We start from the raw sequence: 114,442 nt of genomic DNA, 5'->3' as shown, positions 1-114,442 counted from the left end.
CACGCGCCGACGCGCGGCCTCATCGGCTACCAGTCGGAGCTGCTGTCGGACACGCGCGGCACGGCGATCTTCAACCGCCTGTTCCACGGCTACGCCCCCTACAAGGGCGAGATTCCGAGCCGCAACACCGGCGTGCTGATCTCCAACTCGTCCGGTGAATCGGTCGCCTACGCGCTGTTCAACCTGGAAGATCGCGGCCCGATGATGATCGACGCCGGCGTGAAGGTCTACGAGGGCATGATCATCGGCGAGCACACCCGCGGCAACGACCTCGAGGTCAACCCGATCAAGGGCAAGCAGCTCACCAACATGCGCGCGTCCGGCAAGGACGAGGCGGTGAAGCTGACGACGCCGATCCGGCTCAGCCTGGAAGCGGCGCTCTCCTACATCGCCGACGACGAACTCGTCGAAGTGACGCCGAAGTCGATCCGCCTGCGCAAGGCGATCCTCGATCCGAACGATCGCAAGAAGGCCTCGCGCGCGAAGAAGACCGCCGCGTAAGACCGATATACGACCGGCGGCGGATTGCCGCTGGTTGCGGGCGTGGTTCATCCATCGGCACGCGTGGTCCGGTTTCTCAGCAACCGGCTCTCCGTCGCGCACCCCTCTCCCCCCTTGCGGGGGAGATGTCACGCGAATGCGTGACAGAGGGGGGTATGCCGCTTGTTCCGAACCTGCCGCCACCCCCCTCTGTCGGCTTGCAGCCGACATCTCCCCCTCAAGGGGGGAGAGGGGAACAAGCCGCGCCAATTGCGATGACGGTCCTGCCGCAGGCTCCCGGAAATCAAATGTATCCTCGATGCCGTCCCCGCGATTGCGGGGACCTGGTCGCCGGTGCCGTTCGAGGCTCTTGCGGGGGTGGCATTGCGCGGCGCCGTCCTCCGGACTCAACTCCGCCATAAGAACAAGCCATAAAAAACAAGGAGGAGGGAAGCCCTCCTCCTTGCTGTGCAATGGTCACCGATTGAAAAATCGCGCCGTATACCTTGGCTCGCAAAGACCCGCTGGAAGCCTTGGGGCAGCTCCTCCCGAGAGCCGTGGTTCCCGTGCCGCTTTCGAACGGGGCTTTAGCGTACCTCGTGAAGTGACGTAGCGTCAATACGTATGCACGACGCCGCCCGCGGCAATTCGACCTGGAAGGGCAGGGCTTGTAGCGCACGCAGGCACCGCCGCGCGCTTGACATTCCAGTTACTGGAAACCCTATCTCAAGACGGAAGCCACTGGCGGGCTGGAGCGGCGGGGCATGATGTGTCCGGCCTCTCGCATGAGGGCGCGCCGTATGGGCATTGTCCGCTCCGTGCCCCGCACCCGCCTTAGGCTTCGCCACCTGTCCGGCAATCCAGCCAGGACAGGAACCGGACATTTCGCCATGAGCCTCCAACACGTCGAACCGACATCGTCTTCTTCAACCCCGCAAGCCGCGGATCTGCCGTCCGTCCAGCTCGACATTACCGGCATGACATGCGCGGCCTGTTCCGCACGCGTGGAGAAGGTGCTGAAGCGGGTGCCCGGCGTGGCGGACGCGATCGTCAATCTTGCGATGGAACGCGCCGATGTCGCACTCAACGACAACGTGAAGGTGGACGATCTGGTCGCCGCGGTGGAGAAGAGCGGCTACCACGCCTTTCCGCGGGCCGACGACGCGGAGGCCCGCCGCGCCGAGCGCGAGCAGCGCGAGCGCGAGGCGGCGCAGGAGGAACGGCGCACCTTTGCCGTTCTGATCATCTCCGCGCTGCTGTCGGCGCCGCTTGTCGGGCAGATGATCGCCATGGCGGCGGGCCTGTCCTTCCATCTGCCGCCGATCGCCGAACTGGTGCTCGCCGCCCCGGTGCAGGTCATCGCCGGCACGCGGTTCTATCGCGGCGCCTTCAAGGCGCTTCGCGGCGGCAGCGCCAACATGGACGTGCTGGTCGCGCTCGGCACCTCCGCCGCCTTCTTCTATTCGCTCTATCACCTCGCAACCCTCGGCAACGCCGCGACGGGCCACCTCTATTTCGAGGCCTCCGCCGTCATCCTGACGCTCATCGTCTTCGGCAAGCTTCTTGAGGCGCGGGCCAAGCGCTCCACCACGGCCGCCGTGCGCTCGCTGATGGCGCTTCGGCCCGAAAGCGCCAACCGGTTGACGGAAACGGGCACCGAGGTGGTGCCGGTTTCCGAACTCCGCCTCGGCGACCATGTTCTGGTCAAGCCGGGCGAGCGGGTGCCGGTGGACGGCACGATCCGCGAGGGAACGAGCGAGCTCGACGAATCACTGATCACCGGCGAAAGCCTGCCCGTGACGCGCGGAGAGGGCGACGACATCACCGCCGGCACGATCAACGGCTCCGGCGCGCTGACCGTGGAGGCGACCGCGCTCGGCGAGGACACCACGCTCTCGCGCATCATCCGGCTCGTCGAAAACGCCCAGACCGGCAAGGCACCGGTGCAGCGCCTCGTCGACAAGGTCTCCGCCATCTTCGTGCCGACGGTGGTCGCCATCGCGGCGATGACCTTCGTTGTCTGGATGCTGGTTTCCGGCGATTTCGAAAGCGCGCTGATCGCCGCCGTCTCGGTGCTGGTCATCGCGTGCCCCTGCGCGCTGGGGCTCGCCACGCCGACCGCACTCGTCGCCGGCACAGGCGCGGCCGCGCGCTCCGGTATCCTTGTGAAGGACATCCAGGCGCTGGAAGTCGCCGTCCATGTGGATACGGTCGTCTTCGACAAGACCGGCACGTTGACCGAAGGTCGGCCCGAGGTCACCGACGTGTGCGCCTTCGACCGCAATTCCGATCGCCTCCTGCGCATCGCCGCCTCCGCCCAGACTGCGAGCGAGCATCCGCTGGCCCATGCCATGGTGCGCGCGGCGGAGGCGCGCGGGCTCGAGCTGACCCGCCCGGCGAAGTTCGAGGCGCGGACCGGGCGCGGGCTGGTCGCGGAAATCGCCGGCCAGCCCGTCGCCATCGGCAATGCCAAGCTGATGGACGAACTCGACATCGATCACTTCACCGCCGACAACATGCGCCGGGATCTGGAAAACCAGGCCAAGACCTCCGTCATGGTGGCCGTGGCCGGGCGCACCGTCGGCGTCATTGCCATGGCCGACCAGCCGCGCGAGGGCGTGAGCGATGCGCTCTCAAGGCTGAAGCACATGGGCATCCGAACGCTGATGCTGACCGGCGACAGCCCGGCCGTTGCCAAGGCGATCGCCGGTTCCATCGGTCTTGACGACGTGGAGGCCGGTGTTGCGCCGGACGGCAAGGCGGCGCGCATCGCGGCGCTGCGCAAGGAAGGCGCGACGGTCGCCATGGTCGGCGACGGGCTCAACGACGCCCCCGCGCTGGCGGCCGCCGATATCGGCATCGCCATGGGCTCGGGTGCGGACGTGGCGATGGAGACGGCGGGCATCACGCTGATGCGCTCCGACCCGGCCATGGTGGCGGCCGCGCTGGAAGTCTCGCGCGCCACGGTGCGCAAGATCCGCCAGAACCTGTTCTGGGCGTTCATCTACAACGTCGTCGGCATCCCGCTTGCTGCCATCGGCTTCCTGTCGCCGGCCATCGCCGGCGCGGCCATGGCGATGAGCTCGGTGTCGGTGGTGACGAACGCCGGGTTGCTCCGGCGCTGGAAGGCGAAGGTGTAGGGAAGGAAGAAAGACGGATTGTGGAGCGCCTGCGGCGCGCTGATTTGCTGGATCCCGGATCTGCGCTCGGCTTTGCCTCGCTTGTCCAGGATGAGGAGCATGTGTGAAGCTTCAAGCCAAACCCAACCTCCCTCATTCCGGACAAGTGAGGCAAAGCCGAGCGCCGATCCGGAATCCAGCGCAATAAGCGTCGGCGAAGCCGCGCCGCTCGCCTTGTGCCGTTTGCGTTTTCCGCAGCGTCTCCCCATCTAAGCCGCAATCCCGGCTACACTGTCCGCTCCGGCACGATGCGAGAGAGGCGATGACGAAGACCATTCCGCTCGAAGGCGAAATCCTCGCACCCGACGACCCGTCCGGCCCGCGTGGGCGCGAGCGCATGCAGGGCAAGGCTGAGCGTGTCCGCAAGTCGTTCTTCAAGACCGCCCGCAAGGCGCTGCGCCAGATCCCCTTCATGGAAGACGTGTTCGCGGCCTACTATTGCGCCTTCGATCCGGCGACGCCGGCGAAGGTGCGTGCCACGCTGATCGGCGCGCTCGCCTATTTCGTGCTGCCGCTCGATGCCGTTCCCGATTTTATCCTCGGTATCGGCTTCGGCGACGACGCCACCGTGCTGATGGCTGCCATTTCCATGGTCGGCGCCCATATCCGCGAGGAACACCGCGCGGCGGCGCGCAAGGCGTTGGCGGACGTGGAGTAGGGCAGGGCCTGCCCTCAATACTCCCCGAGCTTCGTCTCCGGCGAATAGTCCTCGCCCGGCACCTCCTTCGTCACCGCCTGGCCGCAGATGGTGCGGCCCTGGACTGCGTCGAAGGTCAGCGACGGCGAGCCGGACAGCTCCCAGCCCTTGTTCAGCGCGGCGGTGACGCAGTGGCAGAAGGCGGAATCGTCCGGGCCGGTGATGAAGCGGTACAGTCTCATGGTCGTGTCGCAATCCTATTCGGTGCGGGCCGCGATCGCGTCGGCGATGGCGACGGTGCGGCGCGCGATGTCGGCATGAAGGCGCTCCACCATCCGCCCGTCAAGCTGGATCGCGCCCTTGTCGGCGTTTTCCGGCAGGTCGAAGGCGGCGATGATGGCGCGTGCGCGTTCGATCTCTTCCGCGCTTGCGGAGAACGCGGCGTTGCACGGGCCGATCTGCTTGGGGTGGATCAGCGTCTTGCCGTCCATGCCGAGATCGACGCCCTGGCCGCATTCGGCGGCGAAACCGTCCTCGTTGTTGAAGTCGTTGTAGACGCCGTCGACGATGTCGAGGCCGTAGGCGCGCGCCGCCGCAAGGCAGGTCATGAGCCACGGCAGCATCGGCGCCCGGCCTTCCACGAGCTGCGCGCCCGTCTCCTTGGCCAGATCGTTGGTGCCCATCACCAGAACGGCGAGGCGCGGCGAGGCGCCCTTCGCCGCGGCGGCGATGGCGCCGGCGTTCAGCATGGCGAGCGGGGTTTCCATCATCGCCCACAGCGCGGTCTTTTCGGGCGCGCCGGCCTGGCGCAGCAGGTCCTCGACGCGGGCGAGATCCTCCGGCGACGAGACCTTCGGGATCAGGATCGCATCGGGTGCGGCGGCGGCCGCCGCCTTCAGGTCCGCCTCGCCCCAGGGCGTGGAAAGCCCGTTGATGCGCACCACCACCTCGCGCGGGCCGTAGCCGCCCGCCTTCACCGCGTCGCCGACCTGCGTGCGGGCAGTCTCCTTGGCGTCGGGGGCGACCGCGTCCTCCAGATCGAAGATCAGGGCGTCGGCGGCGAGCGTGCGCGCCTTGTCGAGGGCGCGGGCGTTGGAGCCCGGCATGTAGAGCACCGAGCGGCGCGGTCGGAAGGTCATGGGAAGTCCTCGTCGGGATCTGCTTGTTTCGAATGCCGTGGCGGAGATTAACGGGCCGCCCGCGCCTTCGCCAGCCGACTTTCGCCGTGAGGCGAACCGCGCGATAAGGGGGGGCCTGTCGGCCGGAAGGGCCGGCGATCCCGGGAGGAAATTGATGCTGGAACTTGCTCATCTCGCCGATCTGACCGTCGAACTCGCCCCGCCGCTGGAACTGGGCGATGCGCCGAAGGGGCGGCGGCGGATCATTCCGATCATCGGCGGCACCGTGTCGGGCGAGCGCCTTTCCGGCACCATCCTGCCCGGCGGCGCCGACTGGCAGACGGTCTTCGCCGACGGATCGGCCGAGCTCGACACGCGCTACATGATCGAGACGCATGACGGGGCGATCATCGACATCCGCAATTTCGGCTATCGGCGCGGTCCGGCCGAGGTGATCGCACGGCTTGCCAGGGGCGAGGAGGTGGATGCCTCGGACTATTACATGCGCACCACGCCGCGCTTCGAGACCGGCGATCCGCGCTACGCCTGGCTCAACACCACCCTGGTGATCGGCACCGGCGCCCGGCTCAAGGCGGCAGTGACGCTGACGCTCTACGAGGTTCTGTAGAGCGGTTCACGGTTGGCCCCCTCATAATTCTCCATCGTCATCACCCGGCAAAGTCCGGGTGATCCAGCGCGTGCCCAAATGCTGCGGCTGGAGGTGGATCGCCCGGACTTCGCCGGGCAATGACGGCGGAGAGGCATAAGGGGACGGCCCATGATCCGCGTCGGCAACGCCGTGAAACATTCCAGGACGTGCGAGAAGCGGAATCCGGTTGTCCGCCGGGGCTAGTGTTGGACCCCCGGATCCCGCCCGCCCCCGCACCCTTGAGCGGGTGGGTGCGGGATGCCGTGTCTCGCCGGAATGCCCTTGCGGGTGAACGTCTTCCGGGCGAAGCGCTCAGCTCTTCGTCTTGAAGCCGAGGACGGTGTAGAGCGGGCACCAGCCGATCAGCGCGGTCACAAGCGGGATCACGCCGATCCAGCCCACCCACTTCCAGGCGATGTCGGCGGGGCCGGCAAGCGCGAAGCCGATCAGCGCGATGCCGACCACGACGCGGATAACGCGGTCGGCCGAACCCATATTGGTGGAAATTCCTGCCATTCCTTCAAACTCCTCCGTAAGCTGGACGCGGAAAACGCCCAAAGGTGCGCGGCGGGAGGTCATGTGCGCACAGGACGTCGCGTTCAGACACACACGTTAGATAGGGGATGCGACGACGGGGCGCTCCGCGACGTATAGACGCATTCGAATTTCGGAATATGAAAATCGGGTCTGGCCAGACGCCGATGGTGTCGCCGATGCTGCTGCGAGACGCCCAAGGCGTCTTGTCGCTATTTCCGCTTTTCGGTGAGGGGGACGAGGTTCAGCGCGTCCAGCGCGTCGGCCACTTTCAGGAGCTCGCCGGTGGTCATCTGCAGTCGCCGGGAGAGGCTCGCGTGCATGGCCTGGGCGATGTCGGGATATTCCTGCAGCATGCGCTTGAACAGCGCGCGCCGGATGCGGATCATCTCCGTCCGTTCCAGCGCCACGGCCGTGTTCGGCCGTTGCGTCTCGATGAGCAGCGCCATCTCGCCCAGAAGCGTGCCGGGTCCGAAGCTGGCGAGTTCGCGTGCCGGTCCTTCCTTGCCGCCCTTGGCCTGCGTGCGCAGCGCCACCTTGCCGGAAACGACCACGTAGCTCGCATCCGAGCGCTCGCCCTCGCGGAAGATCACCTCGTCCGGGGTGGCCACGACATTCTCTGCGGAGAAGGCCAGCAGGCGCAGCTGCTCGTCGGAAAACTCGCCCAGAAGCGGCACCTGGCGCAGCAGCGGTATATCGCGGGCGAGGCTCATGCGGCGGTTCCGGGGTGTCCTGAACGGGTTTCGGTGCTGCGTCGTGTCCGGTCTGGTGCAACGCAGGCCGCCGGCGGCATACGCGAATCGCAGCCGGGCCGGTCAGGCGGAATCACCATGAAGCGGCGCGCCAGTCTAGCACGGAAAGTGTTTTCGGCGAGGCGGTTACGGATCGCCCCCCGGAAAACGCGGCTCCCCGTCACCTCCCCGGAAATGTCCCTGGGCATGGTTCCCCGCCCCTCATCCCCATCCGTCAATGCCCGGCCCGGTCAATTGCCGCGCGTCGCGATCCGGGTGATGTGCGGACCCTCCGGCTTGAGGCCGTTTGCAAAGCCTGGTGCAAGACCCGGTGCCGGGCGCACGGAGGTCTCCTTGGGTGGGGCGAAGGGATTGCCGGTGTCGCTGTCCTCCTTGCCGTCGTCGGAGAACGGATTGGAGGGCTGGTTCCCGTTGGAGAAGGGATTGGTCCGGGCCGCCGGGTCGCGGTCGCGCCAGGAGCGGGCGCACTCGAAAAGCCGCGACAGCATGCGGTTGGTGGAGGTGAGCGAGAATTTCATCGTGTCGTTGGCGGCACGCACCGTCATCAGCCGGCCGCGTCTCACCCGCGCAAACAGTCTGTCGTCGGCCGGCAGCGCCACCTTCACCTGATGCTCGCTGATGACTTCCGCCGTGCCGACGAAATCCGGGCTGCGGTCGATCCAGTAGCGCACGGGGTAGCTCTCGCCCGTCTTGAGCTTCCAGGCATTGTTGACGAGCCCGAAGGCCCAGTTGAGGTCGGCATGGACGGAGAAGACCAGCGTCGTGCCGCTCCTGTAGGATGCGGAGGCGGCGCAATGGCTGAAGGCGCCCGTCTTGGAATGGGTGTAGGCGCCGCCGTCCCAGTTGCCGATCTTGAAATGCGAGATCCGTTCCGCCTGCGCCGCGCCGGGTGCAAGGATCCCCGCCAGCCCGAGCGCCACGAGCCCTGCCGCAATCGTTTTGCCGATCATGCCGTATCCGTCCTCCTCGCTTTTAGGCAACGGGTCCCGACCGTGCCTGCCTTCGCCGGGCCATGATGCGACGAAGGGCCGGCCGTGACAATGCGCCCGGCCACCGCGCGCGCCGTGCCCGTCGTCGCCCGCGATCTCCCGCGAGGCTGGCTTTGCGGTGTGGAACCCGATTTGACGATCGGTCTGTTTGCAATCGGTCCGCGTGGCGGCTTTACTGGTGCGCGTGAAAAATCCCTGGCTGGGAGGGATCCATGTCTTTTTTTGAACGGCTGTCCGTCATGGCGGCCGTGGTTTCGTTGTCCCTGGGGCTCATCCTGTCCTCGGGCGCCAATGCGCTGGCCACGCAGGTCACGGCCATCGTCAGCCTGCAGGATCAGGAGATGAAGGTCACCGTCAACGGCTGGCGGCGATATTCGTGGAAGGTCTCCACGGCGCGGCGCGGCTACCGCACGCCGACCGGCACCTTCCGTCCGACGCGCATGTACAAGCGCTACTATTCGAAGAAATACCACCATTCGCCGATGCCGTGGTCGGTGTTCTTTTACCACGGCTATGCCATCCACGGCACGACCGCGATCCGGCACCTCGGCCGTCCGGCCTCGCACGGCTGCATCCGTCTGCACCCCGAAAATGCCCGCAAGCTCTTCGATCTGGTGAAGGAATACGGCGCGGAAAACACGACGATCGTCGTGACGCGATAAGAAGGCGCCGGTCGACGCGTCTGCTCCGGCCGGTTTGCGTATTTGCGAATTGTCTCCCGATACATGACCACCGTCATTGCCCGGCTTTGTCCGGGCAATCCATCGCGGGCGCCAGCATATGGAGCGGGCGCTGGATCACCCGGACTTCGCCGGGTGATGACGACGGAGGGTCATGAGCGGAAGAAATCTCAGCGAAGAACCAGCGACCGTTTTCGGGCCAGACCTTGAGGAGCCTGCATTGGCGCGCCCCGGCCCCACGTGCGGGGCGCCTCGTCGCCTACTGCGCGGTCCAGCCGCCGTCCATCGACATCAGCGATCCGGTGATCGACGAGCCCGCGTCGGAGCACAGGAAGATCGCCATCGCGGCCACCTGATCGACGGTGACGAACTTTTTCGTCGGCTGCGCGGCGAGAAGAACGTCCTTTTTCACCTCTTCCTCGCTCATGTTGCGCGCCTTCATCGTGTCGGGGATCTGCGCCTCGACAAGCGGCGTCCACACGTAGCCCGGGCAGATGGCGTTCACGGTGATGCCGTCTTCGGCGACTTCCAGCGCCACCGTCTTCGTCAGGCCGGCGATGCCGTGCTTGGCCGACACATAGGCCGCCTTGTAGGGCGAGGCGACGAGCGCATGGGCGGAGGCGGTGTTGATGATCCGGCCCCAGCCCTTCTTCTTCATCGCCGGCAGGGCGGCGCGGATGGTGTGAAAGGCGGAGGACAGGTTGATCGCGATGATCTGGTCCCACTTCTCGATCGGGAAGTCCTCGACGGGGGAGACATGCTGGATGCCGGCATTGTTGACGAGCACGTCGATGGCGCCGAATTCCGTTTCCGCATCGGCGATCATCTTGGCGATCTCGTCCGGCTTGGTCATGTCGGCGCCGGAATAGCGGCACGCGACGCCGAACTCGCTCTCGATTCCGGCACGTTCCTTCTCGATCTCGTCGGCCTTGCCGAAACCGTTGATGACGACATTGGCGCCTTCGGCGGCGAGCGCGCGGGCATAGGCCAGCCCGATGCCCGACGTTGAGCCGGTGACGAGGGCCGTCTTGTTCTTCAACATGGATTTTCTCCTCGAAATGATCCGTGCGGCCGCGGGCGTTGATGCCAGGAGGTGTCAAGGTGGGAGGCGCCCCGATTGGCGGGACCACCATGACATGCGCAAGGACGCCGCAGGAGACGGGGTTGGGGCATTGGTGCGCTGCAACAAGATACGTAGCGTCAAGCGCTTTGCAAGATGTTGCAGTGCATCGGTGTGGTAAACGATCGTTGATGGTCTGGGGTTCCATGCCGTGCTAAGTCCTTGTCGGGAGACTGTCCGCCCGGCTTTCCAACAGCTGCGGCACGCCGCGTCGCCATCCTCCGCGGGCGGCGGGGTGGACAGACGTGACGGTTTCGAAAGAGGACCGCGTACCGTGTTTGAACATGAAGACCATGATCATGGGCGCTGCGAGAGCGGCGCGCTGGAACGGGCGAAGGCGACGTGTGCCGACCGTGGCGTGAACTTCACGGCGCAGCGCCGCCGCGTGCTGCAGGCGCTGCTTGAAAGCCACGTGCCGGCCAGTGCCTACGACATCATCGACCGTCTCGCCGGCGACGGCCCGCGTGCCGCCCCGATCACCATCTACCGCGCGCTCGATTTTCTCTCCGAACAGGGCTTCGTCCATCGCATCGAGAGCCGCAACGCCTATGTGGCCTGCTGCCACGTGCACGAGGCGGGCGAGGTGGTGTTCCTGCTTTGCGACAAGTGCGGAGCGGCCGGCGAGGTGACGTCGGCGAAGCTTGCCGATCCCATCGCCGCGATCGCGGCCGAGGCCGGTTTCGAGCCGCGCCGTTCGGTGCTGGAGATCCGCGGCCTGTGCGCCCGCTGCCGGGGCGAGGCCGGCGGGGAATAAGCGTGGAAGGATAACGGAGGCGCTTCGCGCCGCTTGTCACGCTGGATTCCGGATCGGCGCTCGGCTTCGCCTCACTTGTCCGGAATGAGGAAGGTTGAGTTTGGCTTCAAGCCCGCAACACACTCCCTCATTCCGGGCGGTCTGCGGCGCAGCCGCATGGCCAGACCCGGAATCCAGCGTGACAAGCGGCGCGAAGCGCCTCCGTTATCCTAATCCGCCAACCGGATTTCGCTTTCGTCCGATTTGCATTAGAACATTGGCACACGCGCCGCCGCGCCCTACTTGTCGGCCTGAACGCGCCAGACCCGGTCTGGCGCCCTTTTGAAAAACCCGAGAGACCGCTTTCGGCGATGACCCATTCCGCCCTGCTCAAGCCTCGCCGCCGTTCTGTCGCCGTAAAGGTCGGCTCCGTCACCGTGGGCGGGGATGCGCCGGTCGTCGTGCAGTCGATGACCAACACCGACACCGCCGACGTGCAGGCCACCGTCGCCCAGGTCGCGGCGCTGGCCCGCGCGGGCTCGGAACTGGTGCGCATCACGGTCGACCGCGACGAGGCCGCCGCCGCCGTCCCGCATATCCGCGACCGCCTGATGCTCAAGAACATCGACGTGCCGCTGATCGGCGACTTCCACTATATCGGCCACAAGCTGCTGGCCGATCATCCGGCCTGTGCGGAGGCGCTCGCCAAGTACCGCATCAATCCCGGCAATGTGGGCTTTCGCGCCAAGCGCGACACGCAGTTCTCGCAGATCATCGATATCGCGCTCAGGAACGACAAGCCGGTCCGGATCGGCGTCAACTGGGGCTCGCTCGATCAGGAACTGCTCACACACCTGATGGACGAGAACGCGGCGAGCGAGAAGCCGGTGCCGGCCGCTGACGTGATGCGCGAGGCGATCATCCGCTCCGGGCTTCTCTCCGCGGAGCGCGCGGAAGACCTCGGTATGGGGCGTGACAGGATCATCCTGTCGGCCAAGGTTTCCAACGTTCAGGATCTCATCGCCGTCTATGCCGATCTCGCCGCGCGTTGCGACTACGCGCTGCATCTGGGGCTGACGGAAGCCGGCATGGGCACCAAGGGCATCGTGGCGTCCGCCGCCTCCATGGGCATCCTGCTGCAGCAGGGCATCGGCGACACCATCCGCGTCTCGCTGACGCCGGAGCCCGGCGGCGACCGCACGCGTGAGGTGCAGGTTGCGCAGGAACTCCTGCAGACCATGGGGTTTCGCGCCTTCGTGCCCGTCGTCGCCGCATGTCCGGGCTGCGGGCGCACGACCTCGACCGTCTTCCAGGAGCTTGCCAGCGACATCCAGGATCACATTCGCGACAACATGCCGATCTGGCGCGAGCAGTATCCGGGCGTGGAGGCGCTCAACGTCGCGGTGATGGGCTGCATCGTCAACGGGCCGGGCGAGTCCAAGCATGCCGATATCGGCATCTCGCTGCCCGGCACCGGCGAAACCCCGTCCGCACCGGTCTTCATCGACGGCGAGAAGGTCAAGACGCTGCACGGGCCGGGCATCGCGGACGAGTTCAAGAAAATGGTGCTCGACTACATCGAGCAGCGCTTCGGCCGGGGCGACAGTCGACCGGCCGCTAAATCCGCGTGAATGCGGGAAGAAATGACAGACACAGCTCATACCCCGGCCCATCCCGACACGCCCGCCCGACAGAAACCCGCCATCATCGTCGCCACCTCGCAGGTGGTGCGCGGGGCGGTCGGCGGGCGCTCCACGCTGTTCGCGCTCGAACGCCTCGGCTTCCGCGTCTGGCACCTGCCGACGATCCTGCTCGGCTGGAACCCGAAATACGGCCCCTCCACGCGGCTCGTGCCCGATGAGGCGACGTTTTCCAGCATGGTCGACGACCTGATCGGCGCGCGCTGGCTGGGCGAGGTCGGCGCCGTGCTCACCGGCTATCTGGGGGCGGCGCACGAGGGGGCGGCGCTCGGCCGGCTGGTCGGCGCGGTCAAGGAGCGCAACCCGGACGCGCTTTATCTCTGCGATCCGATCATCGGCGACGAGGGCAATCTCTACGTGCCGGCGGAGACGGTGGACGCGCAACGCAACGAACTGATGCCGCGCGCCGACATCCTGACGCCGAACCTTTTCGAGCTGGGCTGGTTCACCGGCCGGCCTGTCGACACAGAAACCGCGACGCTCGCCGCCGCGCGCACATTGCCGGCGTCGCGGGTGATGGTGTCGTCGGCTCCGGCGCTGCGCAAGAAATCGCTCTCCACCTTGCTTGCCACGCCCAAGGGCGCCTTTGCGGTGGAACACGCCGAGATCGACGGCGTGCCGCACGGCACCGGCGACCTCCTCGCCGCCCTGTTTCTCGCCCAGCTTCTGGAAGGCGCCGATGACGAGACGGCGCTGGTGAGGGCAGTGTCCGGCACCTTCGAGATGGCCGCGCGCAGCGCCAGGGCCGGCTCCGACGAACAGCTGCTCAGCGAACACCAGCAGGCGATCGTGCGGCCGATGGCGATGGTGAGCTCGCGCCGCGTCTTCGAGCGGTCGGTCCGGGCCTGAGGAACCGGGCCGGCCTTCCGGGTGTCGTGCGGCCCATCCTTCGAGACGCCCGCTGCGCGGGCTCCTCAGGATGACGTTGTGTATGTTGGAAGTCCCTTGGAAACATCAACGCACTCAACGTCATCCTGAGGAGCGCTCGGCAGAGCGCGTCTCGAAGGATGGGACACAAGTGCGGACCTGTCCCTCTCGCCCGCCCGCACCCCGCCAGCGGGAACCAAACGCCCCCGATCCGACTTGATGCGAAGGGCCGGCGATCGCGCCGGTATCCCATGACCCGGCACATCGGCTATCGTGTGCCGATTTCATCGTGCCCGGATATTTCATGACCTTCGACCAGACCGTCCTCTTCGCCATATTCTTCTGCGTCTTCGCGCTGATGCTGTGGGGCCGCTGGCGGTTCGATCTCGTCGCCTTCGCCGCTCTTCTCATCGGCGTCGCGGCCGGCGCCGTGCCGGCGGAGGACGCGTTCGCCGGCTTCGGCAACGAGGCGACCATCATTGTCGCGCTGGTGCTCGTCGTCTCGCGCGGGCTCGTGAATTCCGGCGCGGTCGATTTCATCACCCGCCAGGTGTCGGGCGCGGGCAGGGGGCTTGCCGGCCACATCGCCATGATGGGCGGTATCGGCTCGGTGCTTTCGGCCTTCATGAACAATGTCGCGGCGCTGGCGCTTCTGATGCCGGTCGACATGCAGGCCGCGCGCAAGGCGGGGCGCGGGCCGGGCCTCACGCTGATGCCGCTGGCGTTTGCCACCATTCTCGGCGGCATGGTCACCCTCATCGGCACCCCGCCCAACATCATCATCTCGCAGATCCGCGCACGCACGCTCGACGCGCCCTTCAAGATGTTCGATTTCGCCCCCGTCGGCCTTGTCTGCGCCGTGGTCGGCGTCGCTTTCGTCGCCTTCATCGGCTGGCGGCTTTTGCCGGCGCGGGTGCGCGAGGGCGGCGGCGAGGAGAGCCTGTTCGATCTCGACGACTACATCGCCGAACTGGTGGTGGGAGAGGATTCCAAGCTCGTCGGCCGCAGGCTCGGCGAACTCGGCGAGGAAACCGAGGAGGCCAATGTCGCGGTGATCGGCCTGGCACGCGGAAAGACGCGGTTTTCCGCCTCCAACCGCCATATCGAGATCCAGCCCGGCGACGTGCTGATCGTCGAGGCCGGGCCGGAGGGCATCGACAAGTTCCGCGGGCTGGCCAAGCTGGAGGTCGCCGGCGACAAGCGCACCGGCTCGACCACGGGCGAGGGCATGGGGCTGGCGGAAGTCGTCGTGCCGCGCGACAGCCGGCTCGACGGACGTTCCTCGCTCGGCATCCAGCTGTTGCGCCGGCAGGGCGCGACGCTGCTCGGCGTGTCGCGCCACGGCCAGCGGTTCTACGAACGCCTCGGCCGTCTGACCATCCGAGCCGGCGATATCCTGCTGCTTTACGGCGCCGCCGACCGGCTCAACGACGTCACCCGCTGGCTCGGCGCGTTGCCGCTCGCCGCCCGCGGCATCGGCGTCACGCAGCACCGCCGGGCGGCCGCGGCCGTTGTGGTTTTCGCCATCGCGCTTGGCGTGGCGAGCTTCGGGCTCGTGCCGCTGCCGATCGCGCTGGGCATGGTTGTCGCGATCTATGTCGCCACCGACATCGTGCCGATCCGCGAGGTCTACGACCACATCGAATGGCCGGTCGTGGTGCTGCTCGGCTCGATGATCCCGCTCGGGCTGGCTCTGGAAAAATCCGGCGGCACGACGCTGATCGCGGACGGCATCGTCGGTCTCACCCATGGCCTGCCGGCCGCCGCGGTTCTGTTCGTGCTGATGGTGGTGATCATGACGCTGTCGGACGTGCTCAACAACACGGCGACCGCCGTCATCGGCGCGCCGATCGCCATCGACATCGCCCGCAGCCTGAACGTCAACCCGGACCCGTTCCTGATGGCGGTGGCGGTCGCCTCGTCGTGCGCCTTCCTCACGCCCATCGGGCACAAGAACAACACGCTGATCCTGGGGCCCGGCGGCTACGAATTCGCCGACTACTGGCGCATGGGCCTGCCGCTGGAGATCCTGATCGTGATGACCGGCGTGCCGGCGATCCTGCTGTTCTGGCCGTTGTGAGGGGAGACAGGGTGCGTGCGGATGGGCCGGTGCAGGTCGCTCATCCTTCGAGGCGCGGCCTGCTGCCGCTCCTCAGGATGACGTTCCCGTGGTGCTGATTCACTGATGAATTCGACGCCCCTTCATGCCCCTCCATCGTCATCACCCGGCGAAGTCCGGGTGATCCAGCGGGTACCCCAACTGCTGCAGCTGGCGGTGGATTGCCCGGACTTCGCCGGGCAATGACGGCGGAGGGGTATGAGACAGGCCGAAAGTGCACAGCCCGACACCATTTTCGGGTCAGCCTCTGAGGAGCCCGCAGCACGAACTCCCGCGTTTTCCTTCCGCGCCACCCGCCGAAACGGCCTAGTTCCCGTCCTTGCCGAAGCTGAACCAGCGCGAGACCATTTTGGAAACCTTGGAGCCCGTGCCTTCCTTCTTTTCCTCGCCGGCGGCGGTTTCCTTCGGGACGGGGATGGGCCCCGTTGCCTCCGCGGCTGCCGCCTGTCCGGTGGCCGGGGCTGCGGGCAGGGTCGCGCTCTGTGCCGGAAGCGGTGCGTTCGCCGGGCGTTCGGAAGCCGGCGCCACGGGCGAGACGGGGCGGCGCTCCTCGCCGGTGAAGAGGCTGGAGAAGAAGCCCGATTTCGTCGAACCCGTGCTCGCCACCTCGTCGCGCTCGGGATTGGCGGGGGGAACCGGCGCGCCCGGGGCCGGGGTGGCGCCGGGGGTGGAATAGGCGGCAAGCGCCGAAGCCTGTCCGCCATTGGCCACGCCGGCGGGCACGGAGGCGCCGCGCGGGGTCTCGCTGGCCTCGTTGCCGGGGCCGAACAGCTTGGCGATGGCGGTATCGCCGTTCTTCCACGCCTTTTCGCGCTCCCGCTCGCGCTCCAGCTTGGCGACGATCATCGCCGTCTTCTCGTCGTCGGCCTTCTCCTTGGCGGCAACCGCGAGGCGCAGCGGTTCCGGCACCTCGTAGACCGGGCAGGCGGCCGTGGCGATGAACGGCGAGTTGGCGTTTTCCGGCTGCGCATCGAACACGTAGCGCTTGTCGCACACGTCCACCTTCGGCGGCACGTGGGTGACCTCGAAATGATCGTAGCCGGTCTTCAGCATGCGCCAGAACGGCATGTTCTCGTCGTCGGCGTGCCGGGCCATGTTCTCCGCCGTCATGCGGAAGGGAAAGGCCTCGAACTGGAAGTCCCGCTGGCCGCCCTTGAAGGCCTCGCGTGCAAGCGCATAGATCTCCTGAATCTGCTCGTCCGTCATCGCGTAGCAGCCGCGCGAGGAGCAGGCGCCGTGCACCATCAGGTTGGAGCCGGTGCGCCCGTGCGCGCGGTCGAAGGCGTTGGGAAAGCCGGTGTTGAACGACAGGTGGTAGGAGGAGTTCGGGTTCATCTGCGCCGGGCGGATGGTGTAGAAGCCCTCCGGCGCCTGGCGGTCGCCTTCCTTCTTCTTCGGGCCCAGCTTTCCCGACCACTTGCAGATGTCATAGTCCTGCAGCAGCGCGTAGCGGCCCGTGCTGGTCCGCTTCCACACTTCCAGCTTCGATTCTTCCTTGAACAGCCGGACCAGAATCGGGTCGGACGGCTTCATCTTCTTGGCGGCCATCTCCGCCTTGATGGCGTGGGAAAGCGGGCGCTCTGCCTTCGGGCCATAGCCCAGTTCGTCGGCCTGGCAGCCGGCAAGCGCGATCAGCCCGACGGCGATCACCGCTCCGCGCAGCGCCGTCGTCACCCGGCTGCGGGGGGCGCGCATGGCCGGCTCGGCGCTCGGCCGGTCGGCGTGAAGACTCTCGCGAGCAGACATGTGTCCACCTCAATCCTCGCCCGGGTGCATCCGCGGGCATGGCGATACTCGATACTGTCCGGGTCGTAAGCCCGTATCCGGGTGCTTCGGATCCGGTGGCCTGGGGGTTCGCGCGGGTGGCTGAACGGTGCGCCCGGCGGCGCGCGTCTGCCGGATCGGCCACCCCCTCGCGGCTCCTGCCGGAGAGGCACTCGGTAATGCGTCAGAGCGTATTCTGTTAACCTTTCGCAAAGGTTTACAAGTTCGCGAAGATCATCGCGATCGCACGGGCCGGAGCGGGGTCTTCAGGGGAGTCGCAGGGCGATACGCGCCGCTCTGGCGCGCGGCCCTGTCGGGTCGCCGCGCGCAGCACTCCCCCGTCAAGCTCCCGCACCCGCGCGCACGACCATGCGCGTAGACGGCATCCGTTTGCGGACGCGCCGACGTTTCAGCACGCTCAATCGAATTTGAATCCGGCGATATGATGACCGATCCGGGGGTCTCAGAGATTCCGGCCGATCGCCAGGAACTTCTCGTGGCGCTGTTGCCGGATAGCGGCGGGCGCCAGACCCTCGAATTCGCCGAACACGCGTTCCAGCGTTTCGCCGGCCCTGGCGATCGCGGTGCCCGGATCGCGATGGGCGCCGCCCATGGGCTCGGTGACGATCTCGTCGACGACGCCAAGCTTGATCAGGTCCTGGGCGGTGATCTTCATGCTGGTCGCCGCATCCTGGGCCCGGGCACTGTCACGCCACAGGATCGAGGCCGCGCCCTCCGGCGAGATTACCGAATAGATGGAATGCTCCATCATGATGACGCGGTTGGTGGTGGCGATCGCGATGGCGCCGCCGGAACCGCCCTCGCCGATGATCAGCGCCGCGTTCGGCACGCCGAGCTTCAGGCAGGCCTCGGTGGAGCGCGCGATGGCTTCCGCCTGGCCGCGTTCCTCCGCGCCGATGCCGGGATAGGCGCCGGCGGTGTCGACGAAGGAGATCACGGCCATGCCGAAACGGTCGGCCAGCTCCATGATGCGCACGGCCTTGCGGTAGCCCTCCGGCCGCGCCATGCCGAAATTGTGCTTCAGGCGCGACTGGGTGTCGTGACCCTTTTCCTGGCCGATGACGGCGACGCGGCGGCCGCGGAACCGGCCGATGCCGGTGACGATCGCCGAATCCTCGCCGTACTTGCGGTCGCCGGCCAGCGGCGTGAAGTCCTCGATCAGCTGGTCGATGTAGTCGGCGGCGTGCGGGCGGTCGGGGTGGCGGGCGACCAGCGTCTTCTGCCAGGGCGTGAGCTTGGAATAGATGTCCTTCAGCGCCTGGTTCGCCTTGGCCTCCAGCCGGGCGATCTCCTCGTCCACGTCGACGGCGTCATCGCCGCTCATCGTGCGCAACTCCTGGACCTTGCCTTCCAGATCGGCGATCGGTTTTTCGAATTCCAGATAGCTACGCATCAAACTTTCCGCTCAAGGAGGATCGGCGCCGTTCGGCCCCGCCGGCATCCGCGTCCCGATCCGGGCCGCGTTCCGGCTTCGACTGTCGAGATGTCGCGCGGCTTTGCCGCTCGTCCTGCACCGGTTCCTTCGGGTCGCGAGACCTTTCGGGCGGGCGCGCGGGGCTGATGGCGCGACGCGGCGCGACACTGGCCGCAGGAGACATTTGTGTCAAGCGGGCAGGAAAAACAAGCTGCCGAGGGGGAAGCACGGCGCGCATTCGCGCGCCTTGCTCGCGTCCGGCGTGCAAGGGAGCGTGCAAAAGCGCGCGTTGAGGAGCTTGTGGATCTGTCTGCGGCGCTTCAGCGCGCCGCCTGCCGGCGTTCCGGGTCGAGCCGGGTGAGCTTGCGCGCCTCCACCACGATGTCGCCGCTCATGGTCCTGAGCGAGATGCGGTAGGGCACCAGCAGCGGCTCGTCTTCGACCGGCGCGAGCCAGATCTCGATGTGCTTGTTCTCGGCCATGTACTTGACCGAGCGCTTGTCCGGGCGGTGGCCGGCGACCGGGATCCAGCGCGCGCCGCACACCACGACGGGGCCGTCGTAGCCGCGGCCGGACACCTCCTCGGTGCGGCGGTAGGAAAGCTGCACGTCGTAGCGCTGCCAGCCGTCGAAGATCGGGATGCGGCGGTCGCAGGCCTTGGGCGACAGGCCGCCCGTGCCGCCGGCCATCGGCATCAGCGCCGCCGACAGCGGGTCGACCACGTTGCGGCGGTGGCTCTGGGTCACGGGAATGCGGTCGGGGCGTTCCTTCAGCTGCGGCGTCACCGCGAAGTCGCGCACGTCGCCGCGGCCCATGTCCATGGAGACCTTGGAGGACAGGTCCGCCTCCTTGGAGATCATCGAATACTTGCTTGGCACCACATGGGTGCCGCGCAGCCGGCCGGTGCTCTCGGCGTTGGATTTCGACGGCACGAACACGCCGACGAGACCGGAGGTCCGCATGCCGACGCGCGCCTGGTAGGCGCTGCCGTCAAGGTCCACCGAAAGCTCGCCCTTGGCGAAGGTCAGGCCGGAAAAGGAGATGTCGTAGACGGCACCGAACCGCGCGCCGCGCGAGGCCGCATCGGCCGGCGCGGGATCCGCGATCCCGGATGCGACAAGCCCGGCAACGCCCAGGCAGACGGAGGCAAGCAGTGTCGTGCGGGCGGCCGCGATCCCAAGGGTCTTCAGCACCGAATTCATCAGTCCCGAATTCGTCAGCACCGGGGCGGCTTTGGAAGCGGTCATGCGATCGAGATTCCTGAACACGCTCGAATCCTCCGAACGGACGGTGCCTGGTCAAGGTACTCTGTCCGCAGTTTATACGGAATAGGCATTAACCTCGAGCGCGGATGAGCGAAGCCGGCGGCGAAGCAGTCCGTGAAATGCCGATTGTTCCCGTTCATGGTAACCGGAACCTTAACGGATCGTCGAAGAAGCGCCGGATACCGCCAATTCGTTTCCCGCCCCCGTCTCGCGCCCGAGGCCACTTCGGGTCTTGACGCCGCCGGGGGGCCTCACTATACCGAGGCGACTTTCCGACAGGCCGGATATGGCGGGCTGGACGTTTATCGTCCGCTCCGGTCGCCCAATGGGCGGCGCGGCCAATCCGGAGCCTGAACCTTCAGCCGACTTTCCCGGCTTGGACGAGACCATTGCGGGCCGCGCAAGCGGCCTTGCGCGTAGAGACAAAAAGGGTGTTCCCATGGCCCGACGGTGCGAACTCACCGGCAAGGACGTGATGACCGGCAACAACGTGAGCCACGCGAACAACAAGTCGCGTCGCCGCTTCCTGCCGAACCTGTGCAACGTCACGCTCATCAGCGAAACGCTTGGCCGCTCGGTCAGCCTGCGCATTTCCGCCCACGCCCTGCGCTCGGTGGAACATCGCGGCGGCCTCGACGCGTTCCTGGCGAAGGCCAAGACCGACGAGCTGTCGCTCAAGGCCGCCCAGCTGAAGCGCGAGATCCAGCGCAAGCAGCACGCCGAGGCCGCCACGGCCTGACGACGATGGCGGGCAGGGGCCTGAGGCTCCAAAGCCCGGCAGCGCGACGGTTCATGAAAAAGAACTCGACGGCGGGCGCCTCTTGATTGGCGCACGCCGTCTTGTCATGTCCTGACGAAGGTTCGTCCAGATGACCAACACGCAGCCCTTCACGGCCCGTTCCCTCGCACTCGGCGTCGCTGCCATGGCGGTCGTCGTGCTCGCCTCCAATATTCTGGTCCAGTATCCGTTCCACTACACGATCGGCGGCTACGATCTGGCGGACCTTCTGACCTGGGGCGCCTTCACCTATCCGGCCGCCTTTCTGGTGACGGACCTCACCAACCGCCGCTTCGGTCCCGCGGCCGCGCGCCGGGTGGTGTTCGTCGGCTTCTGCGTGGCGGTGGCGCTGTCGGTCGCGCTGTCGAACCCGCGCATCGCGCTGGCTTCCGGCTCGGCCTTCCTGGTGGCGCAGCTTCTCGACATTTTCGTCTTCAACCGCCTGCGCCGGCTTTCCTGGTGGAAGGCGCCGTTCGCCTCCTCGCTGCTGGGCTCGGTGCTCGATACGGTGGTGTTCTTTTCCGTGGCCTTCTCGCTGGCCTTCGCCTTCCTCGGCCACGGCGACGAATTCGCCACCGGCCAGGCACCGCTTCTCGGTCTCGCCGCTGTGGAGGCGCCGCGCTGGATATCGTGGGCGATCGGCGACTTCTCGGTGAAGATGCTGGTTTCCATCACGCTGCTGGTGCCCTACCGCGTGCTGATGGAATTCATCCGCCCGATGCCGGTCACCGCCTGAGGCGGGCCCTCACTGCTTTTATCGAAGGGTGGCCCCCACCCCTAACCCCTCCCCTCAAGGGGGAGGGGGACAGTTCGGCATGCCTGGCTTGTCAGGTGCCTGCCTGACCCAAAGTCGTGGCACGATCTCATTCCCTTCCCCCTTGAGGGGAGGGTCTAGGGGTGGGGGTCTCCTTCAAAAAGATGCTGGTGGGGATCACCCTTCAAAAAGATGCGGGTGGGGCCACCTTCGCTAAAACCGGTCAGATCCTCACCCGATGGCGCGCTCAGTTCACCGCCGCCACGTTCTCCACCAGCATCGCGATGCCCTGGCCGCCGCCGATGCAGGCGGATGCCACGCCGTAGCGGCCGCCGGAACGCTTCAGTTCGCGGGCAACCGTCAGCGACAGCCGCACCCCCGTCGCGCCCAGCGGATGGCCGATGGCGATGGCCCCGCCGTTGACGTTGACGCGGTCCTCGTCAAGCCCGAGCTCGCGAATGCAGGCGAGGATCTGCGCGCCGAAGGCTTCGTTGATCTCGATACGGTCGATGTCGGAAAGCGCCACGCCGGTCAGCTCCGAAAGCCGTGCGATGGCAGGCGCCGGGCCGATGCCCATGATCTCCGGCGGCACGCCCAGGGAAACGCCGGCGACGATGCGGGCCAGCGGTTCCTTGCCGGACCTTTTCGCATAGTCACTTGAACACACGATCGCACCGGCCGCGCCGTCCACCACGGCGGAGGAATTGCCGCCGGTCTGCACGCCGCCGAAGGCCGGGCGGATCTTCGCCAGCACCTCGATGGGCGAGGGGCGCACATGGCTGTCGGCCTCCACCGCCTCCACCTTGCGCGGCAGCCTGATGCCACGGTCGTTGTAGCCTTCAAGCGCGAAGGTCTCGCTCGTCACGGCCACGATCTCGTCGTCGAAGAAACCGGAATCCCGGGCAGCGATCGCGCGCTCGAAGGAGCGGGCGGCAAACGTGTCCACCTCCTCGCGGGTGATCTGGTAGCGCTTGGCGAGGTTTTCCGCCGTGTCGCCCATGGTGCAGGAGCAGGCGGGGTCGAGCAGCGCCTCCCACAGGAAATCCTTGAACTCGACCTGTCCCATACGGAAGCCGCCGCGATGGGTGTAGGCGGCGATGGGGTTGCGGCTCATCGATTCCGCGCCCACGCACAAAGCGGCCTCGGCACGGCCGAGCGACACGGTGTCGGCGGCCTGCATCACAACCTCGATGCCGGTGCCGCACACGCGCTGGACGAGATGGGCCGGCACGTCGGTCGGCACGCCGGCATAAAGTCCGACATGGCGCGGCAGCATGTAGGCGTCGTAGCTCGCCTGCGCCATGTTTCCGCACACCACCGTGCCGATGTCGGCCGGATCGATATCGGCTTTTGCGAGCGCCGCGCGGCCCGCCTTGATGCCGAGATCGATGGGCGAGATCAGGCCGAGATCGCCGTTATAGTCGACGAACGGCGTGCGCGCGCCGTCGAGCAGCCAGGCATCGGAAAAGGTCGAACAGAGGCCTGCGGCCATGGGTATCTCCTTGAGCGTCATGTGCGGCCATGGCCGCGTATTCGGTATTCATCGGACTGCGGGAGGGATTCCCGAGTGGGGGAGCCGCCCGTCTTTTTGCGAAGGATGCCGTCCTATTTGAAGGGAGACCCCCACCCCTAACCCCTCCCCTCAAGGGGGAGGGGGACACGCTCCACGAACTTGGCCGGTCAGGTGCTCTCCTGACCAACCGTTGCAGGCACGATTTTATTCCCCTCCCCCTTGAGGGGAGGGGTTAGGGGTGGGGGTCTCCCTTAAAGAAACAGATGGGGTCATCCTTCAGAAAGAAATCAGCCCCTTCCAAAACGGATTGCCTTCCCTTCCCCCTAAACGCCTCCCGTCACCCGATCTCGATCACATGGGCCGGGCAGGGCTCCTCGTAAAGCGCCTCCACAGCCGCCTCACGGCGTGCCAGCACCGCGCGCTGGTTGATCGAGCCCTTGTCGGTCACCTCGCCCGCGTCGATCGACGGCGGCTCCTCCAGGACCATCAGCCGGCGGATGCGGGTCGATGAACCCGTCGCCTCGCGCGCCATGGCGTTCAGCAGGAACGCGAATTCGGCGCGAAGTGCGGGATGGCGCAGGATGTCGGTGGCGTCCGCGTCGCGTCCGAGCCCCGATGCCAGGCGCCGGCAGGCGTCGAGATCGGGAAACATCATCGCCGTCACGTCGTCGCGGTTGAGCCCGGCGATGACGACGTCGCGGGCGTAGGGCGAGAAGTGATTGAGGAAGCTCGCCCTGAGCGGCCCGACGCTGACCCACGTGCCGGTCGCCAGCTTGAAGTCCTCCGCCACCCGACCGTCGAACAGGAAGCCCATGTCGGGCCGCGCACGGTCGATGAACTTCAGAGCATCGCCCAGCCTGTAATAGCCCTCCTCGTCGAAGGCTTTGGTGGTGTTGACCGTGTCACGCCAGTAGCCGGGCGTGATGTTGGGCCCCTTGAGACGTGCCTCCAGCTTGCCGTCGACGGGGGCGAGCTTCAGTTCCAGCCCCGGCACCGGCACGCCGACATGGCCCGAAGCGGTCGTCTCCGGCGCGCAGGACAGCGCAAACGGTGCGCTCTCGGTGGCGCCCAGCCCCGTCAGCATGATGATCTTCTTGCCCGTCTCGGCCACCGCGATCTCGTCGAGCGCGTTCCAGACCGGCTCCGAAAGGCCGGCGCCGGCGAAGAAATTGAGCCTCAGGCGGGCGAAGAACTTCGCCCTCAGTTGCGGCTCGTCCTTCAGGTAGGGAACCAGCGCCTCGTAGCCCTTGGGCACGTTGAAATAGACTGTCGGCGAGATTTCGCGCAGGTTCCTGACCGTTTCCTCGATGCCGCCCGGCATCGGTTTGCCCTCGTCGATATAGAGCGTGCCGCCGTTGAAGAGCACCAGCCCCACATTGTGGTTGCCGCCGAAGGTGTGGTTCCACGGCAGCCAGTCGACGATGACCGGCGGCTCCTCCTTCAGGAAGGCCAGGACGGTGTTCAGCATCACCTGGTTGGAGGTGAGCATGCGCTGGGTGTTGATGACGCCCTTGGGCAGGCCCGTCGAGCCGGAGGTGAACAGGAATTTGGCGATTGTGTCGAGCCCGACCGCCGCGTGCGCCGTGTCCACCGCCGCGCTCTCCTCGTGCTCCAGCAGCTCGGAGAACAGCGTCATGGCCCGGTTGGGGTGCTGGTTGCGCGTCACCACCACCTCCGCGTCCGGCGGCACCACCGCGTCGATCGCCCGGGTGAACGCCGTGCCGTCGGCGGCAAAGACGAGGCCCGGCGTCAGCAGGTTGATGATGTGGCGCAGCTTGGCGTGATCGGTGGACAGGATCGAATAGGCGGGCGATATCGGCGCATAGGGGATGCCGGCATAAAGGCAGGCAAGGCCCAGCAGCGCGTGCTCGATGTCGTTGCCCGAAAGGATCGCCACCGGGCGTTCGGCGGAAAGCCCGCGGTCGATCAGCCCTTGCGCGATCCGTCGCACCACCCGGCGGGTCTCGGCATAGGAGACCTCGCGCCACGCGCCGCCGGCCTCCGGGTCGCGCATGGCGATGAAGGTGCGCTCGGGGGCGGCTTTCGCCCAATGGTCGAGCCGCTCGGTGAGCTTTGCCGGATAGGGGCCGATTTCGCCCCTGGGGTGGACGTAGATGGTTCCGTCGCCGCGCTCCTCCACGGTGACGGACAGCTCCGCGAGATCGACGTCGCGATAATCCTCAAGCCGGAAATCCGGCTCGGCAATGGCCTGAAGTGCCCTGGACACGTCGCCCTCCCTGCTTGGCGTCCATATGTCAGCGGATCCGTTTCCTCCCGTCCGCCTCGGCAATATTGTTATTCCATGTAACAATTATGCGCAATGGCAAACGTAAGGGGAGCAGACGGCGTTCGAAGGAGGTTTTCGGAGGCGTTGAAGCGGGTGGCCAAAAGAAAACGGCCGCCCTTCGGAAAGGGCGGCCGTTCCTCGTTTTCTGCGGTTGCGTCCGGATCAGGCGGCGCGCACCGTCGACAGGAAACGGTCGACCTCGGTGCGCAGCGTGGTGCTCTGCTTGGTCAGCGACTGGGCGGAGAAGAGCACGTGGCTCGAGGTCGATCCGGTCTCCGAGGCGCCGCGATTGACGTCGGTGATGTTGGCGGCCACCTGCTGCGTGCCGCTGGAGGCCTCGTGGATGTTGCGGGCGATTTCCTGCATGGCGGTGCCCTGTTCCTCCACCGCAGAGGCGATGGTGGTGGAGATTTCCGCGATGCGCGAGATCGTCTCGCCGATCGTCTTGATGGCCGTGGCGGAGTGGTTCGTCGCCGTCTGCATGCCGGCGATCTGGGCTTCGATCTCCTCGGTGGCCCGTGCGGTCTGCTCGGCCAGCTGCTTGACCTCGGAGGCGACGACGGCAAAGCCCTTGCCTGCCTCGCCGGCGCGCGCCGCCTCGATGGTGGCGTTGAGCGCCAGCAGGTTGGTCTGTCCGGCGATGTCGGTGATCAGCCGCACCACGTCGCCGATGCGGCCGGCGGCATGCAGCAGCTCGGTGATGCGCTCGTCGGTCTGCACCGCCTGGCTCACGGCCTCCTTGGCGATCCGGTTCGATTCCTGCACCTGACGGCCGATCTCCTGGGCAGACGCGGTCATCTCCTCGGTCGCGCCGGCCACCGACTGCACATTGGCGGAAGCCTGCTCGGAGGCCGCGGCCACGGCGCCGGCGAGCTGCTGCGTCGTGTCGGCGTTCTCCGTCAGCGTTTCCGCCGCGGTCTCCAGCTCGCCGGCGGCGGAGGAGACGCCGTCGACGATGCCGCCGACCGCGTTCTGGAACTCGTCGGCCAGCTGGTTCATCTCGCGCTTGCGCTGTTCGGCGGCGCGCTTCTCGCTCTCCGCTTGCTCGGCACGGAGACGTTCCGTCTCCGCAAGGCTGTCGCGGAAGACGCCGAGCGCGGTCGCCATCGCACCGATCTCGTTCTGCTTGCCGACATAGGGAATGTCGGTCGCAAGCGCGCCGCCGCTGATCTCCCGCATGGCATGGGTGATGCCCTCGATCGGCCGGGTGACGCCGAAAATGGTGAAGACCATGGCGCCGGCGCCGATCAGCAGACCGAAGATGATCGAGCCGAGCGTCATCCCGCGGGCGGACGAATAGGAGGCAATCGCGGAAAGGTAGTCGGTCTCGGCACCCTGGTTGTTGAGTGCGACAGTCTCTTCCAGCTGCTGGGAGAATTCGTCATAAAGTTCGCGCATGCGTCCCTTGAAAAGGGCCGAGGCTTCGGTGTTCTTGTTTTCGCGAGAAAGCCCGATGAGCGTCTTGTGCTCATTCATGTACTCGGAAAACGTCTTGGCGAACAATTCGTATTGCTGTCTCTCCTTGTCGGAGGAAATCAGCTTTTCGTATTTGGCGCGGTTATCCGTGAAGATCTTCTGGACCTCGGCGAAATCCTTTTCCGCCCGGGTCATCTCCGCGTCGGAGGTCGACATGATATGGGCGGCCTCGGCGAGACGCAGATCGGAGGTGTTGGTGTTGATCTTGTTCACCACATCGATGCTCGGGACCCAGTTGGTCGCCTCGTTCTCGACGTTTCCGTTGATCACGGCGAGGTTGCTGAGGGCAATCCAGCCCTGTCCCGCCATCAGCAGGAGCAGGGTTCCGACGATGCCAAGGAGTGCAACTTTCAAAGTCAGGCGCATTTTTGAGTTATCCCGAGCGGCGCAGTCAACGCGCGACGATTCACGATCCGTCGGCACGCATGCAGGTTGTCCGGAGTACACTACGTAATTTTACGTATATGTGTGTGTCAGTGGTTTTGCGGAAGGCGCGGGAGCTGGAGCGTTTCTGTTACCCCCGGTTGTAATTTCTCTACGTCAAAGGTTTTAACGAGTTGTTTCACGAGGCCCTCGCTTTCGCGGCAACCGCGTAAATCGCCTGCCTGAACGAAGGCGCACGCGGTCGCCGCCGGCACGCGGTTCGCGATGCAGACGGCTCCGGGGATAGAATGGCGGGTGAGGCGGGGATTAAGGGCGCCGGCGCGGCGGGGATAACAGAGGCCGACGAAGGGGAGAGGGCGCGGCTCGCCGGACGGCCGGAGCGATGCGAGACGGATCTCGCATCGCTTTTGCAGATTCGACAAATTCGAACCATCGACGAGGCAAATTCGACGAAATTCGACGGAAATATTAATACGATTCGAAACGGCCCTCAGGCCGCCGATTCCGCCTCGTCTTCCCAGGGCCGGTGGCACCAGCTGGCGGTGCCGGACACGCGCTGGAGCGGCGGGGCGAGCCGCATGCAGACCTCCGCCGCCTTCGGGCAGCGCGGATGGAAGGTGCAGCCCGGCGGCGGCGCGATCGGCGAGGGAAGCTCGCCGGTCAGCACGATGCGCTCGCGCTTTCCTTCCGGGTCCGCAACCGGCGTCGCCGACAACAGCGCCTGGGTGTAGGGGTGCTGCGGGCTTTCGAAGATCGCATCGCGCGAACCCTGTTCCACCGGATGGCCGAGATACATCACCATCACCTCGTCGGCGATGTAGCGCACCACCGAAAGGTCGTGGGAAATGAACAGGTAAGCGAGATTGTAGCGCTTCTGGATATCGCGCAGCAGGTTCAGCACCTGCGCCTGAATCGAGACGTCGAGCGCCGATGTCGGCTCGTCGAGGACCAGGATCGAGGGGTCCAGCATCAGGGCGCGGGCAATGGCGATGCGCTGGCGCTGGCCGCCGGAAAACATGTGCGGATAGCGGTCGTAATGCTCCGGCCGGAGCCCGACCTCGGCCATCATCGCCCGGGCCTTTTCCTCGCGCTGCTTCTTCGACAAGCTGGTGTTGACCAGCAGCGGCTCCTCAAGCGCGGAGCCGATCTTCTGGCGCGGGTTGAGCGAGCCGTAGGGGTTCTGGAAGACGATCTGGACCTTGGAGCGAAGAGCCGCGAGCTGGGAGCGCGAGGCGTTGACGACGTCGGTCTTGCCGATCCTGAGCGAGCCGCCCGAGGCGGGCTCGATCATGGTCACGACGCGCGCAAGCGTTGACTTGCCGCAGCCCGATTCGCCCACCACCGCCAGCGTCTTGCCGCGCTGCAGCTCGAAGCTCGCCCCGTCCACTGCCTTCAGGATGCGCGGCTTGCCGAAGGCGCCCTGCGGAATCTCGTAGTGGCGCGTGATCCCATCGGCGACGAGAACCGTCTCGCCGGCCTTCCGGTCGGTCGTGTGATCGCTGGTCATCTCGGTCTTTGCCATCATGCGGCCTCGCTCTGCGGCTTGCCGTCAATGAGCGGCGTATGGCACAGCGCGCAGCCGAGCTCCTTGCCGGCCTGCTCCGGCTTCTGGGTCCGGCACCGGTCGAAGACGAACGAACAGCGCGGCGAGAACAGGCAGCCGGCGGGCCGATCGAACTGGCCCGGCACCACGCCCGGGATCGACGGCAGCTGGTCGCCGGTGGCGCGCTCCGGCAGGGCCGCCAGAAGCGCGGCGGTGTAGGGGTGGTGCGGATTGCGGAACAGGCCCCTGACGTCCTGCTGCTCGACCTGCTGGCCGGCATATTGCACGACGACCCGGTCGGCGGTCTCCGCCACGACGCCCATGTCGTGCGTGATCAGCACCAGCCCCATGTCGTTCTCCTCCTTGATCTTGATGAGGAGTTCGAGGATCTGGGCCTGGATGGTGACGTCGAGCGCGGTGGTCGGCTCGTCGGCGATCAGCAGCTTGGGATTGCAGGCGATCGCCATGGCGATCATCACGCGCTGATTCATGCCGCCGGAAAGCTGGTGCGGGAACGCGGTCACCCGGCGCTCCGGTGCCGGAATGCCAACGAGCCGCAACAGCTCGATCGCCCGGTTCTTGCGTTCCGCGCGCGACAGGTCCGTGTGTTTTTTAAGCGTCTCGATGATCTGGAAGCCGACCGTGAAGCACGGATTGAGGCTCGTCGTCGGCTCCTGGAAGATCATCGAGATGTCGCGGCCGATGATCGAGCGCTTGTCGCGCGGCTTCATCGTCAGCATGTCGCGGCCCTGGAAGGTCAGCCGGTCGGCGGTGACCTTCGCGGTCCACGGCAGCAGGCCCATCACCGCCAGCATGGAGACGGACTTGCCGGACCCCGATTCGCCGACGATGGCGACGACCTCGCCCGGATCGACGGTGAGCGAGACGTTGTCGACGGCGCGGAAGCCGCCGTTCAGCGTCTCGAACTCGACGGAGAGATTGGAGAATTCGAGGAGGGACATGGTCACGACCTCTTCAGCTTGGGATCGAGCGCATCGCGCAGGCCGTCACCGAAAAGGTTGATGGCGAGCACGGTGAGCAGGATGGCGATGCCCGGGAAGGTCACCACCCACCAGGCGCGCAGGATGAATTCGCGGGCCTCGGCCAGCATGGTGCCCCATTCCGGCGTGGGCGGTTGCGCGCCGACACCCAGAAAGCCCAGCGCGGCGGCATCGAGGATCGCGGTGGAGAAGGAAAGCGCGGCCTGGACGATCAGCGGGGCCATGCAGTTGGGCAGCACCGTCTTCAGCATCAGACGCAGGCCCTTCACGCCGGCCACGCGCGCGGCCATGACGTAGTCGCGCGACATCTCGCTCATCACCGCGGCGCGGGTCAGGCGGACGTAATGCGGCTGCTGCACGATGGCGATGGCGATCATCGCATTTGTCAGCGAGGGGCCCAGGATGGCGACCAGCACCAGCGCGAGCAACAGGCTCGGGAAGGACAGGATGATGTCCATGATCCGCATGATCACGGTGTCCACCCAGCCACGCATGGCGCCGGCCAGAAGCCCCAGGCAGATGCCGACGACAAGGGCGATGGAGACCACCACACAGCCGATGAACAGCGAATAGCGCGAGCCGTAGATCAGACGCGAGAGGATGTCGCGGCCGACCGCGTCGGTGCCGAGCAGGAAACGCGCGTCGCCGCCCGCCGTCCATGCCGGGGGGACGAGCAGCGCGTCGCGGTACTGGTCGGTCGCGGAGTGCGGGGCGATGAAGTTGGCGAAGATCGCGACGAAGACGATGGCGACAAAGAAGAACAGGCCCGCGACGGCGCCGCGGTTCGTTGCGAAATACTGCCAGAACTCCCGGAACAGCGCGAGGCGGCCCGTGGCGCGCGTCGGCCCGGAGGTGGCGAGGGTCGTTTCCGACATGGCTTACCTCGTGTGCCGGATCTTGGGATTGATCAGCCCGTAGGTCACGTCGACCAGCAGGTTGACCAGCATGACGATGATCGCGATCAGCAACAGCCCGCCCTGAACGGCCGGATAGTCGCGCCGGAAGATCGAATCGATCATCCACTTGCCGATGCCCGGCCAGGAGAAGATCGTCTCGGTGAGGATGGCACCCGCGAACAGCACGCCGATCTGCAGGCCGATCGTGGTGATCACCGGGATCATGGCGTTGCGCAGGGCATGCAGGCCGATGACGCGGAAGGGCGGCAGGCCCTTGGCGCGCGCGGTGCGCACGTAGTCCTCGTCGAGCACCTCCAGCATGGCCGAGCGCGTCTGGCGCGCGATGACCGCGAGCGGGATGGTGCCGAGCACGATGGTCGGCAGGATCAGGTGGCTGACGGCGCTCTCAAAGGCGCCCGACTGACCCGACAGCAGGCTGTCGATCAGCATGAAGCCGGTGACGTTCGGAAAATAGTAGAGAAGCGAAATCCGCCCCGAAACCGGGGTCCATCCCAGGATGCCTGAAAACAGGATGATCAGCAGCAGGCCCCACCAGAAGATCGGCATGGAATAGCCGACGAGCGCGGTGGTCATTACCGCGTGGTCGGGCGTCTTGCCCCGATAGAGCGCCGCGATGACGCCGGCGGGAAGCCCGACGACCACGGCGAAGACGATGGCGCACAGCGACAGTTCCATCGTGGCCGGGAAAAGGGCGAAGAACTCGTTGATCACCGGCCTGCGGGTGGAGATCGACGTGCCGAGGTCGCCGTGCAGGATCCCGACGAGATAGTCGAGATATTGGCGCCACAGCGGCTGGTCGAAGCCGAATTGGTGCATGAGATCAGCGTAGCGTTGCCCGGTGATGCCGCGCTCGCCGGCGAGCAGCAGAACGGGGTCGCCGGGCAGGAGCCGGATGAACAGAAATGAAATGATGGTCACGCCGATGAACGTCGGGATCAGCAGACCGATCTTGTTTAGGATCAGACGAAGCATGAGGTACCGATAAACCTGTGGGTCGCCACCGCTGCCATTCAGGCACGGGAAATCCCGGCCGCATGCACGGCCGGGATCGATTTGTCAACGTCGTCGAAGGTGCCTATTGCAGGTCGACGTCGTCGAAACGGTGGTAGCCCAGCGGGTCCTGCACGAAGCCGGTGACGTTCTTGGCAACGGGCATGAACACCGTCGAGTGAGCAATGGTCGCCCACGGCGCCTGCTCCTTGAAGATGACCTGGGCCTCTTCGTAGAGCTTGGTGCGTTCCGCCTTGTCGGAGACGATCTTGGCCTTGTAGATCAGATCGTCGAAGGGCTTGTAGCACCACTGCGAGCGGTTGGAACCGCCAACGCCGTCGCAGCCCAGCAGAACCGCGAGGAAGTTGTCCGGGTCGCCGTTGTCGCCGGTCCAGCCGAGCAGCGCGGCACCGTCACGCTTCACGTCGGAGGAGCGCTTGAGGTACTCGCCCCATTCATAGGAGACGATCTCGACCTTCACGCCGACCTTGGCGAAATCGGACTGGATCATCTCCGCCATGCGGCGCGCGTTCGGGTTGTAGGGACGCTGCACGGGCATCGCCCAGACCTTCATGGACAGGTCCTTGACGCCGGCTTCCTCCAGCATCTTCTTGGCCGCTTCCGGATCGTACGGGTCGTCCTTCACCGCGTCGTTGTAGGACCACATGGTGGGCGGGATCGGGTTCTTGGCGACCTGGCCGGCACCCTGGAAGACCGCCTCGATGATGGCCTTCTTGTTCATGGCCATGTTCAGCGCCTTGCGGACCTTCGGATTGTCGAAGGGCGGCATCTGGGTGTTGTAGGCCATGTAGCCGATGTTGAGGCCGGCCTTTTCCATCAGGTTGATGGACGTGTCGGCCCTCATGGCTTCAAGATCGGCCGGGTTCGGATACGGCATGATATGGCATTCGCCGGCCTTCAGCTTCTCGTAGCGCACGGAGGCATCGGGCGTGATGGCGAAGACGAGATCGTCGATCTTTTCCTTGCCCTTCCAGTAGTCGGGGTTCGCCTTGTAGCGGATCACCGCGTCCTTCTGGTAGGCGACGAACTGGAACGGGCCGGTGCCCAGCGGCTGCTGGTTCAGGAGTTCCGGCGTGCCGTCGGCGACGAGCTTGTCGGCGTATTCCTTCGACATGATCGAGGCGAAGTCCATCGCGAGGTTCGCGATCATCGGCGCCTCGGGACGGGTCAGCACGAACTTGACCGTGTAGTCGTCGACCTTCTCGATGCTCTTGATCAGGTCCGGCATGGACATGCCGTTGAAATATTCCCACGAGCCGTTCGAATAGTCGAACCACGTGCCTTCCTTGGCGGCCTGGCGCTCGAAGGAGAAGATCACGTCGTCGGCGTTGAACTCGCGCGTCGGGGTGAAAAAGTCCGTCGTCTGGAACTTCACGCCCTTGCGCAGGTGAAAGGTGTAAACGGTGCCGTCCTCGGAGATTTCCCAGCTCTCGGCCAGTCCCGGCTCGGTCTCGGTCGAGCCGTGCTTGAATTCCACGAGCCGGTTGTAGACCGCACGGCCGGAGGCATCGAACGTGGTGCCCGCGGTATAGAGCGCCGGGTCGAAGCCCTCGGGGCTGCCCTCGGAGCAATAGACCAGGGTCTTGGCAACGGCCGGTGCGGCCAGAAGCATCGCGACGGAGGCGATGGCCCCGAGCCGCATCGTCTTCTTCATAAACATGATTGTTCCTCTCTACTGAATATACCGGAAAAATATTCCGCTACTCTGTGATCCGAGCATGGGAATTCTGCGGTATTCAGGCGGGCGATTGCACTCTGTTTGCGCGAAAAAAACAAGTCGGAATGCCTGAAAAATGACGGCTTTTTGACGCAAGCGTCAGGGACGCAACGTCACCCTCTCGAAAACCTTATCCGAGACATCGCCGCGAAGCTATAGAGCAGGGGCATCTTGCGATATACATCGCCGACTATGAGGAAAAGCCGCCGCTATCAAGATACGCCTTCTCGTCCGCGGTGGTCGTGCGACCAAGTGTCCCGTTCCGGTGGGGGAAGCGGCCGAAGCGGCGGATGACGTCCATGTGAACGAGCGCGTAGAGATAGGTCGTCTCGTCGCCGAACTGCCGGAACAGGTCGACGCTCGTCTGCTGGGCGTCCATGTCTTCGGCATGTTCGAAGGGCAGGAAAAAGAAGGTCCGAGCGATGGGGGGAAAGGCGCGGTAAAAGCCTCGGGAAACGGCGGCGCGGGCAATCTGAAGGGCCTTGGCATCGCAGGCGAAGGCGCGCGCGTCTTCGCGGAAGAGGTTGCGGGAGAATTGGTCGAGGATGAGGAGCAGCGCCAGCGTTCCGTGCGGGGTTTCCGTCCAGCCGTCGAACCCGCCATTGGCGGCGACAGTGTGGATCTCGGCGAAACGCTCGCGGATCTCCGCGTCGAACGCGTCGTCGCGGGTGAACCATTTCGTCGGACCGGCTTTCCACCAGAACTCGAGGATGTCGAAGGGATCGGCATGGGTCGTCGTCACGGGCTCCTCCTTGAACGGCCATTGTCGATGGACCGTTTTTAGCCTTTTCGCCCGGGCGCCGACATGCTTTTGTCGCCGCATGAGCGTAGACGATCCCAAGTCCCTTTCCGTTGCCGCGCGCGGCGGCGAGCCGGCCTCCGGTCCCCTCGGCGGCGCGGATGCCGCACCGGTGGAGGTGGATCTGCGCGGGCTGCATTGTCCGATGCCTGTTCTCCGGACCGCCAAGGCCTTGCGGCCGCTCGCTGTCGGCCGGCGAATCGCGGTTCTGGCGAGTGATCCGCTGGCGAGCATCGACATCCCCCATTTCTGCCGGGAACAGGGCCACGCACTGGAGGAAAGCGGCGAGACCGGCGGAGCCCTGCGCTTTGTCATCCGCAAGGGCGCGGCCGAGGCAGGGGCCGAGGCAGTGGCTGGGCCCGAGAACGGGGGCGACGCCCCGGACTGACGCGGTGCGTGCTCAGGCGGTGGCGGCGATCGCCTCCATCGCTTCGGCAAGCGCGATGTCCTTGCGGGTCACGCCGCCGGCCTCGTGGGTGGAGAGCGTCACGTCGACCTTGTTGTAGACGTTGAACCATTCGGGGTGGTGGTCGCTCTTTTCCGAAACCAGCGCAACGCGCGCCATGAAGCCGAAGCTTTCGGAGAAGTCCGTAAAGCGAAACCGCTTGGTGATCGCGTCGCGTCCCTCGCTCTCGCTCCAGCCGTCGAGCCTGGCGAGTGCCGCCTTGCGCTCCGCGGCGCTGAGCAGATCGTTCTCAGAAGACATGGATCTTTCCTCCGCATTTGCGAGTTGGTGCCGGGCATGCCGGTTCGAACCGGAAATGTAGGGCGCGGCTGTATCTTTCCAGCGGGCGTCCTCGTAATCTTTCGTAAGGGCAGGGGGCGCCCCTGTCCGCTGACCACGCCCCGGAACATGGAGCTGAGGTGCGGGCGGATGGCCGCGCAACCGTGTGCTCCGGGGCTTCAAAGATGGGCAGCCTTGCCGCGTTCGGGCGTTGCTGCCGGAATGCGGGCTGCTTAAGGGAGCGACTTAATGGGTGGTATCAGAATAGCTCACAATGCCTGGGTTCTCGTCGGCGACGGCGAGAAGGCGCTGTTCCTGCGCAACGAGGGAGAGCCGTTTGCGCCGAACCTTAAGGTCATTCAGGTTCTGGAACACGAGAACCCGCCCGATCGCGAACAGGCTGCGGATGCGCCGGGCCGCCAGACCGACGGCATCGGCCCTCATGCGAGCTCGATGGAGAACACCGACTGGCACGTTCTGGAAAAGGAGCGTTTCGCCAAGACGCTTGCCGATGCGCTCTACACGGCGGCGCACGCGAAGAAGTTTCGCGATCTCGTTCTCGTCGCGCCGCCGCAGACGCTCGGCGCCCTGCGCAAGGCGCTGCATGCCGAGGTCGTCAGCCGCATTTCCGCGGAGATCGACAAGACGCTGACCGGCCATAGCGTGGATCAGATCGAAAAGATCCTCGCCGAAAAGGCCTGACGGCCGGGCAGGAGGCAGGAAGGCGGCAGCGCGGCGGTTCCGGCGCTGCCGCCTTCGTTTTCAGATCACGACCTTTTCGAAAACCGGGCGGCTGGCCGGCACGCGGTCGTAGCCGAAGATCGAGAGATCGAGGCTCTCGTAGCGCCCAAGTGCGATCAGTTCCGCCACCGCGCGCCCGACACCCGGCGCCTGCTGAAGCCCGTGGCCGGAAAACCCGTTGGCGTAGATCAGGTTGGCGATTTCCGTATCGGCCCCGACGATCGCGTTCTGGTCGAGCGTATTGTAGTCGTAATGCCCCGCCCAGGCGGGACCGGGCCGGATTTCCTCGAACGCCGGCACGCGGTGGGCAAGCGCCGGCCAGATGGTCTCCTCGAAAAGCGGCCAGTCGGGATCGAAATCGTCGTCGTCGGCACGGCCGTCCGCATCCGCGGCCGGCGATACGCCGCAGATGAAGGTCGTTCCTTCCGGACGCACGTAGACGCCGGAGGTATCCACCATCAGCGGCAGGCCGGGCACTTCCGACTTGCAGCGGAAGGTGAAGACGGACCGCTTTCGCGGCTCCACCGGCAGCGGTCTTGCGACAAGGGCCGCAACATCGCCGGCCGAGGGGCCGGCCGCATTCACCAGAAGACCGCAGGCGATCGTCTCGCCGGAGGCGAGCCCGGCATGGGTGATGCGCGCGCCGTCGCGCGCAAGGCTGACGACCCGGTCGGTGAGGATCTCCACGCCGTCCTCGCGGCAGGCGGTCTTCAGCAGCGACAGCAGCAGATGCGCGTCGAACCAGCCCTCGCCCGAGCGTCCCCAGGCGCCGGCGGCGATGCCGTCCAGATTGAGCCAGGGGAAGCGCTTCAGCAGATCGTGCGGCGCATCGAGGGCGATGTCGGCGCCTTCGGCCTCCTGAACCGCGTGGTTCTCGCGGAGGATTTGCCGGCCGTCCTCGCCGGCGAGCACCAGATAGCCGCCCTCGGTGAAGCCAATATCGGCATCGGCGCCGAAGCGGTCCTTCAGGCTCCGGAAGAAGTCGCGGCCGAAAAGCGAGAGCCGGACGTTTTCCGGGGTGGAGAACTGCTGGCGGATGGAGGCGGCGGAGAGCGTCGTCGCGGCGCGGGTGTAGGCGGGATCCTTCTCGACGACGGTGACGGTGCCGTCGAATTTCAGATCGCGTTTGAGAAAATGGGCAATCGACAGGCCGACGGCGGCGCCGCCGACGATGCAGACATCGCGTACGAGCACGGGAAGGACCTCCGGAAAGAGCAATGCATGTCGTTTTTGGTTTCTTGTTTTTTCAGATGTGCTTGCGCCATGCGCGCCATTCCTGGCGCAGGCGGAAGAGGAAATCGTCGGCGCAGTCCTTCAGCCAGAAGCCGAGGCGGGTGAAGCTCTTGTCGAGCGCGCCATCGGCAAGCCATCCGGGCGTGCGCTGGTAGAACAGACGGTAGAACAGGGCGATCAGCAGGCCGTTCAGGCACCAGGCGAGAAGCGTGTCGGACAGGAAATGACCGCCGAAGGCGACGCGGTTGATCGACACCATCGCACCCAGCGCGACCGCAACGTAGACCGCGGGCCGGCGCCAGGCGAGCGGCAGCGCCAGCGCAAACGCCACCAGCCAGGCGCCCGAGGAGCCTTCGCCGGAGACGAAGGAGCAGTTGGACTGGCAATAGTCGGTGAAGCGCCAGACCGGCACATACGGAAGGTCGCCACCGAAAACATCCACATTGCGCGGGCGCGGGCGGCCGGATGTGGCCTTCAGGATGCCGTTCGCCAGAAGGCCGGGGCCGAGCGCCAGGGTGATCAGCAGGAAGAGCGGTCCGCGCAAGGGCACGAGCGGCGGGCGTTCCGGCAGCACGAGCTTCAGAAAGACGACAAGGCCGGAGCCGATCGCGATCACCCAGACGAGCAGCGGCCCGAGGCCGCGCAGACGGCGCAGGAAGGCATCTTGTGTCGCCGTGAAACCGCCGGCGTCCGGGGTGTGGTAGAGCCCCGAGACCCAGAGATCCGCTCCAGGAAAGATGAGAAAAAATGCGGAAACGAGAGCTGTTGTCCACAAGAGCCCGGGCAGCGGATGGCGCCAGCCGGCTGCAAGCACGCGCCGAAGCGCCGCCAGAAGCGTTCCCGCCATGCTGGAAAAAGACCTGTTCGAAGGGGTTTCGGCCATGGACGTCCTGGCGCATCAGGGGCGCGTTGCGGGGCGATTCACATCCAGTCAATCCATCTTCGCAGCCGGACGCAAGGGGGCCGAACGTTGAGGGGAGGGGGAAGGCGTGTCCTGCGCGCTGGACCGGGCGGACGGGGAATGGAATAGTCCGCTCGACAGTGACGGGAGATGCTTGATGGCGCTGACCTTCTGGTACGAATTCGCTTCCACCTACAGCTATCTGTCGGCCATGCGAATTGAGGCGGAGGGCCTCTCGCGCGGCATTGGGGTCGACTGGCGGCCGTTCATGCTGGGGCCGATCTTCAGGCGTCAGGGGTGGAATTCCTCGCCCTTCGAGGTCTATCCGCTGAAGGGCATCTACATGTGGCGCGACATGGAGCGCCAGTGCGAGCTTTACGGGCTGCCGCTCATGCGGCCGGAAACGTTTCCGCAAAACGGCCTGCTGGCGGCGCGCCTCGCCTTCATCGGTCGCGAGGAGGGCTGGACGCCCGCCTTCACCCGGGCCGTCTATCAGGCGGAATTCGGGGAAGGCCGGGACATCTCACAGCCCGAGGTTCTGGCAGGCATCCTGATGGAGCTGGGTCTCGATGTCGATGCGCTGCTGGCGCTTGCGGGGAGCGACGAGGTGAAGGCGGCCCTGAAACAGCAGGGCGAGGAGGTCGATCGGCTGGGACTGTTCGGCTCGCCGAGCTTCGTCACCTCGGACGGCGAACTGTTCTGGGGCAACGACCGGCTGGAGCAGGCCTTCGACTGGGAAGCGCGACTGGGGTAGAAGGCGGAGCGGCACCGGATCGCGGGCGGTTTTGCAGCGGCCCATCCTTCGAGACGCCCGCTGCGCGAGCTCCTCAGGATGACGTTGTGTATGTTGAGGGTTTCGCAGAAGCACCAACACGACAACGTCATCCTGAGGAGCCGTCGCAAGATGGCGTCTCGAAGGATGGGCGACTTGCGCACCGCCGGCCTCGAATTGCCCTAGCGGGTGGTCATCTTGTCGAGATCGCGGCGGAGATAGGTCGCGCCGACGATGGGGCCCGGGTGACCCTTTCGGTCCTCGCCCTGGACTAGGACCGCGCAGCCCTGCATGCCGGCCTTGGCCAGTTCGCCGCGCGGCATTTCATAGGAGGCGGCCTTTCCCTTCCACACGCCGATCGCCTGCATCCGGCGCACGACGTTGTGATAGGAGATCGTGCGGCCGCGGTTCTCGCCGCGCTTGATCGTCACTTCGCGGGAGCGGTCGAACAGCACCAGCCAGACGGTCGCCATCATGCCCGGCGTCTTTCCCGGTCCGACCTCCACCGTCAGGGCGTCGTCGCTCATGTGCGCGCTGACATCGACCGGCAGGTCGCCGGTTTTCTTGACGGCCGCGGCAATCGCGCGGCTGTCGGAGCCGACGGCATGGCTGCGCCCGTTGACGACGGCCTGCGGCGTGTAGACCGCGCGGTCGCCGCGCATATCCGCATAGGCACGCTGGCGCGCGCCGTTCTCGGCGGTGGCGAACGTGTCCTTCCAGCCGAGATAATCCCAGTAGTTGACGGGAAGCGACAGCACGACGAGGTCCGGGTCCTTGACGAGCGTGCCGAAAAGCTTGTCGGCCGGCGGACAGGAGGAGCAGCCCTGGCTGGTAAAGAGTTCCACGACCGCCTTCGGATTGGCGGCGACCGGCCCCGCGAGGAGCAGGCCCGCGCACAGCGTCGCGATCGCCAGCGTCCTTGTCCGACTGTCCCGGGCGCGCATGGTGGTGCTCAACGGTCTGGCCCGTCCCGTCATCCCTTGTTCCGTTCCTGAGATGGTGTCGGCATCGCTTTCCCGTTTCGCCGCGCGAACGGCCAAATGGGAAAGCGCCGCGACCTTAGAGACGGCTCCGTTCAATGGGAAGTCACGTTGGGGTGACAGATCGCGGCAGCGCGAATGAACGCCGGCAGGCCGTGGGCCCGGCCGTGCACGGCTCACTTTTCCGTCAGCGCCGCGTCGATCTTCGGGATCAGCACCTCGCGCAGCGATTGCGGCGAGAGCGGGCCGATGAACTTGTAGCGGATGCGGCCGGTGCGATCGACGACGAAGGTCTCCGGCACGCCGTAGACGCCCCAGTCGATGGCCGCGCGGCCCTTTTCGTCGACGCCCACGGCGTCGTACGGATTGCCGAGCGTGCCCAGGAAGCGCAGGGCGTTTTCCGGCTTGTCCTTGTAGTTGATGCCGACGAGGCGGACCTCGGGGCGCTCGGCGAGCAGCTCCAGAACGGGATGCTCCTCGCGGCAGGGCACGCACCAAGAGGCGAAGATGTTCACCACCGTCACCTTGCCGGCGAGGTCCGGCCCCTGGCCGTTGCCGGCGATCAGGTCGGCGTTGGCAAGGCCCGGCACCTCGGCGCCGTTCTTCGCCAGACCCTGAAGCGGCGGCAGGTCGAACTGCGGCGCGGGGCGGTTGATCAGCGCGGACGGGATCTCGTTCGGCGCGCGCCCCATGGTGAGCTGGATAAGAAACAGCGCGGCGAGGCCGGCGAAGATCAGCAGCGGCAGCAGCACCAGGACGGGAAAGCGGCGGCGCGGCGCTTCCGGCGCGGCTCCGTCTTCGGTGGCCGCGTCCTTGTCGTTTGCGGTAGGGGTATCGGTCATGCCTTGGAGCCTGTCGTATCGCTCTTTGCAGCAGCGGAGCGGCGGCGCAGGCCGCGCGCCTCCAGCTCGGCCAGCACGGATTTCTGGCGGCCGTAATCGTATCGGATCCAGCCGATCAACCCCCCGATGACGATGAGCGAGACGAAATAGGAAGCGATGATGAAGCCGGGATGGTTTCCCAGATCGGGCAGCATCAGGAACGCGCCTCCGCTGTCTTGCCGTTGAGAGTGCCGGTGCCGTCTCGGGGGGCAGTATCGGCCTGCGCGGTTGCGGCTGTCGCAATGCCCGAGGCGCCCGCGGCTTCGCGCTGGCGCATGGCGCGGATGCGGCGGCGCAGGATCTCGCTGCGCATCGCCATGAAGTGCAGCGTCATGAACAGGAGCGTGAACGCGAGCGCCATGACCAGCAGCGCCACCAGCATGGAAGGCGGCATGGACGGGCCATCCATGCGAATGACGGATGCCGGCTGGTGCAGCGTGTTCCACCAGTCCACGGAGAACTTGATGATCGGGATGTTGAGATAGCCCACCAGCGTCAGAACGGCGACCGCCTTGCCGGCGCGGATCGGGTCCTCGATCGTGCGCCACAGCGCGATGATGCCGAGATACATGATGAACAGCACCAGCACCGAGGTAAGCCGGGCATCCCACACCCACCACGTGCCCCACATCGGTTTGCCCCACAGCGAGCCGGTGACGAGGCACAGGAAGGTGAAGGCCGCACCGATGGGCGCGGCGGCCTTGGCGGAGACGTCTGAAAGCGGATGCTTCCACACCAGCGTGCCGAGCGAGGCCAGCGCCATCACCGTATAGGCGAACATCGCGAGCCAGGCGAAGGGCACGTGGATGTACATGATCTTGACCGTCGCGCCCTGCTGGTAGTCCTCGGGCGAGACGTAGAGGGCGAGATAGAGCCCAACGACCATCGCAACGACGGTCGCGCCGACGAGCCACGGCAGAAGCCGGTCGGTCAGGCGCAGGAAGCGGGTCGGGTTAGCCAGATCTATGATTGCCATGGAATTGTTCTAATCCCGCATCGTTGCGGCATCAATGCGGCGATGTGTGAATGGGTGCCTTGAGGTTGATCAATCCGACGAGAATCGCAGCGCCGCGGCGGCCGCGAACGGTCCGACGACGGCGGAGATCAGCGTCAGCGCGAGAAGGATCGCGAAGGGTGTCGCGAAGGGCATGGAATAGTCGAGCGCGGCGTTCGCGGCGCTGACGCCGAAGATCAGGACCGGGATGGTCAGCGGCAGCACGAGGATGGCCAGAAGCAGGCCGCCGCGGCGCAACGACACGGTAAGAGCCGCGCCGATGCCGCCGATGAGTGTGAGCGCCGGCGTTCCGGCCAGAAGCGTCGCCGTCAGCGCGGCGGTAGCGATCGGCTCCATGTTGAGAAACAGCGAGAGCACGGGTGCGGAGATCACCAGCGGCAGGCCGCTCGCCGCCCAGTGCGCGAGGCACTTGACGAGCACGACCAGCTCCAGCGGCGTCTCGCCCATCAGCAGCAGATCGAGCGAGCCGTCGTCGCGGTCGGCCTGGAACAGCCGGTCGAGGCCCAGCAGCGAGGCGAGCAGCGCGCCGATCCACAGGATCGCCGGGCCGATGCGCGACAGCAGGTTGAGGTCGGGGCCGATGCCGAAGGGCACCACGACGATCACGCACAGGAAGAACAGAACGCCCATCCAGGCGCCGCCGCCGACGCGGATCGACAGCCGCATTTCGCGCACGAAAAGGGAGCCGAGAGTGCTCATGCGGCGACCTCCGCGGCCTGGAAGCGCAGGTGGCGGGCGGGCGACACGGGTAGACCCTGGTGGGTGGCGGCGACGATCAGTCCGCCCTTGGCGAGATGATCGTGCATGAGATCGAGCAATTTCGCTTCCGAGGCGGCGTCGAGCGCGGAGGTCGGTTCGTCAAGCAGCCAGACCGGACGCCAGGAAACGAGGAGCCGGGCAAGCGACAGCCGGCGGCGCTGGCCGGCAGAAAGATAGCCGGCGGGCAGATGATCGATGAAATCGAGCCCGACGGTCTCCAGCGCCTCGTCCACGGTTGCCGCAGGGGCGCCGTTGTAGGCGCGCCAGAAGGCGAGGTTTTCGGCCACGGTGAGCGGCGGCTTTAGGGCATCGGCATGGCCGAAATAGTGGCACTGGCTGGCGAGGCCGCGCTCCGGCTCGCCGCCTTCCAGGCGCAGGGTGCCGGCGGCGGGCGGGACGAGGCCGGCGAGCACGCGCAGCAGGCTCGACTTGCCCACACCGTTCGGGCCGGTGACGATCAGCGCCTCGCCGGACGAGACGTCGAAGGCCAGATGGTCGAAGACACGGCGGCCGCCGCGCTCGCAGGCGAGATCTTGCGCGATCAGCTTCAAAAGGCAGGCCCCCCGTCTCGTCAGGTCGCGCCGGCACTTAGGCCGGTTTCGCGGCTGCGATCAAGGCCGAATGATGATCGCGGAGGGCTCTTGTGACGGGCCGGATGAATCCGCGCGTTGCCCGACGGTCCGGATTTCCCGGTTGGCTCGGCCGCCATGCCAGGCATGCCGTTGGTTGCCTGGCCGGCGCGTCCTTGCCCGGGATGTCACTCCCTTTTGATTGCCGCGATCATGAAGGCGGCGAGCATCGCTCCGGCCATGAGTACATGTGCGAGGTTCTGCCAATATCCGGCCGCGGTCAGGCCCGCCCCCAGGAGGATGTAATAGATCATGCTCAGGCTGGCGCCGGCGGTGCCGAGCCGGTCGGCGTATTTGAGCAGGGCCTGCGACAGGATATTGGGAATTGCGATGGCATAGGCGCCGGCGGTCAGGGCCATGCCGAGCGCGAAAGCGGTGTAGGTCGCGAATAGCGCGACAGTCGCCGCTCCCAGAACCAGAAGGGCAATTCCAAGTCCGATGAGCCTTTCGGCTGACCAACCGCGGCGCAGGAGTGCGGAATTGCCGAGCGCGCCCAGCACCGAGGCGATTGCGAGCAGCAGACCGCTCTTGCCGAAATCGATCCAGGTTTCCTTGAATGTCTCAACGTGAAAGGGCCCGAGCTGGTAGTAGCTGAAGATGGCGAGGTTGAGGGTCGCGATCAGGATGGCATCACGCCAGATATCGCGGTCGGCGAGCATATCGCGCAGGGTCGGCCAGAACCGCTCGATCTTCAGCGCCTCGGGCCGGGTCTCCGGCCAGAGGGCGAAGCTCAGTCCGCAGAGCGCCAGAGCAAGGATGCCGAGGGCCGAGAAGACGCCCTGATGGCCTGCGATGTCGGCGATCTCTTGCCCTGCGAATATGCCGATGGCGGGGCTGATCGCCAGGGCAATGCCGACGAGAGAAAAGACATGACCGAGTTCTCGCCCCCGGTAACTGTCGCGCAGGGCGGTCTGAACGACGATCGATCCAACCGCCGCGCCGAAGGCGGAAAGGGCGCGGGCGATGAGGAGTTGCGAAAAGTCCGGCGCAATCAGGGCCCAGCCCGAACCAAGGGCATAGATGGCCAATCCGGCGAGCAGAGGCCGACGGCGACCGAGAAGATCGCTCAGCCTGCCCCAAACCACCACGCCAAGGGCGAAGGCGATAAACCAGCAGGACAGGGTCTGTGCAGCCAGCTCAGGCGTTGCGTGGAAGGTGGAGGCGATTGTCGGCAGGGCAGGGCTGTAGATGGTTTCCACGAACTGGGGAAAGCTCAACAGCACGATGGCGACGGCAAGAGGAGGACGGCGATACATCTGGGGCCTCTGGGGACAGGTGAGGCCGCAGGTCTATCTTCTTGCGAGATTGCATATTACAAACGAAAAGACAGTTTACATCTGAAATCGGACAAGTGCGGCAATCGTGGTGTGGCTCGCCCCCTCGGATCCTTTCGATGCGGATGCCTTGGCCGCGCCGGTCGCGGGGATCGCATCGCGGCTGGTCCGGCACGATTCAGGCTGGCACAGCCATGCGCGCGGGCAATTGCTCTTCGCCTATTCCGGTTCGATGCGCATCAGCTTGCCCGGTGCGATTTCGATCCTTCCGCCCATTCGCCTGGCCTGGATTCCGGGCGGCACGTCGCACCGGATCCGCATCCACGGCGAGGTTGAATACCGCTCGATCTATCTCGATACGACGCGGTTGGATGCGCCTTTTGCGGCTCCGGCCATCGTGGCGATGACCCCGCTCTTGCGAGAGCTTTTCGAGCGGATCAGCTTTCAGCCTCTGGAGACCGACTGGTCCTTGGGTGCCGCGCGCAATCTGCTGGCGACCTGCATGGACGAGTTGCACGCGGCGCGGCACGAACCGATGCTCCTGCCCGTTCCCACTGACCCGCGCCTTGCCGGCATTGATCTCGATGCGCTGCCGCCCGAGCTGGAACCGCTTTCCCGGCAGATCGGCGCAAGTTCGCGCACGATCACCCGCATCTTCCGGCGCCAGACGGGCATGGGATACCAGGCCTGGCGGCAAAGCTGGCGTCTCTTGCGGGCCGTCGACAAGCTTGCCTCCGGTCAAAGCGTCACCGGCGTGGCCTTCGATCTGGGCTTTTCCAGCGACAGTGCCTTCATCGCGTTCTTTCGCCAGATGACCGGGGAGACGCCGCGCCGCTATCTTCACAAGGAGACATGAGGTCGCGTGATGCGCCCGCAAAGACGCCGTCGTTTGGCACTTGCGATTGAATTCATGGAAGAATTTGGAATCCGCCCCGTTGGGGAACGCGCAGCAGCGGGGCTAACGGCGGCGGCCGCAAACAGACGGGGAGGGCGATAAAGCACCGAGGATGCAATTCGTGGGTGACTTTTGTATACCATTGTATATAAAACGGCCGGGCCGATCGGATCAGTCCGATGGCGGGACATCGGCAAATATGCCGTCTGACCCTTGCCGCACTGGTGTCGCATCGCAAGATTCGCTATGACGTGCCGCGCTGTCCGTACGGAACGGCACGGCCGAAACCGGCCATCGTCCAGGGCGCCGGGGCATGGGTTTCCGGACCGGATGGGAGAACCGGTGATTGCGGATCTGCCGTAACGACCGTTACCGATCATCGCGATCCTGAACAGGTCAGATCACCGTGATCTGACCTGTTCAGGATCGAAAGGCCGGGTTTTGGGGCGTGTTGATGCCGGCGGGCGCCGTCGGCCGACACTACGCTGCAATATCCGTCGCCGGCCCGGCACAAACCGGGCCGCCAACAGGGTGCTCCGCCGTCGGCGAATGGCGGGGCGTCCTTGAATGAAAGGGGATCGCCAGCCGTGACAAAATCGCTCGACACCTTCAAATGTCGCAAGACGCTTTCCGTCGGCGACAAGACCTACACCTATTTCTCCCTGCCCGATGCGGAGGCCAACGGCCTTGAGGGGATCTCCAAGCTGCCGTTCTCGCTGAAGGTTCTCCTGGAGAACCTGCTGCGCTTCGAGGACGGGCGCACGGTGACCGCCGACGACATCCGCGCGATCGCCGGCTGGCTTCAGACACGCAAGTCCTCGCATGAGATCGCCTACCGTCCGGCGCGCGTGCTGATGCAGGACTTCACCGGCGTTCCCGCCGTGGTCGATCTGGCGGCGATGCGCGATGCGGCGACCAAGCTCGGCGGCGACCCGAAAAAGGTCAATCCGCTGGTGCCCGTCGATCTCGTCATCGACCACTCGGTGATGGTCGACTATTTCGGCACCACCGCCGCCTTCACCCAGAACGTGGAGCGCGAATACGAGCGCAACGGCGAGCGCTACGAGTTCCTGCGCTGGGGCCAGTCGGCCTTCGACAACTTCCGCGCGGTGCCGCCGGGAACCGGCATCTGCCATCAGGTGAACCTGGAGTATCTCGCCCAGACGGTTTGGACCAAGGACGAGGACGGCGAGACCATCGCCTATCCAGACACGCTGGTGGGCACTGACAGCCACACGACCATGGTCAACGGTCTGGCCGTTCTCGGCTGGGGCGTGGGCGGCATCGAGGCGGAAGCGGCCATGCTCGGCCAGCCGATCTCCATGCTGATCCCGGAAGTCATCGGCTTCCGTCTCGACGGCGAGCTCGCTGAAGGCGTGACCGCCACGGACCTTGTGCTGACCGTCGTGGAAATGCTGCGCAAGAAAGGCGTGGTCGGCAAATTCGTGGAATTCTACGGCCCCGGCCTCGACAATCTGTCGCTGGAAGACGCCGCCACCATCGCCAACATGGCGCCGGAATATGGCGCCACCTGCGGCTTCTTCCCCGTCGATGGCGATACGCTGGAGTATCTCACCTCCACGGGCCGCGCCAACGACCGCGTCGCGCTGGTGGAAGCCTATGCCCGCGCCCAGGGCATGTTCCGCGACACCCATTCCGAGCCGGTCTTCACCGACACGCTGCAGCTCGATCTTTCCGCCGTCGTTCCCTCCATCGCCGGCCCGAAGCGCCCGCAGGACCGCGTCGCCCTCGACGTGGCGCCCGAAGGCTTCGCCAAGGTCATGGAAGAGGAATTCAAGAAAGCGGACGAGCTCGGCAAGCGCTTCGCCGTTCCCGGCCGCAACCATGACATCGGCCACGGCGACGTGGTGATCGCCGCGATCACCTCGTGCACCAACACCTCCAACCCCTCGGTGCTGATCGGGGCGGGTCTTCTCGCCCGCAACGCGCTCGCCAAGGGCCTGAAGGTGAAGCCGTGGGTCAAGACGTCGCTGGCGCCCGGCTCGCAGGTCGTGACCGAGTACCTGAAGAAGGCCGATCTGCAGAAGGACCTCGACGCGCTCGGCTTCGACCTCGTCGGCTACGGCTGCACCACCTGCATCGGCAATTCCGGCCCGCTGCCGGAGGAGATCTCCAAGGCGGTCAACGACAACGACCTCGTGGCCTGCTCGGTTCTTTCGGGCAACCGCAACTTCGAGGGCCGCGTCAATCCGGACGTGCGCGCCAACTATCTTGCCTCGCCCCCGCTGGTCGTCGCCTACGCCATCGCAGGCTCCTTGAACGTCAATCTGGCGAAGGACCCGCTGGGCGAAGACCAGGACGGCAAGCCGGTGTTCCTGAAGGACATCTGGCCGACGAGCAAGGAGATCGCCGATCTCATCCGAACCTCGATCACCGAGGAGATGTTCCGCGAGCGCTACGGCGACGTCTTCAAGGGCGATGAGCACTGGCAGGGCATCAAGGTCGAGGGTGGTCTCACCTACGACTGGCCGGCGACCTCGACCTACGTGCAGAACCCGCCGTACTTCGAGGGCATGACCATGGAGCCGAAGCCGCTCGAGGATGTCGAGAACGCGGCGGTGCTGGGCCTGTTCCTGGATTCCATCACCACCGACCATATCTCGCCGGCCGGCTCCATCAAGGCCGAAAGTCCGGCGGGTCAGTATCTGATCGATCATCAGGTGCGCCCGGTCGACTTCAACTCCTACGGCTCGCGGCGCGGCAACCACGAGGTGATGATGCGCGGCACGTTCGCCAACATCCGCATCAAGAACCAGATGGTTCCGGGCGTCGAGGGCGGCGTCACGATGAAGGACGGCGAGAGCAAGTGGATCTACGACGCGGCGATGGAATACCGCGACGCAGGCCAGCCGCTCGTCATCTTCGCCGGCAAGGAATACGGCACCGGTTCCTCGCGCGACTGGGCGGCCAAGGGCACGCGCCTTCTGGGCGTGCGCGCGGTCATCGCGCAGTCCTTCGAGCGCATCCACCGCTCCAACCTCGTCGGCATGGGCGTTCTGCCCTTGACCTTCAAGGACGGCGAGAGCTGGCAGAGCCATGGCATCACCGGCAAGGAGAAGGTGACGATCAAGGGCGTCGCCGATCTCAAGCCCCGGCAGATGGTGAACGTCGACGTGGAGTACGAGGACGGCACGAAGAAGGTGATCGAGGTGCTGTGCCGGATCGATACGCTGGATGAGCTCGACTACATGAAGGCCGGCGGCATCCTGCACTACGTTCTGCGCAACCTGGTCGCGTAAGCGCTGGGTTCAGACGGCTTTGAGAGATAAAAGGGGCCGCTCCGGTTGGGCCGGCCCCTTTTCGTTGAGGGGAAGGAATTGGCGCGGCTTCGCCGCAGCTTGTCGCGCTAGATTCCGGCTCAGCGTTCGGCTTTGCCTCACTTGTCCGGAATGAGGGCAAGCTGGAGCTTGCCCGGGGCGTGCGGCTGCAACTCTCCTCTTGCTCCTCATTCCGGGCGGTCTGCGGCGAAGCCGCATGGCCAGACCCGGAATCCAGTGCAACAACGGCGTGCGTCAGCACGCTCAATTTCTCTTTACTCCTCCCCTCGCCAACCTCTGCGCCCCACTGTAAAAATGCCTCCGCTGAACTCAACGGGAGGTTTCGTTCATGCTTCAATCAAGCCGCGTGATCCAGATCGAGTGGGGGGACTGCGATCCGGCGGGGATCGTCTGGTATCCGCGCTATTTCGGCATGTTCGATGCCTGTACCGCCGGGCTCTTTCACAGGGCGACGGGCCTCAAGAAGATCCAGCTCATCGAAAAGTACGATTTCGTCGGCTTTCCGATGGTGGACACGAGCGCCAAGTTCATGATCCCGTCCGCCTTCGGCGACGAAATCCGCATCGACACCACCATCACCGAACTCGGCCGCTCGTCCTTCGAGATCCTGCACAAGGTGATGAAGGGCGATGCGCTCGCCATCGAGGCGAGGGAAAAGCGCGTGTGGGTCGGCAAGCACCCGGATGATCCGGCACGGATCAAGTCGAAGCCGATCCCGGACGACGTGGTCGCCGCGCTGAAGGGATGATGCGGATCGCGCCAGATTATCCAAATTCGGCCGCAAAATAAGGCGAAGCAGCGGAACCGGCCGTTGCGGGAATCACGTTCGCGCGGCAGGGTTGGCACTTCATGGCCGCCCGCCGCATGCGCGGGCCGGCTCCCTTCGCGCGCGGACCCGACGGCCCTTGCGCGATACGACCGACGGACCTGACCGTGAACCGCTGCCTTCGATTTTTCGCCCCGAGCCTGTACCTGATTGCCTCCTGCCTGATCGTGGCATCGGCGGGTGAGCCCGTTCATGCGCAATCGGCAACCGAGATCATCCAGCAGGCGGTGACGCCGAAGGACGGGGCGGACGCCAAGGACGCGGAAAAGAAGGGCTCCGGGGCTGACGGCTCCGGCGCCGCGGATGCGCAGGACGGGCAGGCCGCGGGCACTGATCCGGCAAAGGCGTCAGAGAATGCGGCGCCGGAACCCAAGAAGCCGGTCCAGATCGACCCCACCCTGCAGACTACGCTCGACAGTGCGCAGCGGCGTATCAACATGTGGGGCACGCGGCTCGATGCGACCGAAGCGGCCCTGCAGAGCAAGATCATCGAACCGCAGCGGCTCGATGATCTGCGATCCTCGGTGGCCGATGTCCGCTCCGCCAGCGAGGAGGTGCAGTCCACCCTGAAGCCGCGGGCGGATGCGGTCGATCGCCGGGTTCAGGAACTTTCGCCGGCAAAGGATTCCAAGGAGGCCGTATCGGAAGCGGTCGCCAGCCAGCTGGAGGACCAGCGCGCCCAGCTCGCCGCGATCAACGGCGTTCTCAAGCAGGTCCAGGTCGTCCAGCTGCGCGCCGACGAGTTGCTCACCCGGATCATCCAGTATCGTCGCGACCAGATCACCCGCCGGCTGCTGACGCCGACGCCCAGCGTGCTGGAGCCGCAATTCTGGTCGCGGGTCGTGCGCGATTTGCGTCCCCTGCTGGGGTCGGCGGGTCAACTTGTCTCCGACTGGTTCGCGCTGATCTATGCGCGCGCCGGGGCATGGGCGGTGCTGCTGGTCGGCATGGCTCTCGTCGGCACCTACGGTCTCGTCTGGCCGCTGCGCCGCCTGCTGCTCGATCGCGCCGCGCGCGATCCCGATACGGCGCCGGCGCCCATGCACCGCTCCACCGCCGCGCTGGCGATCACGGTGCTCGCGACGATCGTGCCGGCTGCTGCCATGGTCATCCTGTTCCGCGGGCTCGATCTCTTCGATCTCGCGCCGCAACGGGTCAGCGAGGTTCTGGCGGCGATCTTTCGCGGGGCGGTTTTCGCGGCCTTCGCGCAAGGCCTCGCCTGGGCGCTGATCGCGCCGACGCGGGCGAACTGGCGACTGCTGCCGATCTCCGACGATGCCGCGTCCCAGCTGATGCGGATCGCCACGGCGGCAGGCATCACCTTCGCGCTGTCGCTGATCCTCAACGGGACGCTCGACGTGCTGACCGCACCGGGCGACCTGATCATGGCGCTGCAGGCGGTGATCGGGGCGACGCTCGGCGGATTGACGGTGGCCGCCCTCAGGGCGATCGCGCGCGCCTCCGATCCGGAGGCGGAAACGATCGAGGGCGGCGGCCTCAGCCCGGTGGCGCGGTGGCTGATGCCGCTGTTCTGGCTGGCGGCGCTGACGACGCTGATCGCACCGATCATCGGCTATATCCGCGTGTCTTCCTTCGTCGCACAGCAGATCATCTGGTCTGTCTCGGTGTTCGGCATCACGCATTTGCTGCTGATGGTCGTCGACGATGTGGCGAACGCCCTGTTTCGCGGCGATACCGGGCTCGGCCGGACGCTGCGCGAGACGCTGGCGCTGGGCACCGGCACCATCGAACAGATCGGGGTGCTGCTTTCCGGCATCCTGCGCATCCTGCTGATCGCGAGCGCGGTCATATCGCTGCTGGCGCCGTGGGGCGTATCGACCGGCGACGTGACCAGCCTGCTGCGCCAGGCCGTGTTCGGCTTCCAGATCGGGTCGTTCACGTTTTCGCTCTCCGACATCGTGCTGGCGCTGGTGATCTTCGTCATCGGTCTTGCGGTGACGCGCGCGATGCAGCGCTGGCTGGAGACGCGCTACCTGCCGCACACGCGGCTCGATGTCGGGCTCAAATCCTCCATCCGCACCGGTTTCGGCTATGTCGGCGTGATCGCCGCCGGCATGGTGGCCTTCTCGTATATGGGGCTCAACCTCCAGAATATCGCCATCGTCGCCGGCGCGCTTTCGGTCGGTATCGGCTTCGGCCTGCAGTCCATCGTCAACAACTTCGTCTCCGGCCTGATCCTGCTGGCGGAGCGGCCGATCAAGGTGGGCGACTGGATCGTCGTCGGCGAGGCGCAAGGCTATGTGCGCCGGATCAACGTGCGTGCGACCGAGATCGAGACCTTCGACCGGCAGACGGTGATCGTGCCGAATTCCGACCTGATCTCCGGCGTCGTGAAGAACTGGATGCACGACGACACGTCGGGCCGGATCATTCTTGCCGTCGGCGTGTCCTACAACAGCGATCCGGAACAGGTGCGCGACATCCTGATGGAGATTGCGCGGGAGAATTCAGAGCTTCTCGCCTATCCTGCCCCCGTCGTCTATTTCATGGAATTCGGCGCGTCCTCGCTCGATTTCGAGCTCAGGGCCTATCTCGCGCAGATCGACTACGCGTTGTCGGTGAAATCGGAACTCAGGTACGAGATCATGCGCCGCTTCCGCGAGGCGGGGATCGAGATTCCGTTCCCGCAACGCGATCTCAACCTGCGCGACATGGATCGGCTGGAAGCCGCAATCCGCGGGCGCGGCGCGACGAGCCGGTCCCTGCAGCCGACCTCCGCGCCGAAGGAAGAGCCGGCGGCGGTCACCCCCCACAAACAGACGCACCCGACGGCCGAAAGCCCGGCCGAGGCGGATGGAGATAATCAATGATGCAGATGCCCGTCCGCCTTGCGCTTGCCGCGGGCGTTGTTCTCCTTGCGGCCGGCTGCGGTCCCGAGGCGCCCGTGACGCCGTCGTTCTATGTCGATCTCGGCCACAGCGGCGCGAGTGTCGATGTGGCGGCTGCGCGCACGATGATCTCCACCTATCGCGAGAAGAACGGCGCTCCGGCGCTGGCCGTCGATCCGGAGCTGACGAAGGTTGCGGAAGCCCAGGCGCGGGAAATGGCGGCGGCGCAGTCCGTCGACGTGTCGCTGGCAAAGGGCAAGGCGGCGCGCGCGCGCCTTGATGCGGCGGGCTATCCCAAGGGACCGGTGGTGGCCAATGTTTCGGCCGGCTACCGGCGGCTGGCGGAAGCCTTTTCCGGCTGGCGCGACAGTCCCCAGCACAACGCCAACATGCTGGACAAGCGCATGACCCGCATGGGCATCGCCACCGCCTATGCGCCGGGGTCGAAATACAAGGTGTTCTGGTCGCTGGTGCTGGCCGGGCCCGAACAGTAGGCCACCGTCGCAGTCTTGCACGATTGCCCCGCGGGCGCGGCCCTCCTAAGCTGCGCCGCAACAAGAAGACAGGCCGCCGGGGAGGGTTGGCCGCTTTGGGGGGGATGATGATGCTGACGCCAGCCGAATCGTATGCGGACCTCGTCGCGGGCTTTCGCTGGCAGGTGCCCGATTTCTACAATATCGCGGCCGATATCTGCGACCGCTGGGCAGCGGCCGAGCCCGACCGGATCGCGCTGATCGATCGCCGCTCCGATGGTTCGGTTGTCGAAATCAGCTGCCGCACCGTGCGCGAGAAGGCGGACCGGCTGGCGAATGCGCTCGCGGCACTTGGTGTCGCGCGCGGCGACAGGGTGGCGATCCTGCTGCCGCAGATGCCCGAAACCCTCTATGCCCATCTTGCGACCTACAAGCTGGCCGCCATCGCCCTGCCGCTGGCCGCACTCTTCGGCGTCGATGCGCTGGAGCACCGTCTCGGCAATGCCGGGGCGAAGGCCGTCATCACCGACCGGTCGGGGCTGGAAAAGATCGCCGAGATCCGCGACCGGCTGCCGGAGCTGGAAGTCTTTGTCAGCGTCGAGGATCCGGACATGGCGCCGTTTGCCGGCGTGCATGGCTTCGATGATCTGCTGGAGCGTTCCGCCGGGCACTTCGAGACCGCGGTGACGAAAGCCGACGATCCGGCGCTGATGATCTACACCTCGGGCACGACCGGGCTTGCCAAGGGTGCGCTGCATGGGCACCGGGTCTTGCTCGGGCATCTGCCGGGTGTGGAGATGCCGCACGAGTTCCTGCCGCAGCCGGGCGACCGGTTCTGGACGCCGGCGGACTGGGCCTGGGCGGGCGGTCTGCTGAACGTGCTGTTGCCCTCGCTCCATTTCGGCATTCCGGTCGTGGCCTACCGCACGGCGAAATTCGATCCGGAGGAGGCGCTGGCGCTGATGGCGGAAACCGGGGTTCGCAACGCCTTCATTCCGCCGACGGCGCTCAAGATCCTGCGCACCGTGGAGCGCCCGCGCGAGCGCTTCGACCTGCGGCTGCGCTCCATCGGTTCGGGCGGGGAGGCGCTCGGTCGCGAGGTCTACGAGTGGGCGCACGAAGGGCTCGGGCTTACCATCAACGAGTTCTACGGCCAGACCGAATGCAATCTCGTGCTTTCCTCCTGCGCGCGGATCGGCGTGTCACGGGCCGGTGCCATCGGCAAGCCTGTGCCGGGGCACGAGGTGGCCGTCATCGGGGCGGACGGCGAGGCGCTGCCGGCGGGCGAGAAGGGGCAGATCGCGGTGCGACGGCCGGATCCGGTGATGTTCCTGGAATACTGGAAGCGGCTGGAGGCGACGGACCAGAAGTTCGCCGGCGACTGGATGCTCACCGGCGATCAGGGCGTCGTTGACGAGGATGGCTATTTCCATTTCGTCGGGCGCGACGACGATGTCATCACCTCGGCTGGCTACCGGATCGGGCCGGGCGAGATCGAGGATTGCCTGATCTCCCACCCGGCCGTAGCGCTGGCGGCTGTCGTGGGCAAGCCGGACCCGGTTCGGACCGAGATCGTCAAGGCGTACATTGTGCTGAAGGAGGATGCGGAGGCGTCGGAGCCCCTTGCCGAGACGATCCGACTCTACGTGCGCGACCGCCTGGCGGCGCACGAATATCCGCGCGAGATCGAATTCGTCGAAGACCTGCCGATGACGACGACCGGCAAGGTCATCCGCCGCATCCTGCGCGAGCGCGCCCGCGGTGAGGCCTGACAGTCAGGACGGGGCTCCGATCGGCCGAAGGTCGTCAGCCCGTGCCGTGGATGAGATAGGCGGCCGCGAGCACGACGACGATCGTGAGCGCCTGCGCAATCACGCGGGCGCGCATCAGTGTCTGAGAGACATTCGGCGACCCGCCGCGCAGCATGTTGAACAGTCCGGCGATCAGGATCAGTGCGACAATGCCGATGCCCACCGGAATGAGGTTGTAGAGAATCTGTCCCATCGAAAAGCCCCTGTCCGGGCACGTTCAGCCCCTCCGAGACCCGTGCCGGCTTCTTTGTAGATTTCCCTATAATTGATGACCGAAAATTGACGCTACGTCCAATGTCATTGTTCGCGATCGGAAGCACGGCCGAGAAGCCGGTCGAGAACGCGGCCCGGCAGAAGGCGACGCGCGACACCCGCCACGTGAGCCGGAACGGTCACCGGATAGCGCAGTTTCGGCCGCTCCGCCGCCAGCGCTTCGGCGATGCGCTCCACCACGGCTTCAGGGGGAAGCTTGAAGCGCTTGGCTCCGCCGCGCTCCATCCGTGCCCGGCGTTTCTCGTAGGCTGCGCGGTGGACGGAGTTTTCCGCATCGATATTGCGGCGGAAATGCTCGGCCGCGTTGAGCGAAAAGCGCGTGGCGATGGGCCCGGGTTCAATCAGCATCACGTGGATGCCGGAGCCGGCAAGCTCCATCCGCATCGTGTCGGTGAGGCCTTCGAGTGCGAATTTCGACGCGATGTAGGCGCCCCGGTACTTCATGGCGATGAGGCCCAGCACCGAGGAGATCTGGATGATTCGCCCCTCGCCGCGGGCCCGCATCGCCGGGATGAGCCGGCAGGTGAGATCGTGCCAGCCGAAGAGATTGGCCTCGAACTCGGCGCGAAGTGCCGCGCGCGGCACGTCCTCCACCGCGCCCGGCTGGCTGTAGGCGCCGTTGTTGACGAGCCCGTAGAGCGCGCCGTTCGTGGTCGCCAGAACCGCCTCGGCGGCCGCCGCCACGCTCGCCTCGTCGGCATAGTCGAGATGGAAGGCCTCAAAGCCCTGGGCGGTGAGTTGTGCCACATCCTCAGGCTTGCGGGCGGAAGCGAGAACCCGGTAGCCGCGGGCCTTCAGGCCCGTTGTGGCGGCCGCACCGATACCCGACGAACAGCCGGTAATGAGGACGGCGCGGCCTCCTCCCGCAGCAGCCCTCGCCGCAACCACGCTAGATGGCCTCGCCGGTCAGAAGCCGCGGCACCTCGCCCGAGAGCCCGGCCGCTTCGCGAATGAACATCTTCTTCAATCCCGGCATGCGTTCCACCAGACCGAGGCCGAAATCGCGGGTTGCGCGCAGCATGTCGGACTCGTTGGAGAACAGCCGGTTCAGCACGTCGGTGACGACGCCCATCTGGAAGGTGTCGAAGCGGCGCCAGCGTTCGTACTGCTCCAGCACGTTGAAGGCGCCGATGTCCAGACCGAGCCGGCGGGCTTCCACGATGATCTCTGCCAGCGCCGCCGCATCGCGGAAGCCGAGGTTGAGGCCCTGGCCGGAAATCGGGTGGATGCCGTGGGCGGCATCGCCAGCGAGCGCGAAGCGTGGCTTGACGAAGTCGCGCGCAAGCGTCAGCGACAGGGGATAGGCGTGGCGTCCGCCTGCAATCTTCAGCTTGCCCAGGTGATGGCCGAAGCGGCGCTCCAGCTCCATCTCGAAGGTGAAGTCGTCGCCCTTGACGAGCGTCTCGGCGATGGCGGTTTTCTCGCTCCACACCAGCGACGAGCGGTTGCCGGTGAGCGGCAGGATCGCGAAGGGGCCAGAGGGGAGGAAGTGTTCTTCCGCGCGGCCTTCGTGCGGACGCTCGTGTTCAACCGTGCAGACGATGCCGGACTGGCCGTATTCCCAGCGCACGGTGGAAATGCCCGCCAGATCGCGCAGCTTCGAGCGCACGCCGTCGGCCGCCACCATAAGCCGTGCGGTGCGCGTTTCGCCGCTCGCAAGCTCGATGTCGACGCTCTCGCCGCTTGTCTGGAAAAAGGTGACGCTGTCGGGTGCGATCATTTCCACGCACGCCTCGCGCGCCTTGTCATGCAGCGCGCCGACCATGTCGGCATTGGCGACCATATGCGCGAAGGGCTCGCCCGGTGCGACCTCGCCGGAGAAGGTGAGGAAGACGGGGCGCACCACGTCGCGCAGGCGGCTGTCCGTTATGATCATCTCGTTGATCGGCTGGGCGCGGGCGGCGAATTCCTGCCACACGCCCAGCTGCGTCAGCATCCGTTCGGCCGCCGACGCGATGGCCGAACAGCGCAGATCCTTGGCGATCGCCGCGCGCGGGCGCGTGTCGACCACGGCGACCGCGATTCCCGGGTCGGATTTCTTCAGGGCGAGCGCCAGAGAAAGCCCGACATAGCCGCCGCCGGCCACCAGAACGTCCAGCGTCGCGGAATCGTGTTGGGCTTGCGTCATGTCCGTACCTCAAGATTTGCCGGCCGATGGCCGTCCATTCCCCGACCCGAACGCCGCCGGCTTGACTTGGCGGCCGGGCTCCGCGCAGGGTTTCGCCGGTTGATGCCCGGCAGCGTCGCTGATATCTGCCGTTCTATCTAACGTTTTTCCCGCCCATTGGAAGCGCGGTCCGGTCCGCAACGTGCGTTCCGCCGCAGGCAGGCCACAGGAAGCAAACGCATATGAGCACGGCTGTCGAGACCCTTCTCGAAATCCTCGATCTGGAAACGCTGGAACGCAATCTCTTTCGCGGCGCCAATCCGAAGACCGGCTGGCAGCGCGTCTTCGGCGGGCGGGTGATCGGCCAGGCTCTGGTGGCCGCCTCGCGCACGGTGGGCGAAGAGCGCACGGCGCATTCGATGCACGGCTATTTCCTGCGCCCCGGCGACCCGTCGGTGCCGATCATCTATGATGTGGAACGCATCCGCGATGGTCGCTCCTTCACCACCCGCCGCGTCGTTGCGATCCAGCACGGCGAGGCGATCTTTTCCATGGCCGCATCGTTCCATGTGGCGGAGGAAGGTCTCGACCATCAGTCCGAGATGCCGGACGTTCCCCAGCCGGAGGACCTGCCCGGCGAGGAGGATCTGAAGGACGAGATCATGAAGCGGGCGCCTGAGGCGGTTCGTCTCTATTTCTCGCGCGAGCGCCCCGTCGAGCTCCGCCCGGTGGACCTGCGCCACTATTTCACCGACGAGAAGCTGCCGCCGGAACAATACGTCTGGGTGCGGGCCAACGATGCGCTGCCCAACGACAAGAGCATCCATCGCTGCGTGCTGGCCTATGCTTCCGACATGACGCTGCTCGACACCTCGCTCTTCTCGCACGGGCTTTCGGTCTTTTCCGACCGCATACAGCCGGCGAGCCTCGACCATGCGCTGTGGTTCCACCGTCCCTTCCGGGCGGACGAATGGCTGCTCTATGCTTCCGACAGCCCTTCCGCCTCGGGCGCGCGCGGGTTCAGCCGGGGCAAGTTCTTTTCCCGCGACGGCCGCCTCGTCGCCTCCGCCACGCAGGAAGGGCTGATCCGGGAGCGCACGCAGCGGTTCTGATCGGCCGGTTCCCTTCGGGAACCAAGTGGCATCCCTCGCGTTGGTCGGTATCATCCTACTCTACGCCAGAGGTGCGCCTGTCGCCGTGCTTGCAGAACTCGACCATCTGAACCCGGCCGATATCGACCAGCTTCCCGATCCGATTCTCGCAGGTGCCCTCATCCTGGGGGCCATCCTTGCGGGCTATCTGGCTCACCGGTTTCTGATCGGGCTCTTCAACCGGACGTTCGGCAAGCGCTACACGAATCTCGCGACGATTGCGCGGCGCAGCCGGCCGATCACCCGGCTCGCCTTTTTCATTCTGGCGCTGGCGCTCACCGTGCCGCTGCTCAATGTGCCCTACCGGTTCATCGGCGACATCTACCACGCCATGGTGGTGCTGATGATCCTGCTGGTCGGCTGGGCCGCGATCATCGTGCTCGGCGTCGTCGCCGACCGCTACGCCCGCCATTTCCGGCTCGATGTGGAAGACAATCTGCAGGCCCGGCGCTACATCACGCAGATCCGCGTGATGCGCCGCGTCATCAATGTGCTGATCGTGATCGTGACGGTTGGGCTCGCGCTGATGACCTTCGAGCCGGTGCGCCAGTACGGACTTTCGCTGTTCGCGTCGGCCGGGGTCGCCGGGCTGATCGTCGGCTTCGCCGCCCGTCCCGTTCTCTCCAACATCATCGCCGGCATCCAGATCGCGCTGACCCAGCCGATCCGCATTGAGGATGCGGTGGTGGTGGAGGGCGAGTGGGGCTGGATCGAGGAGATCGCGGCGACCTATGTCGTCATCCGCATCTGGGACTGGCGCCGTCTCGTGGTCCCGCTTTCGTATTTTGTCGAAAAGCCGTTCCAGAACTGGACGCGGGAGAGCGCCTCGATCATCGGCTCGGTCCACTGGCGGGTGGATTACACGGTCCCGGTTCAGGAAGTGCGCGAGAAGCTTGAGGAATTTCTTGACGACTCGAAGCTATGGGATCGCAACGTGGTCAACCTGCAGGTTGTCGAGTCCGACGAACGCGGCCTCTTGCTGCGCGCGCTGATGACAGCCTCGACCTCGCCGCGCGCCTGGGACCTGCGCTGTGAGATCCGGGAGAAGATGATCGGCTGGCTGCAGCAGACCTATCCGCAGTGCCTGCCGCGGGTCCGGGCGGAGTTGCCGGCGGAGCCAGGTCAACACGGCTCCGGACCGGGCATGGGAGGTGCGGCGGTGACCGCGCAAATGGCGGCGGCACAGAAATAAGGGGCACGTTCGGGCCCGCTCTCAGGCCTCCAGCGTCCTCAGGCCTCCAGCGTTGCGATCACCGGAGCGTGGTCGGAGGGGCGCTCCCAGCCGCGGGCTTCGGCGATGACCTTGACGTCTGTGACCTTCGGCGCCAGCGGCGGCGTCACCCAGATGTGGTCGAGGCGCCGGCCCTTGTTCGCCGCCTGCCAGTCCTTGGCGCGGTAGCTCCACCACGTGTAGAGCTTTTCCTCCATCGGCACGAAGCGGCGCATGGCATCGACGAAGGGGCCGGCCTGGCGCACGTCCTCCAGCCGTTCGCGCTCCAGCGGCGTGTGACTGACGACGCGCGAAAGCTGCTTAGACGACCACACGTCGTTCTCGTAGGGGGCGATATTGAGATCGCCGACGACGACGCAAGGAAAGGTCGTCGCGCCCAGCCAGTCTTCCATCTCGGTGAGAAAGTCGAGTTTGTGCTGGAATTTCTCGTTGATGTGCGGATCCGGCTCGTCGCCGCCGGCGGGAACGTAGAAGTTGTGGATGCGCAGATGACGGCCGGAGAACGGCACGTCGGTGCCGATGTGACGGCAATCGTCCTTGTCGCAGAAGCGCCGCCGCTCGGTGCCGGTGAGCGGGCGCTTGGAAAGCGTGGCGACGCCGTGATAGCCCTTCTGGCCCGAAATCTCGATGTTCTGGTAGCCGGCCTTGCGCAGCGCCGCGAAGGGAAAGTTCGCGTCCGGGCACTTGGTTTCCTGCAGGCACAGCACGTCGGGCTGATAGGTCTTCAGGAAATGCTCGACGATCGGCAGCCGCAGCCGCACGGAGTTGATGTTCCAGGTGGCGATCGTCAGTCGGTCTGTCATGGCTATCGGAAGGCTCGAGGGCAGGGCGTTGAAATTACGGGTTCACGCGGTCCGGACCCTATCCTTTCGCCGGCATACAATCCAGCAGGTTGCGTGGCGAACGACACTATGTCTTCCCCGAGATGGGGCGCGCCAGACGCGCATTGCATTTTGTTTCGATCCATTGTGCGCCGGGGACGACTTGCTGTAAGGGAAGTATGTGGCTGTCGGCAGAAACCGCAAGGGCAGCACCGATCGCGTCCCGCCCAATGCCCCTCGCCAAGGCCACACCATGTCCGCATCCCACGCGCCTGATCAATCCCGCTTTCTGGCCTTTTCCCATCCGGCCTTCCGCCGCTACTGGGGCGCACGCTTCGGTTCCACCTTCGCGGTGCAGATCGTCTCCGTCTCGGTGGGCTGGCAGGTCTACGACATCACGCGCGATCCGCTGGATCTGGGCTTCGTGGGGCTGGCGCAGTTTCTGCCCGCCTTCCTGCTGGTGCTGGTGACGGGAACGGTCGCCGACCGCTTCGGCCGGCGCACGGTGATGGGAACGGCGCTGATCGCGGAAGGGGCGATGGCGGCGCTGCTGCTTGCCTTCACGCTCTCCGGTGCAGGAGCGGCTTCCGGAACCGTGTGGCCGATCTTCGTGCTGCTCATCGGTTTCGGCACGGCGCGCGCCTTCTTCAATCCTGCGTCTTCCGCACTCGTGACCAATCTTGTGCCGCCGGAACATCTCGCCAACGCGATCGCGTGGAACTCCTCCGCCTGGCAGGTGGCAAGCATCGTCGGCCCCGTGGCCGGCGGCCTGCTCTACGGCGTTTCGCCCTACGCGAGCTACGCCGTTGCGCTCGTCATGCTGGCGGCCGCCGCGGTTTCGGCGCTCTCCATCCCGCGTCCCGAACAGCACACGGCGGCGGGGCAGGTGACGTTCGCCTCCGTCGTCGACGGTTTTCGCTATATCTGGCGGGAAAAAGTGGTGCTGGGCGCGATCTCGCTCGATCTTTTCGCCGTGCTGCTCGGCGGCGCCGTGGCGCTGCTGCCGGTCTATGCGCGCGATATCCTGGAGCTGGGTCCCTGGGGCCTCGGCCTGTTGCGCGCGGCCCCCGGCATCGGCGCCATCATGGTCGCGATGTGGCTTGCCTCCCACCCCTTGCGCGATCACGCGGGCCTTCTGATGTTCGTCTTCGTGGGATTGTTCGGAGCCTTCACGGTTCTGTTCGGCGTCTCCACCATGCCCTGGCTGTCGATCGCCGCGCTGCTGCTGATGGGCGCTTTCGACATGGTGTCGGTCTATGTGCGGGAGACGCTGATCCAGCTGTGGACACCCGATGCGTTGCGCGGCCGGGTCAACGCGGTCAACATGGTGTTCGTCGGCGCCTCGAACGAACTGGGCGAATTCCGCGCCGGCGTCATGGCCGCGGCCATCGGCACGGTGTCGGCCGTCGTCGTCGGCGGCATGGGCACGATGGCGGTGGCGGCCCTGTGGGCGAAGATGTTCCCGGACCTGAGGAAGGCGCGGCATCTCGACGGGCGGGTGTGAGGGGTCGTGGATTGCCCGGACGAAGCCGGGCAATGACGGCGAGAGCGGCGAAAGGCGGCGCTAAGCCGCCTTCTCCGCCTGCGCCTCCACGATCCTGACGACATCCGCCATGATTTCCGTGAGCTGGAAATCCTTCGGCGTGTAGACAGCCGCTACGCCCGCCGCTCTCAGCGCCTTGGCGTCCTCGTCGGGGATGATGCCGCCGACGACGACGGGCACGTCGTCGAGACCTGATGCCCGCATGCGGTCCATCACGTCGCGCACCAGCGCCAGATGCGATCCCGAGAGGATCGACAGCCCCACCACGTGCACGCCCTCTTCCAACGCCGCGTTGACGATCTGGGCGGGCGTCAGGCGGATGCCTTCGTAGACGACTTCCATGCCGCAGTCGCGGGCGCGGACCGCGATCTGTTCGGCGCCGTTGGAATGACCGTCGAGTCCGGGCTTGCCGACCAGGAACTTCAGCCGCCGCCCGAGACGGCGGGAGATGGCATCGACCGAGGCGCGCACGGCGTCCGTGTCGCCGCCATCCTCGCGGGCCGCGCGGCCGACGCCGGTGGGGGCGCGGTACTCGCCGAAGACCTCGCGAAGTGCGGCGCCCCATTCGCCCGTCGTGGCACCCGCTTTTGCCGCCGCGATGGAGGGCTCCATGATATTGCGGTCTTCCGCGGCTGCCGACTTCAGCTCGGCAAGCGCTGCGGCAACGGCGGCCTCGTCGCGCGCTTCGCGCCAGGCCTTCACGGCTTCCACCGCTTCCGCCTCGACGTGTTCGGGTACGGTGAGAATGCCGCCGTCGGCCCCGCCCGCCAGCGGCGAGGGTTCGCTCTCCGTCCAGCGGTTGACGCCGACCACGACCTGTTCGCCACGCTCGATCGCCTCCAGCCGGCGGGAATTCGATTCAACGAGCTTCTGCTTCATGTAGGAGGATTCGACCGCCGCAACCGCGCCGCCCATGGCGTCGATGCGGGCAAGCTCCTCGCGCGCTTCCGCCTTCAGCGCCTCCACCTTCGCGGTGATTTCGGCGGAACCGTCAAAGATGTCGCCGTAGTCCAGAAGGTCGGTCTCGTAGGCGACGATCTGCTGCATGCGGAGCGACCATTGCTGGTCGAAGGGGCGGGGCAGGCCGAGCGCCTCGTTCCAGGCAGGCAATTGCACGGCGCGGGCGCGGGCGTTTTTCGACAGCACCACGGCCAGCATCTCGATGAGGATGCGGTAGACGTTGTTTTCCGGCTGCTGCTCGGTCAGGCCCAGCGAATTCACCTGCACGCCATAGCGGAAGCGGCGGTAGCGCTCGTCCTCCACGCCGTAGCGCTCGCGGCAGATCTCGTCCCACAGCTCCGTGAACGCGCGCATCTTGCACATCTCGGTGATGAACCGCAGGCCTGCATTGACGAAGAACGAGATGCGGCCGACGGCTTTCGGGAAATCCTCCGCCGGAATGGCCCCCGAGGCTTTCACATTGTCGAGCACGGCCTGCGCCGTCGCGAGTGCGAAAGCGAGTTCCTGAACCGGTGTCGCGCCGGCCTCCTGCAGGTGGTAGGAGCAGACGTTCATCGGGTTGAACTTCGGCATCTCGCCGTATGTCCAGGCGATCATGTCGGTGGTGAGCCGCATGGAGGGCGCTGGCGGGAACACATAGGTGCCGCGCGAGAGATATTCCTTGATGAGATCGTTCTGCGTCGTGCCGGAAAGAAGCTTGCGGTCCGCCCCCTGCTCGTCGGCGGCCGCCACGTAGAGCGCCAGCAGCCACGGTGCCGTGGCGTTGATCGTCATCGAGGTGTTCATCTTCTCAAGCGGAATATCGGCGAACAGCCTCCGCATGTCGCCCAGATGCGCCACCGGCACGCCAACCTTGCCGACCTCGCCGCGCGCAAGGGCGTGGTCGGGATCGTAGCCGGTCTGGGTCGGCAGGTCGAAGGCGACGGAGAGCCCCGTCTGCCCCTTGGCGAGATTTGAACGATAAAGCGCATTCGAGGCCGCCGCCGTCGAATGCCCCGCATAGGTGCGGAAGATCCAAGGCTTGTCCCGCCCTGTCTCACGCGTGTCCGACATGGTGCTGTTCCTCCCGAATGATGCACTGCCGCAAAATTGTTTTACGGCTTTTGATCCGGGCTGTCATCTCGACCAAGGCAGCAGAATTGTCCCACCGGACCAAAGGCATCGGAAACGGACCCGAAGAACCAACTTCCATCTTCGGGCCAGACCTTGAGGCAGGGCCGTTGACGCAAGAGGGCGTGTCGCGCAGAACCCCGCGCGCCGACTATTGCGTCAGGTTCATGGTGTCGCACAGTGGCAGGTCTTCGACGGCGGTGGGAAACTTAGCGATTTTGCATAGTGCAGAATACTTACCATGCCAGCAAATTAAGTTTGAATAAAGACAATTGGGGGAGCGTTGGTCGCATCATGTATATCGGGAGGTGTGCGGCTAATGTCGAGGTGTCTTGTCAGCGGAATGCTGGTCGGCGTTTTTTTGCATTTCGGTGCGAACGCAGCGGAACCTGTTCCCAGCGTTCCTGCGCCCGATGTTGGCGCGCTGGTAACCGAGGATGTCGTTGCCGGCCTGCATGAGATCGTTCGCGACGAGGTCATCCAGATCTCCGTGAAGGCGCAGAACCGTCGACTGGGCGGGATCGATCAGGCGCGTATTGACGAGCTCGACAAGGAGTGGCGGGCGGAAACCAAGTCGGACGGAAAGCAGCCGCTCATCGCCCGCACCCTGTCGAATCCGGCCTCCGCGCAGCTCTTGCGCATGCAGGCGGGCTCACTCGGTCTCTATTCGGAAATTTTCGTGATGGACGCCAAGGGGCTCAATGTCGGCCAGAGCTCCATTACCTCCGACTACTGGCAGGGCGACGAGGCCAAGTTCCAGAAGACGTTCCCCGTTGGAGCGAATGCGGTCTTCATCGACGAGCCGGAATGGCACGACGGCACGAAGACGTGGCGGGTGCAGGTCAACATGACGATCCCCGATGTCAAGGACGGCACGCCGATCGGCGCGGCGACCTTCGAGATCAATCTGAGCGAACTGCAGCGCCGCAAGAGCGTATGATCGCCAATCCCATCCAAGAGGCCCGAGGAAAAACAATGAGAACCTTGAGCAAGCTCACTGTCACAGCAAAGCTGACCGCGATCTTCGCCTGCATTCTCGTCATCGGTCTTGCCGGTGCTGTCGTAACCGTCTCCCAACTGACGGAAACGCGAAATTCCGTTCAGGAGAAGACGGAACTCATGAAGACGCTCGACGATGCGAACGTCTACGAAATGGCGATTTCTTCCGCCCAGGCGGCCATCCGCACGTACCTGCTGACCGGCGAGATTTCCAACATCGATGCCTATCACAAGGAAGTCGATGCGCGCGAGGCGGTCTATGACAAGTTGAAAGGCTCGCTGATTGGCGAGGTGGACACGCTCAAGCTCGCAAACGCAAAGGCGGTCGAGTGGGAGAAGACGTTTGCCGACCGGCAGATCTCCCTGATGGAGCGGCCCGATACGGTCGAACTTGCGCGCGCGCTGGAAGTCACGGGCGACGTACAGGCCCTGACCGAGGAGATCCACGCGGCGCTTAATTCGTATCGCACCCAGTTGCTGGCGCGTATCGATGCGGCGGAAAAGATGCAGCGCAGCCAGCTCAGCAATGTCGAAATGGTCGCCACCGCTTCCGGCGTGGTCATGCTGCTTATCGCGGTTTTCGCTGCATTGTTCTCCTACCGTGGCATCTCGCGGCCGATGCGGGTGATTGCGCGCGAGACGGCTGAAATCGCCGAGGGCGCGCTGGATACACATATCGACTATGCCGAACGCGGCGACGAGGTCGGCGACCTCGCCCGGGCGCTCACGATCTTCCGGGACAACCTCGCCGAAAACCGCCGGCTGGAGGAGGCCGTGCGCGAACGCGAGGAAACCGCGCGGCAGGAACGCAAGGCGGAGCTGCAGGCGCTCGCCAAGGAGTTCGAGGATACGGTCAAGGCGCTGGTCGAGCGCTTGGGCATTTCCGCCAATGCGTTGTCGGGCAACGCCGACCAGCTCTCATCGCTCGCCGATGCGACGTCGGGCCAGGTGATCGACGCGTCAAGTGCCTCCGAGCAGGCGTCGGCGAACGTGAATTCCGTGGCGGATGCGGCCGAGCAACTCGCCGAATCCGTGCGCGAGATCAACAACCAGCTGGAGAACAACGCAAAGCTCGTCGTGGAGACGGCCGCCGAGGTGGCCCGCACCAGCACGTCCGTCGGCGAACTTCGCGACGTGGTGGCTCGCATCGGCGAGGTGATAAGCCTCATTCAGGAAATCGCGGAGCAGACCAACCTCCTGGCACTGAACGCCACCATCGAGGCGGCGCGGGCCGGCGAGGCGGGCAAGGGGTTTGCCGTGGTCGCCAGCGAAGTGAAGCAGCTCGCCAGCCAGACCGCCAAGGCGACCGAGCAGATCGAAAGCCAGATCGCGCAGATGCAGAATGCAGCATCCTCCTCGATCTCCGCGGTCGATACGATCAGCGGTCGGCTGGAGACGATGCGCGAGACCGCGTCTTCCATCGCCGCGGCCGCCGAGGAGCAGGGGCTGTCGGTGCAGGAAATCGCCCGCAACATTTCCGAGGCTGCGCGCGGGACGACCCAGGTCAGCCAGGCGATCGGCATGGTGCGCGACGGCGCGGCCAGGACGGGCGCGATGGGTGGCGACGTGAAATCCTCCGCCGATACGCTGAACGAGGATGCGGGAACGCTGCGCGAACAGGTCGATGCGTTCCTGAGCCGTGTACGGGCGGCCTGACCGACGAATTGCTCCCGTTCCGGAAACGGGTCATCGGAAAACAGAAAGGGCCGCGCGGCGATCGCCACGTAGCCCTTTTTTATGCGGTGCAGCAATTTTCCGCACCGCCTGCCGCGTCCCGTTTTCCGGCGACGTTCTCTCCGCCTTGCGCAACATAATGCCGCCAGATGCGCCATTGCTTTTCGATGCTTGCGACTAAAGGATCATTCAAACCTCTTGCTTTGGCCCGATATTGCAACGCAATATTGCGGCTGTCCGCAGGGGAGGATCCGGTCGTGCGGAATGCTCGCAGGTAAAGAACCGCGAGTTTCGACCGGCGCGATGCAAAAACATGGGAAGAGAGACATGGCTGTCACAGCTCACGCCGAGGCGCAGCCGCCTAAGCCGGCCGGCGAAATCAAGGATCTCTACGAAATGGGAGAGATTCCGCCGCTCGGCCATGTGCCGGAAAAGATGCATGCCTGGGTGATCCGTCGCGAAAGGCACGGTCCGCCGGAAGAGGCAATGCAGAAGGAGGTCGTTCCGACCTGGGAGATCGGCGACGACGAGGCGCTGGTGCTGGTGATGGCCGCGGGCGTGAATTACAACGGGATCTGGGCCGGTCTTGGCGAGCCGATCTCGGTCTTCGATGTCCACAAGCAGCCCTACCATATCGCCGGATCGGATGCCTCGGGCATCGTTTGGGCGGTCGGTTCCAAGGTGCGGCGCTGGAAGGTCGGCGACGAGGTCGTCATCCACTGCAATCAGGACGATGGCGACGACGAGGAGTGCAACGGCGGCGACCCGATGTTCTCCAATTCCCAGCGCATCTGGGGGTATGAGACGCCTGACGGCTCGTTTGCCCAGTTTGCCCGGGTTCAGGCGCGCCAGCTCATGCACCGCCCGCAGCATCTGACCTGGGAAGAGAGCGCCTGCTATACGCTGACGCTCGCCACTGCCTACCGCATGCTGTGGGGTCACCGTCCGCACATCATTCGTCCGGGCGACAACGTGCTGGTGTGGGGCGCCTCCGGCGGGCTCGGGGTGTTCGCCGTGCAGCTGTGCGCGGCGGCCGGCGCCAACGCGATCGGCATCATATCGGAAGAGGACAAGCGCGATTTCGTGATGAGCCTCGGTGCCAAGGGCGTCATCAACCGAAAGGATTTCGCCTGCTGGGGCCAGCTGCCGAAGGTCAACTCCGAAGAGTACAAGACCTGGTTCAACGAGGTGCGCAAGTTCGGCAAGGCGATCTGGGACATCACCGGCAAGGGCGTGAACGTCGATTTCGTTTTCGAGCATCCCGGCGAGCAGACGTTCCCCGTCTCCACCTTCGTGGTTAAGCGCGGCGGCATGGTGGTTTTCTGCGCCGGCACGACGGGTTTCAACATCACGTTCGATGCCCGCTACGTGTGGATGCACCAGAAGCGCATCCAGGGCTCGCACTTCGCCCATCTGAAGCAGGCGGCGGCCGCCAACAAGCTGATGATCGAGCGCCGCATCGATCCGTGCATGTCGGAGGTCTTCCCCTGGGAACAGATTCCCAAGGCACACACCAAGATGTGGAAGAACCAGCATGCGCCCGGCAACATGGCCGTGCTCGTCAACGCTCCGCACGCGGGGCTGCGCTCCTTCGAGGACGTGCTGGAGGCGACCGGTCAGTAGGGCCCGGCAAAAGCCCCGGCGGTGCGGATGAAAGCGCCGCGCGGTATCTCAAGATCTCCATCTCACCCCGGGTGCTTTCGTCCGGGGGCCGCTTGTTCTACCGTCCGGCCAATTGTGGACGGAGGATTCGGCGATGGTTGTTCTGAACAAGATCTACACGCGCACCGGCGACGACGGCACGACGGCGCTGGGCTCCGGCGAGCGCCGGGCCAAGCACGACCTCAGGGTCGCCGCCTACGGCACGGTGGATGAGACCAACGCCACGCTCGGGCTGGTGCGGCTTCATCTTTCCGGCCTGCCGGATCTCGACGCCACCATGGCGCGCATCCAGAACGACCTGTTCGATCTCGGCGCCGATCTCGCCACGCCAGAGGCCGAGGAACCGCTGCCCTACGAACCGCTGCGCATCACCGACGAGCAGGTGAAGAGGCTGGAGGCGGAGATCGACCGGCTTAACGGCGATCTTGAGCCGCTGCGCTCCTTCGTGCTGCCTGCGGGATCTGCGGCCGCCGCTCACCTCCATCTTGCCCGCACGGTGGCGCGGCGCGCGGAACGGCTGATGAGCGAGCTTGTCGGGCACGAGAAGATCAACGGTGCCGCGCTTCGCTATGCAAACCGGCTTTCCGATTTCCTGTTCGTCGCCGCCCGCTGGGTGAATGCACAGGGCGATGGCGATGTGCTCTGGGTTCCGGGAAAGAACCGGTAGGGCAGGATGAGATAGCGGAGCGGGTGGTTTATCCGCACGGCCTTTCACTGTCATTGCCGGCTGGCCCGAGATCCCGGCGCACCCTTCAAATCCACACGTCTGTCTCCACCGTCATTCCGGACGCGGTGCGGCGCGTGAGTGCCGCTTCGCAGATCCGGGATCTCCCCTCGGTCCGAACCGCTTGAGACCCCGGTTCTGCACGGCAACGTTTCACGTTGCAGCGCACCCGGGATGACACTGGAGAGTTTTCCTCAGAAGGTGCCAACGTGCGGCGGCAGCCCGCCTTACCCGAATGTTCCCTTGAAGCCCGGCACCGCAAGCGGATTGTCGAGCATGGCCGCGGAATCCGGGGTGTCGGTCTGCGCGGTGTTCGTGAAGGCCGCGAAGAGACCCTCCACGAAGCCCTTCGGCATGTCGCGGGTGATGCAGACCAGCCGGGTGGAGTGGTCGGCGTCGGGCCAGGCTTCCAGCCGCACGGGCGGGTGGAAGACATGCTGAACTCCATGCAGCACGACAGGATGGTCGGGATCCTCCGCAATCGCGACGATGCCCTTGAAACGCAGCAGGTTCGGCCCGTGCGCGGAGCGGATCAGGTCCAGGAACATCTCCAGCCCCGCCGTCGGGATCGACCTGTCGCTCTTCAGCGTGAAGGCGCGGATGTGGTCATCGTGGCGGTTGACGTCGTGATGGTGATGCCCGTGATCATGATGATGATCATGCCCATGCTCGTGACTATGTCCGTCATCCGCCTGCGCTTCCTCGCCAAGCCAGCGGCGCACATCGGGGATCTTGGTGTCGGGGTTGTAGAGCCCGCAATCGAGCAGGGCCTCGGCGCTCGCCTCGCCCTTGGCGGCATCGAGAATCGGCGCGCCGGGATTGAGCCGACGGATCCGCGCATGCAGCGCATCGAGCCCAGCGCGGGTCTCGTCGCTGTCGACCAGATCCGATTTGGTCAGCACCAGCCGGTCGGCGACAGCGACCTGCTTCACCGCTTCCTCGTGGGCATCGAGCGTGGCGGCGCCATTGATGGCGTCGATCATGGTGATCACGCCATCGAGCCGGTAGCGCATGACCAGATAGGGGTGCAGCATCACCGCGTGCAGGACGGGAGCGGGATCGGCAAGGCCGGTCGTCTCGATGACGACGCGCTTCAGCGCATCGATGCGGCCGTTGTCGAGCCGTCGCAGCAGGTCTTCCAGCGTGTTGATGAGATCGCCGCGAATGGTGCAGCACAGGCAGCCGGAGGAAAGCTCGATCACGCCTTCATCGGCGGTTGCGACCAGTAGGTGATCGAGGCCGACATCGCCGAACTCGTTGACGATGACGGCGGTGTCCTTCAGCGCGGGATCTGCGAGCAGGCGGTTCAAGAGCGTGGTCTTGCCGGCGCCGAGGAACCCGGTCAGCACGGTAAGCGGGACCGGTTCGGGCGGTCTCCGGCGGGGGGCATCAGTCATGACGGTATCCGATCGTGAACGGCCGCGCGGCCGGCGCTCGTAATGGGCCGAGCGCTCAGCGAGGCGCGCGGCGGGGAGTGGGGGTGCCGTCGGCCGCCCGGCTCGGCAACGGGATGATGACGAGCGGGCGGCCGGTCGCTGCGGGTGCTCCGCCGGCTGCGGCCGCGATGTTCTCGTCGGGTTTCGAGCGCGGCGGCATCACGACGCCGAAGGCCTCGGCGACCGTTTCCGACGGGTCCTGGGCCTTCGGCGCACGCAAAGGGACCGCCGCCTTGGCGTCCGGGTCGACCGCGAGTGTGACGCGGACCAGATCGCCGGAGTTGCGGCGCGAGCCGATCAGGCGGTCCATCACCTCGCCCCAGTCGACCTTCTTGTCGCCGGTGCGCGGGACGGTGGTGTTCTTCTTCGCCGAACGTATCGCGCCGGGCACGCGCGGCGGCACGCGGCCGCTGTCGCCGGCATAGGCATTGGCAACGCCGGGCAGATTGGGATTCCCGGTCAGGGCTGCCATGACCCCCGTCGTTCTGCCGCCGGCATAGGTCTTGAGGAGCTCGGCGACGTCCGGCTTCTTGTTGCGCTTGCAATAGCCATCGGGCGGCAGGCCCTTGACGATGCGCGGCCGCGCCATTTCGTCGAGCGTCTTGCGCCGTGAAAACAGGCCCCCACCCTCAAAGCCCTTTTCGATGAGCTGGCGGCTCATGGCGGCGCGTTCGAGCCCGGAGGCGGCGCCGAAGACGATGGCGACCACCGTGCGCCCGCCCCGCGTCGCGGAGACGGCGACATTGTAGCCGGAATTGCAGATGTAGCCGGTCTTCAGGCCGTCGGCGCCGCGAACGCGCTGGAGATACTCGCGGTTGGCCGAGCGCAGCAGATGCTTGCCGAACTGCACGCCCGCGTAGCCGTAAAGCTCGCGGTATTGCGGGAAGTCGCGCAGCAGTGCCCGCGCCAGAACCGCCATGTCGCGCACGGAGGAATAGTGATTGGGATCGGGGAGGCCGTGCGGATTGACGAAATGGGTGTCGCGCATGCCGAGCCGGCGCGCGGTCTGGTTCATGACGTCGGCAAAACCGCCTTCCGAACCGCCGACGGTCTCCGCGATGGCGACGGCGATGTCGTTGGCCGACTTGACCAGCATCACCTTGAGCGCGGCGTCGAGGCTGAGCTGCGTGCCCGGCTTCAGGCCCATCTTGGAGGGCGGCTGGGCGGCGGCATGCGCCGACATCGTCACCGGGGACGCCATCGTGATGCGTCCCTCCCGGATGGCGGTGAAGGTGACATAGGCGGTCATCAGCTTGGTCAGCGAGGCGGGATACCAGCGGCGGAACGCGTCGTGCTGCTCGATCACCTTGCCGGAATTCGCCTCGAAAACCATCCAGGCCGCGACCTTGGCCTGTGCCGCCTGGCCATGGAAGGTGACAAGAACGAGCGCGGCGGCAAGCAGGACGGCAACCGGATGGGCGGCAGAGCGAGACCCGCTCCGGCTGCGCGGAAACGGGAAACGTGCGCGCGATATCGCTGAAACGACCAAATCAACCTCGCCGGTGTCCTGAACAGTCCGGTCGCCACAGGCAGCACGTGCCGGGCTTCCCGAAACTGAGATCGACCTTCGCGTATCGATAAAGGGCATGAATAGCCGATCTGGGGGGCTTTATGCAAAGTCTTCCCGCAGGCGGGCGTTGCCGTGAGAGGGATAAAGGATGCGCATGCCGTCATTCGGTGGGCGGCGCGCGTGCGCAAAAATTGGGCGATTGACGCCTTTCTGGTCAATCCGCTGTCCATTTGTCACCCTGAAGCCGCGAAAATGAGCGATCATGTGGCTTGGCCCGTGGATTGCTCTTTCCTGCAATGATCTCGAACTCAAACCGGCACGTCATTCCGTCCATGCTCGCCCCTTCTCCCATCGACAGCGCCGTTTCCGGTAGCTTGCAGCGCGCACAGGGGCGGGCGCATGTGGCGTTTGCGTGTCCTTCGGGACCAGCGGGGGAGAGGGGCACGCGGCTGGCCGATCTCTACCAGAGCGGCTGTGCGAAGATCCGGCTTCCGCGCACCAGAGGCGAGCGCCAGGCGGTGCTGCTCAATACGGCGGGCGGGATCGCCGGCGGCGACCGGCTGGATTATTCCGCGGCCTGGGGCGGCGGGACACAGGCTGTCGTGACGAGCCAGGCTGCCGAGCGGGTGTATCGCAGTCTGGGCGATGCCGGCGAAGTTTCGAATAGGCTGATCGTTGGAGATGGCGCCCAGGCTTGCTGGTTGCCGCAGGAGACGATCGTCTTCAACGGTGCACGGCTTGACCGGCAGCTGGAGGCCGATCTCTCAAGCTCGGCAAGCCTGCTCGCGGTGGAGGCGGTGGTTCTGGGACGGGCGGCGATGGGCGAGAGCGTCGACTGCGTGAGCCTGCGCGATCGCTGGCGCGTGCGCCGCGACGGACGGCTCGTCTTTGCCGACGATACCCGGCTCGAGGGCGATGCCCGGGCGATCCTCGCGGGGCCTGCGACCGGGGCCGGCGCGCGTGCCTTCGCGACGATCCTTCAGGCGAGTGACGATGCGCAGGCGCGGATAGACGAGGCGCGGGCCGTGCTGGCACGGTGCCGGAGCGAGCGGCTTTGCTGCGGGGCTAGCGCTTGGGCCGGCACGGGTGCCGATGCCGGGGGCGGCGTTCTGGTCGTGCGCATGCTGTCTGCCGATGCACGCGTGCTGCGCGATGCGATCATGACTTTTCTGCAGGACTGGCGCGGCACGGATCTGCCGCGGGTCTGGCATTGCTGACGAGAGATCAAGGACACGGACATGAACCTGACTCCCAGGGAGAAGGACAAGCTGATGACCGCCATGGCCGCGATGGTTGCCCGCAGGCGGCTGGAGCGGGGGGTGAAGCTCAATTATCCGGAAGCGGTGGCGCTGATTTCCGATTTCGTGGCCGAAGGCGCGCGCGACGGGCGCAGCGTGGCGGATCTGATGCAGGACGGCGCCAAGGTGATCACCCGTGATCAGGTTATGGAGGGCGTGGCGGAGATGATCCACGACGTACAGGTCGAGGCGACCTTTCCCGATGGCACCAAGCTGGTGACGGTGCACGAACCGATCCGCTGAGCCCGATGAACACAATTGACGGAAAAGGGCAAGATGCCATGATCCCCGGAGAAGTGCTGCCGAGAGACGGCGAGATCGAACTCAACGCAGGTCTTCAGTCGATTGCGCTGGAGGTCGCCAATACCGGCGACAGACCCATTCAGGTCGGTAGCCATTACCATTTCGCTGAGACCAATGCCGGGCTCTCCTTCGACCGGGAGGCCGCCAGGGGCATGCGGCTCGACATTCCCGCCGGCACAGCGGTGCGTTTCGAGCCCGGCCAGACGCGCCGTGTCACGCTGGTGCCCTATCGCGGTGCTCGCACCGTCTACGGATTTAATCAGGCCGTGATGGGCAAGCTCTGAGCGAAGGGTTGCGCGCCATGGCGATCGAACCGCACGGATCACGGGTGCGCGCTGCCGTTTCAGCTGTCGGCGTTCACGGAAGCGGGAAGGCCGAGCAGGTCGAGAACGCGGGCGACCGTCTCGTCAATGGTCGAGCCGTGGCCGGTTTCGCCAGCGTCCGTCATCGCGGGGGCGAGGTCGGCGATGCGGGTGCCGGACCAGTTGTCGACGAGAGATGCGTGCGGTGCGACGCTCAGCGGGCCGCCCGGCGTGACCGCGAAGTAGATGACGGCGAGGGTCGCCGCCGCCAGCAGAATCCAGAACTTGCGCATCGCGTGGTGTCTCCGTCCGGCGATCCGGGAGGTGCTTCCCGTTCGCCGCATGGATATGGCTGGCGAAAGTGGTCCGCCACGGGCGGTGCCGGGATCATTTCTTGGCAAAATCGGGTCATCGCTGCCCGAATGATGAACAAAATGACAATTACCCGTCCGGGACTGGAGCAGACCGCGACGATCGTGAGAGGAGCCGTTCCCGATGCCCTATAAGATGCCGCGTGCGGCTTATGCCGACATGTTCGGTCCCACAACGGGCGACCGCGTGCGGCTCGCCGATACGGAACTCTTCATCGAGGTGGAGAAGGACCTCACCACCTACGGCGAGGAGGTGAAGTTCGGCGGCGGCAAGGTGATCCGCGACGGCATGGGGCAGTCTCAGGTGACGCGCTCCGGCGGCGCGGTCGATACCGTCATCACCAACGCGCTGATCGTCGATCACTGGGGCATCGTCAAGGCCGATGTCGGCCTCAAGGACGGGCGCATCGCGGGCATCGGCAAGGCCGGCAACCCGGACGTGCAGCCGGATGTCGATATCGTCATCGGCCCGGGCACGGAGGCGATCGCCGGCGAGGGCAAGATCCTGACGGCCGGCGGCATCGACGCCCACATTCATTTCATCTGTCCGCAGCAGATCGACGAGGCGCTCTATGCTGGCGTCACCACGATGATCGGCGGCGGTACGGGACCGGCCACCGGCACCAACGCCACCACATGCACGCCCGGCCCCTGGCATCTGGCGCGCATGCTGCAATCGGCCGACGCCTTCCCGATGAACCTCGCGTTCGCCGGCAAGGGCAACGCCGCGCTGCCGGCCGCGCTCGAGGAACAGGTCAGGGCCGGGGCGATGGCACTGAAGCTGCACGAGGACTGGGGCACGACGCCGGCGGCCATCGACTGCTGCATGTCGGTGGCCGATGCCTATGACGTGCAGGTGATGATCCACACCGACACTCTGAACGAGAGCGGTTTTGTCGAGAATACGGTCAACGCCTTCAAGGGCCGCACGATCCATGCCTTTCACACGGAAGGAGCGGGCGGCGGCCATGCGCCGGATATTCTCAAGGTCGTCAGCTATCCGAACGTCATTCCCTCGTCCACAAATCCGACGCGGCCCTATACGCGCAACACGCTCGACGAGCATCTCGACATGCTGATGGTGTGCCACCATCTCGACCCGTCGATCCCGGAGGACGTGGCGTTCGCCGAAAGCCGCATCCGCAAGGAGACGATCGCAGCCGAGGACATCCTGCACGACATCGGCGCGCTCTCCATCATCGCATCCGACAGTCAGGCGATGGGGCGTGTCGGCGAGGTGCTGATCCGCACACTGCAGACCGCGCACAAGATGAAGGTGCAGCGCGGCCGTCTGGCGGAGGAGACCGGCGAGAACGACAACCTGCGCGTCAAGCGCTACATGGCGAAGGTCACGATCAACCCGGCCATCGCCCATGGCATGGACGCGCATATCGGTTCCGTCGAGGTCGGCAAGCTCGCGGACCTCGTTCTGTGGGATCCGGCCTTCTTCGGCGTGAAGCCCGATCTGGTTCTCAAGATGGGCACGATCGCGGCCGCGCTGATGGGCGATCCCAACGCCTCGATCCCGACGCCGCAGCCCGTCCACTACCGCCCGATGTTCGGCGCTTTCGGCAAGGCGCTGGAGGCCTCGGCCGTAACGTTCGTTTCCAGGGCGGCGTATGAGGCCGGGCTCAAGGCCTCTCTGGAACTGGGCAAGGTGATCCTGCCGGTAGAGAATACACGCAGCGGCATTTCCAAGGCCTCGATGATCCACAATTCGGCGACGCCGCAGGTGGAGGTCGACCCGGAGACCTACGAGGTGCGCTGCGACGGCGAACTGATCACCTGCGAGCCCGCGGACGTGTTGCCGATGGCGCAGCGCTATTTTCTTTTCTAAAGCGAAATGAGAGGCTGACGGGATGGAATTCGTCATCGAAACCGCAAGCGATCCCGCTCCCGGCTGTCCGTGTTGCGACCCGCTCGCCGCCGCGCCACAGGGGTTCGTCACGCGCGATGACGAGGCGGTCGCCGTCTATTTCGGGGACTGGACGCGCACGCCGGTGCCGTCAGCAGATATCGTCGTCTCGCTCGGGCGCTGGGACGCGTTGTCGGAACCGAAGGACCGCCGCGCCATCGCCTTCCGGCTGATGCGCGGCGAGGCAGGTCTCAACGTCGAGCTTCTCGATGCCGGGCAGACGCGCTGGGCGGTCGTCGATTTCGGGGGCGAGATGCTGGACGAGGACGCTGCCGGGCGCGATCCGGATCTGGAAGAGTTCCGCGCGATCGTGCTGGAAATCGCGGCCAAGGACCGGCGCATCGCCGATGCGCTGGAAGGCCCGGGCAACTGCTCGCTCCGCCTGTCGCGGCGACCGGGAACGGTGCAACGGTTCCGCGTCGAGGCGGCGGAATGGCGGTAGACATCGTGCGGGCAACAAGACCGGGGCACCCTTCGGCTTCCCAGTTTGTGAGGAAACGACATGATCCGGGCACTTGAGGTGCTGGAGGTCGGCACGTGGTCGGGCGAACCCGCCGATCGGGTGGATCTCGATCACGATGATCGCCACCGCCGGCGTGTGGCGATGACGGGCGAGGCAGGGACCGAGTTCCTGCTCGATCTGCCGAAGGCCATGGCCTTGCGCGCCGGCGACGCGCTGAAGCTGGAGGACGGGCGGCTGGTGGAGGTGGTCGCAGCCCCGGAAGCGCTGGTGGAAATTGTGGCCGAGGATATGGGGCATCTGGTAAAAATCGCCTGGCACCTCGGCAACCGTCACCTGCCGACGCAGCTCCTTGGCGACCGCCTGCGCATCCGCCGCGATCATGTGATCGAGGACATGGTGGAACGGCTCGGCGGGCGCATAGCGTTCGTCACCGAGCCGTTTGACCCGGAAGGCGGCGCCTATGGACATGGCGCTGTACATGGTCATGAGCACGGGCACCACCATGGGCACGGGGCCGGCGCCGATGACGGGCACTCCCCTGACCATGGGCATCACCACCACGGCCCGCACGATCATGGCTGACGCATCGCTCTACCGGCTGCTCGCCTGGATGTCGCCGTCCTTTCCCGTCGGCGCCTACACCTACAGCCACGGCCTGGAATGGGCCGTGGAAGAGGGCGTGGTGAAGGACGCCGCGACGCTGAAGGCCTGGGTGACGGACGTGCTGCGCCATGGCTCGGGCCGGTGCGATGCGATCCTGCTTGCCCGCGCGCACGAGGCGTTCGCCGTTGGCGACCTTGGCGTGTGCCGCGATATCGCGGAGCTTTCGGCGGCGCTGCAACCGTCGAAGGAACGGCATCTGGAAGCGAGCGCGCAAGGGGCGGCGTTCGTCACCGCGCTCGATGCCGCCTGGCCGGCAGAAGACGAGACGGCGGCGGAAAGGCTAGCCGCCTTGAAAGAGGCGGGCGGACTTCATGCGATTGCCACCTGGACGTACAGTGTCGCGGTCGGCATTCACTGCGCCGCCCACGAGGTCGATCTCGCCCAGGCGGTTTCCGCCTATCTCCATGCCTTTGCGGCCAACCTCGTTTCCGCCGCCGTCCGGGCCGTGCCGCTCGGCCAGAGCGACGGACAGCGGGTGATTGCAGGACTTGAGCCCGTCATCGCCGAGGTGGCCGCAGAGGCGCTTGCCGCATCGCTCGATGACCTTGGCTCGGCTTCGTTTCTCGCCGATATTTCTTCCCAGCTTCACGAAACCCAATACACGAGGCTGTTTCGCTCATGACCTCTCCCAATGGCCCCCTGCGCATCGGCATCGGCGGCCCCGTTGGCTCCGGCAAGACCGCGCTGATGGACGCGCTGTGCAAACGCCTGCGCGACGACTTCCAGCTCGCCGCCATCACCAACGATATCTATACCAAGGAAGATGCGGAGTTCCTGACGCGCTCGGGCGCGCTCGAACCGGAACGCATTCGTGGCGTGGAGACGGGCGGCTGTCCGCACACGGCCATTCGTGAGGATGCCTCGATCAATCTCGCGGCCGTTGCGGAGCTGAATGCCGCCTACCCGGATCTCGACGTGGTTCTCATCGAATCCGGTGGCGACAATCTCGCGGCAACCTTCTCGCCGGAGCTCGCGGACCTGACGATCTACGTCATCGACGTCTCGGCCGGCGACAAGATCCCGCGCAAGGGCGGACCGGGCATCACGCGCTCAGATCTGCTCGTCATCAACAAGACCGATCTTGCCCCGCTGGTGGGCGCCGATCTTTCCGTCATGGATCGGGACGCGAAGAAGATGCGCGGGACGCGTCCCTTCGTCTTCGCAAATACCAAGGCGGGGGAGGGCGTTGCGGCCGTGGTGGATTTCATTCTCGCCAAGGGCGGGTTGAGCGCGGCGGCGTAGGCGCGTCTCAGCTGCAATTTCCTCGCGAGACCCTGCGGTTTTCGGCGAAAAACCGCATGACTCCCACCGCAATGTCCTGTATAGGACGCGCCTTGAGCCCCGCCATGTCCGCATGTTGGGGGCCGATCAATCGTGACACGAAGAACGAGAGACTTGTCATGAATATCATTGAACAGCTCGAATCCGAGCAGATGGCGAAGATCGCCGAGCAGCGGAAGATCCCCGAATTTTCCCCCGGCGACACGATCCGCGTGAATGTGCGCGTTACCGAAGGCACGCGCACCCGTGTCCAGGCCTACGAGGGCGTCTGCATCGCCCGCGCCGGTTCGGGCCTGCACGAGAGCTTCACGGTTCGCAAGATTTCCTATGGCGAAGGCGTCGAGCGTGTCTTCCCCATGTATTCCCCGCTGGTCGAGGGTGTCGAGGTCGTGCGTCGCGGTAAGGTCCGCCGCGCGAAGCTCTACTACCTGCGTGGCCGTCGCGGTAAGTCCGCGCGCATCGCGGAAGCCTCCAACGTTCGCGCCAAGCGCCTGAACGACGAGCAGCGCGCCGCCGCCGTCGAGGCCAAGGCCGCCGCCGAGGCCGAGAAGAAGGCCGCTCAGGAAGCTGCCGCCGCCGAGGCGAACGCGGAATAGGATTCCGTTCGGTCCGCACCGACGTGCGGTGCCGCAAACACGCTTAGAAGGCGCCCGCCCTCTCCAGAGGCGCGGGCGCTTTTGCATCGCGGTGTGCGGGGCCAGGGAGAGCCGCAAAGCGGAAATCCTTGAAACCGTCGCACCGGACCGGCATATTGCCGGCGATAGTGCAGATCGGGTCGCTCCATCACATGACCGCGAACATGGACAGGACAGACAGCTTGAAGGCACGGCGCGCTCGTCACAGCGCCGCCGCCGGCGTGCATGCGCCCATCGCCTTCGCTCTCTTCCACGACCACGCCCGTCTGCCGTGGCGCTTTCATGCGCTTCTCAACGTATCCAACGACATCCTTATGGGCTGATCCGCCCGCCGGGCACGCGCGCCTTTGTCGGAGCGCCGCGGCCTGGCCGGCGGAGCCATCAATGTCGTTTATCCGAATTTTCCGGGAGAGAAAGACCGATGACTGAAGCCAAGACGCTCTACGACAAGATCTGGGACGACCATCTGGTCGACATGCAGGAAGACGGAACGGGCCTGCTCTATATCGACCGCCACCTCGTTCACGAAGTGACCTCGCCGCAGGCCTTCGAGGGCCTGCGCATGGCCGGTCGCCAGGTGCACGCGCCGACCCGCACGCTCGCCGTCGTCGATCACAACGTGCCGACCACAGACCGCACACACGGCATCGACGATCCCGAATCCGCGCTGCAGGTGCAGACGCTTGCCGACAACGCCAAGGAATTCGGCGTCGAGTACTATTCGGAGACCGACCGCCGTCAGGGCGTGGTGCATATCGTGGGCCCCGAGCAGGGCTTCACCCTGCCGGGCATGACCATCGTGTGCGGCGACAGTCACACCTCCACCCACGGCGCCTTCGGGGCTCTGGCCCACGGCATCGGCACCTCGGAGGTGGAGCACGTGCTCGCCACCCAGACGCTGATCCAGAAGAAGGCCAAGAACATGCGGATCACCGTCGACGGCGATCTGCCCGAGGGCGTGACCGCCAAGGATATCATCCTGGCGATCATCGGCGAGATCGGCACGGCCGGCGGCACCGGACACGTCATGGAGTACACCGGCGACGCCATCCGCGCGCTGTCGATGGAGGGCCGGATGACGGTCTGCAACATGTCGATCGAGGCGGGTGCGCGCGCCGGCCTGATCGCCCCCGACGAGACCACCTACGCCTACATCAAGGGCCGCCCCAAGGCTCCCACTGGCAAGGCCTGGGACATGGCCAAGGCCTATTGGGAAACGCTCTATTCCGATCCGGACGCCCACTTCGACCGCGAGGTGCATCTGGATGCGGCCAACCTGCCGCCGACGGTCACCTGGGGCTCCTCGCCGGAAGACGTGGTCTCCATCACCGGCGTCGTGCCGAACCCGGACGACATTGCCGACGAGGGCCGTCGTGCCTCCAAGCGCCGCGCACTGGAATACATGGGGCTCACCGCCGGCACGAAGATGACCGACATCGCGATCGACCGCGTCTTCATCGGTTCGTGCACGAACGGCCGCATCGAGGATCTGCGCGCCGCGGCCGCCGTCGTCAAGGGCCACAAGGTTGCCGATACGGTCAGTGCCATGGTGGTGCCGGGCTCGGGGCTTGTGAAGGATCAGGCCGAGGCGGAAGGCCTCGACAAGATCTTCATCGAGGCGGGCTTCGAATGGCGCGAGCCGGGGTGCTCGATGTGCCTTGCGATGAACGCCGACAAGCTCGCTCCGGGCGAGCGCTGCGCCTCCACCTCGAACCGCAACTTCGAGGGCCGTCAGGGCTTCAAGGGACGCACGCATCTGGTCTCGCCGGCCATGGCGGCGGCGGCGGCGGTCGCCGGCCGTTTCGTCGACGTGCGCGAGTGGCCGCAAGGCTGATTCGCTGCCCGAAAAGAGCGCGGAACGACACCGACGGGCACCCACGGGTGCCCGTTTGCGTTCCTGTCCGGGCCGGCGCACGCTGCACTGCAACCTGACGGCTCCGGATTCTCTCGATTTTTCAGACAGCAAGGGCGCGGTAAAGGTTGCGTCATTCCCGCGACGCTACGTCACGCTTACGGCTTCACAACAGCGTCATCCACGCTTTACACTATGCCTGCGCCTTTAGGGTGGCTTATGCCGGAAAAAGGAGCGTGGGTGTGACCATCGCCGTGCCGACGGGAACCCATCCGGTTCTCGTGCTCAACGCGGATTATCGACCCCTGAGCTATTACCCCCTGTCGCTGTGGGCTTGGCAGGACGCGATCAAGGCGGTCTTTCTGGACCGGGTCAACATCGTGTGCGAATACGACGTCGCGATCCGAAGTCCGAGCTTCGAGATGCGCCTGCCGAGCGTCGTGTCGCTCAAGACCTACATCCGACCGTCCAAGCACCCCGCCTTTACCCGCTTCAACGTTTTCCTGCGCGATCGTTTCCAGTGCCAGTATTGCGGCTCGCGCGACGATCTCACCTTCGATCATCTGATCCCGCGCTGCCGGGGCGGACAGACCACCTGGGAAAACGTCATCACCGCCTGTTCTCCCTGTAACTTGCGCAAATCGCACAAGTCGTGCCGCGAAATCGGCATGTTCCCCGCGCACGCGCCCTTCCGGCCGACCGTGCAGGACCTGCACCAGAACGGCCGGCTTTTCCCCCCCAACTATCTGCACGAAAGCTGGCTCGATTTCCTGTACTGGGATACCGAACTGGAGCCCTGAGCGCCCCGGGCACCCTTCGCATTTCCCTCAGCGCTGGCGAGACTGCGCAGGCGCGTGGCGGCCGACATGTCCTCGCCATGTCCCGATTCATGACAATGGCGATGCCACAACGGTGCGCCGGCTTAGCCTTCTCTTAACCCCGTCCGCCGCTTGTCCGGCCACCTTGTCGGATTTAACGGGAAAGCAGCAACTGGCGTGCGACCTTCGGTCAAATCCGCGAAGCCGACTTAACACGTCGTTTACGGCGCGATCAGGAATTATTCAGCGAATTCAATCGGCTTCGTGGAGAGCTGAGATTGCGCACCGGATCCGGCCCGATTGCTGCGTTCAATGGGCGGATAGCGGGCGCGTTGTCCCGATATCGGTCGGCTTCCGCCGGATGCGGGTGGGGCCACTGCCGACAGCGACCGGCCGCCGCGCTCAGCCAAGCCCATGGCGGCCGGTCCGAACACGAGAGATCTTGCTATGTGGCGCGGTGTTGAAGCGATGAAGGCCCTGCTGGCGCGGTTTGCGCGCGACACAAGTGGCTCGATCGCGATCATGTGGGGACTTTCCGCCATCGTCGTGATCGGCATGGTCGGGGCGGCGATCGACTATTCGCGGGCGGTCAACGTCAAGGAAGTGATGGCGCAGGAACTCGACGGCGCGGTGCTCGCCGGTGCGCGCTACCTCTCAAGCTCCACCGACACTGACAAGACGAAGACCCAGATCGTCGACACGTTCTCCCAGACAACGGCGCAGGCGCTGGGCGAGACGGCCACCTATGAGCTGACAGCCGACGATGTCTCCATCGACGAAACGGCCGGCACAATCTCGGTGACCGCCAAGGGCGCTGTCCAGACCGCTTTCATGAAGATCCTTGGCATCGACACGATGCCAATCGAAGTCACATCGCAGGCGAGTTTTTCCGACAAGTACCTGGAAATCGCGCTGGTGCTCGACTTAACCGGGTCAATGGACGGGTCCGATGGCAATGGCTCGACTCGTATCGCCTCCCTGAAGAGTGCGGCAACAACGTTGATCAACACGCTGATGCCGGATGAAACCAGCGACCGCATCCGCATCTCGATCATCCCCTATAGCGAAGGCGTCAGCCTCAGCTCGTCCATGGCGAGCCTAGTCACCAATGGCTATTCGACGAATTGTGTCACTGAGCGTACAGGCGCCCAGCAATATACGGATGCGAGCTATACGAGCGAATACATTGGAAATGGTTCTAATCTAACCATGTACTATCAAGGTTACCAGAGATATTCGAAAGAAAAATTGGCAGAATACTATAGTAACTATGGCAAATCTTATGGAAGTTGCCCGTCGAGTAATATTCTGCCGCTGACCAGCACGAAAAGCACATTGCTTACCAAAATCAATAATCTGTCTGCAAAGGGAGGGACTGCTGGTCAAGTCGGCATTGTCTGGGGCTGGTACACGTTGTCGCCGAAATGGAACGAGCTTTGGCCGACCGACAGCGAAGCCGTTAGCTACGACAATGACAAGACGCTGAAATACGTGATCATTATGACGGACGGCGAGTTCAACGCGATCTTCGACAAGACCGACGTTTCTCGACAAAGTTGCTCCGGCTGGGGATGGAATCGAACATGCACCACTACTACGGATACCTATTGGTACGAAAACTACAATGAATATAGTACCGCGTCGGCGGATCGCGCCAAGGCCGTCTGCTCTGCGATGAAGAATTCGTCAGCCAATCAAGGCTCTGGCATCACGATCTATTCCGTGTACTTCAACCCTGAGTCCAACGCCACAGCCCAGGCAACGATGGAAAATTGCGCCAGCAGTTCCAATAAGTTCACTTATGCCTCCAGCGGACAGGCACTAAGCGAGACTTTTGCCAAGTATGCTCGGGAAATACAGAAACTCTATCTGTCGAAGTAAGTGATCAGGCACTACTGGAAAGTCACCACGTTTCTAACCTCCTCCGAACCATTGTATGGCCTGTCCGAGATTTATCGGCAGTAACGGTGGAGGCATAACAGTACGATGGGACATGAAAAAGGGCGCCGCCCGTCGAGCGCCGCCCTCGATATTTCCGTCTCGCGCAAGCCTCAGGCGTTGGCGCGGTTCTGGCGGTTGTCGATCAGGTCGCCGACGACGCCCGGATCGGCCAGCGTCGAGGTGTCGCCCAGATTGTCGAAGCTGTCCTCGGCGATCTTGCGCAGGATGCGGCGCATGATCTTGCCCGAACGCGTCTTCGGCAGACCCGGCGAGAACTGGATCAGATCGGGCGAGGCGATCGGGCCGATCTCCTTGCGGACCCAGGTCACCAGTTCCTTCTTCAGCTCATCCGTCGGCTCCTCGCCTTCCATCAGCGTCACATAGGCATAGATGCCCTGGCCCTTGAGGTCGTGCGGATAGCCAACCACCGCGGCCTCGGCCACCTTCGGGTGGGCGACGAGCGCGGATTCCACCTCCGCCGTGCCCATGCGGTGGCCAGAGACGTTGATCACGTCATCGACGCGGCCGGTAATCCAGTAGTAGCCGTCCGCATCGCGGCGGCAGCCGTCGCCGGAGAAGTACATGCCCTTGTAGGTGGAGAAGTAGGTCTGCACGAAGCGGTCGTGATCGCCGTAGACCGTGCGCATCTGGCCGGGCCACGAGTCGAGAATGACCAGATTGCCCTCCGTCGCGCCCTCCAGAATGTTGCCTTCCGCATCGACCACCGCCGGCTGGATGCCGAAGAAGGGCAGGGTGGCGGAGCCGGGCTTCAGGTCAGTCGCACCGGGAAGCGGCGTGATCAGAATGCCGCCGGTCTCCGTCTGCCACCAGGTGTCGACGATCGGGCAGCGCTCGTCGCCCACCACCTTGTGATACCAGTTCCAGGCTTCGGGATTGATCGGCTCACCGACGGAACCCAGCACGCGCAGCGACTTGCGCGAGGTTTTCTTGACCATCTCCTCGCCCGCCCCCATCAGCGAGCGGATGGCGGTCGGAGCGGTGTAGAAGATGTTGACCTTGTGCTTGTCGATCACCTGCCAGAAGCGCGAGGCGTCGGGATAGGTCGGAATGCCCTCGAACATCAGCGTCGTCGCGCCGTTGGCGAGCGGGCCGTAGACGATGTAGCTGTGGCCGGTCACCCAGCCGACGTCCGCCGTGCACCAGTAGACCTCGCCGTCGTGATAGTCGAAGACGTACTGGTGCGTCATCGAGGCGTAGACGAGATAGCCGCCGGAGGTGTGCAGCACGCCCTTCGGCTTGCCGGTGGAGCCGGAGGTGTAGAGGATGAACAGCGGATCCTCCGCGCTCATCTCCTCCGGCTCGCAGCGGTCTGAAACGTTTTCGGCCGCCTCATGATACCAGACGTCGCGGCCGTCCTTCATCTTGACGTCGCCGCCGGTCCGCTTGACCACGATGACCTTCGGCTCATGGCCGGAAAGGCGCTCGCACGCCGCATCCACGTTGGCTTTCAGCGGCACTTTGCGGCCGCCGCGCAGGCCCTCGTCGGCCGTCACCACCAGCGTGGAGCCGCAATCCTCGATGCGTCCGGCGAGGCTGTCGGGCGAAAAGCCGCCGAAAACGATGGAATGGATCGCGCCGATGCGCGCGCAGGCCAGCATCGCGTAGGCCGCTTCCGGGATCATCGGCAGGTAGAGCGTGATGCGGTCGCTCTTCTTGGCGCCCGCCTCTTTCAGCACGTTGGCGAAGCGGTTCACCTCCGCGTAGAGCTCCTGATAGGTGATCACCTTGTGCTCGGAGGGATCGTCGCCCTCCCAGATGATCGCTGCCTGGCCCGCGCGCTTTTCCAGGTGCCGGTCGACGCAGTTGGCAGAGACGTTGAGCGTGCCGTCCTCGAACCACTTGATCGAGACGTTGTGGTAATCGTAGGAGGTGTGCTTGACCTTGGTATAGGGGCGGATCCAGTCGATCCGCTTGCCGTGCTTGGCCCAGAAGCCTTCCGGGTCATCGACCGACTGCTGGTAGAGATCGCGATAGGCGTCCTTGTCGATCAGTGCGTTTTCGGCAATGTCAGCGGGGACCGGGAATACGGTATCGGACATCGGCAACCTCCCAATTGCTTCTTTCGTGCACGCAACCAAGGCGCGCTTGATCGGCGGCATTATGCTTTTCCGCGCAAACGCCGTCCATATCGCGTTTCAGCGACTTTGGTAGGAAGGTGCGGCGGATTTCGGGCCGAGGACCCTGTTGATGTTAATGATATAGCGCTTTTGGCCGCCGGGGTAAGGGCACGCGCCTAAGGCTTCGTCTTTTCGCGAGGCGTCGCGCAATAGGCGTCCCACAGGTCCGGGCGGCGCGCCCGCGTCAGTTCTTCCGCCCGCTCGTGGCGCCATTTCGCGATGCGGCCGTGGTCGCCGGAGAGAAGGATTTCCGGGATGGTTCGGCCTTCCCATTCCTGCGGGCGGGTGTAGTGGGGGTGTTCCAGAAGCCCGGTCTCGAAACTTTCGGTTTCGCCGGATTCCGCATTGCCCATGACGCCCGGCAGAAGGCGTACCACGGCATCTATCAGCACCATGGCCGCCAGCTCGCCGCCCGACAGCACGTAGTCGCCGATGGAAACCTCCTCAAGCCCGCGCGCCTCGATCACCCGTTCGTCCACGCCCTCGAAGCGGCCGCACAGGATGAGCGCACCGTCGCCCGCGGCCAGTTCCCGTACGCGGGCCTGCTCGAGCGGCTTTCCACGCGGGCTCATGAGAAGGCGGGGGCGGGTATCGCTTTCAGGGGCGGCTGCATCAATGGCGGCTGCGACGATGTCGGGCTTCAGCACCATGCCGGCGCCGCCGCCGGCGGGCGTATCGTCGACGGTGCGGTGGCGGTCGGTGGCGACATCGCGGATGTTGCGCGCCTCCAGGCTCCAGGCGCCGCGTTCCAGCGCCCGACCGGCAAGGCTTGTGCCCAGCGGGCCGGGGAACATGTCCGGATAAAGGGTGAGAACGGTTGCACGGAACATGGTGTCAGGTCGGTTCGCCTTCGTCCGCCTCGTGCAGACGGAGGTCACGGTCGAAGGCGCCGATGGAGGCAAGTGCGGAGCGCCAGACCTTCATGTGCGGTGCCTCGAAGTGGTCGGCGAGCGCCTCGCGGCTTTCCCATTCCTCGTAAACGCGTATGAGACCGGGATCCTCCGCGTCGTGGGCGTAGGAATAGACGCGGCAGCCGGGTTCGGCGCGGGTCGCCTTCAGCATCGCGACCGCATGCGGGCGCCATGCCTCGATCTTTTCCGCCGGGAGGCGGAACGTGCCGGAGACGATGATCACGGTGGCCATGGTGCGCTCCTATCCTTCTTCCTTGCGACGCTCTTCCTCGTCGTCGGCGGAGGCGAGAAGGCCTTCGGGCAGGATGGCAATGAGCCGCCCGGCGGCGATGTCGATTTCCGGAACGGCCTCGCGCGTGAACGGCAGGTAGAAGCTGCGCGCGCCTTTGGGCGCGATCTCCAGCAGGTCGCCGGCGCCGAAATTCGGCACGGAGACGATGGTGCCGAGTTCTTCGCCCTGCGTATCGAAGACGGGCAGGCCGATCAGGTCGGCGTGGTAGAAATCGTCCTCGTCATCGGGGGCGGGAAGCTTCTCGCGCGCGACATAGAGTTTGGTGCGCGTAAGCGCCTCGGCGGCGTTGCGGTCGCGGATACCCTTGAAGCGGACGATCAGCATGTGCTTTTGCGGGCGCAGCGCTTCTATCTCGAATGTGCGGCCGTCGTCGGTCTCGAGCGGGCCGTAGTCGGCGAGCGCCATGGGATCCAGCCCGTACGGCTTGACCCGCACCTCGCCACGAATGCCGTGCGCGGCGCCGATTTCTGCCATCAGGACGCGGTCGGAAGAGACCATCAGGACGAATATCCTCTTTCAAGGCAACAACGCCCGCGCCGGTGTTCCCGGGCGGGCGCCGTCTCAAATCGTGCGGGAAGAAAGCGCGCCTCAGCTGGCGGCAGCTTCCTCGCCGCCCTCTTCGGCCGGAGCCGCCGCGGCCTCGGCAGCAGCGGCCGCCGCTTCTTCCTCGGCCTGACGCTTGGCGTCGAGACGCTCCTGCGCCTTCTTGCCGGGCAGCGCCTTCTTCGGGTTGTTGCGCGCCTCCCGCTTGGCGAGACCGGCGGCATCGAGGAAGCGCAGCACGCGGTCGGTCGGCTGGGCGCCGTGCGACAGCCAGTGCTGGACGCGGTCGGTGTCGAGCGTCACGCGCTCCGGGGAATCCTTCGGCAGCAGCGGGTTGTAGCTGCCGACCTTCTCCAGGAAGCGGCCGTCGCGCGGGGCGCGGGCGTCGGCGATGACGATGCGGTAGTAGGGGCGCTTCTTGGTGCCGCCGCGGGCGAGGCGAATCTTGAGAGCCATTGTTCTTCAGTCCTTCTTGAGATCGTGTTCGTGTGTGTCTTTAAAGTTGCCTGACCGGTCCGCCATATCGCTCAGCGGGCCGGTATTCCGTGAAATCCGTCTATTTTTTCTTGCCCATGCCGGGAAGGCCGGGAAACTTTGCGCCACCCAGACCGGGCAGGCCGCCGCCGGGCATTCCGGGCAGACCCCCGGGAGGAAGGCTCGGCATGCCGCCGCCCTTGCTCATCTGCTTGGCGAGCCGTTCCATCTCGGCCGGATCCATGTCGGGCATTCCGCCGCCCGGCATGCCGCCACCGCCCATCATGCCGCCGAGCGCACCCATCAGGCCGCCCTTCTTCCTGCCCATGGCCTTCATCATGTCGGCCATCTGGCGGTGCATCTTGAGGAGCTTGTTGACGTCCTGCACCTCGGTGCCGGAGCCGGCGGCAATGCGCTTCTTGCGGCTGGCGTTGAGGAGCTTGGGCGCGCGGCGTTCCTTCTTCGTCATGGACGAGATGATCGCGCGCTGGCGCTTGATGACGCTGTCGTCGAGATTGGCGGCCTCCAGCTGCTTCTTCATCTTGCCGATGCCGGGCAGCATGCCGAGCATGCCGGACATGCCGCCAAGCTTTTCCATCTGCTGAAGCTGTTCGGAAAGGTCGTCGAGGTCGAACTCGCCCTTCTTGAACTTCTTCGCCATCTTTGCGGCCTGTTCCGCGTCGATGGCTTCGGATGCTTTCTCAACCAGGGAGACGATGTCGCCCATGCCGAGGATGCGGTCGGCGATGCGGGCGGGATGGAATTCCTCCAGCGCATCGGCCTTTTCGCCGGTACCGATGAGCTTGACCGGCTTGCCGGTGACCGCGCGCATGGAAAGCGCCGCGCCGCCGCGGCCGTCGCCGTCCATGCGGGTAAGCACCAGGCCGGTGATGCCGACGCGCTCGTCGAAGCTCTTGGCGAGGTTCACCGCGTCCTGACCGGTCAGGCTGTCGGCCACCAGCAGGATTTCGTGCGGCTTGGCGATGGCCTTTATTTCGGCCATCTCCACCATCAGCGGTTCGTCGATGTGGGTGCGGCCGGCGGTATCGAGAATGACGACATCGTAGCCGCCGAGGCGGGCGGCGCTCTCGGCGCGCTTGGCGATCTGTGTCGGCGACTGGCCGGCGACGATCGGCAGGGTGTCGATGCCGGTCTGCTCGCCGAGCACCTTCAGCTGTTCCTGTGCGGCCGGGCGGCGGGTGTCGAGCGAGGCCATCAGGACCTTGCGCTTGTCGCGCTTCGTCAGCCTCAGCGCGATCTTGCCCGAGGTCGTCGTCTTGCCCGAGCCCTGCAGGCCGACCATCATGATGGCGACGGGGGCGGGGGCATTGAGGTCGATCGGCTCGCCTTCGGAGCCGAGCATCTCCACGAGTTGGTCGTGAACGATCTTGACGACCATCTGGCCGGGGGTGACGGACTTCACCACCTCGTGGCCGACGGCGCGGTTCCTGACTTTGTCGGTAAACGAGCGGACCACGTCGAGGGAGACGTCGGCCTCGATCAGCGCACGGCGCACTTCGCGCAGCGCCGCGGTCACGTCCGCGTCGCTCAGCGCACCGCGCCGGGTGAGGGAGTCCAGAATGCCGCTCAGGCGGTCTGACAGGCTCTCGAACATGTCCGTCTCAAGTCTTTCGCTTGCCGGGCGCCGGGTCGATCCCGCGCAACGGGATGATCCGGGCCGTCCGGCCGGTTCAGGGGAGACGGCCCGCCACGCATCGGCCAGCCGCTTGCCTGAATGTGGTCCCCGGGCGGCGCGCCGCAACCCGTACCGGTCAGCCTGTCGTCCGTTTTGCGCCATGTGCCCGCGTATCGGACATGCGCATAGCAAAACGACATCCGCGGGCGAAACTCGCTGGCGGATGGTGACCTCCGGGCTCTCTTTTACACCTGAACGGGGCCCGGTCGGCGGATCTGTGGTCGCTCCATGTGAGGAGTGGGGCGGAACCTAAGCGGACGGGTGGCGTGAGTCAAGCATTGCCGCGCGACTGAAGCTTGGTAGCGCGGGCGCGCTTGCATCCGGCCACGCATATGACTTCGGCGGCCCAGCCGCACCGGGTTCCGCTCCGTATCGGGAGCGTATCGAGGGTAAGTAACAAATCAAACCTCGGTAATACTTCTTAAGGTTCTTGTGCCATCGTGCGGTCGGGCAGCAGGTGCGCGCGGCCGCGTACCTTGGTGGGGTGGCGTCTGGAACTCCGATTGAGGGCGCCGCCATTGGTTAGAAATCGCACCCGGCCCGAGCGTATCGGGAAGGGCCGCCGCGAAGCAGCAGGCTTGTTCGATGTCGCTCGTCGTAATCGTGGACGATCAACCGACCAACCGGCAAATCTTCACCCGCATCGCCACCTCAATCGAGGCGGGCACGCAGGTGCGGGCTTTTGCCGACCCCCGCTCGGCGCTGGAATGGCTGGCGGGGAACACGCCCGATCTTGTGGTGACCGATTACAACATGCCGCACATGGACGGTGCGGAGTTCATTTCACAGATGCGCCGCGTGCCCACGCTGGTCGATGTGCCGATCATCGTGATCACGGTCTTCGAGGATCGCGCCTACCGGATCGCCGCACTTGATGCGGGTGCGACCGACTTCCTGCAGAGCCCCGTCGATCACCGCGAGTTCGTGACAAGGGCGCGCAATCTTCTGAAGCTGCGTCAGCAGCAGCTTCTGCTTGCCGACCGCGCGAACAATCTGAAGCGCGAGCTGGAGGTAAGCGAGCGCGCGCTCGAACGCACGATCCGCGACAGCCGCGATCAGCTCGCCCAAGTCATCGACACGGTTCCAGCCCTGATCAGCGCGACAGATCGCGACGGCCGGTTCCTGTTCGTGAATGCCTATCACAGCAAGGTCACCGGGTTGGATCCGGCCAAGGTGGTGGGGCGCGATTCATCCGACGTGCTGGGGGAAGAGGCGGCCAGCCGCAACAAGGCGCTCGACCGGATGGTGCTTGCGAGCGGAAAGCCGCTGAATTCCTACGAGGAGGAAATCAACGACGCCCAGGGCAAGCGCCGCGTCTTCCTCACCACCAAGTCGCCGCTCAGGGATCTGTCGAACGAGATCACCGGGATCCTGACCTCCTCGCTCGATATTACGGACCGCAAGGCGGCGGAGAACCATCTTCAGCACATCGCGCGCCATGACGCGCTGACGGGCCTGCCCAACCGCACGCTGATCCGCGATCAGTTGCGCAAGGAAATCGCGCGTGCGCGGCGCGGCGATCGCAAGGTCGGGCTGCAGATGCTGGATATCGACCGGTTCAAGAGCGTCAACGATGCGCTCGGCCACTCCGTCGGCGACCGGCTTCTGAAGGCGATCGCGCAGAGGCTGCGCGTCACGGTGCGCGAGGGCGACGTGGTGGCCCGGCTCGGCGGCGACGAGTTCGCGATCCTGATGAGCGACGTGAAGGGCCCGTCGGAAACCACGCAGCTCGCCGAAAAGATCATCGACGTGATCGGTCAGCCGCTCTTCTTCGAAGGTCACGAGATCAATCCCACCGCGTCCATCGGCATCTCCACGCACCCCGACGACGGCGGGGACGTGGACTCGCTGATGAAGAGCGCGGATCTCGCCATGTACCGGGCCAAGGCGCATGGCGGCAACGGATACGAGTTCGCTTCCGCAGGCATGGCCGACAGGGCCCGTGACGCTATCGTTCTGGAAGCGGACCTGCGCCGGGCGATGCAGCGGGAGGAATTCCGGCTCTACTACCAGCCGCAGGTGGAATTGAAGACAGGGCGGATCGTCGGCGCGGAGGCGCTTCTGCGCTGGCAGCATCCGGTAAAGGGCATGATCTCGCCGGGCGCTTTTCTGCCGCTCGCCGAACAGAACGGCCAGATCGTGCCGATCAACGAGTGGGTGATGCGTGAGGCCTGCCGGCAGGCGATGGCCTGGAGCGAGGAGGGACTGCCGCCGCTGCGCATTGCCGTCAATCTTTCGCCGGTGCAGTTCCGCAAGCAGAACATGCGCGCGCTGGTCTCGGAGATCCTGGAAACCAGCGGCTTGCCGCCCGAACGGCTCGATCTGGAGCTGACGGAGAACATTCTGATGGAAAATTCCGAGGTCGTGACCAACGACCTGCTGTTCCTGCAGAAGCTCGGGGTGGGCTTTTCCATCGACGATTTCGGAACCGGATACTCATCGCTTGGCTACATCAAGCGGTTCCCGGTCGCACGGCTCAAGATCGACCAGGGCTTCATTCGCAATCTGGAGACCGATCCGAACGATGCCGCGATCATCAAAGCGATCATCGGGTTGGGCAAGAGCCTCAGCCTCTCCATCACCGCGGAGGGGGTGGAGACGGAGGAACAGACGGAGTTCCTGCGCAGGGAAGGTTGCGACGAGGTGCAGGGCTATTTCTTCGGTCGTCCGCAACCGCCCGAGCTTTTCGCCGAACTTTTCCGGCCGAAGACGCGGCTTGTCTATTCCGCCTGACCGCACATGCGGTCGGAGCGCACCTGGCGCACCGGAGCAGAGGGACATTTGACATTGGCGTATTCGAACGGCCGCAAGACCGCTGATCGGGGGAGCATGGGACGCAAAGCGCCCCGGCTCGGCGCCTGCCTGCGGGTGTTGTGGCGCCGCCTGCTCTCCAGCGACGAGCGCGAGCACGAGATGGCGCTCAACCGCCTTGCCATCTCGTTTCTCATCGGCACGTATCTGGTCGGAATGGCGGCCTACACGACCATCGACGTCACCGGGCCGCTGGCCACGATCAGCGTCTATTCGGTGCTCTCCGTCGCCCTGTTTGCCCATCTGGTCTACCACCCCAAGCGGCTGGAGTGGCGCCGCGTCGTGGCGATGCTGTGCGATCTGGGAGGCTTGAGTTACGGCATCTACGTGGGCGGCGAGGCAACGGCTGCGCTCTATCCGATCTACCTGTGGGTGATCCTGGGCAACGGTTTCCGTTTCGGCGTGAGAAGCCTTCGCATCGCCATGGCGATCGGCGTTCCCTGCTTTGCCGTCGCGCTGCTGCATTCGCCTTACTGGACCGCCAACAGCGGCATTGCGATCGGACTTCTGCTCGGCATGATCGCCTTGCCTCTCTATGCCTCGAAACCCATCCGCAATCTGTCGGAGGCGAAAAAGGCGGCCGAACAGGCGAGTGAGGCCAAGAGCCAGTTCCTTGCGGCCGTCAGTCATGAGTTCCGCACCCCGCTCCACGGCATCATCGGCATGACCGACATGCTGCAGCGCTCCAAGCTCGACGACGAGCAGCGGGACATGGCGGCCACGGTGCGCAATTCTGCAAATGCCCTGCTGACGCTCATCAACGAAGTCCTCGATTTCTCGCGCATCGAGGCCGGTCAGATGCCGAGCACCGCGGCCGATTTCGAGCTCTACGATGTCCTCGCCCGGGTTCGCTCCACCGTCGCGGTTCAGGCGGAGGCCAAGGGGTTGCGTTTTGCGCTCCATGTGAGCGCGCACACACCGCAGCGATTGCGTGGCGATGCGCGCCATCTCGCCGATATCCTGACCAACCTCGCGGCCAACGCGGTGAAGTTCACCAACGAGGGACAGGTCTGCATCGCGGTCGCGCCGGCTGGTGCGGATGCGACCACCGCCGATGACAGTCTGCGGCTGCGCTTCGAGGTCACGGACACCGGCATCGGTATCGCGCGCGAAGCGCAGGCGCGGATCTTCGAGCATTTCAGTCAGGCGGACGACACCATCATCAACCGGTTCGGGGGCACCGGGCTGGGGCTTGCGATCGTCAAGCGGCTGGTGGAGATGCATGGCGGCGCGATCGGCGTGGAAAGCGTTCAGGGCGCCGGCAGCACGTTCTGGTTCGAACTCTCCTACCGCCGTGCCGAATCCGAGGCATCATGGATGCCGAAACTGGCCGCGGGACAGACGATAGCGCTCACAGGAGACGCCGAACTTTCGGCAATACTGGAGGCCGAGTTCGCTGATCTCGCGCTGCCGCTGACGCGTACGGACCGCCCGGCGGATCTCGTGGCGCTGATGCGCACGGCTGCGAGGGCCGGGGTGCGCCGATGCGTCGTGATGCTGGATGAGCGGGATATGGGTGAGGATCCGTTTTCCCTTGCCGACGCCCTGATCGGCCGGGAGGCGTCGATTGCGCCGACGCTGATCCTGATGTCCGACCGCGTGGACGAGCTTCCCTGTGCCGACTATCGCAGCGCCTACGTCATGGTTCTGCCGCGTCGGCCGAAACCGGAGGAGCTCCGTCGGGCGCTCCAGATGTCGACGGCGACCGGCGTGAGCAGCCGCGGCGGTGCCGAAACGGTGCCGCTGGTGGCAACGACGCGACGTTCCGTTCTGGTGGCGGACGACAACCTGACGAACCAGAAAGTGATCGCCAAGATTCTGGAGACGGCGGGGCACGATGTCGAGATCGCGGAAAACGGCGAGGTAGCCCTCGATGCGCTGGGGCGGCATTCCTTCGACATCGTGTTGATGGATCTGAACATGCCGGTCATGAGCGGCATCGAGGCCATGAAGCTCTACAGTTTCGCCTCGCTGGGCCAGAAGGCGGTACCGGTCGTGGGGCTGACAGCGGATGCGACCCCGTCGGCGCGCGAGCGCTGCCTGCGGGCCGGCATGGTCGATTGCATCACCAAGCCGGTGGAGCCGGAGGAGCTCCTTCGCAAGATGGAGGAGATCATCTGCCGCAGCGAAGGCAAGGAAGCGAGGCCGGGCGAAGCCAGCGGTGAAAAGGTCGCCCGCATAAGCCAGCACCCGAAATTCCGCGCCAGGGGACGAGCCGTCGTCGATCTGCGTACGCTGGAGACGCTCCGCGAACTGGGCGGCCCGGAATTCCTGCAGGATCTGGTCGGCGGGTTCGTGGACGATACGGAAACGACACTCAATTCTCTGTCGGAGCTTTGCACGGCAAGTGATCTTGCCGGCTTTCGCAGCCAGGCCCACGCCTTGCGCAGCGGCGCGGCCAATATCGGTGCGCAGGGCATCTTCGCGATTTGTTCGAAGCTGGAGGCGATCAACGAAGAGGAGTTTGTGCAGCACGGCTTCGAGCGGCTTCGTGAATTGCAGCTCGAAGTGGCTCAGGTGCGCGACATGCTGACGAAGACGCTCGATCCGGACGAGCACGCACATGAGCGCGACTGACACGGACCGCCGGCGAAGGCGGCAGCGTCACACAGCCTCGGCTTCTCCGACAGGCAGGTGCGCGCGTCGGCGGTCCTGCGCCATGGTCAGCCGCATCATCTTTCTCAGGTCGGCTTCGGTGAGTTGCAGCGCCGTATCGACCCATATGTCGATGATGTCGCTCAGTTCCTGGTAGGGAACGGGATTGACGCGCCGACGCGTCTTGTAGATGGCGCTGTGAGAATTGTGCCGCTTGGCGTTGCGGTGAATGTAGTCCTCCACTGCCCGACGGCCCTTGCCGTCGTCGACGAGCACGTCGACGATGCCGATCTCGTGAAGCTCCTCGGCGGTATAGAGCTTTCCGCTCAGGATCATGCGTTCGGCCTGAATCGATCCAAGCCGACGGGCGAGAAACGAATAGGCTCCCATGCCGGGGAACATGTTGAACAGCACCTCCGGCAATCCGAATTTCGCACAACGTTCGGCAATGATGACATCGCAGGACAAGGCCGCCTCGAACCCGCCGCCCAACGCATCGCCCTGCACGAGCGCGATGGTGACGATGGGCAGTCCGTAGTTGACCGCGTTGTTGTGAACCACGTCGATGCAGGCGCGGGCGTAGGTCGTCAAAGCCGTTCGATCGCCATGCCGGATATGGTCGGCGAACAGCCCGAGATCGCCGCCGAGGTTGAATATGCCGGCAAGCTCGGAACCGACCACGAAATAGTGCAGCGGTTGTTCGCCGGTCCGGGCGTGGCGTGCGTAAAGGGCCGGAATGGACGCCTGCATGCGGGAGAGATCGGAAAGAAGGCCCGGCGTGAAGCTCGGTCGTCCTTCCGGTTTCATCATGCACCAGTAGGTCTTGGTCCTGGGGTCGAGGCGGACATCGATCTCGTCGTAGCGTTCCGCCGAGACGTCTTCCTGCATCGCGCTGCGCGGGAAGGCCGCCACCTCCGGCCGCGTGATGGCAATGGCGCCGTCCGGGCGGTAAAGTGCCGTCATAGGAACCTCGTACCTATCAAATTCGACGCCAGAACCGCTCTGGCCACCACGCCCATATCGCGCGCCGGGCCGGGCCTGACAGCCGTCTGTCAGCTTTTGTGTCTCCGTGCGGCTCCGGAGGGATCGCACCAGATATCTAAAAGCCCTGTATTTTATGGTGCATGAAAGATTAACAAAAGCAAGTAGGTCAAATGACTGCCGGATTGTTGGTTCTGGCGAAAACCTGTGCAGACCAGTTTTAGTTAAGGCCGCTCAAAAATTTCTACGTAAACGTGTGTGGGCGGGGCTGTTAAACCGAAGAACACTGGTTCTCATCATGTGATGAGAGTTCAGAAGTTTCTTATATCCATTTGTTTCAAATGAGGATTTTGAATCGGTGCCGCATCTGCCGCCGGTGCGGGCGAGCTTGTTGCCGAAAGCGCGCGCGTTCCGATTTCCGGCAAATAGGTCCGGTCAAGTCGATGGCGTCACTTGCGTTTCGGCTGGAACGGGGGATGAGAAATGAACAAACTTTCTGCACACTGCCCTCAGAAAAATGATCGGGTCCCAACTTCTGGACGCGGGCTGCAACCGGGAACGACCAGGGGCAGAACAACCGGGAAGCGCTTGCGTTGGGTGCCCTTAATATGAATACTGATTCACCTTTCATATGGACGGGAACGCGATGGACAAGGCAGGTGCGGCCGAACCGAAGGAGCCAAAGACGGCGCGGGGCGAGGCGACGCGGCAGGCGCTTCTGGGGGCCGCGGAGAAGGTTATCGGCCGGCAGGGGTATGCCGAGGCGTCGATCGGGGCGATCACCCGGGAAGCGGGCGTCGCGCAAGGCACGTTCTATATCTACTTCAAGGGCAAGGACGAGGTGTTTTCCGAGCTTGTGGGCGACATGGGGCGGGTCTTGAGACGCACGATCGCCGAGGCGACTGCGGGAATCTCCGACCGGCTCCTGGCCGAACGCGAAGGCTTGCGCGCCTTCCTCACCTTCGTCGCCGGACACCCGGAACTCTACCGGATCGTGCAGGAGGCCCTTTTCGTCGATCCGGATGCCTACCGCGCCTATTTCTCCACCTTCGCCGACGGGTACCGGGAGGGGTTGGAAAGCGCCGCCGCGACTGGCGAGATCAGGCCGGGCGATGCCGATATCCGGGCCTGGGCGCTCATGGGAATCGCGCGGTCCCTCGGCGAGCGTGCTGTCGTTTTCGGCAAGACAACGCCGATCGACGAGGTGGTCGACTGCGTCCACGATCTGTTCGTACACGGTCTGAGACGGTAGCCGGCCATGGCAGGAAAGCCGAAAGAAAAGACGCACGCGCCGGCAACGGCAACCGCAACCGCGGACCTCGTGCTTTTCCGCCAATCCGACGGCTGCGCCTGGTTGACGCTGAACAGGCCCGAACGCGCGAATTCCCTGGTTCCGGAACTGGTGAAGGCCTTTCGCCAAGGTCTTCGTCGGGCTGGCGAGAAGGCGCCTCGGTTGCTCGTCATCGACGCCGCGGGCGGGGCATTTTCGTCAGGCGGGGACATCGCCGGCTTCCTCGCCCATGCGGGCGATCCCGCAGCGCTCAAGGCTTACGCTTCCGATCTTGTCGGCGCGCTCAACAGCGCGATCCTCGATCTCATGGCCTTCCCGGCGCCCGTCGTCGCGGCCGTACAGGGCCCGGTCACTGGCGGTTCGCTGGGGCTCCTGCTGGCAAGCGATATCGTCGTGATGAGCGAGGCGGCTTTCGTGCAGCCCTATTATGCCGAGGTTGGCTTTGCTCCCGATGGCGGCTGGACCGCGATCCTGCCGCGCCGTATCGGCGAAGCCCGCGCCCTGGAAATCCAGCTCCTCAACCGACGGATCGATGCCTGGCGCGCCCATGCGTTGGGCCTCGTCTCAAGCGTCGCGGCTCCCGATGAGTTCGCGCGGACGGTCGCAAAGACCGTCGAGACCCTGTGCCGCAAGTCCGCCGGAACGTTGACGGCGACGCGCGCGCTGATCCGCAGCGCCGAGCGACGGGAGGAGATCGCAAGGGCGCTGGAGGCGGAGCGGCAACTGTTCGTGGAGCGCATCGTATTGCCGGACGTTCTCGAACGCATGCGCCGGTTCAATGCCGGCGCGCACCGGGTCCGAGACTGAAGGAGACCGGCACAAAAACCGGCGAGACAACGGCTCGGGAGGAATGAGGCGCACGAATGCGCCGGGAGGAAAAACGTGGAATGGCTGACCGACATGGCGGCGCGACGCGCCGACCTCACACCTGAGCGCATGGCCTTCATCGACCACGAAGGCGGCGATGCTCTGACCTTTCGCCAGGTGAACGAACGCGCCAATGCGTTGGCGCGCGCACTGGCAATCCGGGCCGGCGGGGAGGGCGCGCGCATCGCCGTTCTTTGTCACAACCGGCCGGATTTTTTCGTGTTGCTTTTCGCCGCGCAGAAGGCCGGGCTCATCCTGGTGCCGCTCAACTGGCGCCAGCCTCCCACGGAGCTCGCGCCGGTCGTCGTGGAGGCTGGTGCCAAGCTGCTCATTCATGATCGGCAGACCGCAGAGACCGCACAGGCGCTGGCTGCGCAGTGCACTCTGGATCTGCTGACCTTCGAACCGGCCCCGCAGGGCGAGGGGCTCGAGGCGCTGGTCGCGTCCCATTCCACCGCGCCCGTGGGCGATGGACGCATTCCGGCGGACCGGCCTTGGTACCTGCTCTTCACCTCCGGCACGACCGGCCTGCCCAAGGCCGTGATCCAGACCGCAGGGATGGCCTGGGCCAATGCGGTCAACTATGTGCAGGCGAGCGACCTCGTCTCCACCGATCGTGCCGTGAATTACCTGCCGCTGTTTCACACCGCCGGCATCAATCTCTTCACGCTCCCGCTGTTTCTGTTCGGCGGTACATCGACGATCTTACGCAAGTTCGACGAGGCGGCGGTACTCGATCTCATCGACAGCGGCCGCGTCACCGCCTTCTTCGCCGTGCCGGCCATCTATCAGGCATTAGCGTTGAACGCCCGCTTTGCGACGACCGATTTCTCAAAGGTGCGCTCGCTCGGCTGCGGCGGCGCTCCGATTTCGGCGGCGCTGCTGCGGACCTATCTGCAGCGCGGGGTCACCGTGTGCAACGGGATGGGCATGACGGAGACGGGGCCGACGGTCTTTCTGATGGATCGCGAGAGCGCGGCGCGAAAGATCGGCTCCGTCGGCAAGGCGCAGATCCTGTCGGAGGTTCGGCTGGTGGATGCGGAGAACCGGATTGTCGAAGGTCCGGGAGAAGGGGAGTTGCAGATCCGCGGCGCGAACGTGACGCCGGGCTATTTCGGAAACGAGGTGGCGACACAGGCGGCCTTCACCGACGACGGATGGCTCAAGACCGGAGACGTCGGGCAGCGCGACGAGGATGGCTATTGGTACATCGTCGATCGTCTGAAGGACATGTACATCTCCGGCGGCGAAAACGTCTATCCGGCCGAGGTGGAGCGGGTGCTTGTCTGCCACGATGCCGTTCAGGAGGCAGTCGTGGTGGGCGTGCCCGATGCGCGCTGGGGCGAGGTGGGCGCTGCGTTTCTGGTCTTGCGGCCGGGGGTCGACCTCGATCCCGGCGATCTTCAGCCGTGGTGCCGCGAAAGGCTCGCCGGCTACAAGGTTCCGAAGAGCTTCGCCGTCGTGGAGGAAATGCCGCGCACCGCGGCCGGCAAGGTCCAGAAGCACGTGTTGCGTGATGCCTTCCTCAAGAAGGCTGCCGGCATCGACGTCGATCAGAACACCGAGGGCCAACCAACATGAATGCCAGCATGGATGCCAACATGAATGACAGTGCCGCCGGCACTCTGCGCGCGGAGTGGATGCCGCGTCAGGAGGATTTCGATCGTTTTGCCGTCTTATCGGGCGACGACAATCCCATTCACGTCGATCCCGAATTCTCCGGCCGCACCCGGTTCGGGCGCACGGTTTCGCACGGAATGCTGCTCTATTCGCGCGTTCATGCGCTGATCTCGAATGCCTTTCCCGGCCGGCGGCATCGGATGCAGACGCTGATGTTTCCGAACCCGGCCTATGCGGGCGAGGTGCTGCGGATCACGGTTGCACAGGGCAATGGCGGCGTAATGGACGTGGTGGTCGAGCGGGCGTGCGACGGGGCGATCGTGTTGCAGGGGGCCTGCAGATTGGAGGCCGTGCGATGAGCCTTTTGGAAATTGGCCGCAGCGCAAGCACGACGCGCACGTTCGATGAAACCGATGCCCTGGGCTATGCGGAGCTTTCGGGCCTTGCAGAGCGGCCCCAGACGGTGCCGGAGCCGTTGATCGGGGGGCTGTTTTCCTACCTGCTCGGTGTGAAGGTGCCAGGGTTCGGCACGAACTATCTCAAGCAGGACATGAGGTTTCTGGTGCCTGCGCCTTTCGGTGCGCCGCTGACCGCCACGGTGACGGTAACCCGGCTCCGGCCGGAAAAGCACCTGGTCGATCTGGAGACCGTGTGCGAGACGGCCGAAGGCCAGCGCATTTGCGAGGGGCGGGCGCTCGTCTATGTGGAGGATGTCGGCAAATAAGCTCTGCGACGTCAGAAGGCGCCGCGCAGCTGTTCCTTCTCGAACCACGCGACCAGAAAATCGACGAAAGCGCGCACCTTGCCGGAAAGGTGCTTGCGATGCGGATAGACGACCCAGATCGCGGCATCTTCGGACTCGTAGTCCTCCAGCACCCGCACCAGCCGCCCGGCGGCGATGTCGTCGCGCACCATGAAGAGAGGGATCCGGGCGAACCCGAGGCCGGCAAGGGCGGCCTGCCGGGCCGCTTCCGCGCTGTTGACCTCGACGCGTCCCTTGACGGCCACCGAGAGCCGCCCGCCTTCGGTGTCGCGGAAGACGAGGTTGGAACGGAAGCGGTAATTGGTGTCGACCACAAAGGACATGTCCGCGAGGTCGCCCGGTTCTTCCGGTCTGCCGTTGATCGAGATCAGCTCCGGGGCTGCTACCGTCACCTGTCGGAATGGCGCGAGTTTTCGGGCGATCAGGCTTGAATCGGACAGTTCGGTAAGGCGGATGGCGACGTCGAAACCTTCCTCCACCAGATCGACGAAACGGTCCTCGAGCTTAAGATCGACGGAAATGTCCGGGTTTTCGGCCAGGAAGGCCATGACGGCGCGCGACAGGTCGTGATCGCCGAAGGCGCGGGAGGCGGAAACACGCAAGAGGCCGCGGGCATGCTGGTGAGCATCCTGCATCGCCTCCTGAAGATCGTCGATGCGCTGCAGGATGTCGGATGCCTCGCGGTAATAGGCCTGTCCGGCCTCCGTCGTAGAGATCTGCCGGGTGGTGCGGTTGAGGAGACGCACGCCCAGTTCGTCCTCCAGTTCGCCGACATATTTCGAGACCAGCGCCTTGGAGCGGCCCATTTCGCGGGCGGCGGCCGAAAAGCCTCCGGCATCGACCACCTGGATGAAACAGCGCATGCGGGTCAGTTGGTCCATTGAGCCTTCCTCGCGATTTGTCAGGCGACGCCGACGATATGCATCCATACCCCGATGCTGATCACCGAGAAAACCGAAGTCAGCGAAATGGTGTTTGCCGACAGGGCGTGACCGGTGCCGAAACCGATCGCGAAGAGGTAAGCGTTGATGCCGGTCGGGCAGGCGGCGCACAGGGTGGCGACCTGGATCCACAGCGGCGGCAGATGGAACACGTAGGTCGCCGACACCCAGACGATCGCCGGCAGGGCAATGGTCTTCAGTGCGCTTGTGACGACCGCCGGAGCGAGGTCGCCGCGGATGCCGTAGCGGCGAAGGCTCATGCCGAGGGAAAACAGGGCGACTGGGATGGTCGCGTTGGCGATCTGCGCGATGACATTTGCCGGCAGGGCTGGGATCTGCATCCCGGTCATGCGCCACGCCACGCCGGCCATGATGCCGATGATGATCGGATTGGTGATCAGGTTGCGCGCGACCTGTCGCAATGTCACCGAAATCGGGCGTGCCGATTGCATGCCGTCGGCCACCGCCGCCCGTTCCATGAGCAGGGTGCTGACGACCGTCATGAACGGCAGGTGCACGGAGACGATCACGAAAAGAGGCACAAGGCCTGCTTCGGAGAAGGAGGCGGAAACGATCGGCAGGCCGACGAGCATTGTGTTGGAGAACGCGCCTGAAATGCCCGCGATGACGCAGTAGCGCTCCTCGCGATGGAAGAGATACCGGCTCAGCAGGGATGCTGCCGCCCAGACGATGGCGAGTGCCGAGAAATAGGTTCCCCACAGCGCCCAGGGGGATGCCCCGTCGAAGGAGGCGGTCGCCAGGGTGCGGAAGATCAGGACGGGAATGGCGATGGTATTGACGAACTGGCCGAGGCCGTCGCCGACAGCCTCGCGCAGGAGCCCGGTAAACGCGGAGGCGTATCCGAGGGCGATCAGCAGGAAGATCGGCAGGACGATGGCGAGAATGTCGGTGGAAAGCATCTCGTGGCCGGGTTCAACGGGGAAGTTGCAGGTGGACCGCCGTCGGGGGCCGGCAAGACAGGCGCCAGCAGGATAGGCAAAAGCCGTTCATCCCCTCCACATTCGGGCTTAGGTGAGAATGTCGCGGGCGTCAAATCGTACCTTTCCCCATCCATGGCCTCGAAACCTTGCTCCGGCGCTGCTACGATTCGCGACAATGGTTAAGCAGTGAAGGCCGTATGTCTGTGAAAGAGGCCGATACAGAAAATACCGACGGTGTGCATCCGGCCGAAGACGAGACGAACACCGCATTGGCGCTCGCCGTCATCGTGCATGACATTCGCACCCCGTTGGGCGCTGTTTCCGCAAGCGCCGATCTGCTCGCGATGACCGACCTCGACGAGCGCCAGCGTCGATATGTCGAAACCTTGCAGCAGGCGGCGGCCGCCCTCAACGACCTTGCCACCGAATTGCTGGATCAGGCGGGCGAGGTACCGACAGGGTCCGCAGGTTCGCAGACCTGGAAACCGACGGAGACGTTTCACAGCCTCGCCGCGCTGTTCAAGCCGCTGGCGGACGAGCGCGAGGTGCGCCTTGAAATGGAGCTCGGCGCGGGGCTGGATGCGCCGGCGACGGGAGATCCGCAGGCGCTGCGCCGCATCCTGACCAATCTTCTCGACAACGCGATCAAGTTCACGGGGAAGTTCAGGGAAACCCTTGCCGGCGATGGTTCGGTCCGGATCGCGGCCGCGCTCGCGGGAGCGGGTGAACGCCGTCAGTTGGTGGTGACGGTCAGCGACGACGGGCCGGGCATAGCGGCGGACGAATTACCGCAATTGTTCCTGCCCTATCGCCAGGGTGCCTCGGGCCAGAGATTGCGCAGCGGCTCGGGTCTCGGCCTCTGGATCTCACGAACGCTGGCGCGGCAACTCGGCGGCAGCCTGGACGTCGAAAGCGAACCTGGACATGGCACCAGATTCACCCTTCAGGTCCCGTGCCCGCCGGCGCAGGGCACGGATGAAGGTGGAGGGGCCGGCGAAGCTCCATCGGAGCCGAGCGGACAGGGGCGGGGACTGAATGTGCTGGTTGTCGACGACAATTCGGTCAATCGGCTGCTGATCACCACGTTCCTGGAGTCCTTCGGCATGCCGTTCAAGGCGGTCGACAGCGGGCCTGCCGCCATCGCGGCGGCGGCTGCGCAACCGTTCGACGTGATCATCATGGATCTTCAGATGCCGGGGATGGACGGCATCGAGACCGCGCACCGCTTGCGCGAAATGGATGATATTGCCGACATCCCGATCGTGGCGCTGACCGCCGGCATGAAGCCGGCTGATACGGCCCGCTGCCGCCGGGCGCGCTTTGCGAGCATCCTCGCAAAGCCCTTTGCGCCCGCCGACCTTCTCAAGGCGTTGACGACCGCCGTGGCCGACGCCGACGGCACCGCTTGAGCGTTGCGAGCGCTACCGGCTTGCGGCCGTCGCGATGCGCAGCGCAAAGCCGCCAATGATCCCGGCAAACGTCCAGTCCATGATCCGCATGAGACGAGGCGACCGTTTCAGCGCGGCGGAGAACTTTTCCGCTGTGGCGATCATCGCCACCGTGAACGGCAGGGACAGGACGACGAAATAAAGCCCCAGAAAGACAAGCTGGCCGCGCACGTTCGGATCATGCGCATCGACGAACTGCGGCAGGAAAGTCACGAAGAACAGCACGATCTTCGGATTCAGGAGGTTGATCCCGATCCCGGTCGCCCAAGACGAGGCGAGGCTCGCATTCCTGCCGCCCGACTTGCGGTCGAGCGTCAGCGCGGAGCCGTGTCGAATGGTCTGGACGGCAAGCCAGAGCAGATAGGCGGCCCCGATCATCTTGACCACCAGAAAGGCCGTGGCGGAGGCGGCGAGAAGAGCCGACAGCCCGAAGGCGGCGAGCAATGTGTGGATGACAAGTCCGGTATTCGCGCCGGCCATCGCCGCAAAACCGGCGGCACGGCCCTGGCGCAGCGCGCGGCTGAGGAAAAGCGCCATGTCCGGCCCGGGGGTCAGCGTCAGGATGATCCCGGCGAGCGTGAAGGCCGCGAGGACTGCCGGATCTGGAATAAAGCTCATGGGTTTGCCGTCGTTTGTCGCGCCCGTACGGGCTGTCGGCGGACGATAGGACGGCGTGTTGCGGATCGCAACTGGTTCAACGGACGCTCCCGGGGCCGGCAGGGCCGGTCCCGGGAGATAGATCCCGCCTACTGCACGACCTCGCCGTGCAGGTTGATGTCGAGGCCCTCGATCTCCACCTCGCGCGGGACGCGCAGGCCGAGCGTGGCGTCCAGAACCTTGAGAATGATGAAGGTCGCGATGGCCGTCCAGATGATGGTGGCGCCGATGCCGACGATTTGGATCCAGACCTGGCCCCAGTTGCCTTCAAGACCGCCGGGGGTGCCGCCGATCGCCTCGACGGCGAACACGCCGGTCAGGATCGCGCCGACGATGCCGCCGAGCCCATGCACGCCGAAGGCGTCGAGGCTGTCGTCGTACTTGAAGGTCCGCTTGAGATATTCGACGCCCCACAGGCAGATCAGGCCGGTCAGGATACCGATGGCGAGCGCACCGGTGGGGCCGACAAAGCCCGAAGCCGGCGTGATGCCGACGAGGCCGGCAACCGCACCCGACACGATACCGAGCGTGCTCGGGCGGCCATGGAGAATCCATTCACCGAACATCCAGGCGAGGGCGGCTGCGGCGGCGGAGATCTGCGTCACGGCCATGGCCATGCCGGCCGATCCGTTGGCGCCCACCGCGGAGCCGGCGTTGAAGCCGAACCAGCCGACCCACAGCAGCGCCGCACCCGTCAGCGACAGGATCATGTTGTGCGGGGCCATGTTGTCGGTGCCGTAGCCGGTGCGTTTGCCGAGCACGATGGCGGCGACGAGGCCTGCGACGCCGGAATTGATGTGCACCACGGTGCCGCCGGCGAAATCGAGGACACCTTCCTTGCCGAGGAAGCCGCCGCCCCATACCCAGTGGCACACGGGGGCGTAGACGACGATCATCCAGATGCCGAGGAACCAGAGGAGGGCGGAGAACTTCATGCGGTCGGCAAAGGCGCCGCAGATGAGGGCCGGCGTGATGATCGCAAAGGTCATCTGGAAGGTCATGAAGACCGATTCCGGGATCGTGCCGGACATTGCGTCCTTGGTCAGGCCCGTCAGCATGAAGTTGGAGAAGCCGCCGATATAAGCGTTGAACGCACCGCCGTCGGAAAAGGCGAGCGAGTAGCCGAGAACCATCCACAGAACGGTCATCAGGCACGCCGCGGCGAAGCTTTGCATGGCGGTGGCCAGCACGTTCTTCTTGCGCACCATTCCGCCGTAGAAGAGCGCGAGGCCGGGGATGGTCATCATGAGGACCAGCGCCGTGGATGTCAGCATCCAGGCGGTGTCGCCGGTATCCAGCGTGTCGGCGAAAGCGGGCAGGGCGAACAGGTTTGCGACCAGCGTTGTCGCCGCGGCCAGGAGGTTCCGTCTGTTTCCAAGGGGTGGCATGTCGGGCGGCTTCCCATTTGATTATTAATTGAACAGGTGCGGCCCGAATGGGCATCGCGTGCCCATTTGGTTTTCAAAACTTGTGCCAATTGGCAATCGATGGCGGGAACATGTTGATGGCGAAAGGAAATGCCCAGCACATAGGCGGCAGTCCCGAAGCGTATCCGTAGAAGTCCACCCCGGTTCTTGATCAATTTGGTGTCGGTTGCATAAAAAATAATCGCATGCGGACGCTGCGGAAGAAAGACCAACGCGCGCGCTCGGCGTGATCGGGGGGCGCTTCCGGTTTGAAAGATGGTGCGAACAAAAAAGCCCGGGCCGTGAGGCCCGGGCCAGTTCGATCGAACAACGGTTAAGTTCGATCCGCTTGGAGAGGAGGTTACATCCGCTGGGAACCGGTCCCGAACTCCGGATAGGCTTCGACGCCGATTTCCACCTTGTCGAGGCCGAGGACTTCTTCCTCCTCGGTGACGCGGATGCCGACGGTGGCCTTCAGGATCAGCCACACGATAGCCGAGGCGATGAAGGTGAAGGCGCCGATGGAAACGATGCCGACGATCTGCGTACCGAAGGAGGTCCCGGCATTCGACCACGGCACGATGAAGGTGCCCCAGATGCCGGCCATCAGGTGGACCGGGATCGCGCCGACGACGTCGTCGATCTTCAGCTTGTCGAGCATCGGAACGGCGAAGACGACGATCGCTGCGCCGACGCCGCCGACGATGATCGCCTGCAGCACGGTCGGCTGCAGCGGCTCGGCGGTGATGGCGACGAGACCGGCGAGCGCACCGTTGAGCGCCATGGTCACGTCGACCTTCTTGTAGAGGATCTGCGTCAGGATCATCGCGACCACCACGCCGGCGGCTGCGGCGATGTTGGTGTTGGCGAAGATGCGCGAGATGTCGGAGACATCACCGATCGTGCCCATGGCGAGCTGCGAGGCGCCGTTGAAGCCGAACCAGCCGAGCCACAGGATGAAGGTGCCGAGGGTCGCGAGCGGCATGGAGGAACCCGGCATGGCGTTGACCTGGCCGCCGGGCGCGTACTTGCCCTTGCGTGCGCCGAGGATGAGGGCACCGGCGAGGGCCGCCCAACCGCCGACAGAGTGCACCAGCGTGGAGCCGGCGAAGTCGGAGAAGCCCATCTTGTTCAGCCAGCCGCCGCCCCACTGCCAGGAACCGGTGATCGGGTACATCAGGCCGGTTAGGACGACCGTGAAGAGCATGAACGGCCAAAGCTTGATGCGTTCGGCAAGCGTGCCGGAAACGACCGAGGCGGCCGTGGCGCAGAACACCATCTGGTAGAACCAGTCCGACGCGGTGGAGTAGCCGGTATCGAGCGCATTGCCGCCGACCGGATCGAACGAGTAGGGGCCGAAGGAACCGATGAAACCGCCGTCTACGCCCGTGTACATCAGGTTGTAGCCCGTCAGCCAGAACAGCAGGCCGGCGACCGAGTAGAGCGCGATGTTCTTCAGGCATTGCATGGAGACGTTCTTGGAACGCACCAGGCCTGCTTCCAGCATCGCGAAACCGGCGGCCATCCACATCACCAGGAAGCCGCCGATGAGGAACAGCAGCGTGTTGAAGATGTAGGCGACTTCCGGCGTGACGGCCGGCGCGGCAGCGGCAGCTTCGGGAGCGGCGGTTGTGTCCTGGGCGAGAGCCGCAGTGACACCGCAAAGTGCGGCAATGGCGACGGCCGAAGCGGTACCGGCAAGTGCCGGCGCGAAGCGACCGAGTGAAATGGAAGTCTTCATGACTGTTTCCCCGTTAAGCAATTAGAGCGCTTCGGCGTCGGTTTCGCCGGTGCGGATCCGGACCGCCTGGTCGATCGAATAGACGAAGATCTTGCCGTCACCGATCTGGCCGGTCTTGGCCGCGCCGGAGATCGCGTCGAGCACCTGATCGACCATGCCGCTCGCGACGGCGACCTCGATCTTCAGCTTCGGCAGGAAGCTGACGGCATATTCGGTGCCGCGATAGATTTCGGTATGCCCCTTCTGGCGGCCGTAGCCCTTCACTTCGGTGACAGTGAGTCCCTGCACGCCGATAGCGGTGAGGGCGTCGCGCACCTCGTCCAGCTTGAACGGCTTGATAATGGCCATGACGATTTTCATGTTCGGTTCCCGTATCTCTCCTGCAGCCGCCCGCGGACGCTGCGGCCCGTTCCGGATGGTGTTCCCTTGATCGTCTCATCCCCGAAGCGGTGCCGGCGGCACCCTCCCGGGCCTCAGCGCGCTGACCGCGACCGGTTCCTCTCAATCAAGGTCCGTGCCAAGTGCGATTCCCGTGCGGAAATCTGCCTTGGATGTGGCGGGAAAAGCGCACTAATACGCTGATTTTGAAAACGAAAATGCGGAGGTAAGGGTGGTTGCCGGAATGGCTTGGCCAAAAAAGCAGCAGAGCCAAGAGTATGCACAAAAAATATGCAGAATGGTGGCTCGATGCTGCCCGTTAATTGGGCAACGAGCGAAAGCCGCTCCGTAAAGCCACGAAATCGACCGGTCACCGCCGGAGGGTGCCGGCTTTTCGCCATTTTCCGGCCGAATTCGTTAATTCCAGGTCGCGCGAAACGCGGCGCCGACACCCGGCTCTCTCCGCCGGACGCCCGGCGGAGAGAGGGAAAGGTTCGATCCAGAAAAAAGGCGGGCGCGGACGAAAATCCGCACTGTTGCCGGGAGAAAGGTTACCCGGCCAGCAGGTCCTTGAGGACGGCGCGATATTCGTCGGCGAGATCGGCGCGGTCGAGCGCATAGGCGACGTTGGCCGACAGGAACCCGATCTTGGAACCGCAGTCGTAGGTCTTGCCCTTGAAGGCGAGACCGGTCATGCCCTGGCCGTCCATCAGCTTCAACAGCGCGTCGGTGAGCTGGATCTCGCCGCCGGCCCCGGTTTCCTGATTGGCCAGATAGTCGAAGACCTGCGGCTGCAGGATGTAGCGGCCGGTGATGATGAGGTTGGAGGGCGCGGTGCCGGGCTTGGGCTTTTCGACCATGCCGCGCACGCCGTATACGCCGCCCTCGCCCGAGCCCTCGACATCGACCACGCCGTAATTGTGGGTCTGGTCCTCCGGTACCTCCTCCACCGCGATCACGTTGCCGCCGGTCTTGTTGTAAGTGTCGATCATCTGGCCGAGGCAGCCGCGCTCGGACTTGACGAGCACGTCCGGCAGAAGAACGGCGAAGGGCTCGTTACCCACCATCTCGCGCGCGCACCATACCGCATGGCCGAGGCCGAGCGGTTCCTGCTGGCGGGTGAAGCTCGACTTGCCGGGGGTGAGCCGGATTTCCTCCAGAAGGTCGAGGGCTTCCTGCTTGCCGCGCTCGCGCAGGGTATGTTCCAGCTCGAAGGACACATCGAAATGGTCGGCGATCACGTGCTTGTTACGCCCGGTGATGAAGATGAAATGCTCGATCCCCGCCTCGCGCGCCTCATCGACCACGTATTGGATGATCGGACGGTCGACCACGGTCAGCATTTCCTTCGGAACCGCTTTCGTGGCGGGCAGGAAACGGGTGCCGAGACCGGCGACGGGAAAAACGGCTTTGCGAATGGGTGCGGGCATGTGCATGTCCTGAAAGTGAAAGGTGGTAGCGCCACCGGTCCAGCGGAAGCTAATCAGGCGGCTTGTGAATAACAAGCTGTGCTGCCTGCGGTTCCGTATCGCGGCCGAAGGCAAGGAATCGTGCTACAGGGGAAACCGGGCCGGTTTTGGGGAACCTGCCCGCGGTGCGGGGTGGAGTGATGGCAGTTCTGGTGACCGGAGGCGCCGGGTATATCGGCAGCCATATGGTGTGGAGCCTCGTGGAGGCGGGCGAGGATGTCGTCGTTCTCGACAATCTCGCAACCGGCTTCGACTGGGCCGTCGCGGGAGCGGCGAAGCTGGTCGTCGGCGACGTTGGCGATGCCGATGTGCTCGACGGCATTCTGGGTGCGGGGGTCGATGCCGTTCTGCATTTCGCCGGCTCCGTCATCGTGCCGGAATCGGTTGCCAACCCGCTCAAATATTACCGCAACAACACCGCCAACACCCGCGTTCTCATTGAGGCCTGCATCCGGAACGGGGTGCGTCATTTCATTTTCTCCTCCACGGCCGCCGTCTATGGCGATCCCGATGTCGTGCCCGTCGGCGAGGATGCGCCGCTTCGTCCGCTGTCGCCTTACGGTTCCTCGAAGCTGATGAGCGAGATCATGCTTGCCGATACGGCGGCGGCGCACGACTTCGCCTTCACGGCGCTGCGCTATTTCAACGTGGCGGGAGCCGATCCGCACGGCCGCACGGGCCAGTCGACGGCGAACGCCACTCACCTCATCAAGGCCGCCTGCGAGGCTGCGCTCGGCAGACGCAAGAGCCTGTCGGTCTTCGGGACCGACTACGACACGCCGGACGGTACGGGCGTGCGCGACTTCGTCCATGTCACAGATCTGGTGGAGGCGCACCGGTTGGCGCTGGTGCGTTTGCGAGGGGGCGGACAAAGCTGCGTGTGGAATTGCGGCTACGGCAAAGGCTATTCCGTGCGTCAGGTGATCGATGCGGTGCGCCGGGCGTCGGGCCGCGATTTCGAGGTCGTGGAGGAGCCGCGACGGACCGGCGATGCGCCCCTGGTCGTGGCGCGTGCAGATGTCATACGTCGCGAACTCGGCTGGCAGCCGCGATACGAAGATCTCGATGCCATCGTGACCCATGCCTTGGCATGGGAAGATCGTCTCGCCCGCCGCAACACCCCGGCATGAGGTCGCCATGTGCGCCGTGCGACGGGTGCGTCTGAGCCGACTGGAAGGATTGAAAGAGCACCTGCGAGCTGCATACCCTCTTGCGAGGCGGCAATTTTCGTGCGCCGGCGCGGTGCTCGGAGCATCCGTAAACCAACATCCACTGGAGAGAGCCAGATTTGACGACCCGCAGCAACGAGCCGACCGCAACGCCGAGCACTTCGGCTGGAATTGACATGACGAAGCTCTTGGACCTGGCCATTTCGGCGGGCGCGACGATCCTTGCGATCTATGCAGACACGATCGACGTGAGCCGGAAGGGAGACGGGTCTCCGGTCACCGAGGCCGATACGCGCGCGGAAGCAATCATCCTGAAGGGGCTCGCCGAGATCGCGCCGGATATTCCGGTCGTGGCCGAGGAGGCTGTCGCCGCCGGACGCATTCCGGCTCCCAGCGCCCGGTTCTTTCTGGTCGATCCGCTCGACGGGACGCGCGAGTTCATTTCTCGAAACGGCGAGTTCACCGTGAATATCGGTCTGATCGATAATGGCGCGCCGGTAGCCGGCGTCGTCTATGCGCCCGCACTCGGCGAGATATTTTGGGGGACTGCGGGAGAAGGTGCCTTTGGCGCACATGTCGTCGACGGCCGGATTCGCCGCCAGACAGGGATGGCGTCCTGCAAGGCGGCGCCGAAACACCTCAGGGCGGTTGCGAGCCGCTCGCACATGAGCGAGGAGACGCGCGCGTTCATCGAAAGACTCGGTGTCCGCGACTTTGCGTCTGCCGGGTCCTCGCTCAAGTTCTGCAAGATCGCGGCGGGTCTCGCCGACATCTATCCCCGCTTCGGGCGCACGATGGAATGGGACACGGCTGCTGCCGATGCGGTGCTAAGAGCCGCTGGCGGCATGGTCGTCACTGTCAACGGTGCGCCGCTCGTCTATGGCAAGCGTGACCAGGCCGCAGACAGCGCCTTCGCAAATCCGTACTTCATAGCCGCGGGAGATCGGGAATTTCTTTCTTCGATCAGGGACCAATTACATTGAACGCCCTTTGATGCGCCGCATTGCAGGCTATAGATTGGCTCAGACTTTTCGGCCGGTCCGCCGGCCCTAGCCCGCAGGGGCCAACAAACAGGTTCGTCTTTCCGTGTCTGTCGATCGAAGCTCGCATCTCAAGCGCCTCGAGAACGAGAGCATCCACATCATGCGCGAGGTGGCGGCCGAGTTCCGCAACCCCGTGATGCTCTATTCCATCGGCAAGGATTCCAGCGTCATGCTGCACCTTGCGATGAAGGCGTTCTATCCATCGAAGCCGCCGTTCCCTCTGCTCCACGTCGACACGACCTGGAAATTCCGCGAGATGATCAGGTTTCGCGACGATACGGCGAGCAGGCTTGGGCTGGACCTGATCGTCCATACCAACCAACAGGGCGTTGCGGACAACATCAACCCGTTCGACCACGGCTCGTCCTTCTACACGCACGTGATGAAGACGGAGGCGCTGAAGCAGGCGCTCGACGAGCACGGCTTCGATGCGGCCTTCGGCGGGGCGCGGCGCGACGAGGAGAAGGCGCGGGCCAAGGAGCGCGTGTTCTCGTTCCGCACGGCTTCCCACGGCTGGGACCCGAAGAACCAGCGCCCGGAGCTGTGGCGGCTCTACAATGCGCGGGTTTCCAAGGGCGAATCGATCCGCGCTTTTCCGCTGTCGAACTGGACCGAGCTCGACATCTGGCAATACATCCTGGCGGAGAACATCCCGATCGTGCCGCTGTACTACGCGGCCAAGCGCCCGGTCGTGGAGCGCGACGGGCAGCTGATCATGGTCGATGACGAGCGGTTGCCGATGAACCCAGGCGAAGTGGCGCAGCAGCGCATGGTCCGCTTCCGCACGCTCGGCTGCTATCCGCTCACCGCGGCCATCGAATCGCAGGCGACGACGCTTCCCGAGATCGTGTCGGAGATGCTGGTCGCCCGCTCCTCGGAGCGATCCGGCCGTCTGATCGACCACGACGAGGCGGGGTCGATGGAGAAGAAGAAGCGCGAGGGGTATTTCTGATGGACGGTCTCGACGCGGTCGCGGCGGATGCTCCGGAAGCCATCGCGGAGTTCATTTCCGGTCAGGAGACCAAGGGCCTCCTGCGCTTTCTCACCTGCGGGTCGGTGGACGACGGCAAGTCGACGCTGATCGGCCGGCTGCTTTACGATTCCAAACTGCTGTTCGAGGATCAGTTGGCCTCGCTCAGGAAGGATTCCGTCAAGCACGGCACTGTCGGCGACGACATGGATTTCGCGCTGCTGGTCGACGGCCTTGAGGCGGAGCGCGAGCAGGGCATCACCATCGATGTCGCCTACCGCTTCTTCGCGACCGAGGCACGCAAGTTCATCGTGGCCGACACGCCGGGCCACGAACAGTACACCCGCAACATGGCGACCGGCGCCTCGACAGCCGATCTGGCCGTGCTGCTGGTCGACGCACGCAACGGCATTCAGGTGCAGACGCGCCGTCACGCCTTCATCGCCTCGCTGCTCGGCATCCGTCACGTGGTGCTCGCGGTCAACAAGATCGACCTTGTCGATTACAGCGAGGCGCGCTTTGAGGAAATAAAGGCGGAATTCGAGGCCTTTGCGGCCTCTTTCGATTTCGACAGCCTTGTTGCGATCCCGATGTCCGCGCGCTTTGGCGACAACGTCTCGACGAAGAGCGAGCGTATGGCTTGGTACTCCGGTCCGACGCTGATCGAGCATTTGGAAACGGTGGAGGTGGCGGACGATCTCGATCTTCGTCCATTCCGCATGCCGGTGCAGTGGGTCAACCGGCCGAACCTCGACTTCCGCGGCTATTCCGGCACAATCTCGTCAGGTGTTGTGCGGCGAGGCGACGAAGTCGTCGTGGCGGGATCGGGCAAGACCAGCAAGGTCGCGCGTATCGTCACCATGGACGGCGATCTCGATCAGGCTCATGCGGGCGAAGCGGTGACGCTGACGCTCGCAGACGAGATCGACATCTCGCGTGGCGACATCATCGCGGCATCGGAGAGCCGACCGGAGGTCTCAGACCAGTTTGCAGCCCACCTCATCTGGATGACGGACAAGCCGCTCTATCCCGGCCGTCCGTACCTTCTGAAATCGGGCGCGCGTACGGTGACGGCGACGGTGAGCGAACTCAAGCACCGCATCGACATCAACTCCTTCGAGCATCTTGCGGCCAAGAAGCTCGACCTCAACGAGGTCGCCTTCTGCAACCTTTCGCTGTCCGCACCTATCGCCTTCGATCCGTACGAATCGAACCGCGACACGGGCTCCTTCATCCTGATCGACCGGCTGACCAACGCCACGGTCGCCGCCGGCATGATCTGGTTCGGGCTGAGGCGCGCGACCAACATTCACTGGCAGGCGCTGGACGTCGACAAGCAGGCACGCGCGGCGCTGAAGGGCCAGAAGCCGGCCGTGCTGTGGTTCACCGGGCTTTCCGGCTCGGGCAAATCGACGGTGGCGAACGCGGTGGAACGCAAACTCCTGGCCGCGGGCCACCACACCTATCTGCTCGACGGCGACAACGTGCGTCACGGTCTCAACCGCGATCTCGGCTTCACCGACGAGGACCGGGTGGAGAACATCCGCCGCGTGGCGGAGACGGCGAAGCTGTTCGTCGATTCAGGCACGATCGTTCTTGTGTCGTTCATCTCGCCGTTCAGGTCGGAACGACGCATGGCGCGTGAACTGGTGGAAGAGGGCGAGTTCATCGAGGTGTTCGTCGACACGCCGCTAGAGGAATGCCAGCTGCGCGACCCCAAGGGCCTCTACAAGAAGGCGGCTGAAGGCAAGATCAAGAACTTCACCGGTATCGATTCGCCTTACGAGGCGCCGGAGAACGCGGAAATCCGGCTGGACACGACGGGCGCGGACCCAGACGCGCTTGCAGACCGGATCGTGGCGGATCTGAAGAACCGTGGGATCATCGGGTAGGCGGGGCGTTCTCGCCGTCCAATGAGGTGCGGCAAGAGAAGGTCGGAAGGGGCGCCACGGCGCCCCTTTTTCGTTACATCCTAGATAAACCTCCACCTA

At 65.1% G+C, this 114,442-nt stretch carries 101 protein-coding genes and 1 pseudogene (1 of these 102 cut by a window edge); 52 read left to right on the top strand and 50 right to left on the bottom strand.

Annotated elements, in window-relative coordinates:
• From typA to V2L18_RS15775, 3 genes are all read left to right on the top strand, one after another.
• On the top strand, window positions 1–501 hold the final stretch of the coding sequence (gene typA, locus V2L18_RS15785; RefSeq protein WP_336179246.1) for a translational GTPase TypA. It extends 1,323 nt beyond the left edge of the window; the window shows 501 of its 1,824 coding nt (coding positions 1,324–1,824); its start codon lies off the left edge, out of view; it ends in the stop codon at window positions 499–501.
• 869 nt (window positions 502–1,370) lie between these two features.
• Window positions 1,371–3,620, top strand: a complete 2,250-nt coding sequence (locus V2L18_RS15780; protein WP_336179245.1) for a heavy metal translocating P-type ATPase — start codon at window positions 1,371–1,373, stop codon at window positions 3,618–3,620.
• Between the two features lie 376 nt (window positions 3,621–3,996).
• Window positions 3,997–4,317, top strand: coding sequence for a YkvA family protein (locus V2L18_RS15775; RefSeq protein ID WP_336179482.1), 321 nt, complete (start codon window positions 3,997–3,999; stop codon window positions 4,315–4,317).
• Window positions 4,318–4,331: 14 nt separating this feature from the next.
• On the opposite strand, the gene V2L18_RS15770 is transcribed toward V2L18_RS15775, so the two are convergent.
• Both V2L18_RS15770 and V2L18_RS15765 read right to left on the bottom strand, forming a co-directional pair.
• Window positions 4,332–4,538 (bottom strand): DUF1737 domain-containing protein, encoded by a 207-nt coding sequence (locus V2L18_RS15770; protein ID WP_336179244.1) that lies wholly within the window; start codon window positions 4,536–4,538, stop codon window positions 4,332–4,334.
• Window positions 4,539–4,553: 15 nt separating this feature from the next.
• Entirely contained in the window at window positions 4,554–5,435 is an 882-nt protein-coding gene (locus V2L18_RS15765) for a CoA ester lyase (RefSeq protein WP_336179243.1), read from the bottom strand.
• Window positions 5,436–5,589: 154 nt separating this feature from the next.
• Here V2L18_RS15765 and V2L18_RS15760 point away from each other — a divergent pair, with 154 nt between their 5' ends.
• Window positions 5,590–6,042 carry a DUF3237 domain-containing protein gene (locus V2L18_RS15760; protein WP_336179242.1) on the top strand — a complete coding sequence of 151 codons (453 nt, stop codon included), beginning with the start codon at window positions 5,590–5,592 and terminating at the stop codon, window positions 6,040–6,042.
• Window positions 6,043–6,375: 333 nt separating this feature from the next.
• On the opposite strand, the gene V2L18_RS15755 is transcribed toward V2L18_RS15760, so the two are convergent.
• From V2L18_RS15755 to V2L18_RS15745, 3 genes are all read right to left on the bottom strand, one after another.
• Window positions 6,376–6,579: a DUF2892 domain-containing protein gene (locus V2L18_RS15755; protein WP_336179241.1), complete on the bottom strand. Its 204-nt coding sequence runs from the start codon at window positions 6,577–6,579 to the stop codon at window positions 6,376–6,378.
• A 230-nt stretch (window positions 6,580–6,809) separates the two neighbouring features.
• Window positions 6,810–7,310 carry a cyclic nucleotide-binding domain-containing protein gene (locus V2L18_RS15750; protein WP_336179240.1) on the bottom strand — a complete coding sequence of 167 codons (501 nt, stop codon included), beginning with the start codon at window positions 7,308–7,310 and terminating at the stop codon, window positions 6,810–6,812.
• 269 nt (window positions 7,311–7,579) lie between these two features.
• Window positions 7,580–8,299 carry a hypothetical protein gene (locus V2L18_RS15745; protein WP_336179239.1) on the bottom strand — a complete coding sequence of 240 codons (720 nt, stop codon included), beginning with the start codon at window positions 8,297–8,299 and terminating at the stop codon, window positions 7,580–7,582.
• 251 nt (window positions 8,300–8,550) lie between these two features.
• Here V2L18_RS15745 and V2L18_RS15740 point away from each other — a divergent pair, with 251 nt between their 5' ends.
• Entirely contained in the window at window positions 8,551–9,000 is a 450-nt protein-coding gene (locus V2L18_RS15740; RefSeq protein WP_336179237.1) for a L,D-transpeptidase, read from the top strand.
• 277 nt (window positions 9,001–9,277) lie between these two features.
• Here the strand turns inward: V2L18_RS15740 and V2L18_RS15735 are convergent, their stop codons facing one another.
• Window positions 9,278–10,060, bottom strand: coding sequence for a 3-hydroxybutyrate dehydrogenase (locus V2L18_RS15735; protein WP_336179236.1), 783 nt, complete (start codon window positions 10,058–10,060; stop codon window positions 9,278–9,280).
• Between the two features lie 352 nt (window positions 10,061–10,412).
• Here V2L18_RS15735 and V2L18_RS15730 point away from each other — a divergent pair, with 352 nt between their 5' ends.
• The 4 genes from V2L18_RS15730 (at window position 10,413) to V2L18_RS15715 (ending at window position 15,518) form a co-directional block, all read left to right on the top strand.
• The gene (locus V2L18_RS15730) at window positions 10,413–10,892 is read left to right on the top strand and encodes a Fur family transcriptional regulator (RefSeq protein WP_336179234.1); all 480 of its coding nucleotides are present in this window, start codon (window positions 10,413–10,415) and stop codon (window positions 10,890–10,892) included.
• Between the two features lie 350 nt (window positions 10,893–11,242).
• Window positions 11,243–12,502, top strand: a complete 1,260-nt coding sequence (gene ispG, locus V2L18_RS15725; protein WP_336179233.1) for a flavodoxin-dependent (E)-4-hydroxy-3-methylbut-2-enyl-diphosphate synthase — start codon at window positions 11,243–11,245, stop codon at window positions 12,500–12,502.
• A 12-nt stretch (window positions 12,503–12,514) separates the two neighbouring features.
• Complete coding sequence (pdxY, locus tag V2L18_RS15720; protein WP_336179232.1) at window positions 12,515–13,420, top strand: pyridoxal kinase; 906 nt, start codon at window positions 12,515–12,517, stop codon at window positions 13,418–13,420.
• A gap of 322 nt (window positions 13,421–13,742) precedes the next feature.
• Window positions 13,743–15,518 (top strand): SLC13 family permease, encoded by a 1,776-nt coding sequence (locus tag V2L18_RS15715; protein WP_336179231.1) that lies wholly within the window; start codon window positions 13,743–13,745, stop codon window positions 15,516–15,518.
• A gap of 345 nt (window positions 15,519–15,863) precedes the next feature.
• Here the strand turns inward: V2L18_RS15715 and V2L18_RS15710 are convergent, their stop codons facing one another.
• The 3 genes from V2L18_RS15710 to V2L18_RS15700 all read right to left on the bottom strand — a co-directional run bounded on the left by V2L18_RS15710 (window position 15,864) and on the right by V2L18_RS15700 (window position 20,003).
• Window positions 15,864–17,252 carry a murein L,D-transpeptidase family protein gene (locus V2L18_RS15710; protein WP_336179481.1) on the bottom strand — a complete coding sequence of 463 codons (1,389 nt, stop codon included), beginning with the start codon at window positions 17,250–17,252 and terminating at the stop codon, window positions 15,864–15,866.
• Between the two features lie 532 nt (window positions 17,253–17,784).
• Window positions 17,785–18,735, bottom strand: coding sequence for an acetyl-CoA carboxylase carboxyltransferase subunit alpha (locus tag V2L18_RS15705; RefSeq protein WP_336179229.1), 951 nt, complete (start codon window positions 18,733–18,735; stop codon window positions 17,785–17,787).
• Window positions 18,736–19,076: 341 nt separating this feature from the next.
• A complete protein-coding gene (locus tag V2L18_RS15700; protein WP_336179228.1) occupies window positions 19,077–20,003 on the bottom strand; it encodes a DUF3108 domain-containing protein in 927 nt (308 codons plus the stop codon).
• Between the two features lie 457 nt (window positions 20,004–20,460).
• Here V2L18_RS15700 and rpmB point away from each other — a divergent pair, with 457 nt between their 5' ends.
• Together rpmB and V2L18_RS15690 are read left to right on the top strand one after the other, a co-directional pair.
• On the top strand, window positions 20,461–20,760 hold the full coding sequence (rpmB, locus tag V2L18_RS15695; RefSeq protein WP_336179227.1) for a 50S ribosomal protein L28: 300 nt from the start codon (window positions 20,461–20,463) through the stop codon (window positions 20,758–20,760).
• A 130-nt stretch (window positions 20,761–20,890) separates the two neighbouring features.
• Complete coding sequence (locus V2L18_RS15690) at window positions 20,891–21,535, top strand: queuosine precursor transporter (protein ID WP_336179226.1); 645 nt, start codon at window positions 20,891–20,893, stop codon at window positions 21,533–21,535.
• A 265-nt stretch (window positions 21,536–21,800) separates the two neighbouring features.
• On the opposite strand, the gene V2L18_RS15685 is transcribed toward V2L18_RS15690, so the two are convergent.
• From V2L18_RS15685 to V2L18_RS15645, 9 genes are all read right to left on the bottom strand, one after another.
• The gene (locus V2L18_RS15685; protein ID WP_336179225.1) at window positions 21,801–23,045 is read right to left on the bottom strand and encodes a thiolase family protein; all 1,245 of its coding nucleotides are present in this window, start codon (window positions 23,043–23,045) and stop codon (window positions 21,801–21,803) included.
• A 358-nt stretch (window positions 23,046–23,403) separates the two neighbouring features.
• The gene (locus V2L18_RS15680) at window positions 23,404–25,293 is read right to left on the bottom strand and encodes a feruloyl-CoA synthase (RefSeq protein ID WP_336179223.1); all 1,890 of its coding nucleotides are present in this window, start codon (window positions 25,291–25,293) and stop codon (window positions 23,404–23,406) included.
• A gap of 222 nt (window positions 25,294–25,515) precedes the next feature.
• The gene (locus V2L18_RS15675; RefSeq protein WP_336179221.1) at window positions 25,516–27,195 is read right to left on the bottom strand and encodes a methyl-accepting chemotaxis protein; all 1,680 of its coding nucleotides are present in this window, start codon (window positions 27,193–27,195) and stop codon (window positions 25,516–25,518) included.
• A 508-nt stretch (window positions 27,196–27,703) separates the two neighbouring features.
• Window positions 27,704–28,738 (bottom strand): dipeptide ABC transporter ATP-binding protein, encoded by a 1,035-nt coding sequence (locus tag V2L18_RS15670; RefSeq protein WP_336179219.1) that lies wholly within the window; start codon window positions 28,736–28,738, stop codon window positions 27,704–27,706.
• The gene (locus tag V2L18_RS15665; protein WP_336179218.1) at window positions 28,735–29,718 is read right to left on the bottom strand and encodes an ABC transporter ATP-binding protein; all 984 of its coding nucleotides are present in this window, start codon (window positions 29,716–29,718) and stop codon (window positions 28,735–28,737) included. Before V2L18_RS15665 ends, V2L18_RS15670 begins: the two co-directional genes overlap by 4 nt.
• Before the next feature lie 2 nt (window positions 29,719–29,720).
• Window positions 29,721–30,632, bottom strand: coding sequence for an ABC transporter permease subunit (locus V2L18_RS15660; RefSeq protein ID WP_336179217.1), 912 nt, complete (start codon window positions 30,630–30,632; stop codon window positions 29,721–29,723).
• Window positions 30,633–30,635: 3 nt separating this feature from the next.
• Window positions 30,636–31,646 (bottom strand): ABC transporter permease subunit, encoded by a 1,011-nt coding sequence (locus tag V2L18_RS15655; protein ID WP_336179215.1) that lies wholly within the window; start codon window positions 31,644–31,646, stop codon window positions 30,636–30,638.
• Window positions 31,647–31,749: 103 nt separating this feature from the next.
• On the bottom strand, window positions 31,750–33,345 hold the full coding sequence (locus tag V2L18_RS15650; protein ID WP_336179214.1) for an ABC transporter substrate-binding protein: 1,596 nt from the start codon (window positions 33,343–33,345) through the stop codon (window positions 31,750–31,752).
• 247 nt (window positions 33,346–33,592) lie between these two features.
• Window positions 33,593–34,144, bottom strand: a complete 552-nt coding sequence (locus V2L18_RS15645; RefSeq protein WP_336179213.1) for a DUF924 family protein — start codon at window positions 34,142–34,144, stop codon at window positions 33,593–33,595.
• 169 nt (window positions 34,145–34,313) lie between these two features.
• On the opposite strand from V2L18_RS15645, the gene V2L18_RS15640 reads away from it, so the two are divergent.
• A complete protein-coding gene (locus tag V2L18_RS15640) occupies window positions 34,314–34,589 on the top strand; it encodes a sulfurtransferase TusA family protein (RefSeq protein WP_336179480.1) in 276 nt (91 codons plus the stop codon).
• Window positions 34,590–34,601: 12 nt separating this feature from the next.
• Here V2L18_RS15640 and V2L18_RS15635 read toward each other — a convergent pair whose 3' ends face one another.
• A complete protein-coding gene (locus V2L18_RS15635) occupies window positions 34,602–34,907 on the bottom strand; it encodes a 4a-hydroxytetrahydrobiopterin dehydratase (RefSeq protein ID WP_336179212.1) in 306 nt (101 codons plus the stop codon).
• Window positions 34,908–35,174: 267 nt separating this feature from the next.
• Between V2L18_RS15635 and V2L18_RS15630 the strand changes: the two genes are divergently transcribed.
• Complete coding sequence (locus V2L18_RS15630) at window positions 35,175–35,627, top strand: host attachment family protein (RefSeq protein WP_336179211.1); 453 nt, start codon at window positions 35,175–35,177, stop codon at window positions 35,625–35,627.
• Between the two features lie 60 nt (window positions 35,628–35,687).
• Here the strand turns inward: V2L18_RS15630 and V2L18_RS15625 are convergent, their stop codons facing one another.
• A complete protein-coding gene (locus V2L18_RS15625; protein ID WP_336179210.1) occupies window positions 35,688–36,860 on the bottom strand; it encodes an FAD-binding oxidoreductase in 1,173 nt (390 codons plus the stop codon).
• Between the two features lie 52 nt (window positions 36,861–36,912).
• Window positions 36,913–37,782, bottom strand: coding sequence for a phosphatase PAP2 family protein (locus V2L18_RS15620; RefSeq protein WP_336179209.1), 870 nt, complete (start codon window positions 37,780–37,782; stop codon window positions 36,913–36,915).
• Window positions 37,783–37,957: 175 nt separating this feature from the next.
• On the opposite strand from V2L18_RS15620, the gene V2L18_RS15615 reads away from it, so the two are divergent.
• Window positions 37,958–38,554, top strand: coding sequence for a 2-hydroxychromene-2-carboxylate isomerase (locus V2L18_RS15615; protein WP_336179208.1), 597 nt, complete (start codon window positions 37,958–37,960; stop codon window positions 38,552–38,554).
• A gap of 200 nt (window positions 38,555–38,754) precedes the next feature.
• On the opposite strand, the gene V2L18_RS15610 is transcribed toward V2L18_RS15615, so the two are convergent.
• The 7 genes from V2L18_RS15610 to V2L18_RS15580 form a co-directional block, all read right to left on the bottom strand.
• Window positions 38,755–39,549 (bottom strand): DUF1223 domain-containing protein, encoded by a 795-nt coding sequence (locus tag V2L18_RS15610; RefSeq protein WP_336179207.1) that lies wholly within the window; start codon window positions 39,547–39,549, stop codon window positions 38,755–38,757.
• A gap of 179 nt (window positions 39,550–39,728) precedes the next feature.
• Complete coding sequence (locus tag V2L18_RS15605; RefSeq protein WP_336179206.1) at window positions 39,729–40,394, bottom strand: DsbE family thiol:disulfide interchange protein; 666 nt, start codon at window positions 40,392–40,394, stop codon at window positions 39,729–39,731.
• Window positions 40,391–40,576 carry a heme exporter protein CcmD gene (gene ccmD, locus V2L18_RS15600; protein WP_336179479.1) on the bottom strand — a complete coding sequence of 62 codons (186 nt, stop codon included), beginning with the start codon at window positions 40,574–40,576 and terminating at the stop codon, window positions 40,391–40,393. Before ccmD ends, V2L18_RS15605 begins: the two co-directional genes overlap by 4 nt.
• An 11-nt stretch (window positions 40,577–40,587) precedes the next feature.
• Window positions 40,588–41,409 (bottom strand): heme ABC transporter permease, encoded by an 822-nt coding sequence (locus V2L18_RS15595; RefSeq protein ID WP_336179205.1) that lies wholly within the window; start codon window positions 41,407–41,409, stop codon window positions 40,588–40,590.
• A gap of 69 nt (window positions 41,410–41,478) precedes the next feature.
• Entirely contained in the window at window positions 41,479–42,147 is a 669-nt protein-coding gene (gene ccmB, locus V2L18_RS15590) for a heme exporter protein CcmB (protein WP_336179204.1), read from the bottom strand.
• Window positions 42,144–42,758: a heme ABC exporter ATP-binding protein CcmA gene (ccmA, locus tag V2L18_RS15585; protein ID WP_336179203.1), complete on the bottom strand. Its 615-nt coding sequence runs from the start codon at window positions 42,756–42,758 to the stop codon at window positions 42,144–42,146. Before ccmA ends, ccmB begins: the two co-directional genes overlap by 4 nt.
• Before the next feature lie 206 nt (window positions 42,759–42,964).
• The gene (locus tag V2L18_RS15580) at window positions 42,965–44,092 is read right to left on the bottom strand and encodes a multidrug effflux MFS transporter (protein ID WP_336179202.1); all 1,128 of its coding nucleotides are present in this window, start codon (window positions 44,090–44,092) and stop codon (window positions 42,965–42,967) included.
• 106 nt (window positions 44,093–44,198) lie between these two features.
• Here V2L18_RS15580 and V2L18_RS15575 point away from each other — a divergent pair, with 106 nt between their 5' ends.
• The 6 genes from V2L18_RS15575 (at window position 44,199) to V2L18_RS15550 (ending at window position 54,224) form a co-directional block, all read left to right on the top strand.
• Entirely contained in the window at window positions 44,199–44,966 is a 768-nt protein-coding gene (locus V2L18_RS15575) for a helix-turn-helix transcriptional regulator (protein ID WP_336179201.1), read from the top strand.
• Window positions 44,967–45,592: 626 nt separating this feature from the next.
• Window positions 45,593–48,265, top strand: a complete 2,673-nt coding sequence (gene acnA / locus V2L18_RS15570; protein ID WP_336179200.1) for an aconitate hydratase AcnA — start codon at window positions 45,593–45,595, stop codon at window positions 48,263–48,265.
• 367 nt (window positions 48,266–48,632) lie between these two features.
• Entirely contained in the window at window positions 48,633–49,052 is a 420-nt protein-coding gene (locus V2L18_RS15565; RefSeq protein WP_336179199.1) for a thioesterase family protein, read from the top strand.
• 185 nt (window positions 49,053–49,237) lie between these two features.
• Window positions 49,238–51,961: a DUF3772 domain-containing protein gene (locus tag V2L18_RS15560; RefSeq protein WP_336179198.1), complete on the top strand. Its 2,724-nt coding sequence runs from the start codon at window positions 49,238–49,240 to the stop codon at window positions 51,959–51,961.
• Complete coding sequence (locus V2L18_RS15555; RefSeq protein WP_336179197.1) at window positions 51,958–52,473, top strand: CAP domain-containing protein; 516 nt, start codon at window positions 51,958–51,960, stop codon at window positions 52,471–52,473. The genes V2L18_RS15560 and V2L18_RS15555 overlap by 4 nt, the downstream gene beginning before the upstream one ends.
• Before the next feature lie 110 nt (window positions 52,474–52,583).
• A complete protein-coding gene (locus V2L18_RS15550) occupies window positions 52,584–54,224 on the top strand; it encodes an AMP-binding protein (RefSeq protein ID WP_336179196.1) in 1,641 nt (546 codons plus the stop codon).
• Between the two features lie 34 nt (window positions 54,225–54,258).
• On the opposite strand, the gene V2L18_RS15545 is transcribed toward V2L18_RS15550, so the two are convergent.
• The 3 genes from V2L18_RS15545 to V2L18_RS15535 form a co-directional block, all read right to left on the bottom strand.
• The gene (locus V2L18_RS15545) at window positions 54,259–54,456 is read right to left on the bottom strand and encodes a twin transmembrane helix small protein (RefSeq protein ID WP_336179195.1); all 198 of its coding nucleotides are present in this window, start codon (window positions 54,454–54,456) and stop codon (window positions 54,259–54,261) included.
• 104 nt (window positions 54,457–54,560) lie between these two features.
• A complete protein-coding gene (locus tag V2L18_RS15540) occupies window positions 54,561–55,424 on the bottom strand; it encodes an SDR family oxidoreductase (protein WP_336179194.1) in 864 nt (287 codons plus the stop codon).
• A gap of 1 nt (window position 55,425) precedes the next feature.
• Window positions 55,426–56,664, bottom strand: a complete 1,239-nt coding sequence (locus V2L18_RS15535; protein ID WP_336179193.1) for a ubiquinone biosynthesis hydroxylase — start codon at window positions 56,662–56,664, stop codon at window positions 55,426–55,428.
• Window positions 56,665–56,885: 221 nt separating this feature from the next.
• On the opposite strand from V2L18_RS15535, the gene tesB reads away from it, so the two are divergent.
• Window positions 56,886–57,755, top strand: a complete 870-nt coding sequence (tesB, locus tag V2L18_RS15530; protein WP_336179192.1) for an acyl-CoA thioesterase II — start codon at window positions 56,886–56,888, stop codon at window positions 57,753–57,755.
• A gap of 40 nt (window positions 57,756–57,795) precedes the next feature.
• Window positions 57,796–58,986, top strand: a complete 1,191-nt coding sequence (locus V2L18_RS15525; protein WP_336179191.1) for a mechanosensitive ion channel family protein — start codon at window positions 57,796–57,798, stop codon at window positions 58,984–58,986.
• 38 nt (window positions 58,987–59,024) lie between these two features.
• Here the strand turns inward: V2L18_RS15525 and V2L18_RS15520 are convergent, their stop codons facing one another.
• A complete protein-coding gene (locus V2L18_RS15520) occupies window positions 59,025–59,828 on the bottom strand; it encodes an exodeoxyribonuclease III (protein WP_336179189.1) in 804 nt (267 codons plus the stop codon).
• Window positions 59,829–60,099: 271 nt separating this feature from the next.
• Between V2L18_RS15520 and V2L18_RS15515 the strand changes: the two genes are divergently transcribed.
• A complete protein-coding gene (locus V2L18_RS15515) occupies window positions 60,100–61,350 on the top strand; it encodes an MFS transporter (RefSeq protein ID WP_336179188.1) in 1,251 nt (416 codons plus the stop codon).
• Window positions 61,351–61,410: 60 nt separating this feature from the next.
• Here V2L18_RS15515 and V2L18_RS15510 read toward each other — a convergent pair.
• Window positions 61,411–63,426: pseudogene (locus V2L18_RS15510) on the bottom strand (protein meaA); the annotation flags it as partial.
• Window positions 63,427–63,778: 352 nt separating this feature from the next.
• On the opposite strand from V2L18_RS15510, the gene V2L18_RS15505 reads away from it, so the two are divergent.
• From V2L18_RS15505 to V2L18_RS15490, 4 genes are all read left to right on the top strand, one after another.
• The gene (locus V2L18_RS15505) at window positions 63,779–64,399 is read left to right on the top strand and encodes a hypothetical protein (RefSeq protein WP_336179187.1); all 621 of its coding nucleotides are present in this window, start codon (window positions 63,779–63,781) and stop codon (window positions 64,397–64,399) included.
• 35 nt (window positions 64,400–64,434) lie between these two features.
• Window positions 64,435–66,114: a methyl-accepting chemotaxis protein gene (locus V2L18_RS15500; RefSeq protein WP_336179186.1), complete on the top strand. Its 1,680-nt coding sequence runs from the start codon at window positions 64,435–64,437 to the stop codon at window positions 66,112–66,114.
• Between the two features lie 345 nt (window positions 66,115–66,459).
• A complete protein-coding gene (gene ccrA, locus V2L18_RS15495) occupies window positions 66,460–67,755 on the top strand; it encodes a crotonyl-CoA carboxylase/reductase (protein ID WP_336179185.1) in 1,296 nt (431 codons plus the stop codon).
• A gap of 133 nt (window positions 67,756–67,888) precedes the next feature.
• Window positions 67,889–68,461: a cob(I)yrinic acid a,c-diamide adenosyltransferase gene (locus tag V2L18_RS15490; RefSeq protein WP_336179184.1), complete on the top strand. Its 573-nt coding sequence runs from the start codon at window positions 67,889–67,891 to the stop codon at window positions 68,459–68,461.
• A 284-nt stretch (window positions 68,462–68,745) separates the two neighbouring features.
• Here V2L18_RS15490 and V2L18_RS15485 read toward each other — a convergent pair whose 3' ends face one another.
• A complete protein-coding gene (locus V2L18_RS15485) occupies window positions 68,746–69,915 on the bottom strand; it encodes a GTP-binding protein (RefSeq protein ID WP_336179183.1) in 1,170 nt (389 codons plus the stop codon).
• A gap of 55 nt (window positions 69,916–69,970) precedes the next feature.
• Entirely contained in the window at window positions 69,971–71,443 is a 1,473-nt protein-coding gene (locus V2L18_RS15480) for a D-alanyl-D-alanine carboxypeptidase family protein (protein ID WP_336179182.1), read from the bottom strand.
• 317 nt (window positions 71,444–71,760) lie between these two features.
• On the opposite strand from V2L18_RS15480, the gene V2L18_RS15475 reads away from it, so the two are divergent.
• The 3 genes from V2L18_RS15475 to V2L18_RS15465 are packed head-to-tail and all read left to right on the top strand — an operon-like array spanning window position 71,761 to window position 73,349.
• Complete coding sequence (locus V2L18_RS15475) at window positions 71,761–72,681, top strand: urease accessory protein UreD (RefSeq protein ID WP_336179181.1); 921 nt, start codon at window positions 71,761–71,763, stop codon at window positions 72,679–72,681.
• 21 nt (window positions 72,682–72,702) lie between these two features.
• Window positions 72,703–73,005, top strand: coding sequence for an urease subunit gamma (locus V2L18_RS15470; protein ID WP_336179180.1), 303 nt, complete (start codon window positions 72,703–72,705; stop codon window positions 73,003–73,005).
• Window positions 73,006–73,043: 38 nt separating this feature from the next.
• Window positions 73,044–73,349, top strand: coding sequence for an urease subunit beta (locus V2L18_RS15465; RefSeq protein ID WP_336179179.1), 306 nt, complete (start codon window positions 73,044–73,046; stop codon window positions 73,347–73,349).
• Between the two features lie 59 nt (window positions 73,350–73,408).
• On the opposite strand, the gene V2L18_RS15460 is transcribed toward V2L18_RS15465, so the two are convergent.
• Window positions 73,409–73,660, bottom strand: coding sequence for a hypothetical protein (locus V2L18_RS15460; RefSeq protein ID WP_336179178.1), 252 nt, complete (start codon window positions 73,658–73,660; stop codon window positions 73,409–73,411).
• 202 nt (window positions 73,661–73,862) lie between these two features.
• Between V2L18_RS15460 and ureC the strand changes: the two genes are divergently transcribed.
• The 10 genes from ureC (at window position 73,863) to V2L18_RS15410 (ending at window position 83,246) form a co-directional block, all read left to right on the top strand.
• Window positions 73,863–75,575 (top strand): urease subunit alpha, encoded by a 1,713-nt coding sequence (gene ureC, locus V2L18_RS15455; RefSeq protein WP_336179177.1) that lies wholly within the window; start codon window positions 73,863–73,865, stop codon window positions 75,573–75,575.
• 22 nt (window positions 75,576–75,597) lie between these two features.
• Window positions 75,598–76,095, top strand: a complete 498-nt coding sequence (locus V2L18_RS15450) for a hypothetical protein (RefSeq protein WP_336179176.1) — start codon at window positions 75,598–75,600, stop codon at window positions 76,093–76,095.
• Between the two features lie 60 nt (window positions 76,096–76,155).
• The gene (locus V2L18_RS15445) at window positions 76,156–76,698 is read left to right on the top strand and encodes an urease accessory protein UreE (protein ID WP_336179175.1); all 543 of its coding nucleotides are present in this window, start codon (window positions 76,156–76,158) and stop codon (window positions 76,696–76,698) included.
• Window positions 76,583–77,401, top strand: a complete 819-nt coding sequence (locus V2L18_RS15440) for an urease accessory protein UreF (RefSeq protein WP_336179478.1) — start codon at window positions 76,583–76,585, stop codon at window positions 77,399–77,401. Before V2L18_RS15445 ends, V2L18_RS15440 begins: the two co-directional genes overlap by 116 nt.
• On the top strand, window positions 77,398–78,021 hold the full coding sequence (ureG, locus tag V2L18_RS15435; protein WP_336179174.1) for an urease accessory protein UreG: 624 nt from the start codon (window positions 77,398–77,400) through the stop codon (window positions 78,019–78,021). The genes V2L18_RS15440 and ureG overlap by 4 nt, the downstream gene beginning before the upstream one ends.
• A 158-nt stretch (window positions 78,022–78,179) precedes the next feature.
• Window positions 78,180–78,656, top strand: coding sequence for a 50S ribosomal protein L19 (gene rplS / locus V2L18_RS15430; RefSeq protein WP_336179173.1), 477 nt, complete (start codon window positions 78,180–78,182; stop codon window positions 78,654–78,656).
• Window positions 78,657–78,877: 221 nt separating this feature from the next.
• Window positions 78,878–79,018 carry a hypothetical protein gene (locus V2L18_RS15425; protein WP_336179172.1) on the top strand — a complete coding sequence of 47 codons (141 nt, stop codon included), beginning with the start codon at window positions 78,878–78,880 and terminating at the stop codon, window positions 79,016–79,018.
• Between the two features lie 98 nt (window positions 79,019–79,116).
• A complete protein-coding gene (gene leuC / locus V2L18_RS15420) occupies window positions 79,117–80,529 on the top strand; it encodes a 3-isopropylmalate dehydratase large subunit (RefSeq protein ID WP_336179171.1) in 1,413 nt (470 codons plus the stop codon).
• A gap of 260 nt (window positions 80,530–80,789) precedes the next feature.
• Complete coding sequence (locus V2L18_RS15415) at window positions 80,790–81,347, top strand: HNH endonuclease (protein WP_336179477.1); 558 nt, start codon at window positions 80,790–80,792, stop codon at window positions 81,345–81,347.
• A 465-nt stretch (window positions 81,348–81,812) separates the two neighbouring features.
• Entirely contained in the window at window positions 81,813–83,246 is a 1,434-nt protein-coding gene (locus V2L18_RS15410) for a TadE/TadG family type IV pilus assembly protein (RefSeq protein WP_336179170.1), read from the top strand.
• A gap of 170 nt (window positions 83,247–83,416) precedes the next feature.
• Here V2L18_RS15410 and acs read toward each other — a convergent pair whose 3' ends face one another.
• The 6 genes from acs to ffh form a co-directional block, all read right to left on the bottom strand.
• Window positions 83,417–85,366 carry an acetate--CoA ligase gene (gene acs, locus V2L18_RS15405; RefSeq protein ID WP_336179169.1) on the bottom strand — a complete coding sequence of 650 codons (1,950 nt, stop codon included), beginning with the start codon at window positions 85,364–85,366 and terminating at the stop codon, window positions 83,417–83,419.
• Window positions 85,367–85,560: 194 nt separating this feature from the next.
• Window positions 85,561–86,274: a tRNA (guanosine(37)-N1)-methyltransferase TrmD gene (gene trmD / locus V2L18_RS15400; protein WP_336179168.1), complete on the bottom strand. Its 714-nt coding sequence runs from the start codon at window positions 86,272–86,274 to the stop codon at window positions 85,561–85,563.
• Between the two features lie 4 nt (window positions 86,275–86,278).
• Window positions 86,279–86,587 carry a putative quinol monooxygenase gene (locus V2L18_RS15395; protein ID WP_336179167.1) on the bottom strand — a complete coding sequence of 103 codons (309 nt, stop codon included), beginning with the start codon at window positions 86,585–86,587 and terminating at the stop codon, window positions 86,279–86,281.
• A gap of 9 nt (window positions 86,588–86,596) precedes the next feature.
• Window positions 86,597–87,145, bottom strand: a complete 549-nt coding sequence (rimM, locus tag V2L18_RS15390; RefSeq protein WP_336179166.1) for a ribosome maturation factor RimM — start codon at window positions 87,143–87,145, stop codon at window positions 86,597–86,599.
• A gap of 90 nt (window positions 87,146–87,235) precedes the next feature.
• Window positions 87,236–87,646 (bottom strand): 30S ribosomal protein S16, encoded by a 411-nt coding sequence (gene rpsP, locus V2L18_RS15385; RefSeq protein WP_336179165.1) that lies wholly within the window; start codon window positions 87,644–87,646, stop codon window positions 87,236–87,238.
• A 100-nt stretch (window positions 87,647–87,746) separates the two neighbouring features.
• Window positions 87,747–89,279, bottom strand: a complete 1,533-nt coding sequence (ffh, locus tag V2L18_RS15380; protein ID WP_336179164.1) for a signal recognition particle protein — start codon at window positions 89,277–89,279, stop codon at window positions 87,747–87,749.
• 666 nt (window positions 89,280–89,945) lie between these two features.
• On the opposite strand from ffh, the gene V2L18_RS15375 reads away from it, so the two are divergent.
• Together V2L18_RS15375 and V2L18_RS15370 are read left to right on the top strand one after the other, a co-directional pair.
• A complete protein-coding gene (locus V2L18_RS15375; protein ID WP_336179163.1) occupies window positions 89,946–92,093 on the top strand; it encodes an EAL domain-containing protein in 2,148 nt (715 codons plus the stop codon).
• Window positions 92,094–92,189: 96 nt separating this feature from the next.
• Window positions 92,190–94,748, top strand: a complete 2,559-nt coding sequence (locus V2L18_RS15370; protein ID WP_336179162.1) for an ATP-binding protein — start codon at window positions 92,190–92,192, stop codon at window positions 94,746–94,748.
• Window positions 94,749–94,775: 27 nt separating this feature from the next.
• On the opposite strand, the gene V2L18_RS15365 is transcribed toward V2L18_RS15370, so the two are convergent.
• Window positions 94,776–95,729, bottom strand: a complete 954-nt coding sequence (locus V2L18_RS15365; protein ID WP_336179161.1) for a crotonase/enoyl-CoA hydratase family protein — start codon at window positions 95,727–95,729, stop codon at window positions 94,776–94,778.
• A gap of 664 nt (window positions 95,730–96,393) precedes the next feature.
• On the opposite strand from V2L18_RS15365, the gene V2L18_RS15360 reads away from it, so the two are divergent.
• From V2L18_RS15360 to V2L18_RS15340, 5 genes are all read left to right on the top strand, one after another.
• Window positions 96,394–96,999, top strand: coding sequence for a TetR/AcrR family transcriptional regulator (locus V2L18_RS15360; protein ID WP_336179160.1), 606 nt, complete (start codon window positions 96,394–96,396; stop codon window positions 96,997–96,999).
• A gap of 6 nt (window positions 97,000–97,005) precedes the next feature.
• Entirely contained in the window at window positions 97,006–97,845 is an 840-nt protein-coding gene (locus V2L18_RS15355) for an enoyl-CoA hydratase/isomerase family protein (RefSeq protein ID WP_336179159.1), read from the top strand.
• A gap of 75 nt (window positions 97,846–97,920) precedes the next feature.
• Window positions 97,921–99,486, top strand: a complete 1,566-nt coding sequence (locus V2L18_RS15350; protein WP_336179158.1) for an AMP-binding protein — start codon at window positions 97,921–97,923, stop codon at window positions 99,484–99,486.
• 20 nt (window positions 99,487–99,506) lie between these two features.
• The gene (locus V2L18_RS15345; protein ID WP_336179157.1) at window positions 99,507–99,884 is read left to right on the top strand and encodes a MaoC/PaaZ C-terminal domain-containing protein; all 378 of its coding nucleotides are present in this window, start codon (window positions 99,507–99,509) and stop codon (window positions 99,882–99,884) included.
• Window positions 99,881–100,249, top strand: a complete 369-nt coding sequence (locus V2L18_RS15340; RefSeq protein WP_336179156.1) for a phosphate acetyltransferase — start codon at window positions 99,881–99,883, stop codon at window positions 100,247–100,249. The genes V2L18_RS15345 and V2L18_RS15340 overlap by 4 nt, the downstream gene beginning before the upstream one ends.
• 11 nt (window positions 100,250–100,260) lie before the next feature.
• Here the strand turns inward: V2L18_RS15340 and V2L18_RS15335 are convergent, their stop codons facing one another.
• Together V2L18_RS15335 and V2L18_RS15330 are read right to left on the bottom strand one after the other, a co-directional pair.
• Window positions 100,261–101,169, bottom strand: coding sequence for a LysR family transcriptional regulator (locus V2L18_RS15335; RefSeq protein WP_336179155.1), 909 nt, complete (start codon window positions 101,167–101,169; stop codon window positions 100,261–100,263).
• Between the two features lie 20 nt (window positions 101,170–101,189).
• Entirely contained in the window at window positions 101,190–102,149 is a 960-nt protein-coding gene (locus V2L18_RS15330) for an AEC family transporter (RefSeq protein WP_336179154.1), read from the bottom strand.
• 167 nt (window positions 102,150–102,316) lie between these two features.
• Here V2L18_RS15330 and V2L18_RS15325 point away from each other — a divergent pair, with 167 nt between their 5' ends.
• Window positions 102,317–103,579, top strand: a complete 1,263-nt coding sequence (locus V2L18_RS15325) for an ATP-binding protein (RefSeq protein ID WP_336179153.1) — start codon at window positions 102,317–102,319, stop codon at window positions 103,577–103,579.
• Between the two features lie 12 nt (window positions 103,580–103,591).
• On the opposite strand, the gene V2L18_RS15320 is transcribed toward V2L18_RS15325, so the two are convergent.
• The 5 genes from V2L18_RS15320 to galU form a co-directional block, all read right to left on the bottom strand.
• A complete protein-coding gene (locus V2L18_RS15320) occupies window positions 103,592–104,236 on the bottom strand; it encodes a LysE family translocator (RefSeq protein ID WP_336179152.1) in 645 nt (214 codons plus the stop codon).
• A 128-nt stretch (window positions 104,237–104,364) separates the two neighbouring features.
• A complete protein-coding gene (locus tag V2L18_RS15315) occupies window positions 104,365–105,549 on the bottom strand; it encodes an ammonium transporter (RefSeq protein WP_336179476.1) in 1,185 nt (394 codons plus the stop codon).
• 493 nt (window positions 105,550–106,042) lie between these two features.
• On the bottom strand, window positions 106,043–107,422 hold the full coding sequence (locus V2L18_RS15310; protein ID WP_336179150.1) for an ammonium transporter: 1,380 nt from the start codon (window positions 107,420–107,422) through the stop codon (window positions 106,043–106,045).
• Between the two features lie 21 nt (window positions 107,423–107,443).
• Window positions 107,444–107,782 (bottom strand): P-II family nitrogen regulator, encoded by a 339-nt coding sequence (locus V2L18_RS15305; protein ID WP_336179149.1) that lies wholly within the window; start codon window positions 107,780–107,782, stop codon window positions 107,444–107,446.
• A gap of 569 nt (window positions 107,783–108,351) precedes the next feature.
• Window positions 108,352–109,230, bottom strand: coding sequence for a UTP--glucose-1-phosphate uridylyltransferase GalU (gene galU / locus V2L18_RS15300; RefSeq protein WP_336179148.1), 879 nt, complete (start codon window positions 109,228–109,230; stop codon window positions 108,352–108,354).
• A 179-nt stretch (window positions 109,231–109,409) separates the two neighbouring features.
• On the opposite strand from galU, the gene galE reads away from it, so the two are divergent.
• From galE to cysN, 4 genes are all read left to right on the top strand, one after another.
• Window positions 109,410–110,399, top strand: coding sequence for a UDP-glucose 4-epimerase GalE (galE, locus tag V2L18_RS15295; protein ID WP_336179147.1), 990 nt, complete (start codon window positions 109,410–109,412; stop codon window positions 110,397–110,399).
• Window positions 110,400–110,614: 215 nt separating this feature from the next.
• Window positions 110,615–111,421 carry a 3'(2'),5'-bisphosphate nucleotidase CysQ gene (gene cysQ, locus V2L18_RS15290; protein ID WP_336179146.1) on the top strand — a complete coding sequence of 269 codons (807 nt, stop codon included), beginning with the start codon at window positions 110,615–110,617 and terminating at the stop codon, window positions 111,419–111,421.
• A 103-nt stretch (window positions 111,422–111,524) separates the two neighbouring features.
• The gene (gene cysD, locus V2L18_RS15285; protein WP_336179145.1) at window positions 111,525–112,433 is read left to right on the top strand and encodes a sulfate adenylyltransferase subunit CysD; all 909 of its coding nucleotides are present in this window, start codon (window positions 111,525–111,527) and stop codon (window positions 112,431–112,433) included.
• Window positions 112,433–114,343 carry a sulfate adenylyltransferase subunit CysN gene (gene cysN, locus V2L18_RS15280; protein WP_336179144.1) on the top strand — a complete coding sequence of 637 codons (1,911 nt, stop codon included), beginning with the start codon at window positions 112,433–112,435 and terminating at the stop codon, window positions 114,341–114,343. The genes cysD and cysN overlap by 1 nt, the downstream gene beginning before the upstream one ends.
• The last annotated feature ends 99 nt before the right edge of the window (window positions 114,344–114,442 follow it).

It is taken from the genome of Breoghania sp. JC706 (genome assembly GCF_037026715.1).
Classification (GTDB): Bacteria; Pseudomonadota; Alphaproteobacteria; order Rhizobiales; family Stappiaceae; genus Breoghania.
Note: the sequence above shows the minus strand (reverse complement) of the source record. Positions and strands in the feature narration are given on the sequence as shown.

What these genes read in the sequence shown, in the direction of transcription:
- V2L18_RS15555 (WP_336179197.1), top strand. Translation starts at nt 51,958, where the DNA reads ATGATGCAGATGCCCGTCCGCCTTGCGCTTGCCGCGGGCGTTGTTCTC.
- ccmB (WP_336179204.1), bottom strand. Translation starts at nt 42,147, where the DNA reads ATGAGCACTCTCGGCTCCCTTTTCGTGCGCGAAATGCGGCTGTCGATC.
- V2L18_RS15340 (WP_336179156.1), top strand. Translation starts at nt 99,881, where the DNA reads ATGAGCCTTTTGGAAATTGGCCGCAGCGCAAGCACGACGCGCACGTTC.
- V2L18_RS15445 (WP_336179175.1), top strand. Translation starts at nt 76,156, where the DNA reads ATGATCCGGGCACTTGAGGTGCTGGAGGTCGGCACGTGGTCGGGCGAA.
- ureC (WP_336179177.1), top strand. Translation starts at nt 73,863, where the DNA reads ATGCCCTATAAGATGCCGCGTGCGGCTTATGCCGACATGTTCGGTCCC.
- V2L18_RS15345 (WP_336179157.1), top strand. Translation starts at nt 99,507, where the DNA reads ATGAATGACAGTGCCGCCGGCACTCTGCGCGCGGAGTGGATGCCGCGT.
- V2L18_RS15410 (WP_336179170.1), top strand. Translation starts at nt 81,813, where the DNA reads ATGTGGCGCGGTGTTGAAGCGATGAAGGCCCTGCTGGCGCGGTTTGCG.
- V2L18_RS15605 (WP_336179206.1), bottom strand. Translation starts at nt 40,394, where the DNA reads ATGACCGATACCCCTACCGCAAACGACAAGGACGCGGCCACCGAAGAC.
- V2L18_RS15440 (WP_336179478.1), top strand. Translation starts at nt 76,583, where the DNA reads ATGGCGCTGTACATGGTCATGAGCACGGGCACCACCATGGGCACGGGG.
- V2L18_RS15320 (WP_336179152.1), bottom strand. Translation starts at nt 104,236, where the DNA reads ATGAGCTTTATTCCAGATCCGGCAGTCCTCGCGGCCTTCACGCTCGCC.
- cysN (WP_336179144.1), top strand. Translation starts at nt 112,433, where the DNA reads ATGGACGGTCTCGACGCGGTCGCGGCGGATGCTCCGGAAGCCATCGCG.
- tesB (WP_336179192.1), top strand. Translation starts at nt 56,886, where the DNA reads ATGAGCACGGCTGTCGAGACCCTTCTCGAAATCCTCGATCTGGAAACG.
- V2L18_RS15705 (WP_336179229.1), bottom strand. Translation starts at nt 18,735, where the DNA reads ATGCGTAGCTATCTGGAATTCGAAAAACCGATCGCCGATCTGGAAGGC.
- V2L18_RS15335 (WP_336179155.1), bottom strand. Translation starts at nt 101,169, where the DNA reads ATGGACCAACTGACCCGCATGCGCTGTTTCATCCAGGTGGTCGATGCC.
- V2L18_RS15650 (WP_336179214.1), bottom strand. Translation starts at nt 33,345, where the DNA reads ATGTTTATGAAGAAGACGATGCGGCTCGGGGCCATCGCCTCCGTCGCG.
- V2L18_RS15660 (WP_336179217.1), bottom strand. Translation starts at nt 30,632, where the DNA reads ATGTCGGAAACGACCCTCGCCACCTCCGGGCCGACGCGCGCCACGGGC.
- V2L18_RS15360 (WP_336179160.1), top strand. Translation starts at nt 96,394, where the DNA reads ATGGACAAGGCAGGTGCGGCCGAACCGAAGGAGCCAAAGACGGCGCGG.
- V2L18_RS15470 (WP_336179180.1), top strand. Translation starts at nt 72,703, where the DNA reads ATGAACCTGACTCCCAGGGAGAAGGACAAGCTGATGACCGCCATGGCC.
- V2L18_RS15675 (WP_336179221.1), bottom strand. Translation starts at nt 27,195, where the DNA reads ATGCGCCTGACTTTGAAAGTTGCACTCCTTGGCATCGTCGGAACCCTG.
- V2L18_RS15500 (WP_336179186.1), top strand. Translation starts at nt 64,435, where the DNA reads ATGAGAACCTTGAGCAAGCTCACTGTCACAGCAAAGCTGACCGCGATC.
- V2L18_RS15665 (WP_336179218.1), bottom strand. Translation starts at nt 29,718, where the DNA reads ATGTCCCTCCTCGAATTCTCCAATCTCTCCGTCGAGTTCGAGACGCTG.
- V2L18_RS15655 (WP_336179215.1), bottom strand. Translation starts at nt 31,646, where the DNA reads ATGCTTCGTCTGATCCTAAACAAGATCGGTCTGCTGATCCCGACGTTC.
- V2L18_RS15365 (WP_336179161.1), bottom strand. Translation starts at nt 95,729, where the DNA reads ATGACGGCACTTTACCGCCCGGACGGCGCCATTGCCATCACGCGGCCG.
- V2L18_RS15375 (WP_336179163.1), top strand. Translation starts at nt 89,946, where the DNA reads ATGTCGCTCGTCGTAATCGTGGACGATCAACCGACCAACCGGCAAATC.
- ispG (WP_336179233.1), top strand. Translation starts at nt 11,243, where the DNA reads ATGACCCATTCCGCCCTGCTCAAGCCTCGCCGCCGTTCTGTCGCCGTA.
- V2L18_RS15395 (WP_336179167.1), bottom strand. Translation starts at nt 86,587, where the DNA reads ATGGCCACCGTGATCATCGTCTCCGGCACGTTCCGCCTCCCGGCGGAA.
- galE (WP_336179147.1), top strand. Translation starts at nt 109,410, where the DNA reads ATGGCAGTTCTGGTGACCGGAGGCGCCGGGTATATCGGCAGCCATATG.
- rplS (WP_336179173.1), top strand. Translation starts at nt 78,180, where the DNA reads ATGAATATCATTGAACAGCTCGAATCCGAGCAGATGGCGAAGATCGCC.
- V2L18_RS15635 (WP_336179212.1), bottom strand. Translation starts at nt 34,907, where the DNA reads ATGTCTTCTGAGAACGATCTGCTCAGCGCCGCGGAGCGCAAGGCGGCA.
- V2L18_RS15735 (WP_336179236.1), bottom strand. Translation starts at nt 10,060, where the DNA reads ATGTTGAAGAACAAGACGGCCCTCGTCACCGGCTCAACGTCGGGCATC.
- V2L18_RS15485 (WP_336179183.1), bottom strand. Translation starts at nt 69,915, where the DNA reads ATGACTGATGCCCCCCGCCGGAGACCGCCCGAACCGGTCCCGCTTACC.
- leuC (WP_336179171.1), top strand. Translation starts at nt 79,117, where the DNA reads ATGACTGAAGCCAAGACGCTCTACGACAAGATCTGGGACGACCATCTG.
- V2L18_RS15490 (WP_336179184.1), top strand. Translation starts at nt 67,889, where the DNA reads ATGGTTGTTCTGAACAAGATCTACACGCGCACCGGCGACGACGGCACG.
- V2L18_RS15370 (WP_336179162.1), top strand. Translation starts at nt 92,190, where the DNA reads ATGGGACGCAAAGCGCCCCGGCTCGGCGCCTGCCTGCGGGTGTTGTGG.
- V2L18_RS15305 (WP_336179149.1), bottom strand. Translation starts at nt 107,782, where the DNA reads ATGAAAATCGTCATGGCCATTATCAAGCCGTTCAAGCTGGACGAGGTG.
- V2L18_RS15775 (WP_336179482.1), top strand. Translation starts at nt 3,997, where the DNA reads ATGCAGGGCAAGGCTGAGCGTGTCCGCAAGTCGTTCTTCAAGACCGCC.
- V2L18_RS15520 (WP_336179189.1), bottom strand. Translation starts at nt 59,828, where the DNA reads ATGACAGACCGACTGACGATCGCCACCTGGAACATCAACTCCGTGCGG.
- trmD (WP_336179168.1), bottom strand. Translation starts at nt 86,274, where the DNA reads ATGTTCCGTGCAACCGTTCTCACCCTTTATCCGGACATGTTCCCCGGC.
- V2L18_RS15610 (WP_336179207.1), bottom strand. Translation starts at nt 39,549, where the DNA reads ATGACGGGACGGGCCAGACCGTTGAGCACCACCATGCGCGCCCGGGAC.
- V2L18_RS15515 (WP_336179188.1), top strand. Translation starts at nt 60,100, where the DNA reads ATGTCCGCATCCCACGCGCCTGATCAATCCCGCTTTCTGGCCTTTTCC.
- V2L18_RS15595 (WP_336179205.1), bottom strand. Translation starts at nt 41,409, where the DNA reads ATGGCAATCATAGATCTGGCTAACCCGACCCGCTTCCTGCGCCTGACC.
- V2L18_RS15765 (WP_336179243.1), bottom strand. Translation starts at nt 5,435, where the DNA reads ATGACCTTCCGACCGCGCCGCTCGGTGCTCTACATGCCGGGCTCCAAC.
- V2L18_RS15460 (WP_336179178.1), bottom strand. Translation starts at nt 73,660, where the DNA reads ATGCGCAAGTTCTGGATTCTGCTGGCGGCGGCGACCCTCGCCGTCATC.
- ureG (WP_336179174.1), top strand. Translation starts at nt 77,398, where the DNA reads ATGACCTCTCCCAATGGCCCCCTGCGCATCGGCATCGGCGGCCCCGTT.
- V2L18_RS15750 (WP_336179240.1), bottom strand. Translation starts at nt 7,310, where the DNA reads ATGAGCCTCGCCCGCGATATACCGCTGCTGCGCCAGGTGCCGCTTCTG.
- V2L18_RS15355 (WP_336179159.1), top strand. Translation starts at nt 97,006, where the DNA reads ATGGCAGGAAAGCCGAAAGAAAAGACGCACGCGCCGGCAACGGCAACC.
- V2L18_RS15670 (WP_336179219.1), bottom strand. Translation starts at nt 28,738, where the DNA reads ATGATGGCAAAGACCGAGATGACCAGCGATCACACGACCGACCGGAAG.
- cysQ (WP_336179146.1), top strand. Translation starts at nt 110,615, where the DNA reads ATGACGAAGCTCTTGGACCTGGCCATTTCGGCGGGCGCGACGATCCTT.
- V2L18_RS15565 (WP_336179199.1), top strand. Translation starts at nt 48,633, where the DNA reads ATGCTTCAATCAAGCCGCGTGATCCAGATCGAGTGGGGGGACTGCGAT.
- pdxY (WP_336179232.1), top strand. Translation starts at nt 12,515, where the DNA reads ATGACAGACACAGCTCATACCCCGGCCCATCCCGACACGCCCGCCCGA.
- V2L18_RS15760 (WP_336179242.1), top strand. Translation starts at nt 5,590, where the DNA reads ATGCTGGAACTTGCTCATCTCGCCGATCTGACCGTCGAACTCGCCCCG.
- V2L18_RS15580 (WP_336179202.1), bottom strand. Translation starts at nt 44,092, where the DNA reads ATGTATCGCCGTCCTCCTCTTGCCGTCGCCATCGTGCTGTTGAGCTTT.
- V2L18_RS15310 (WP_336179150.1), bottom strand. Translation starts at nt 107,422, where the DNA reads ATGAAGACTTCCATTTCACTCGGTCGCTTCGCGCCGGCACTTGCCGGT.
- V2L18_RS15740 (WP_336179237.1), top strand. Translation starts at nt 8,551, where the DNA reads ATGTCTTTTTTTGAACGGCTGTCCGTCATGGCGGCCGTGGTTTCGTTG.
- V2L18_RS15745 (WP_336179239.1), bottom strand. Translation starts at nt 8,299, where the DNA reads ATGATCGGCAAAACGATTGCGGCAGGGCTCGTGGCGCTCGGGCTGGCG.
- V2L18_RS15315 (WP_336179476.1), bottom strand. Translation starts at nt 105,549, where the DNA reads ATGCTGACATCCACGGCGCTGGTCCTCATGATGACCATCCCCGGCCTC.
- V2L18_RS15780 (WP_336179245.1), top strand. Translation starts at nt 1,371, where the DNA reads ATGAGCCTCCAACACGTCGAACCGACATCGTCTTCTTCAACCCCGCAA.
- V2L18_RS15505 (WP_336179187.1), top strand. Translation starts at nt 63,779, where the DNA reads ATGTCGAGGTGTCTTGTCAGCGGAATGCTGGTCGGCGTTTTTTTGCAT.
- V2L18_RS15330 (WP_336179154.1), bottom strand. Translation starts at nt 102,149, where the DNA reads ATGCTTTCCACCGACATTCTCGCCATCGTCCTGCCGATCTTCCTGCTG.
- V2L18_RS15550 (WP_336179196.1), top strand. Translation starts at nt 52,584, where the DNA reads ATGCTGACGCCAGCCGAATCGTATGCGGACCTCGTCGCGGGCTTTCGC.
- ccrA (WP_336179185.1), top strand. Translation starts at nt 66,460, where the DNA reads ATGGCTGTCACAGCTCACGCCGAGGCGCAGCCGCCTAAGCCGGCCGGC.
- V2L18_RS15535 (WP_336179193.1), bottom strand. Translation starts at nt 56,664, where the DNA reads ATGACGCAAGCCCAACACGATTCCGCGACGCTGGACGTTCTGGTGGCC.
- V2L18_RS15685 (WP_336179225.1), bottom strand. Translation starts at nt 23,045, where the DNA reads ATGGCCGCAGGCCTCTGTTCGACCTTTTCCGATGCCTGGCTGCTCGAC.
- V2L18_RS15630 (WP_336179211.1), top strand. Translation starts at nt 35,175, where the DNA reads ATGGGTGGTATCAGAATAGCTCACAATGCCTGGGTTCTCGTCGGCGAC.
- V2L18_RS15710 (WP_336179481.1), bottom strand. Translation starts at nt 17,252, where the DNA reads ATGCGCGCCCCCCGCAGCCGGGTGACGACGGCGCTGCGCGGAGCGGTG.
- galU (WP_336179148.1), bottom strand. Translation starts at nt 109,230, where the DNA reads ATGCCCGCACCCATTCGCAAAGCCGTTTTTCCCGTCGCCGGTCTCGGC.
- V2L18_RS15755 (WP_336179241.1), bottom strand. Translation starts at nt 6,579, where the DNA reads ATGGCAGGAATTTCCACCAATATGGGTTCGGCCGACCGCGTTATCCGC.
- V2L18_RS15770 (WP_336179244.1), bottom strand. Translation starts at nt 4,538, where the DNA reads ATGAGACTGTACCGCTTCATCACCGGCCCGGACGATTCCGCCTTCTGC.
- V2L18_RS15465 (WP_336179179.1), top strand. Translation starts at nt 73,044, where the DNA reads ATGATCCCCGGAGAAGTGCTGCCGAGAGACGGCGAGATCGAACTCAAC.
- V2L18_RS15690 (WP_336179226.1), top strand. Translation starts at nt 20,891, where the DNA reads ATGACCAACACGCAGCCCTTCACGGCCCGTTCCCTCGCACTCGGCGTC.
- ffh (WP_336179164.1), bottom strand. Translation starts at nt 89,279, where the DNA reads ATGTTCGAGAGCCTGTCAGACCGCCTGAGCGGCATTCTGGACTCCCTC.
- rpsP (WP_336179165.1), bottom strand. Translation starts at nt 87,646, where the DNA reads ATGGCTCTCAAGATTCGCCTCGCCCGCGGCGGCACCAAGAAGCGCCCC.
- V2L18_RS15700 (WP_336179228.1), bottom strand. Translation starts at nt 20,003, where the DNA reads ATGACCGCTTCCAAAGCCGCCCCGGTGCTGACGAATTCGGGACTGATG.
- V2L18_RS15475 (WP_336179181.1), top strand. Translation starts at nt 71,761, where the DNA reads ATGATCTCGAACTCAAACCGGCACGTCATTCCGTCCATGCTCGCCCCT.
- rpmB (WP_336179227.1), top strand. Translation starts at nt 20,461, where the DNA reads ATGGCCCGACGGTGCGAACTCACCGGCAAGGACGTGATGACCGGCAAC.
- V2L18_RS15715 (WP_336179231.1), top strand. Translation starts at nt 13,743, where the DNA reads ATGACCTTCGACCAGACCGTCCTCTTCGCCATATTCTTCTGCGTCTTC.
- V2L18_RS15615 (WP_336179208.1), top strand. Translation starts at nt 37,958, where the DNA reads ATGGCGCTGACCTTCTGGTACGAATTCGCTTCCACCTACAGCTATCTG.
- V2L18_RS15545 (WP_336179195.1), bottom strand. Translation starts at nt 54,456, where the DNA reads ATGGGACAGATTCTCTACAACCTCATTCCGGTGGGCATCGGCATTGTC.
- acs (WP_336179169.1), bottom strand. Translation starts at nt 85,366, where the DNA reads ATGTCCGATACCGTATTCCCGGTCCCCGCTGACATTGCCGAAAACGCA.
- V2L18_RS15620 (WP_336179209.1), bottom strand. Translation starts at nt 37,782, where the DNA reads ATGGCCGAAACCCCTTCGAACAGGTCTTTTTCCAGCATGGCGGGAACG.
- rimM (WP_336179166.1), bottom strand. Translation starts at nt 87,145, where the DNA reads ATGGTCTCTTCCGACCGCGTCCTGATGGCAGAAATCGGCGCCGCGCAC.
- V2L18_RS15450 (WP_336179176.1), top strand. Translation starts at nt 75,598, where the DNA reads ATGGAATTCGTCATCGAAACCGCAAGCGATCCCGCTCCCGGCTGTCCG.